This is a genomic window from Cellulomonas fimi (genome assembly GCF_028583725.1).
Lineage (GTDB): Bacteria > Actinomycetota > Actinomycetes > Actinomycetales > Cellulomonadaceae > Cellulomonas > Cellulomonas fimi_B.
In genome coordinates, this window is sequence record NZ_CP110680.1 from 4,075,723 (window position 1) to 4,187,900 (window position 112,178).

At 74.7% G+C, this 112,178-nt stretch carries 106 protein-coding genes, 1 tRNA gene and 1 riboswitch (2 of these 108 only partly in view); of the genes, 53 read left to right on the forward strand and 54 right to left on the reverse strand.

What is annotated here, in order from left to right; all coding sequences use genetic code 11:
* Together OOT42_RS18400 and OOT42_RS18405 are read right to left on the reverse strand one after the other, a co-directional pair.
* Window positions 1-356, reverse strand: partial view of a lysylphosphatidylglycerol synthase domain-containing protein gene (locus OOT42_RS18400; protein WP_273652599.1) — the start only. Its footprint begins 799 nt before the window's first position; 356 of the gene's 1,155 nt are visible here — the first part of the coding sequence; its start codon is at window positions 354-356; the stop codon falls past the left edge of the window.
* Entirely contained in the window at window positions 353-739 is a 387-nt protein-coding gene (locus OOT42_RS18405; protein WP_273652600.1) for an META domain-containing protein, read from the reverse strand. The genes OOT42_RS18400 and OOT42_RS18405 overlap by 4 nt, the downstream gene beginning before the upstream one ends.
* 94 nt (window positions 740-833) lie before the next feature.
* Here OOT42_RS18405 and OOT42_RS18410 point away from each other — a divergent pair, with 94 nt between their 5' ends.
* The 3 genes from OOT42_RS18410 to OOT42_RS18420 are packed head-to-tail and all read left to right on the forward strand — an operon-like array spanning window position 834 to window position 5,103.
* The gene (locus OOT42_RS18410; RefSeq protein WP_273652601.1) at window positions 834-2,633 is read left to right on the forward strand and encodes an SLC13 family permease; all 1,800 of its coding nucleotides are present in this window, start codon (window positions 834-836) and stop codon (window positions 2,631-2,633) included.
* 53 nt (window positions 2,634-2,686) lie between these two features.
* Window positions 2,687-4,189, forward strand: a complete 1,503-nt coding sequence (locus OOT42_RS18415) for a leucyl aminopeptidase (RefSeq protein ID WP_273652602.1) — start codon at window positions 2,687-2,689, stop codon at window positions 4,187-4,189.
* Complete coding sequence (locus OOT42_RS18420) at window positions 4,186-5,103, forward strand: cation transporter (RefSeq protein WP_273652603.1); 918 nt, start codon at window positions 4,186-4,188, stop codon at window positions 5,101-5,103. Before OOT42_RS18415 ends, OOT42_RS18420 begins: the two co-directional genes overlap by 4 nt.
* Before the next feature lie 12 nt (window positions 5,104-5,115).
* On the opposite strand, the gene OOT42_RS18425 is transcribed toward OOT42_RS18420, so the two are convergent.
* The gene (locus OOT42_RS18425; protein ID WP_273652604.1) at window positions 5,116-6,714 is read right to left on the reverse strand and encodes an AbgT family transporter; all 1,599 of its coding nucleotides are present in this window, start codon (window positions 6,712-6,714) and stop codon (window positions 5,116-5,118) included.
* A 149-nt stretch (window positions 6,715-6,863) separates the two neighbouring features.
* On the opposite strand from OOT42_RS18425, the gene OOT42_RS18430 reads away from it, so the two are divergent.
* From OOT42_RS18430 to OOT42_RS18445, 4 genes are all read left to right on the forward strand, one after another.
* Window positions 6,864-7,610: an HAD family hydrolase gene (locus OOT42_RS18430; RefSeq protein WP_273652605.1), complete on the forward strand. Its 747-nt coding sequence runs from the start codon at window positions 6,864-6,866 to the stop codon at window positions 7,608-7,610.
* A gap of 116 nt (window positions 7,611-7,726) precedes the next feature.
* Window positions 7,727-7,876, forward strand: coding sequence for a heme biosynthesis protein HemY (locus OOT42_RS18435; protein WP_273652606.1), 150 nt, complete (start codon window positions 7,727-7,729; stop codon window positions 7,874-7,876).
* Window positions 7,873-8,187, forward strand: a complete 315-nt coding sequence (locus OOT42_RS18440) for a hypothetical protein (protein ID WP_273652607.1) — start codon at window positions 7,873-7,875, stop codon at window positions 8,185-8,187. The genes OOT42_RS18435 and OOT42_RS18440 overlap by 4 nt, the downstream gene beginning before the upstream one ends.
* Window positions 8,188-8,270: 83 nt before the next feature.
* Entirely contained in the window at window positions 8,271-9,074 is an 804-nt protein-coding gene (locus OOT42_RS18445) for a methyltransferase domain-containing protein (RefSeq protein WP_273652608.1), read from the forward strand.
* A 40-nt stretch (window positions 9,075-9,114) separates the two neighbouring features.
* On the opposite strand, the gene OOT42_RS18450 is transcribed toward OOT42_RS18445, so the two are convergent.
* Both OOT42_RS18450 and OOT42_RS18455 read right to left on the reverse strand, forming a co-directional pair.
* Entirely contained in the window at window positions 9,115-10,101 is a 987-nt protein-coding gene (locus tag OOT42_RS18450) for an aldo/keto reductase (protein ID WP_273652609.1), read from the reverse strand.
* A 20-nt stretch (window positions 10,102-10,121) separates the two neighbouring features.
* Window positions 10,122-11,021 (reverse strand): helix-turn-helix transcriptional regulator, encoded by a 900-nt coding sequence (locus OOT42_RS18455; RefSeq protein ID WP_273652610.1) that lies wholly within the window; start codon window positions 11,019-11,021, stop codon window positions 10,122-10,124.
* A 135-nt stretch (window positions 11,022-11,156) separates the two neighbouring features.
* Here OOT42_RS18455 and OOT42_RS18460 point away from each other — a divergent pair, with 135 nt between their 5' ends.
* Window positions 11,157-11,531, forward strand: coding sequence for a DUF2255 family protein (locus OOT42_RS18460; RefSeq protein WP_273652611.1), 375 nt, complete (start codon window positions 11,157-11,159; stop codon window positions 11,529-11,531).
* Between the two features lie 25 nt (window positions 11,532-11,556).
* Window positions 11,557-11,958, forward strand: coding sequence for a pyridoxamine 5'-phosphate oxidase family protein (locus tag OOT42_RS18465; RefSeq protein ID WP_273652612.1), 402 nt, complete (start codon window positions 11,557-11,559; stop codon window positions 11,956-11,958).
* A gap of 34 nt (window positions 11,959-11,992) precedes the next feature.
* Here the strand turns inward: OOT42_RS18465 and OOT42_RS18470 are convergent, their stop codons facing one another.
* Complete coding sequence (locus OOT42_RS18470; RefSeq protein ID WP_273652613.1) at window positions 11,993-13,183, reverse strand: amidohydrolase; 1,191 nt, start codon at window positions 13,181-13,183, stop codon at window positions 11,993-11,995.
* A 117-nt stretch (window positions 13,184-13,300) separates the two neighbouring features.
* On the opposite strand from OOT42_RS18470, the gene OOT42_RS18475 reads away from it, so the two are divergent.
* The 6 genes from OOT42_RS18475 to OOT42_RS18500 all read left to right on the forward strand — a co-directional run bounded on the left by OOT42_RS18475 (window position 13,301) and on the right by OOT42_RS18500 (window position 20,355).
* Window positions 13,301-13,984, forward strand: a complete 684-nt coding sequence (locus tag OOT42_RS18475; protein WP_273652614.1) for an HAD-IA family hydrolase — start codon at window positions 13,301-13,303, stop codon at window positions 13,982-13,984.
* Window positions 13,981-14,670, forward strand: a complete 690-nt coding sequence (locus OOT42_RS18480; protein WP_273652615.1) for a GNAT family N-acetyltransferase — start codon at window positions 13,981-13,983, stop codon at window positions 14,668-14,670. Before OOT42_RS18475 ends, OOT42_RS18480 begins: the two co-directional genes overlap by 4 nt.
* A gap of 54 nt (window positions 14,671-14,724) precedes the next feature.
* On the forward strand, window positions 14,725-15,411 hold the full coding sequence (locus OOT42_RS18485) for a TetR/AcrR family transcriptional regulator (RefSeq protein ID WP_273652616.1): 687 nt from the start codon (window positions 14,725-14,727) through the stop codon (window positions 15,409-15,411).
* Window positions 15,412-15,451: 40 nt separating this feature from the next.
* Entirely contained in the window at window positions 15,452-18,037 is a 2,586-nt protein-coding gene (locus OOT42_RS18490; RefSeq protein WP_273652617.1) for an MMPL family transporter, read from the forward strand.
* 207 nt (window positions 18,038-18,244) lie between these two features.
* Window positions 18,245-18,763 (forward strand): hypothetical protein, encoded by a 519-nt coding sequence (locus OOT42_RS18495; protein WP_273652618.1) that lies wholly within the window; start codon window positions 18,245-18,247, stop codon window positions 18,761-18,763.
* Between the two features lie 137 nt (window positions 18,764-18,900).
* Window positions 18,901-20,355 (forward strand): lipase maturation factor family protein, encoded by a 1,455-nt coding sequence (locus OOT42_RS18500; protein ID WP_273652619.1) that lies wholly within the window; start codon window positions 18,901-18,903, stop codon window positions 20,353-20,355.
* 46 nt (window positions 20,356-20,401) lie between these two features.
* On the opposite strand, the gene OOT42_RS18505 is transcribed toward OOT42_RS18500, so the two are convergent.
* Entirely contained in the window at window positions 20,402-21,025 is a 624-nt protein-coding gene (locus tag OOT42_RS18505) for a transcriptional regulator (RefSeq protein ID WP_273652620.1), read from the reverse strand.
* Window positions 21,026-21,043: 18 nt separating this feature from the next.
* Here OOT42_RS18505 and OOT42_RS18510 point away from each other — a divergent pair, with 18 nt between their 5' ends.
* The 3 genes from OOT42_RS18510 to OOT42_RS18520 are packed head-to-tail and all read left to right on the forward strand — an operon-like array spanning window position 21,044 to window position 25,284.
* Complete coding sequence (locus OOT42_RS18510) at window positions 21,044-22,537, forward strand: PEP/pyruvate-binding domain-containing protein (protein WP_273652621.1); 1,494 nt, start codon at window positions 21,044-21,046, stop codon at window positions 22,535-22,537.
* The gene (locus OOT42_RS18515) at window positions 22,534-23,358 is read left to right on the forward strand and encodes a VOC family protein (RefSeq protein WP_273652622.1); all 825 of its coding nucleotides are present in this window, start codon (window positions 22,534-22,536) and stop codon (window positions 23,356-23,358) included. Before OOT42_RS18510 ends, OOT42_RS18515 begins: the two co-directional genes overlap by 4 nt.
* 9 nt (window positions 23,359-23,367) lie before the next feature.
* Complete coding sequence (locus OOT42_RS18520) at window positions 23,368-25,284, forward strand: M3 family metallopeptidase (RefSeq protein WP_273652623.1); 1,917 nt, start codon at window positions 23,368-23,370, stop codon at window positions 25,282-25,284.
* An 81-nt stretch (window positions 25,285-25,365) separates the two neighbouring features.
* Here the strand turns inward: OOT42_RS18520 and OOT42_RS18525 are convergent, their stop codons facing one another.
* A complete protein-coding gene (locus OOT42_RS18525) occupies window positions 25,366-26,115 on the reverse strand; it encodes a hypothetical protein (RefSeq protein WP_273652624.1) in 750 nt (249 codons plus the stop codon).
* Between the two features lie 99 nt (window positions 26,116-26,214).
* Window positions 26,215-26,445 carry a chemotaxis protein CheW gene (locus OOT42_RS18530; RefSeq protein WP_273652625.1) on the reverse strand — a complete coding sequence of 77 codons (231 nt, stop codon included), beginning with the start codon at window positions 26,443-26,445 and terminating at the stop codon, window positions 26,215-26,217.
* Between the two features lie 261 nt (window positions 26,446-26,706).
* Between OOT42_RS18530 and OOT42_RS18535 the strand changes: the two genes are divergently transcribed.
* The 5 genes from OOT42_RS18535 to OOT42_RS18555 all read left to right on the forward strand — a co-directional run bounded on the left by OOT42_RS18535 (window position 26,707) and on the right by OOT42_RS18555 (window position 29,967).
* The gene (locus OOT42_RS18535) at window positions 26,707-27,072 is read left to right on the forward strand and encodes a hypothetical protein (protein WP_273652626.1); all 366 of its coding nucleotides are present in this window, start codon (window positions 26,707-26,709) and stop codon (window positions 27,070-27,072) included.
* A gap of 111 nt (window positions 27,073-27,183) precedes the next feature.
* On the forward strand, window positions 27,184-27,636 hold the full coding sequence (locus OOT42_RS18540; protein WP_273652627.1) for a hypothetical protein: 453 nt from the start codon (window positions 27,184-27,186) through the stop codon (window positions 27,634-27,636).
* A 49-nt stretch (window positions 27,637-27,685) separates the two neighbouring features.
* Window positions 27,686-27,853, forward strand: coding sequence for a helix-turn-helix transcriptional regulator (locus tag OOT42_RS18545; protein WP_423776024.1), 168 nt, complete (start codon window positions 27,686-27,688; stop codon window positions 27,851-27,853).
* Window positions 27,854-27,940: 87 nt separating this feature from the next.
* Window positions 27,941-28,651, forward strand: coding sequence for a DUF4386 domain-containing protein (locus OOT42_RS18550; protein ID WP_273652629.1), 711 nt, complete (start codon window positions 27,941-27,943; stop codon window positions 28,649-28,651).
* 59 nt (window positions 28,652-28,710) lie between these two features.
* Window positions 28,711-29,967, forward strand: a complete 1,257-nt coding sequence (locus tag OOT42_RS18555; RefSeq protein WP_273652630.1) for an MFS transporter — start codon at window positions 28,711-28,713, stop codon at window positions 29,965-29,967.
* Here OOT42_RS18555 and OOT42_RS18560 read toward each other — a convergent pair.
* The 3 genes from OOT42_RS18560 to OOT42_RS18570 form a co-directional block, all read right to left on the reverse strand.
* Window positions 29,903-31,297, reverse strand: a complete 1,395-nt coding sequence (locus tag OOT42_RS18560) for a hypothetical protein (protein ID WP_273652631.1) — start codon at window positions 31,295-31,297, stop codon at window positions 29,903-29,905. The genes OOT42_RS18555 and OOT42_RS18560 overlap by 65 nt on opposite strands.
* Before the next feature lie 10 nt (window positions 31,298-31,307).
* Complete coding sequence (locus OOT42_RS18565) at window positions 31,308-32,348, reverse strand: HesA/MoeB/ThiF family protein (protein ID WP_273652632.1); 1,041 nt, start codon at window positions 32,346-32,348, stop codon at window positions 31,308-31,310.
* 302 nt (window positions 32,349-32,650) lie between these two features.
* Window positions 32,651-32,845, reverse strand: a complete 195-nt coding sequence (locus tag OOT42_RS18570) for a hypothetical protein (RefSeq protein WP_273652633.1) — start codon at window positions 32,843-32,845, stop codon at window positions 32,651-32,653.
* A gap of 128 nt (window positions 32,846-32,973) precedes the next feature.
* Here OOT42_RS18570 and OOT42_RS18575 point away from each other — a divergent pair, with 128 nt between their 5' ends.
* Window positions 32,974-34,341 carry an NAD(P)/FAD-dependent oxidoreductase gene (locus OOT42_RS18575; protein ID WP_273652634.1) on the forward strand — a complete coding sequence of 456 codons (1,368 nt, stop codon included), beginning with the start codon at window positions 32,974-32,976 and terminating at the stop codon, window positions 34,339-34,341.
* 45 nt (window positions 34,342-34,386) lie between these two features.
* On the opposite strand, the gene OOT42_RS18580 is transcribed toward OOT42_RS18575, so the two are convergent.
* The 3 genes from OOT42_RS18580 to OOT42_RS18590 form a co-directional block, all read right to left on the reverse strand.
* Window positions 34,387-34,848, reverse strand: a complete 462-nt coding sequence (locus tag OOT42_RS18580; protein ID WP_273652635.1) for a pyridoxamine 5'-phosphate oxidase family protein — start codon at window positions 34,846-34,848, stop codon at window positions 34,387-34,389.
* Between the two features lie 102 nt (window positions 34,849-34,950).
* A complete protein-coding gene (locus OOT42_RS18585) occupies window positions 34,951-35,787 on the reverse strand; it encodes an alpha/beta fold hydrolase (RefSeq protein ID WP_273652636.1) in 837 nt (278 codons plus the stop codon).
* 85 nt (window positions 35,788-35,872) lie between these two features.
* The gene (locus OOT42_RS18590) at window positions 35,873-36,463 is read right to left on the reverse strand and encodes a TetR/AcrR family transcriptional regulator (protein WP_273652637.1); all 591 of its coding nucleotides are present in this window, start codon (window positions 36,461-36,463) and stop codon (window positions 35,873-35,875) included.
* A 146-nt stretch (window positions 36,464-36,609) separates the two neighbouring features.
* Here OOT42_RS18590 and OOT42_RS18595 point away from each other — a divergent pair, with 146 nt between their 5' ends.
* Window positions 36,610-38,601, forward strand: a complete 1,992-nt coding sequence (locus OOT42_RS18595) for a hypothetical protein (protein ID WP_273652638.1) — start codon at window positions 36,610-36,612, stop codon at window positions 38,599-38,601.
* Window positions 38,602-38,626: 25 nt separating this feature from the next.
* On the opposite strand, the gene OOT42_RS18600 is transcribed toward OOT42_RS18595, so the two are convergent.
* From OOT42_RS18600 to OOT42_RS18615, 4 genes are all read right to left on the reverse strand, one after another.
* Window positions 38,627-40,861 (reverse strand): cellulose binding domain-containing protein, encoded by a 2,235-nt coding sequence (locus OOT42_RS18600; protein ID WP_273652639.1) that lies wholly within the window; start codon window positions 40,859-40,861, stop codon window positions 38,627-38,629.
* A 256-nt stretch (window positions 40,862-41,117) separates the two neighbouring features.
* Complete coding sequence (locus OOT42_RS18605; RefSeq protein ID WP_273652640.1) at window positions 41,118-41,885, reverse strand: SDR family NAD(P)-dependent oxidoreductase; 768 nt, start codon at window positions 41,883-41,885, stop codon at window positions 41,118-41,120.
* A 42-nt stretch (window positions 41,886-41,927) separates the two neighbouring features.
* Entirely contained in the window at window positions 41,928-42,311 is a 384-nt protein-coding gene (locus OOT42_RS18610) for a VOC family protein (protein WP_273652641.1), read from the reverse strand.
* On the reverse strand, window positions 42,308-42,628 hold the full coding sequence (locus OOT42_RS18615; RefSeq protein WP_273652642.1) for an ArsR/SmtB family transcription factor: 321 nt from the start codon (window positions 42,626-42,628) through the stop codon (window positions 42,308-42,310). The genes OOT42_RS18610 and OOT42_RS18615 overlap by 4 nt, the downstream gene beginning before the upstream one ends.
* A 151-nt stretch (window positions 42,629-42,779) precedes the next feature.
* On the opposite strand from OOT42_RS18615, the gene OOT42_RS18620 reads away from it, so the two are divergent.
* From OOT42_RS18620 to OOT42_RS18630, 3 genes are all read left to right on the forward strand, one after another.
* Window positions 42,780-43,142 (forward strand): YciI family protein, encoded by a 363-nt coding sequence (locus OOT42_RS18620; RefSeq protein WP_273652643.1) that lies wholly within the window; start codon window positions 42,780-42,782, stop codon window positions 43,140-43,142.
* Between the two features lie 160 nt (window positions 43,143-43,302).
* Window positions 43,303-43,746, forward strand: a complete 444-nt coding sequence (locus tag OOT42_RS18625) for a hypothetical protein (protein WP_273652644.1) — start codon at window positions 43,303-43,305, stop codon at window positions 43,744-43,746.
* Entirely contained in the window at window positions 43,743-45,086 is a 1,344-nt protein-coding gene (locus tag OOT42_RS18630; RefSeq protein ID WP_273652645.1) for an RNA polymerase sigma factor, read from the forward strand. Before OOT42_RS18625 ends, OOT42_RS18630 begins: the two co-directional genes overlap by 4 nt.
* 46 nt (window positions 45,087-45,132) lie before the next feature.
* On the opposite strand, the gene OOT42_RS18635 is transcribed toward OOT42_RS18630, so the two are convergent.
* Together OOT42_RS18635 and OOT42_RS18640 are read right to left on the reverse strand one after the other, a co-directional pair.
* On the reverse strand, window positions 45,133-46,389 hold the full coding sequence (locus tag OOT42_RS18635) for an Nramp family divalent metal transporter (protein WP_273652646.1): 1,257 nt from the start codon (window positions 46,387-46,389) through the stop codon (window positions 45,133-45,135).
* 86 nt (window positions 46,390-46,475) lie between these two features.
* Entirely contained in the window at window positions 46,476-47,093 is a 618-nt protein-coding gene (locus OOT42_RS18640) for a hypothetical protein (RefSeq protein ID WP_273652647.1), read from the reverse strand.
* Between the two features lie 162 nt (window positions 47,094-47,255).
* On the opposite strand from OOT42_RS18640, the gene OOT42_RS18645 reads away from it, so the two are divergent.
* A complete protein-coding gene (locus OOT42_RS18645; RefSeq protein ID WP_273652648.1) occupies window positions 47,256-48,347 on the forward strand; it encodes a GNAT family N-acetyltransferase in 1,092 nt (363 codons plus the stop codon).
* 79 nt (window positions 48,348-48,426) lie between these two features.
* On the opposite strand, the gene OOT42_RS18650 is transcribed toward OOT42_RS18645, so the two are convergent.
* The 4 genes from OOT42_RS18650 to OOT42_RS18665 form a co-directional block, all read right to left on the reverse strand.
* Window positions 48,427-49,194 (reverse strand): hypothetical protein, encoded by a 768-nt coding sequence (locus tag OOT42_RS18650; RefSeq protein ID WP_273652649.1) that lies wholly within the window; start codon window positions 49,192-49,194, stop codon window positions 48,427-48,429.
* Between the two features lie 87 nt (window positions 49,195-49,281).
* A complete protein-coding gene (locus OOT42_RS18655; RefSeq protein WP_273654883.1) occupies window positions 49,282-50,403 on the reverse strand; it encodes an ABC transporter ATP-binding protein in 1,122 nt (373 codons plus the stop codon).
* The gene (locus OOT42_RS18660; RefSeq protein WP_273652650.1) at window positions 50,397-52,145 is read right to left on the reverse strand and encodes an ABC transporter permease; all 1,749 of its coding nucleotides are present in this window, start codon (window positions 52,143-52,145) and stop codon (window positions 50,397-50,399) included. Before OOT42_RS18660 ends, OOT42_RS18655 begins: the two co-directional genes overlap by 7 nt.
* Before the next feature lie 4 nt (window positions 52,146-52,149).
* Window positions 52,150-53,235, reverse strand: coding sequence for a thiamine ABC transporter substrate-binding protein (locus tag OOT42_RS18665; protein ID WP_273652651.1), 1,086 nt, complete (start codon window positions 53,233-53,235; stop codon window positions 52,150-52,152).
* Window positions 53,236-53,323: 88 nt separating this feature from the next.
* A riboswitch (TPP riboswitch) is annotated at window positions 53,324-53,453 on the reverse strand.
* 91 nt (window positions 53,454-53,544) lie between these two features.
* Here OOT42_RS18665 and OOT42_RS18670 point away from each other — a divergent pair.
* Genes OOT42_RS18670 through OOT42_RS18680 form a run of 3 tightly spaced genes read left to right on the forward strand, consistent with a single transcriptional unit; the run spans window position 53,545 to window position 54,744 of the window.
* Window positions 53,545-53,817 carry a DUF4235 domain-containing protein gene (locus OOT42_RS18670; RefSeq protein ID WP_273652652.1) on the forward strand — a complete coding sequence of 91 codons (273 nt, stop codon included), beginning with the start codon at window positions 53,545-53,547 and terminating at the stop codon, window positions 53,815-53,817.
* Between the two features lie 28 nt (window positions 53,818-53,845).
* The gene (locus tag OOT42_RS18675) at window positions 53,846-54,355 is read left to right on the forward strand and encodes an XRE family transcriptional regulator (RefSeq protein WP_273652653.1); all 510 of its coding nucleotides are present in this window, start codon (window positions 53,846-53,848) and stop codon (window positions 54,353-54,355) included.
* Window positions 54,355-54,744 (forward strand): DUF86 domain-containing protein, encoded by a 390-nt coding sequence (locus tag OOT42_RS18680; RefSeq protein WP_273652654.1) that lies wholly within the window; start codon window positions 54,355-54,357, stop codon window positions 54,742-54,744. The genes OOT42_RS18675 and OOT42_RS18680 overlap by 1 nt, the downstream gene beginning before the upstream one ends.
* Here OOT42_RS18680 and OOT42_RS18685 read toward each other — a convergent pair.
* Genes OOT42_RS18685 through OOT42_RS18715 form a run of 7 tightly spaced genes read right to left on the reverse strand, consistent with a single transcriptional unit; the run spans window position 54,737 to window position 62,850 of the window.
* Window positions 54,737-56,242, reverse strand: coding sequence for a phytoene desaturase family protein (locus OOT42_RS18685; protein ID WP_273652655.1), 1,506 nt, complete (start codon window positions 56,240-56,242; stop codon window positions 54,737-54,739). The genes OOT42_RS18680 and OOT42_RS18685 overlap by 8 nt on opposite strands.
* Before the next feature lie 55 nt (window positions 56,243-56,297).
* A complete protein-coding gene (gene mnhG, locus OOT42_RS18690; protein WP_273652656.1) occupies window positions 56,298-56,720 on the reverse strand; it encodes a monovalent cation/H(+) antiporter subunit G in 423 nt (140 codons plus the stop codon).
* Complete coding sequence (locus OOT42_RS18695) at window positions 56,717-57,106, reverse strand: monovalent cation/H+ antiporter complex subunit F (RefSeq protein WP_273652657.1); 390 nt, start codon at window positions 57,104-57,106, stop codon at window positions 56,717-56,719. The genes mnhG and OOT42_RS18695 overlap by 4 nt, the downstream gene beginning before the upstream one ends.
* Window positions 57,103-57,648, reverse strand: coding sequence for a Na+/H+ antiporter subunit E (locus OOT42_RS18700; RefSeq protein ID WP_273652658.1), 546 nt, complete (start codon window positions 57,646-57,648; stop codon window positions 57,103-57,105). The genes OOT42_RS18695 and OOT42_RS18700 overlap by 4 nt, the downstream gene beginning before the upstream one ends.
* Entirely contained in the window at window positions 57,645-59,318 is a 1,674-nt protein-coding gene (locus OOT42_RS18705) for a Na+/H+ antiporter subunit D (RefSeq protein WP_273652659.1), read from the reverse strand. Before OOT42_RS18705 ends, OOT42_RS18700 begins: the two co-directional genes overlap by 4 nt.
* A complete protein-coding gene (locus tag OOT42_RS18710) occupies window positions 59,315-59,803 on the reverse strand; it encodes a Na(+)/H(+) antiporter subunit C (protein WP_273652660.1) in 489 nt (162 codons plus the stop codon). The genes OOT42_RS18705 and OOT42_RS18710 overlap by 4 nt, the downstream gene beginning before the upstream one ends.
* 5 nt (window positions 59,804-59,808) lie before the next feature.
* Window positions 59,809-62,850 (reverse strand): Na+/H+ antiporter subunit A, encoded by a 3,042-nt coding sequence (locus OOT42_RS18715; protein WP_273652661.1) that lies wholly within the window; start codon window positions 62,848-62,850, stop codon window positions 59,809-59,811.
* A 176-nt stretch (window positions 62,851-63,026) separates the two neighbouring features.
* Here OOT42_RS18715 and OOT42_RS18720 point away from each other — a divergent pair, with 176 nt between their 5' ends.
* Window positions 63,027-65,333 carry a (Fe-S)-binding protein gene (locus tag OOT42_RS18720; RefSeq protein ID WP_273652662.1) on the forward strand — a complete coding sequence of 769 codons (2,307 nt, stop codon included), beginning with the start codon at window positions 63,027-63,029 and terminating at the stop codon, window positions 65,331-65,333.
* 30 nt (window positions 65,334-65,363) lie between these two features.
* Here the strand turns inward: OOT42_RS18720 and OOT42_RS18725 are convergent, their stop codons facing one another.
* A complete protein-coding gene (locus OOT42_RS18725) occupies window positions 65,364-66,164 on the reverse strand; it encodes an SDR family NAD(P)-dependent oxidoreductase (protein ID WP_273652663.1) in 801 nt (266 codons plus the stop codon).
* A gap of 263 nt (window positions 66,165-66,427) precedes the next feature.
* Between OOT42_RS18725 and OOT42_RS18730 the strand changes: the two genes are divergently transcribed.
* Window positions 66,428-67,744, forward strand: a complete 1,317-nt coding sequence (locus tag OOT42_RS18730) for a serine hydrolase domain-containing protein (RefSeq protein WP_273652664.1) — start codon at window positions 66,428-66,430, stop codon at window positions 67,742-67,744.
* A 176-nt stretch (window positions 67,745-67,920) separates the two neighbouring features.
* On the opposite strand, the gene OOT42_RS18735 is transcribed toward OOT42_RS18730, so the two are convergent.
* The gene (locus OOT42_RS18735) at window positions 67,921-68,409 is read right to left on the reverse strand and encodes a MarR family winged helix-turn-helix transcriptional regulator (RefSeq protein ID WP_273652665.1); all 489 of its coding nucleotides are present in this window, start codon (window positions 68,407-68,409) and stop codon (window positions 67,921-67,923) included.
* Between the two features lie 110 nt (window positions 68,410-68,519).
* Here OOT42_RS18735 and OOT42_RS18740 point away from each other — a divergent pair, with 110 nt between their 5' ends.
* On the forward strand, window positions 68,520-70,448 hold the full coding sequence (locus OOT42_RS18740; protein ID WP_273652666.1) for an ABC transporter ATP-binding protein: 1,929 nt from the start codon (window positions 68,520-68,522) through the stop codon (window positions 70,446-70,448).
* 4 nt (window positions 70,449-70,452) lie between these two features.
* On the opposite strand, the gene OOT42_RS18745 is transcribed toward OOT42_RS18740, so the two are convergent.
* The 4 genes from OOT42_RS18745 to dcd are packed head-to-tail and all read right to left on the reverse strand — an operon-like array spanning window position 70,453 to window position 73,245.
* Entirely contained in the window at window positions 70,453-70,920 is a 468-nt protein-coding gene (locus tag OOT42_RS18745; RefSeq protein WP_273652667.1) for a hypothetical protein, read from the reverse strand.
* A 50-nt stretch (window positions 70,921-70,970) separates the two neighbouring features.
* Window positions 70,971-71,528, reverse strand: coding sequence for an NUDIX domain-containing protein (locus tag OOT42_RS18750; RefSeq protein ID WP_273652668.1), 558 nt, complete (start codon window positions 71,526-71,528; stop codon window positions 70,971-70,973).
* A complete protein-coding gene (locus OOT42_RS18755) occupies window positions 71,525-72,664 on the reverse strand; it encodes a hypothetical protein (RefSeq protein WP_273652669.1) in 1,140 nt (379 codons plus the stop codon). The genes OOT42_RS18750 and OOT42_RS18755 overlap by 4 nt, the downstream gene beginning before the upstream one ends.
* Window positions 72,665-72,669: 5 nt before the next feature.
* On the reverse strand, window positions 72,670-73,245 hold the full coding sequence (gene dcd, locus OOT42_RS18760) for a dCTP deaminase (RefSeq protein WP_273652670.1): 576 nt from the start codon (window positions 73,243-73,245) through the stop codon (window positions 72,670-72,672).
* Window positions 73,246-73,507: 262 nt separating this feature from the next.
* Here dcd and OOT42_RS18765 point away from each other — a divergent pair, with 262 nt between their 5' ends.
* The 3 genes from OOT42_RS18765 (at window position 73,508) to OOT42_RS18775 (ending at window position 77,575) form a co-directional block, all read left to right on the forward strand.
* Window positions 73,508-75,976, forward strand: coding sequence for a GH36-type glycosyl hydrolase domain-containing protein (locus OOT42_RS18765; protein ID WP_273652671.1), 2,469 nt, complete (start codon window positions 73,508-73,510; stop codon window positions 75,974-75,976).
* Window positions 75,977-76,004: 28 nt separating this feature from the next.
* Window positions 76,005-76,982, forward strand: coding sequence for an aldose 1-epimerase (locus OOT42_RS18770; protein ID WP_273652672.1), 978 nt, complete (start codon window positions 76,005-76,007; stop codon window positions 76,980-76,982).
* Window positions 76,983-77,122: 140 nt separating this feature from the next.
* Window positions 77,123-77,575 (forward strand): MarR family winged helix-turn-helix transcriptional regulator, encoded by a 453-nt coding sequence (locus OOT42_RS18775; protein WP_273652673.1) that lies wholly within the window; start codon window positions 77,123-77,125, stop codon window positions 77,573-77,575.
* 133 nt (window positions 77,576-77,708) lie between these two features.
* On the opposite strand, the gene OOT42_RS18780 is transcribed toward OOT42_RS18775, so the two are convergent.
* Window positions 77,709-78,311, reverse strand: coding sequence for a GNAT family N-acetyltransferase (locus OOT42_RS18780; protein WP_273652674.1), 603 nt, complete (start codon window positions 78,309-78,311; stop codon window positions 77,709-77,711).
* Between the two features lie 146 nt (window positions 78,312-78,457).
* Between OOT42_RS18780 and OOT42_RS18785 the strand changes: the two genes are divergently transcribed.
* A tRNA-Gly gene (locus OOT42_RS18785) sits at window positions 78,458-78,531 on the forward strand.
* A gap of 56 nt (window positions 78,532-78,587) precedes the next feature.
* Here the strand turns inward: OOT42_RS18785 and OOT42_RS18790 are convergent.
* From OOT42_RS18790 to OOT42_RS18800, 3 genes are all read right to left on the reverse strand, one after another.
* Window positions 78,588-79,205 (reverse strand): RloB family protein, encoded by a 618-nt coding sequence (locus tag OOT42_RS18790; protein WP_273652675.1) that lies wholly within the window; start codon window positions 79,203-79,205, stop codon window positions 78,588-78,590.
* Between the two features lie 5 nt (window positions 79,206-79,210).
* Entirely contained in the window at window positions 79,211-80,494 is a 1,284-nt protein-coding gene (locus OOT42_RS18795; protein WP_273652676.1) for an AAA family ATPase, read from the reverse strand.
* Between the two features lie 128 nt (window positions 80,495-80,622).
* Window positions 80,623-80,988 (reverse strand): nuclear transport factor 2 family protein, encoded by a 366-nt coding sequence (locus tag OOT42_RS18800; protein ID WP_273652677.1) that lies wholly within the window; start codon window positions 80,986-80,988, stop codon window positions 80,623-80,625.
* 219 nt (window positions 80,989-81,207) lie between these two features.
* On the opposite strand from OOT42_RS18800, the gene OOT42_RS18805 reads away from it, so the two are divergent.
* From OOT42_RS18805 to OOT42_RS18825, 5 genes are all read left to right on the forward strand, one after another.
* Entirely contained in the window at window positions 81,208-83,001 is a 1,794-nt protein-coding gene (locus tag OOT42_RS18805) for an alpha/beta hydrolase (RefSeq protein ID WP_273652678.1), read from the forward strand.
* Between the two features lie 213 nt (window positions 83,002-83,214).
* Complete coding sequence (locus OOT42_RS18810) at window positions 83,215-84,597, forward strand: pyridoxal phosphate-dependent decarboxylase family protein (protein WP_273652679.1); 1,383 nt, start codon at window positions 83,215-83,217, stop codon at window positions 84,595-84,597.
* A 100-nt stretch (window positions 84,598-84,697) separates the two neighbouring features.
* Entirely contained in the window at window positions 84,698-86,668 is a 1,971-nt protein-coding gene (locus OOT42_RS18815; protein ID WP_273652680.1) for a glycoside hydrolase family 15 protein, read from the forward strand.
* A gap of 124 nt (window positions 86,669-86,792) precedes the next feature.
* Entirely contained in the window at window positions 86,793-89,456 is a 2,664-nt protein-coding gene (locus OOT42_RS18820) for a circularly permuted type 2 ATP-grasp protein (protein ID WP_273652681.1), read from the forward strand.
* Window positions 89,453-90,367, forward strand: coding sequence for a transglutaminase family protein (locus OOT42_RS18825; protein WP_273652682.1), 915 nt, complete (start codon window positions 89,453-89,455; stop codon window positions 90,365-90,367). Before OOT42_RS18820 ends, OOT42_RS18825 begins: the two co-directional genes overlap by 4 nt.
* An 81-nt stretch (window positions 90,368-90,448) precedes the next feature.
* Here OOT42_RS18825 and OOT42_RS18830 read toward each other — a convergent pair whose 3' ends face one another.
* The 6 genes from OOT42_RS18830 to OOT42_RS18855 form a co-directional block, all read right to left on the reverse strand.
* A complete protein-coding gene (locus tag OOT42_RS18830; protein ID WP_273652683.1) occupies window positions 90,449-91,384 on the reverse strand; it encodes a hypothetical protein in 936 nt (311 codons plus the stop codon).
* Window positions 91,385-91,560: 176 nt separating this feature from the next.
* Window positions 91,561-92,124 (reverse strand): DinB family protein, encoded by a 564-nt coding sequence (locus OOT42_RS18835; RefSeq protein ID WP_273652684.1) that lies wholly within the window; start codon window positions 92,122-92,124, stop codon window positions 91,561-91,563.
* A gap of 88 nt (window positions 92,125-92,212) precedes the next feature.
* A complete protein-coding gene (locus tag OOT42_RS18840; RefSeq protein ID WP_273652685.1) occupies window positions 92,213-92,602 on the reverse strand; it encodes a DUF779 domain-containing protein in 390 nt (129 codons plus the stop codon).
* Between the two features lie 140 nt (window positions 92,603-92,742).
* The gene (exaC, locus tag OOT42_RS18845; protein WP_273652686.1) at window positions 92,743-94,266 is read right to left on the reverse strand and encodes an acetaldehyde dehydrogenase ExaC; all 1,524 of its coding nucleotides are present in this window, start codon (window positions 94,264-94,266) and stop codon (window positions 92,743-92,745) included.
* A 237-nt stretch (window positions 94,267-94,503) separates the two neighbouring features.
* Window positions 94,504-95,784 carry a transcriptional regulator gene (locus OOT42_RS18850; RefSeq protein ID WP_273652687.1) on the reverse strand — a complete coding sequence of 427 codons (1,281 nt, stop codon included), beginning with the start codon at window positions 95,782-95,784 and terminating at the stop codon, window positions 94,504-94,506.
* 363 nt (window positions 95,785-96,147) lie between these two features.
* A complete protein-coding gene (locus tag OOT42_RS18855; protein WP_273652688.1) occupies window positions 96,148-96,642 on the reverse strand; it encodes a hypothetical protein in 495 nt (164 codons plus the stop codon).
* 293 nt (window positions 96,643-96,935) lie between these two features.
* Between OOT42_RS18855 and OOT42_RS18860 the strand changes: the two genes are divergently transcribed.
* From OOT42_RS18860 to OOT42_RS18870, 3 genes are all read left to right on the forward strand, one after another.
* Window positions 96,936-98,030: a hypothetical protein gene (locus tag OOT42_RS18860; RefSeq protein ID WP_273652689.1), complete on the forward strand. Its 1,095-nt coding sequence runs from the start codon at window positions 96,936-96,938 to the stop codon at window positions 98,028-98,030.
* Window positions 98,031-98,083: 53 nt separating this feature from the next.
* The gene (locus OOT42_RS18865) at window positions 98,084-98,689 is read left to right on the forward strand and encodes a TetR/AcrR family transcriptional regulator (RefSeq protein ID WP_273652690.1); all 606 of its coding nucleotides are present in this window, start codon (window positions 98,084-98,086) and stop codon (window positions 98,687-98,689) included.
* A gap of 223 nt (window positions 98,690-98,912) precedes the next feature.
* Entirely contained in the window at window positions 98,913-99,980 is a 1,068-nt protein-coding gene (locus OOT42_RS18870) for a methyltransferase domain-containing protein (protein ID WP_273652691.1), read from the forward strand.
* Here OOT42_RS18870 and OOT42_RS18875 read toward each other — a convergent pair.
* Both OOT42_RS18875 and OOT42_RS18880 read right to left on the reverse strand, forming a co-directional pair.
* Window positions 99,959-101,062: a 1-acyl-sn-glycerol-3-phosphate acyltransferase gene (locus OOT42_RS18875; RefSeq protein WP_273652692.1), complete on the reverse strand. Its 1,104-nt coding sequence runs from the start codon at window positions 101,060-101,062 to the stop codon at window positions 99,959-99,961. The genes OOT42_RS18870 and OOT42_RS18875 overlap by 22 nt on opposite strands.
* Window positions 101,059-101,880 (reverse strand): patatin-like phospholipase family protein, encoded by an 822-nt coding sequence (locus OOT42_RS18880; protein ID WP_273652693.1) that lies wholly within the window; start codon window positions 101,878-101,880, stop codon window positions 101,059-101,061. Before OOT42_RS18880 ends, OOT42_RS18875 begins: the two co-directional genes overlap by 4 nt.
* Window positions 101,881-102,107: 227 nt before the next feature.
* Between OOT42_RS18880 and OOT42_RS18885 the strand changes: the two genes are divergently transcribed.
* The 5 genes from OOT42_RS18885 to OOT42_RS18905 all read left to right on the forward strand — a co-directional run bounded on the left by OOT42_RS18885 (window position 102,108) and on the right by OOT42_RS18905 (window position 107,289).
* Window positions 102,108-103,178 (forward strand): lytic polysaccharide monooxygenase auxiliary activity family 9 protein, encoded by a 1,071-nt coding sequence (locus OOT42_RS18885; protein ID WP_273652694.1) that lies wholly within the window; start codon window positions 102,108-102,110, stop codon window positions 103,176-103,178.
* 208 nt (window positions 103,179-103,386) lie between these two features.
* The gene (locus OOT42_RS18890) at window positions 103,387-103,551 is read left to right on the forward strand and encodes a hypothetical protein (protein WP_273652695.1); all 165 of its coding nucleotides are present in this window, start codon (window positions 103,387-103,389) and stop codon (window positions 103,549-103,551) included.
* Window positions 103,552-103,650: 99 nt separating this feature from the next.
* Complete coding sequence (locus OOT42_RS18895) at window positions 103,651-104,850, forward strand: recombinase family protein (RefSeq protein WP_273652696.1); 1,200 nt, start codon at window positions 103,651-103,653, stop codon at window positions 104,848-104,850.
* Window positions 104,850-105,320, forward strand: a complete 471-nt coding sequence (locus tag OOT42_RS18900) for a hypothetical protein (protein WP_273652697.1) — start codon at window positions 104,850-104,852, stop codon at window positions 105,318-105,320. The genes OOT42_RS18895 and OOT42_RS18900 overlap by 1 nt, the downstream gene beginning before the upstream one ends.
* A 55-nt stretch (window positions 105,321-105,375) precedes the next feature.
* Window positions 105,376-107,289, forward strand: a complete 1,914-nt coding sequence (locus tag OOT42_RS18905; RefSeq protein ID WP_273652698.1) for an NHL domain-containing thioredoxin family protein — start codon at window positions 105,376-105,378, stop codon at window positions 107,287-107,289.
* A 12-nt stretch (window positions 107,290-107,301) separates the two neighbouring features.
* Here OOT42_RS18905 and OOT42_RS18910 read toward each other — a convergent pair whose 3' ends face one another.
* Entirely contained in the window at window positions 107,302-108,738 is a 1,437-nt protein-coding gene (locus OOT42_RS18910) for a GGDEF domain-containing protein (protein ID WP_273652699.1), read from the reverse strand.
* Window positions 108,739-109,068: 330 nt separating this feature from the next.
* Between OOT42_RS18910 and OOT42_RS18915 the strand changes: the two genes are divergently transcribed.
* The gene (locus OOT42_RS18915) at window positions 109,069-110,421 is read left to right on the forward strand and encodes a lytic polysaccharide monooxygenase (RefSeq protein ID WP_273652700.1); all 1,353 of its coding nucleotides are present in this window, start codon (window positions 109,069-109,071) and stop codon (window positions 110,419-110,421) included.
* A 102-nt stretch (window positions 110,422-110,523) separates the two neighbouring features.
* Here OOT42_RS18915 and OOT42_RS18920 read toward each other — a convergent pair whose 3' ends face one another.
* The 3 genes from OOT42_RS18920 to OOT42_RS18930 all read right to left on the reverse strand — a co-directional run.
* A complete protein-coding gene (locus OOT42_RS18920; protein WP_273652701.1) occupies window positions 110,524-110,742 on the reverse strand; it encodes a hypothetical protein in 219 nt (72 codons plus the stop codon).
* Between the two features lie 56 nt (window positions 110,743-110,798).
* On the reverse strand, window positions 110,799-111,809 hold the full coding sequence (locus OOT42_RS18925) for a hypothetical protein (RefSeq protein ID WP_273652702.1): 1,011 nt from the start codon (window positions 111,807-111,809) through the stop codon (window positions 110,799-110,801).
* Between the two features lie 175 nt (window positions 111,810-111,984).
* Window positions 111,985-112,178, reverse strand: the 3' portion of a protein-coding gene (locus OOT42_RS18930; protein ID WP_273652703.1) for a phage tail protein. 343 nt of this gene lie beyond the right edge of the window; only the last 194 of its 537 coding nucleotides appear in the window; the start codon falls outside the window, past its right edge; its stop codon occupies window positions 111,985-111,987.

The following is a 112,178-nucleotide window of genomic DNA, read 5'->3' on the forward strand; positions in this document are numbered from 1 at the left end:
ACGTAGTAGGTCAGGGGCACCGCGTTGAGCGTCTGCCGCAGCAGCAGCGCGAGCACGAGGGGGACGACGACGAGCACGGGCAGCCCCGCGAACGCGTCGGCGACCGCGGACCAGTCGACCGCCCCGACGAGCCGCGTCACCGCGACCCACGCGCACACGCCGACGACCAGCCACACGGCGGCCCGCACCGACCGGCACCGGCGGGCACCCGCCGCGACGCCCACGCCGACCCGTCCGTCGCCGCGTGCTCCCGCCGTGCGCTCGTCGCCCGCCACCGCCGTGCCGTCGCCACCGGACGCGCCCGCCGTGCCGTCGCCACCGGACGCGCCCGCCGGACCGTCGCCGGCCGACGTCATGCGGTGCCGGTGCGGGTGAGGGTCCCGAGCTGGCTCGCGTCCTTGTCGACGAAGACGAGCTGGTCGTCCTCGAGGCGCGCCGCCACCGCGAGCGACAGCCACGGGTCGACCGCAGGGCACGCCATGCGCGTCGTGGCCCACGCCGAGAACGTGACGCCCTCGTCGCTGCGCCGCCACTCGCCCGTCATGCGGTTGCACCCGTCCGAGCCCGACGCGGTGCCGTCCTCCGCGAGCTCCAGGTACGCCTCGCCCTCCGTCGACGACGCGCCCCACGACCCGGCGACGTCCTCGCCGCTCGACCGCGGCTCGGCGTCGGCCACCGCGCACCCGACCAGCACGCAGGTGCACACCAGGGCCGCGAGGACGAGCCGCATCGGGCGCATGTCGCGATCGTAGGCCCGACCAGCCGCGCCCACCGGGAGGAACCGGGCGGTTCGCCCTAGTGTGGCGAGCGGACCCGGACCGTCAGGAGGCGGCGTGTCGGACGCGGCGGTGAGCCTGCTCGTGCTCGTGGGCGTCGTCGGCCTGTTCGTGTGGAACCGGCTGTCCGTCGGCGTCGTCGCGATCCTCGCCGCGCTCACGCTCTGGGCGACGGGCCTCGTCGACGCGTCGCAGGCGGTCGCGGGGTTCGGCGACCCGGTCGTCGTCTTCATCGCGACCCTGTTCGTGCTGAGCGAGGGCCTGGAGTCGTCGGGCGTGACGGCCTGGGCGGGACAGCTCCTCGTCAACCGGGCCGGGACGCGGCGCGGCCCGCTGCTCGTCGCGGTCATGCTCCTGTCCGCGGTCATGGCCGCGGTCGTCACGCCGAACGGCGCCGCCGCCGCGCTGCTGCCCGTCGTCGTCCTCGCCGCCCGCAGGTCCCGGCAGGCGCCCGCGGCGATGCTCATGCCGCTCGCCTTCGCCGCGAGCGCGGGCGCGCTCCTCGTGCTGTCGGGCAGCACGGTCAACGTCATCGTGTCCGACGCCCTGGCCGACGCGACCGGCGAGCGGTTCGGCTTCTTCGAGTTCGCGCTCGTGGGCGCGCCGCTCGTCGCCGTGACCGTCGCGGTCGCCGTGACGCTCGGCCCGCGGCTGCTCCCCGAGCGGCAGCCCGACGTCGTGCCCGCGGACTTCTCCGACCACCTCGGCACCCTCGTCGAGCACTACCGGCTCGAGCGGGGTTTCTTCCGGGCGCGCGTGCGGGCGTCGTCGGACCTCGTCGGGGCCGCGCTCGCCGACGTGCGCGCACCCGACGACGTCGTCGTGCTCGGCGTGCAGCACCCCGACGGCGGTCCGGGCGGCGTGGCGGAGGCGATCGCCGCGGGTGACGTGCTCGTGGTCAGCGGCCCCAGCGACGCGGTCGCGCCGCTCGTCGCCGACCACGACCTCGACGTCGTCGCGACGCCCCTCACGCGGCACACGCGCGAGGCGCTGCTGGGCCGGGAGGTCGGCGTCGCGGAGCTCGTCGTCCCCCCGCGGTCGGCGCTCGTGGGGCGGCCCGTCTTCCCCGGGCTGCGGTACGCCGACGTCACGGTGCTGTCCGTCCGGCGGCTCGGCCGGCCGCGTGGCGCGCGCACCACCGAGCTCGCCGAGGGCGACATGCTGCTCGTGCACGGGACATGGCCCGCGGTCGAGGCGCTGTCCGGCTCGGCCGACGTGCTGGTCGTCGACGACCCCGACCTCGTGCGCCGGGCCGTGCCGCTCGGCGCGACCGCGTGGCGGGCCGTCGCCGTCCTCGTCCTGACCGTCGCGCTCCTGGCCTCCGGCCTGGTGCCGCCCGCGATCGCCGGGCTCGTCGGCGCCGTCGGGATGGTGCTGCTGCGCGTGGTGCGGCCCGCGCAGGCGTACCGGGCGGTGTCGTGGCAGACGGTCGTGCTCGTCGGGGGGCTCATCCCGCTGTCCACGGCGATCAGCACGAGCGGCGCCGCGGACCTCGTCGCGGGGTACCTGGTCGACCTCGTCGCCGGCGGGGACGCGCGCCTGCTGCTCGCCGCGCTGTTCGTCCTCACGCTCGTGCTCGGGCAGGTCGTGAGCAACACCGCGACCGTCCTCATCGTCGTGCCGATCGCCGTCGCCGCCGCGCAGGAGTCCGGGGTCGCGCTCGCGCCCGTGCTCATGCTCGTCGCCGTCGCCGGGGCGGCGTCGTTCCTCACGCCGATCGCGACACCCGCCAACATGATCGTGATGAACCCCGCGGGGTACCGGTTCGGCGACTACTGGAAGCTCGGGCTCGCGACGACGGCGACCTGGTTCGTCGTCGCCGTCGGGCTGATCCCGCTCGTCTGGCCGACCGGCTGACGGGCACGCAGGGGCACTGCAGGAGCACCACCCGGCACGCGAAGGAGACCACGATGACGTTCGACCCGGTTCCGTCCCTCCCGCTCGTGCGCGCGCTGCGCGTCGAGGTGGTGCCGCCCGACGCACCCGCCCGCACGGTCGGCGTCGGTGTCACGAGCGACGGCGACCTGCCCGCCGGCATCGGCCTCGACCGCGACGCACTCGCAGCGTGGGGCTTCCGTGCGACCCCCGGGGCGACGCTCGCGCTCCCGCGGGCCGGTGACGACACGTCGCTCGTGCTCGTCGGCCTCGGACCCGCCGCGGAGGTCGGCCCGGCGGTCCTGCGGGACGCCGCGGCGGCGTTCGCACGCGCCGACGGTCGAGCCGCGCACCTGGTCACGGACCTCGCGACCGCGCCGACGGGCGGGACGCCGGACGTCGCGGCCGCCGCCCAGGCCGTCGTCGAGGGCGTGGTCCTCGGCCGCTACCGCTACGACCCGCTGCGCTCCGAGGCGGACACCGTCCCCGTCGAGCGACTGGACCTGCGGGTCCCGCAGGACGCCGCGGACGCCGCCCGCACGGGGGCCGCGCGCGGGCTGGTCCTCGCGCGCGCCGCGGCGCTGTCCCGCGACCTCGCCAACACCCCGGCCGGGCACCTGACGGCCCCGGACGTCGCCGACGTCGCGCGGCGGCTCGCGACCGACGCGGGGCTCGACGTCACGGTGCACGACAAGGAGTCGCTGCTCGCGCTCGGGTGCGGCGGGCTGCTCGGGGTCAACGCCGGGTCCGCGGTCGAGCCCCGGATGGTCGTCCTGCACTACGTGCCCGACGGGGACGCCGAGCCCGGCCACCTCGGGTTCGTCGGGAAGGGCATCACGTACGACTCGGGCGGCATCAGCCTCAAGCCGTCGAACGCGATGCACGCGGCGATGAAGATGGACATGACCGGCGCAGGCGCGGTGCTCGCCGCGATGACGGTGCTCCGCGAGCTCCACGTGCCCGTGCGCGTCTCCGCCTACCTCGCCCTGACGGACAACATGCCGTCCGCGACGGCGACGAAGCTCGGGGACGTGCTCGTCACGCGCGCCGGGCGGACGATCGAGGTCGTCAACACCGACGCCGAGGGCCGCCTCGTCATGTCGGACGCGATCACGCTCGCGCAGGAGGACGGCGTCGACGCGATCGTCGACATCGCGACCCTGACGGGCGCGTGCCTGGCCGCGCTCGGGCCGCTCACCGCCGGACTGCTCGGCAACGACGACCGCGTGCAAGGGCTCGTCGAGGACGCCGCGGACGCGACCGACGAACGGGTCTGGCGGCTGCCCCTCGACCGCCGGTACCGGTCGTGGATGGACTCCGAGGTCGCCGACATCAAGAACCTCGGCGGCGAGTTCGCCGGAGCCATCACGGCCGCGCTCTTCCTGGCGGAGTGGGTCGGCGACACCCCCTGGGCGCACCTCGACATCGCCGGGCCCATGCGCTCGGATAAGGACGACGCGTGGCGGACCAAGGGCGCCACCGGGTTCGGCGCGCGGCTGCTCGCCGAGGTCGCGTCGGCGTACCGCGCACCGGCATGACGGACCCGCCGCGCGCCGGTGCGCAGGCGGCCGACGAGCGGCGGGCGCTGGTCGTGTCCGTCGCCGCGTCGGCCGTCGCCGGTGGCGGCGCGGTCGTCTGGGGCGTCGTCGCGGACTCGGGCGTGCTCGTGTTCGACGGCGTGTTCCTGCTCGCGGGCATCCTGCTCTCGGGCGTCTCGCTCGCCGCCGCCCGGGCCGCCGCCTCGCCGCCGACCGTCGAGTACCCGTTCGGGAGGCACGCCGTCACGCCGCTCGCCGTCGCGCTGCAGGGCGCCGCCCTGCTCGGCACGGTCGCGTACGCGGCGGCGGACGCCGTGACGACCCTGCTGGCCGGCGGCTCCGACGCGAGCCCCGCGACGATGCTGCTCTACGGCGTCACCAGCGCCGCCGTGTCGCTCGGCGTCGTCGCGTGGCTGCGGCGGACGCGCGGCTCGGACCTGGTCGACGCGGAGGTCGCGCAGTGGCGGGCCGGCGCCGTGCTGAGCGCGGTCGTCGGCGTCGGCGGTGCGGCCGCGCTCGGGCTCGACGCGCTCGGCGCGACGGCCGCGACGCGGTACGCCGACCCGGTGCTGCTGCTGGTGGCGTGCGCGGTGATCGTCCCGGTGCCGGTCGGGCTCGTGCGTGCGGCGGCGCGCGAGCTGCTGGAGGCGGCGCCGTCCGGGCCCGTCGCCGCGGCGCTCGCGGCTGCCGTCGCCGACGTGCGGGACCGGTTCGGGCTGCCCGAGCCCGTCGTGCGCGCGACGAAGCTCGGCCGCCGGCTGTACGTCGAGGTCGACTTCGTCGTCGAGCCGGGCACCTGGGACGTCGACGCGGAGGACCGGGTCCGGCGCGCGGTCGTCGACGCGCTCCGGTCGCTCGACGGCGACGTCTGGGCGACGGTCGAGGTCACCGCCGACCCGGAGCTGGCTGCCTGAGGCGCCCGGGGCTCACTCCAGGTAGATCGAGGCGCCGGGGCCGAGGGGGATGCCCACCAGGTACCAGACGACGAGGAGCGCGCTCCACGTCACCAGCAGCGCCACGGTGTACGGGAGCATCAGGGAGATGACCGAGCCGACGCCGACCTTGCGCCGGTACCGCTCGGCGAAGATCACGATGAGCGCGAAGTACGGCATGAGCGGCGTCGCGACGTTGATCGGCGAGTCGCCGACGCGGTACGCGGCCATCGCGAGGTCCGGCGAGACGCCGAGCTGGATGAACAGCGGCACGAACACGGGCGCGAAGATCGCCCACTTCGGCACGACGCCGCCGATGAAGATGTCGATCACCGCGGTCATCGCGATGAGCCCGAGGATCAGCCACACGGTCGAGAGGTTCGCGGCCTCGAGCGAGTCCGCCATGCCGACCGCGGCGATCGTGCCGAGGTTGGAGTAGTTGAAGTACGCGATGAACTGGCTGATGACGAGCAGCAGGAAGATCAGGCCGGACAGGTTCGCGATCGTCTTCGTCATCGGGTTGATGACGTCCATGCTGTTCCGCACGGTGCCGGCGCCCTTGCCGTAGCAGAGCCCCATGACGAAGAAGAACAGCAGGATGAGGAAGATGATGCTGTTGAGCAGCGGGGAGTCCTCGACGAGGCTGCCCGTCTCGGGGTTGCGCAGCGGCGCGCCCGGCGGCAGTGACAGGGCCAGGACCAGCACGAGGACGCCGACGAACCCCCAGAACGCCCAGCGCAGGCCGTTGCGCTCGTCGGCGGACAGCTCGCCGCTCGCGGCCGCCGGCGCGGGGCCCACCTCGGGGTCGTCCGCCGCGGGCGCCTCGTCCTCCCGCCGGTAGGTCCCGAGGCGCGGCTCGACGAACTTCTCCGTCAGGACCGTCGCGACGACGGCGACGAGGAACGTCGAGACGATCCCGAAGAACAGGTTCCCGGTGATGGACACGTGCTGCGCGGGGTCGGCGATCGCCTCGTTGGTGATCTCGGTGAGCATCCCGTCGACGGGCGTGATCAGGAGGTTCACGCCGAAACCGCCGCCGACGCCCGCGAACGCCGCGGCGAGCCCCGCGAGCGGGTGCCGGCCGAGCGACGCGAACACCGCGGCGGCGAGCGGGATGAGGACGAGGTAGCCGGCGTCGGTCGCGATCGACGAGATGACGCCGAGCAGCACGATCGAGAACGTCACGAACCGCGGCGGCGTGACCTTCACGAGGCGCTTGATGAACGCCCCGATCAGGCCGACCTCCTCCGCGAGCCCGACACCGATCATCGCGACGACGATCACGCCCACGACGCCGAAGCCGTTGAAGTTGGCGACGGCCGACGTGAACACGAACCGGATGCCGTCCGCGTCGAGCAGGCTCTGCGCGCTGACCGTGACGGTCTGCACCTCGTCGGACCCGAGCTGCGCCTGCTCGAACGTCACGCTGCTGCCCGCAGCCTGGAACACGGCCGACAGCACCATGATCAGCGCGATCAGCGCGAGGAAGATGATGACGGGGTGCGGGACCTTGTTGCCCGCCCGCTCGACCGCGTCGAGCACCTTCTGCAGCGCCCCCCGCTGCGCCACGGGCTCCTGGACGACCTCGCTCACCGCACACCTCCGGACGGCTGGCACGGGCACCTTCTGGCGACGGTAGGGCATGAACGGGCGATTCCGCAGATAGCAGGCGGACCGGGCGCGCCACGCGTCGTCCCCTGCGCGGCTCTCCCGTCCGGCACACCTGCCGCTAAGGTCGCCGCGTGACTGCGCCCGAGCCGACCGAGGAGTCGGCGCCCTCGCCGCACAGGCCCGCGTTCCGCGGGGTGCTGCTCGACTGGCGCGGCACGCTCGTCGTCGCGCCCACCTACTCGTGGCTCGTCGGGACGGCGCTCGACCGGCTCGGCCGCCCGGCGAGCCCGACGGACGCCGAGCGCGTGCTCGCCGCCCTGCGCGGCACGGACAGCACGCCCGTCGAGTCGTCGACGATCGACACGGACGCCGCCGGGCACCGCGCCGCGTACGAGGACTGGTTCCGGGCGGCCGGGCTCGACGACGACCTGGCGGCGGCGCTGTACGCGGCCGAGTCGGACGTCGCGGCCAACTCGTTCGCGCACGACGTCGGCGACCTGCTCGCGACGCTGGCCGGGGCGGGTGTCCGGATCGGCGTCGTGTCCGACATCCACGTCGACCTGCGCCCTGTCTTCGCAGCGCACCGCCTGCCTGACGGGCGCACGTGGGCGGACGTGGTCGACGCGTGGGCGCTGTCGTTCGAGCTCGGCGTCGCGAAGCCGGACCCGGCGATCTTCCGGGCGGCGCTCGACGGGCTGGCACTCCCTGCGTCGGACGTCCTCATGGTCGGCGACCGGGGCGGGTGGGACGGCGGGGCAGTGGACGTCGGGATGACGACGCTGCTCGTGCCGCCTCTCGTGGACCCTGAGGAGCGGCGGCTGCACCGGGTGCTGGACCTCGTGCTCCCGGGTCGTCGGGCCTCCGCCGCGTCGCCCTGACGGGCGAGCCCGGGCGTCGCGCACTCCGAGGTCCGCACAGCAGCGGCAGTTCCGACCACGCGGCGTCTCCCGTAGGTCTAGCCTGCAGGAGACGCACGCCGACGACGGGGGACGCCATGCCGGACGAGACCGCACCGCAGCGCTACGCCGCTCTTCCGGAGCCCGTACGCCTGGCGGACACCACCCCGTCCCAGCCGGCCTCGGCGGCCCCGGACCCCACGATGGGCCGGGACCCCGAGACCGAGTTCATGCTCCGGTACCTGTGAGCGGCACCGCGATGGCCGGGACGGCCGCGCCGGCCGAGGTGCGCGCGAGCGGGTGGGCCCGGTGGGTCCGGCGGTGGGTCTCGGTCGGCGGCCTCGTGACCGTCGTCGGGCTCGGCAACCTCGTCGCGGCGCTCAACTGGAACGCGATCGCGAAGGGCTCGCAGGACCTCGACGCCTTCGCCGCGTCCGACCGGTATGCGCTGTGGGGGTTCGCGCTCCTGGTCGTGGGGCAGGCGATGGTGACGCGTCGCGCCTTCACCGACACCGGCGTCGCGAGTCCTGCGGCCTCCGGCGGTGACGACCGCTCGTAGCCGAGACCGGCTGCCGGGACCGCGCCCGCGGCGACGGGCGGGTATCTTGATGTCGAGATACTTTGTGGACGCGGGAGGCCGCCATGTGGGACCCGCAGCAGTACGCCCGGTTCGCCTCGCACCGGGGGCGCCCGTTCGCCGACCTCCTCGCGCGCGTCGGGGCAGAGCGGCCGCGGCTCGTCGTCGACCTCGGGTGCGGTGACGGACCGCTCACGCTGAGCCTGACGCAGCGCTGGCCCGGGGCACGCGTGGTCGGGCTCGACTCCTCGCCGCAGATGCTCGACGCCGCCCGCGCACTCGACCCGGATGGCCGCGTCGAGTGGGTCGAGGTCCGGGCCGAGGACTGGGACCCGGCGTCGCTCGGGCAGCCCGTCGACGTGCTCGTCACGAACGCCGCGCTGCAGTGGGTCCCCGGGCACCTCGACCTGCTGCCCCGCTGGGTCGACGCGCTCGCCGGCGACGGGTGGTTCGCGATGCAGGTGCCGTCGAACTTCGATGCACCGTCGCACGCGCTCATGCGGGAGGTCGCCGCCCGGCACGCGCGCGCGGACGACCTGCTCCCCGTCCTGCAGCGAGCCGCTGCGGTGGCCGCGCCCGTCGACTACCTCGACGCCCTGGCGACGCTCCGGCTCGACGCGGACGTCTGGCAGACGACGTACGAGCACGTGCTGGACCCGCGCGGCGAGCAGCCGTCGCCGGTGCTCGAGTGGGTGCGCGGCACCGGGCTGCGGCCTGTGCTCGACGTGCTGACCGACGACGCCGAACGCGCCGCGTTCCTCGACCAGTACACCGCGGCGCTCGACGTCGCGTACCCGCGGCGGCCGTGGGGCGTGGTCCTCGGCTTCACGCGCACGTTCGCCGTCGGACACCGGCCGCCGCGGGCGTGACCGCTGGTGCTCGGGCCGACACCGGCCGACGCCGAGCGGGTCAGCGGTTGACCATCGACATGCCGGCGTCGTTGTAGCGGTTCCCCGCGACACCGACGCGCGCCGCGAGGCCGTCGAGGTCCGCGATCTCGTCGGCGGACAGCGCGAGGGCCGTCGCGCCGGCGTTCTCCGCGACGCGCTCGATGCGCCGCGTCCCCGGGATCGGCACGACCCACGGCTGCTGCGCGAGCAGCCACGCGAGCGCGACCTGCCCTGGCGTCGCGCCCTTCGAGTCGGCGAGCGCACGCACGTGGTCGACGAGCGCCTGGTTCGCCGTGCGGTTCTCCTCGGTGAAGCGCGGGACCCGCCGTCGGATGTCGTCGTCGGCGAACGTCGTGGACGCGTCGACGGTGCCCGTGAGGAACCCCTTGCCGAGCGGGCTGAACGGCACGAACCCGATGCCGAGCTCGGCGCACGTCGGCAGCACCTCGGGCTCGGGGTCGCGGGTCCACAGCGAGTACTCGCTCTGCACGGCGGCGACGGGGTGCACGGCGTGCGCGCGGCGGATCGTGGCCGCCCCGGCCTCCGAGAGCCCGAACGCGCGCACCTTGCCCTCCGCGACGAGCTCGCCGACCGTGCCGGCGACGTCCTCGATCGGCACGTCCGGGTCGACGCGGTGCTGGTAGAAGAGGTCGATCACGTCGGTGCGCAGGCGCCGGAGCGACGCGTCGGCGACGCGGCGGATCTGCTCGGGGCGCGAGTCGAGCCCGGCCATCGCGCCGTCCTCGATGTGCCAGCCGAACTTCGTCGCGATCACGACCTGGTCGCGGACCGGCGCGAGCGCCTCGCCGACGAGCTCCTCGTTGACGTAGGGGCCGTACACCTCGGCGGTGTCGACGAACGTGACGCCGAGGTCGACGGCGCCGCGCAGGACGCCGATCATCGCCTCCCGGTCGCCGGGGTTGGGGCCGTAGCTCATCGACATGCCCATGGCGCCGAGGCCGACGGCGGAGACGCGCAGGTCGCGTCCGAGCGAGCGGGTGTGCATGGGTCCTCCTGGTGGGTCGGTCAGCGCGGGTGCGACGACGCGGGCGACGTCGCGCCCGACGCGGTCGGGGTCGCGGCCCAGCTCGCGAGCAGACGCACGGCGTCGGCCGTCGGGGTGCCGGGTGCGGCGGTGTAGACGAGCAGCGTCAGGCCGGGTGCCTGCGCGATCGCGAGCGTGTCGTACAGGAGCTCGAGGTCCCCGACGACGGGGTGGTGGATGCGCTTCGTGCCGCCGCGGTGCAGGTGCACGTCGTGCCGGGCCCACAGCGCGCGGAACTCCTCCCTGCGGGTCGACAGCTCACCGACGAGGTCCTGCACGTGCCGGTCGTGCGGGTCACGGCCGGCGACGCCCCGCAGGATGCCCACGGTGTCGTGCGCGGCGCGCTCCCAGTCGACCCAGAAGTCGCGCGCGGCGGGGTCGAGGAACGCGAAGCGCGCGTGGTTCGGCGGGCGGCGGTCGTCGTGCGACGGTCCCGTGAACAGGGGGTCGTACAGCGCGCGGCCCAGCGGGTTCCACGCGAGCAGGTCGAGGTGGTCGTTGCGGACGACGGCCGGCGCGCCGGTCAGGGCGTCGAGCAGCAGGCGCACGCTCTCGGGCACGACGAGCGGCGGGCGGCGACGTGCGCGCCCGGGCCGGGTGCCCGCCGCGCGCGCCAGGTCGTGCAGGTGCAGCCGCTCGGCCTCGTCGAGCCGGAGCGCGTCGGCGAGCGACGCGAGGACCTGCTCGGACACCCCGGCGAGGTTCCCGCGCTCCAGCCGCACGTAGTAGTCGGCGGACACCCCGGCGAGCATCGCGACCTCCTCGCGGCGCAGCCCGGGGACGCGACGGTTCGACCCGAACGCCGTCAGCCCCGCCTCCTGCGGGGTGATCCTCGCCCGGCGCGACGCGAGGAAGTCGCGGATCTCGTCGCGGTTGTCCATGCCGTCGACGCTACGTCCGCCCGCCGCATCGAGGGAGGCCCTGCGGGTACCCGTCACGACAGGCACTCCCTCCCCGTCGGGGGCCATGGTGGTCTGGGGACCATGACCCGACGCGTCGTCTGGAAGGACCGCACGATGAGCAGCTGGACCGCCGACGAGCTGGCCGTGGTCGACGCGACCGACGAGCTGCGGGTCGCGTCGTACCGGCCCGACGGGACCCTGCGGCCGGGCGTGACGATCTGGGTCGTGCGCGCCGGCGACGACGTCTACATCCGCTCCGCGTACGGGCCGTCGAACGGCTGGTTCCGCCGCGCGCAAGCGTCCGGGACGGGCCGTGTGCAGGTCGGCGGGATCGAGAAGGAGGTCGCGTTCGCGACGCCCGCACCCGACGTGCACCCCGCCCTCGACGCCGCGTACCACGCGAAGTACGACCGGTACGGCGCGCGGATCGTCGGCACGGTCGTCGGCCCGTCCGTCGTCGACGTGACGCTCCGCCTCGACCCTCGGTGACGACGCCGGCGCCTAGGGTCGAGCCGTGCTCCGCCTCACCGACGCCCAGCTCGCGTTCGTCACCGAACGCCACCTCGCGACGCTGACGACGCTGCGGCCCGACGGGACGCCCCACGTCGTGCCCGTGGGCTTCACGTGGGACGCGGTCGCCGGGGTCACCCGCACGACGACCGGCCCGAGCAGCGTCAAGGCGGCGAACGTCCGCCTCGCCGGCGAGAGCGGCCGCGCCCGGGCCGCGCTCTGCCAGGTCGACGGCCGACGCTGGCTCACGCTGGAGGGCGAGATGACCGTCGTCGAGGACCCGGCCGAGGTCGCCGACGCGGTCCGGCGGTACGCCGAGCGGTACCGGCCCCCGCGGCCGGGCGTCGAGCGCGTCGTCCTCCGGCTCGCCGTCGACCGCGTGATGTCGTCGCGCGACCTCCACTGACCGGCTGACCGCCGCAGGTCGGACCGCGCTCGCGTCACACGAGGGCGACGCCGTCGCGGGCGACGACGCGGCCGCGCGACACGACGAGCGCGCGCGGCGGGACGCGGACGAGCGCGTCGGGCACGTTCTCGGCGTCGACCAGGACGAGGTCGCCGGGCGCACCGACGACGAGGTCGTGCAGGTCGCGCCCGACGAACCCCGCCGCGGACGAGGTCGCGAGCCGGACCGCGTCCGTGAGGTCGTCGTCGGTGCGCAGCCCGTGCAGGCGCGCGAACCCGAGCGCGATCCGCAGGAGGTCGCCGTCGCCGAACGGCGACCACAGGTCGCGGATGCCGTCGGTGCCGAGCCCGACGGGGATGCCGCGCTCGCGCATGCCGCGCCACGGCAGGGGTGCGGTGCCGACCGGTGCGACGGTCGCCCAGCCGATCCCGGCGTCGCGGAGCTCGTCGAGCAGGTCCTCCTGACGTGCGGCGGGGAGCTCTCCGAGCGCGAAACCGTGCGACACGGTGACCCTGCCGTGCAGGCCGGCGCGGCGCGTGCGCTCGACGATGAGCTCGACCTGGAACGCGCCGAGGTCGCCGCGGTCGTGCAGGTGCACGTCGACGCCCACTCCGCGCCGCTCGGCGATCTCGAAGAGCCCGTCGAGCTGCTGCACCGGGTCGCGGTCGATCCCGGCGGGGTCGAGACCGCCGACGTGCGTCGCACCCGCGGCGGCGGCCTCGTCGAGCAGCCGGAGCACGCCCGGGCGGCGGACCACGCCGTCCTGCGGGAAGGCCACGACCTCGACGTCGACGGCACCGCCCAGCTCCACGGCGGCCGTGCGGACGTGCTCGATCCCGCGCAGCCCGACGCCGAGGTCCACGTCGACGTGCGTGCGCGTGGCGGTCGTCCCGTGCCGGAGGAGCTCACGCAGCACGGCGGTCGTCGACGCGACGGACGGGATGCCGTACCGGTCGCGCTCGGCGCGCTCGTGCGCGATGCGGCCCTGCGTCGTCGCCTCGCCGCCGTACGACACCCACGGCTGGCCCCACCACGACTTGTCGACGTGCGCGTGCGCGTTGACGAACCCGGGCAGCGCGAGCAGCCCGCGCCCGTCCACGCGCACAGCCCTCTCAGGCACGGTCGCGGTGCCCGCCGGGACGACGGCGCTCACGCTGCCGTCGGTCACCACCACGTCGGACGGCTCGGCTCCCCAGGGACGGACGTTGCTCACGACGAGGTGCATGCGACCGACCGTAACCCGGGCGCGGCGGGCCTCCCGCCCGTCGACGGACGGCGAGCGGCGGACGCCCGGGAGGCGGACGAGCGGGCAGGACCGCGCGACGCCTGGTTCGCTGCTGGCATGTCCTCCCCGCTCACCGTGCCGTCCGACGTCTGGGTCGTCGAGTGCCGTGGCGTGCTGTTCGACGTCGACGGCACGCTCGTGGACTCGGCGGACGCGATCCGCAGCGCGTGGCGGTGGCTCGCGGAGACGATCGGGATCGCCCCGGAGCCGATCGTCGCGGCGTCGGTCGCGGCGCGTGCGCAGGACCTCGTCGACGGGTTCGTGCCGTCGGACCTGCGCGAGCGGGCGCTCGACCTCTCGCGCGAGGCCGGGCTGGCCGCCGCGGCGTCGGTCGTCGCGCTGCCCGGTGCCCGCGAGCTCGTCGCCGCGCTCCCGTCGGGCGCGTGGGGGTGCGTGACCTCGGGTCGCAGCCAGATCGTGACGACGCGGCTGCGCGCCGCGGGGCTGCCCGTGCCCGACGTGTTCGTCACGTCGGAGGACGTGACGCGCGGCAAGCCCGACCCCGAGCCGTACGTGCGCGGCGCCGCGGTGCTCGGCCTCGACCCGGCGGACTGCCTCGCGTTCGAGGACACGACCGACGGTGTCGCGTCCGCGCGCGCGGCGGGGATGCCGGTCGTCGCGGTCGTCGGGACGTTCGCCCCGGACGCGCTGGTCGACGCCGGCGCGACCGCGCTCGCGCACGACCTGCGCCGCGTCTCCGTCGAGCGCGTCGACGACGTCCTCCGGGTGGCGGCCCGATGACCCGCCGCACGCTGCCGGGCACCGGCGCGACCGCTCGCCGCACGCTGCCGGGGGCCGTACCGACGGGCCGGCGCACGCCTCCCGTGCCCGGTCGTCTCTCCCGCGGGCCGGTCACCGCGTCCGCCGGTGTGCCGACCGCGCGGCGCGTCGCGACGCTCGCGCCGTGGCAGCCGTCGGACGCCGAGGCGCTCGTCGCCGCGGTCGCGGAGAGCCCGGACCTGGTCCTGCAGCTCGGCGGGGGTGCGGTGCCGACCGTCGAGGCCGCGCGCGACCTCATCGCCACACAGCTCGTCGCGTCGCAGGACCCGACGTGGGCGTTCGCTGTGCGCGTCGACGGGCGCGCGGTCGGCCACGTGGCGCTCGCGCACGTCGAGCACGGGCACGGCACGGCGTGGGTGTCGTACTGGCTGACGGCGAGCGAGCGGGGTCGCGGGCTCGCGACGCGGGCGGTCGCGTCGGTCGCGCGGTTCGCGTTCGACGACCTCGGGCTGTTCCGGCTGGAGCTCGGCCACCGGGTGAACAACCCGGCGTCCTGCAAGGTCGCGGCGGGTGCGGGGTTCGCGGCGGAGGGCGTCGAGCGCGCGAAGCTCCGGTACGGCGACGAGCGGTTCGACGTGGAGACGCACGCGCGCCTCGCGTCCGACCCCGACCCGGGTGTGGCGCTCCTCACGCTGCACGCGGGGTGAACGAGGTCCGACTCAGATTGCACTGAGTGCAACGGTGCACTTAGTGTCGAAACCGTGACCACCGGACGACGCGCCGCGCTGCGAGAGCGGCACCACCGCGCGATCGTCGACGCCGCCGCCGCCCTCATGCGCGAGACCGGCGGCACGTCGTTCAGCGTGGACGAGCTCGCGCAGCGCGCCGACGTGTCCCGGCGCACGGTGTTCAACCACTTCGAGTCGCTCGACGAGATCGTCATCACCGTGTGCGGCGACATCCTCGGCACGGTCGTCGACAGCTTCGAGTCGCACGCCACGACCGACGCGGACGCGACGATGTTCGACGAGCTCGCGCACGCCCTGCGCGCCACCGACCTCGTCACGCCCATCGCCTACCTCACGCGCGTGCTCGGCAAGACCACCGACGACGAGCTCACCCCCCGGCACGCCGCGCTCATCGGCCGCGCGTTCACCGAGGTCAGCGGCCGCATGTCGGCCGAGCTGCTGCGCCGCCACCCCGACGCCGACGAGCTCGACGTGCGCCTGCTCGTCGGCTCGCTCATGAGCGGCGCGCTCGTCGTGCACGGCTACTGGCACCAGGCCACCGGCGGCGCGGACGACGACCGCTCACGCCAGGTCTGGGCCGACCTCGTCGAACGCCTCCTCGCCGCCGCCCGCACGGGCTACGGCGCGGCGACCGGACCGGCCGCACCCGCGGCCCGGACCGGCACCCCCACCGGCGTCCCCGCGCCGACCTCGCACTGACCACCCGGCACCGCCACCTCTGACCGGAGAGACCCCCACCATGGCTGAGCTCCTGTACCGCCTCGGGCGTGCCTCGGCGCGCCACGCGCGCGCCGTCGTCGCCGGCTGGTTCGCCGTCCTCGTCGCCGTGGGCGTCGCCTACGTCGCCTTCGGCGGCACGCTCGCGAGCGCGTTCACGATCCCCGACACCCCGACCGCCGAGGTCACCGACCAGCTCCAGCGCGAGCTCCCGTCGGCCGCGGGCGGGACGGGCACGGTCGTCGTCTCGACCGAGGACGGGTCCCCGTTCACCGACGAGCAGAAGGCCGCCATCACCGACCGGATCGAGGAGGCGCGCGACGTCGAGGGCGTCCGCGACGTCGTCGACCCCTTCGCGACGCAGGCCGACCTCGAGGCGCAGCGCCAGCAGCTCGACGACGGCCGCGCGCAGATGGAGCAGGGGCGCGCGCAGCTCGACGCGGGCCAGGAGCAGCTCGACGCCGGCCGGGCCCAGCTCGACGCCGCGCAGCAGCAGCTCGACGCGGGCCGTGCCCAGCTCGAGGCCGCCGCGCAGCAGGCCGCGGGCGCCGGTCCGGTCGCGCAGGCGCAGGTCGCGGCGCAGCAGGCCCAGCTCGACGCGCAGCAGGCGCAGCTCGACGCGCAGCTCGCCGTCGTGGCCGAGCAGCAGGCCACGATCGACGCGGGCCGCGCGGAGCTCGAGGCGCAGGAGCCGCAGCTCGAGGCCGGCTCGACGCTGCTCGACATGGCCGCCGAGATCCGCCTCGTGTCCGCCGACGGCAGCGCGGTCGTCGTGCCGGTGTCCTTCACCGAGGCGTCCATGAACCTGGCCGACGCGACGAAGGACGGCCTCGTCGGGACGTTCGACGAGCCGATCGACGGCGTGCAGGTCGACTACTCGTCCGAGATCTCCGGCGGCGTGCCCGAGCTGCTCGGCGTCGGCGAGGTCATCGGCGTCGTCGTCGCGGGCGTCGTGCTCGTCGTCATGCTCGGCACGTTCCTCGCCGCGGGCCTGCCGATCCTCCAGGCCCTGCTGGGCGTCGGCATCGGCGCGCTCGGCGCGATGTCCCTGTCGGGCGTCGTCGACATGGTGTCGGTGACCCCGATCCTCGGCGTCATGCTCGGCCTCGCCGTCGGCATCGACTACGCGCTGTTCATCGTCAACCGGCACCGCCGCCAGCTCAAGCAGGGCTACGACGTGCAGGAGTCCATCGGGCTCGCCAACGGCACGTCGGGCAACGCCGTCGTCTTCGCGGGCGCCACCGTGCTCATCGCGCTGCTCGCGCTCAACATCACCGGCATCCCGTTCCTCGGCCTCATGGGCACCGTCGGCGCGTTCTCCGTGCTCGTCGCGGTCCTCATCGCCGTGACGATGACGCCCGCGCTGCTGTCGATGATGGGCACGCGCGTCCTCAACCGCCGCGAGCGCGCCGCCTTCGCCGCCGCCGGCTCGGGCACGGGCGACGTCGTCGTGGCCGCACCGACCAAGCCCCTGCGGTCCATGACGACGTGGAAGGCCGTGCTGAGCGCACTCCTCAGCGTCGGCGCCCTCGTGATCGTCGCGCTCCCCGCGACCGAGCTGCGGCTGGGCCTGCCCGACGGCTCGTCCGAGCCGCACGACTCCACGCAGTACCGCGCCTACTCGACGATCGACGAGCGGTTCGGCGAGGGCCAGAACGGCACGCTCGTCGTCGTCGCGACGCTCCCCGAGGCGCCCGCCGAGGGACAGGAGACCGTCGAGCAGGCCCGGATCGGCTCGGCGATCTTCGAGCAGGACGACGTCGTCGCGGTCGCGCCGATCGGGTCGTCCGAGGACGGCACGACGGTCGCGTTCCAGGTCGTGCCCGCCGAGGGTCCGACGAGCGAGTCGACCGAGGAGCTCGTGCACGCGCTGCGCGACCTGTCGGTCGACGGCGTCGAGTCGATCGGCGTCGCAGGCCAGGCCAGCGGCAACATCGACGTCTCCGACACGCTCGCCGCGTCGCTGCCGACCTACCTCGCGGTCGTCGTCGGCCTGTCGCTGCTCATCCTCATCGTGGTCTTCCGGTCGATCTTCGTGCCGGTCGTCGCGACGCTCGGGTTCATCCTGTCCTTCTTCGCCGCGCTCGGCGGCGTCGTCGCGATCTACCAGTGGGGCTGGTTGTCCGGCGTCTTCGGCGTCGAGACGCCCGGCCCGGTGCTGAACTTCCTGCCCACGGTCCTCGTCGGCATCCTGTTCGGCCTCGCGATGGACTACCAGCTGTTCCTCGGGTCCGGCATGCGCGAGGCGTACGCGCACGGCGCGCCCGCGCGGATCGCGGTCGTGCAGGGCCTGCGGGCAGGGCGGGCCGTCGTCACCGCCGCCGCGATCATCATGATCTCCGTCTTCGGCGGGTTCGTGTTCTCGCACTCGGCGATGATCCGGCCCATCGGGTTCGCGCTCGCGTTCGGCGTGCTCGTCGACGCGTTCGTCGTGCGCATGGTGCTGATCCCCGCGCTCATGCACCTCGTCGGCGACAAGGCGTGGTGGATCCCGAGGTGGCTCGACCGCCTCCTGCCCGACGTCGACGTCGAGGGCGCCGCCCTGGAGCGCCGCCACCCGCACGAGCACGAGACCCACCTCGCCCCGGAGCCGTCGCCCACCCCCTGACGCCCCCGACCCGCGCCCGGTCCGTCGGCCCCCCGACGGACCGGGCGCCGCCGTCTCCCCACCCGCCGTCCCCCCGTTCGCCCGCCATACCTCGATCGCCCGAACGCAACGTTGCGCGCGCTTCGTGCGCCTCAGACGCGCCTGATGTTGCGTTCGGCGCGCGGTGTCGGAGCGCGGCGAGCGTCGGGGACCTGGTGGGATGGGCTCGTGAGCGAGTGGACCAGCCCCCAGCCGACCGGCCCGCGCGACCCGAGCGGGCCCTCGAACACCCCGTACGACCGTGTCCCGCCGCCCCTGGCACCCGGGCAGGAGGCTCCCGTCAGCGGACCCCCCACGACCGGGGCGGGCGCGTGGTGGTGGGGGCTCGGGCTGCTGCTGTGCGTGCCGATGCTGAGCAACCTGCTCGTGCTCGTCGGCGCGCTCGGGTACCGCGCCGCGGTGCGCAAGACGCTCACGCCGACGGGCCACGAGGTCGTGCGGCGCGCGATCAACTGGCACGTCAGCCAGCTCCTCTACACGGGGGTCCTGCTGGCGGTGCACGTCGTGCTGCTCATGACGTTCGCGAGCGACGAGCCCGTGCCGCTCGCGAGCCCGCTGAGCACCGCGATGGCGCTCGTCGTGCTGCTGGTGATCTACGGACTGGTGCTGTCGATCGTCTCCGCGAACCGCGCGACGCGCGGTGAGCTCACGCGCACGGTCGGCGCGATCCCGTTCGTGCGCGCCTGACCGCTGCCGGCCCGCCCGCTGCCGCCCGCCCGCTGCCCGCCCGGCCGCTGACCGGATCGGGCGCTGACCGGATCGGCGGCTGACCGGGTCGCGCCCGCACCGCCCCGCGCGCACGCTGGACGGCGGGAGTGGTGCGCGTGGAGTGGTTCGACGCCGAGGGCTACACCGTGGCGCGCGCGGCCGTGCAGCGCGGGGTCGCCGCCGTGTACGTCGTCGCGTTCGTCGCGGTCCTGCGCCAGTTCCGGCCGCTGCTCGGCGAGCACGGGCTCCTGCCGGTGCCGTCGTTCGTGGCGCGCGTGCCGTGGCGGTCGTCGCCGAGCCTGCTGCGCCGGTACTCCGACCGGCGGCTGGTCGCGCTCGGCTGGGTCGGGCTGGTCGTCGCCGTCGCGCTCGCCGCAGGGCTGCCGCAGGCCGGCCCGTGGTGGGTCCCGATGCTCGCGTTCCTCGTGCTCTGGGTGCTGTACCTGTCGGTCGTCAACGTCGGGCAGGTCTTCTACGGGTTCGGCTGGGAGTCGCTGCTGCTCGAGGCCGGGTTCCTCGTCGCGTTCCTCGGGTCCGACGACGTCGCGCCACCCGTCACCGTGCTCGCGCTGCTGTGGTGGCTGGTGTTCCGGCTGGAGCTGGGCGCGGGGCTCATCAAGTGGCGCGGCGACCCCGCGTGGCGCGACCTCACCGCGCTCTACTACCACCACGAGACGCAGCCGATGCCCGGCCCGCTCAGCCGCCTGTTCCACCTGCTCCCCCGCCCGCTGCACCGCGTCGAGGTCGCCGCGAACCACGTCGCGCAGCTCGTCGTGCCGTGGTTCCTGCTGGTCCCCGGGCGGGTCGCGGCGGTCGCGGCGGCGGTCGTCGTCGTGACGCAGCTCTGGCTCGTGCTGTCGGGCAACTTCGCGTGGCTCAACTGGCTGACGATCGTGCTCGCGCTGTCCGCGATCGACGACGCGTCGTGGGCGGCGGTGCTGCGGCCGTTCGGCGTCGACGTCGCCGGCCCCGCCCGCGCCGCGGACCCGCCGGTCGCCTTCGTCGTCGTGGTGCTCGCCGTGTCCGCGCTGTGCGTCGTGCTGTCCTGGTGGCCGCTGCGGAACCTCGTCTCGCGGCACCAGCGCATGAACGCGTCGTTCAACGTCTGGCACCTGGTCAACGCCTACGGCGCGTTCGGCACGATCACCCGGCAGCGCACCGAGGTCGCCGTCGAGGGCACGCGCGACGCCGAACCCGGCCCGGGCGCGCACTGGGAGGAGTACGGGTTCCACGGGAAGCCCGGCGACGTCCGCCGGCTGCCGCGCCAGTTCGCGCCCTACCACCTGCGGCTCGACTGGGGCATGTGGTTCCTCGCGCTCGGCTCGTCCGCGCAGCTGCGCTGGTTCGTGCCGTTCCTCGTCCGGCTCCTGGAGGCCGACCGCCCCACGCTGCGGCTCCTGCGGCACGACCCGTTCGACGGTGAGCGCCCCCGCTGGGTCCGCGCGCGCACCTACCGCTACCGGTACGCCCGTCCTGACGAGCGCCGCGCGACCGGCGCGCGCTGGGTCCGCGAGGACACGGGCGTCATGATCGACGCGCTCGACCTCGCGACGATCGCCCGCCGCCACTGACCACAGGCCCGCCCTCCACCCGCGTGGCGCGGCCGTCAGGCGGACGTCACCAGCGCGGGCGGCCCAGGGTGACGAGCAGGTCCTCGTGGAGCTGGAACCACACCGCGTGGTACGAGTCGGTCGTGTCCGTGAGGTGCTGCCGGGCACCGCGCTGCGCACGCGCCAGGGCGTCGGCCAGGCGGACGCGGTACCGGCCGAACCGCGGCAGGGCACCCGCGAGCGCGTGCAGCACCAGGGCCGCCCGACCGTCGAGGTCGACGAACGCGGCGAGCACCCGGTCGTCGTACGCCTGGTCCGCGTGGTCGTTGGGCACGGTCAGGCCGTCGACCGTCCGGACCTGCCAGGCCGAGCACAGGTCCAGCACCTCGGGGTTGAGGGCGAGGAAGTCGTCGAAGACCGACGTGACCGTGTCGCGGGCGCCCGCGGCGTCGAGCTCGGCGGCGACACGGTCGGCGTCCGCGACCCGACCGGCGTCCGTCAGCCCCCACGTGCCCGAGGGACCGCCGTCGCGCACGACGAGCCCGTCGAGCGCCAGGTCGATGAGCAGCGACTCGGTCTCGTCCTCCGGGAGACCGGCGGCGTCCGCGACGCGCGCGAGGCCCGCGTGGCCGACGCACCGCAGCGCGTGCAGGACGAGCAGGTCGGCGTCGGTCGCGGCAGGTTCCGGCACACGAGGGATGCTAGCCCCGTGACCTCGACGTTCCTCCTCGGTGCCGCCGACTCCCCCGGCGTGGACATCGTCGGGGGCAAGGGCCACGGTCTGCTGGTGTGCGCGCGGCTCGGGCTGCCCGTCCCGCCGGGGTTCGTCATCGGGACGGACGCGTGGCAGGCGTGGAGCGGCACGAGGACGGACGGCACCGCCAGGCCGGGGGCACGCCTGCCGGACGAGGTGAGCGCGGCCGTCGCGGCAGGGCTCGCGCACGTCGAGGCCGAGACCGGGCGCACGCTCGGCGGCGACCGCCCGCTCGTCGTCTCCGTCCGGTCGGGCTCCGCCGTCTCGATGCCCGGCATGCTCTCGACCGTGCTCGACGTCGGGCTGACCACGGACGCGACGGCCGCGCTGGCCGCGGAGACGGGCGACGAGCAGTTCGCCGGTGACTGCCGTCGGCGCCTCCGGGAGGGGTGGGCGACGGTCGACCGGCACGGCGCACCGCCGGACGACGCCTCCGCGCAGGTGGAGCAGGCGGTCGCGGCGGTGCTCGACTCCTGGGGTGCGCCGCGCGCCCGGACGTACCGGCTGCTGCACGGCATCCCCGACGACGCCGGGACCGCGGTCGTCGTGCAGGCGATGGTGTTCGGCAACCGTGACGCCCGCAGCGGCTCGGCCGTCGTGCAGAGCCGCGACCCGCTGACGGGAGCGCCGGGACCGGTGGGGGACGCGCTCGTGCGGCACCAGGGTGCGGACGTCGTCGACGGGACGTCCGCGGTGCGGCCGGTGACCGACCTGGCCGCCGTCGCCCCGGACGCGTGGGCCGACCTGCGCGCGGCGCTCGACGTGCTCGAACGCCGGTACCGGGACGCGGTCGAGGTCGAGGTCACCGTGGAGTCCGGCCGCCTCTGGCTGCTGCAGGTCCGTCGCGCGACCCTGAGCGGGCGGGCCGCGGTGAGGGTTGCGGTCGACCTGGTCGACGAGGGCCTGCTCGACCGCGGCGAGGCGGTGCGTCGGGTGACCGCCGCGCACCTCCGGCAGGCGCGCGTCCCGCACCTCGACCCCGCGCACCCGCACGACGTCGTGACGCGAGGGACACCCGCGAGCCCGGGGGTCGCCGCCGGTCGCGTCGCCCTGACGTCCGCTGCGGCCGTGCGTCTGGCTGTCGACGGGCCTGTGCTCCTGGTGCGACCGGAGACCTCGCCCGAGGACCTGCCCGGGTTCCGCGCGGCGGTCGGCGTGCTCACCGCGCGCGGCGGGGCGTCCAGCCACGCCGCGGTCGTCGCGCGCTCGCTGGGCCTCCCCGCCGTGGTCGGGGCGGCCGACGTGGAGGTCGACGTCGCGTGCGGGGTCGTCCGTGTCGGTCGCCGGACGGTCACGGAGGGCGACCTGCTGGCCGCCGACGGGTCGACCGGCCTCGTGGTGGCCGGGACACCGCGGGTGGTCACGGGAGGTGCCGACGACGCGCTGCGACGACTGCTGGACTGGGTGGACGAGGCGACGGCCGAGGAGCCGGCGGAGGAGGACGGATGAGCGCGTCGGTCGGTGCACGTGTCGTGTGGGCGACGATCTTCCTCGACCTGCCCGGAGACCGGTTCTCCGACGGGGTCGCGTTCTGGCAGGCGGTGACCGCGACGCACCTGTCCACGCCGCGCGGGCCGGACGGCGAGTTCGCCACGCTGCTGCCGCCCGACGGCGACGCGTTCCTGCGCGTGCAGCGGTTCGACGACGGGCCGCGGGTGCACCTCGACCTGCACGTCGACGACGTGCCCGCGGCAGCCGCCGACGCCGCCGGGCTGGGCGCGACGGAGCTGTACCGCGAGGAGCACGTCGTGCTCGCCTCGCCCGGCGGGTTCGTGTTCTGCGTCGTGCCGGACGGCGGGGAGCGTCGACGGCCCGCGCCCGTCGACGGACCGCGCGGCGGGCGGGCGCGCGTCGACCAGCTCTGCCTCGACATCCCCGCGCCGCTCGTCGAGCGCGAGCGCGCCTTCTGGTCCGCGCTGACCGGCTGGGCCGTCGCGGGCGACACGGCGCGCGAGCTCGTCCCGCTCGCCCGGCCCGACGGGATGCCCGTGCGGCTGCTGCTCCAGCGGCTCGGCGACGACGACGGCCGGACGCACGTCACCGGGCACGTCGACGTCGCCGCGGCCGGGCCGGACCGGGACGTCGTCGTCGCGGAGCACGTCGACCTCGGCGCGCGGGTCGTCGAACGCTTCGCGCGGTGGACCGTCATGCGGGACCCCGCGGGCGTCCTCTACTGCCTCACGGGCCGCTCCCCCGACACCGGCCTGGCACCCGGCGGGCTCGTGGATCCACCCGACATCGCCGCCCGACACCCCCGGCGGCGTGTGTAGCGTCGGCGCATGACTGCCGCTCCCACGCGCTTCCCCACCGACGCCGACGCCTGGCCCGCGTTCCTCGCGGAGACCGTCGACGCGTCCCTCGACACCGCCCGCGCCCACCTCGCGACCCTCAAGGACGGCACCCCGCGCACGACCGCGCAGGTGCTGGACCTGTGGGACCGCAGCGACCTCGCGCTGGGCCGCGCGTCGGCCGCGGCGCACCTGCTCGCGGAGGTCCACCCGGACGCCGACCTGCGGTCCGCCGCGGAGGAGCGCGCGCAGGCCGCGGAGGACCTCGCGACGGCGCGCGGGCTCGACCGCGACCTGTGGGAGGTGCTGGCCGCGACGACGGAGGACGGGCTCGACGAGCACGCGCGCCGCCTGCGCGAGCACGTGCTGCGCGACTTCCGCCGGGCGGGCGTCGACCAGTCCGACGAGCAGCGCGCGAAGCTCAAGGCGCTCGCGGAGCGGTGCACCGAGCTCGGGCTGGAGTTCGCGCGCAACATCCGTGAGGGCACGCGCCGCATCCAGGTCCGCCCGGAGCAGCTCGACGGCCTGCCCGACGACTTCCGCGCCGAGCACCCCGCGGGCGACGACGGCCTCGTCACGCTGACGACGGACTACCCCGACCTCATCCCGGTGCGGACGTACGCGCGCGACGCGTCGGTGCGCGCGGCCCTCACGACGGAGTACCTGCGCCTGGCCTGGCCCGAGAACGGGCCCGTGCTCGCGGAGCTGCTGCGGCTGCGCGACGAGCGCGCGCAGCTGCTCGGCTACGCGGACTGGCCGAGCTACGACGCCGAGGTCAAGATGATCGGCTCGGGCGCGGCGATCCGGGACTTCGTCGACCGCCTCGACGGCCTGACCGTGGACCGTGCGCGCGACGACGTCGACGTGCTGCTCACCCGGTTCCGGGCCGACGACCCGTCCGCTGCCGCCGTGACCCCGGCCGACAGCCTGTACTACGACCAGGTCGTGCGCCGCGAGCAGTACGACGTCGACGCGCAGGAGGTCCGCCGCTACTTCCGCTACCAGCAGGTCCGCGACGGCGTGATCGGCACCGTCAGCCGGCTCCTGGGCCTGACGTTCGTGCCGGTCGAGGCGCCGACGTGGCACCCCGACGTGGACGTCCTCGACGTCGAGTCCGACGGCGAGCGCATCGGCCGCGTCTACCTCGACATGCACCCGCGACCGGGCAAGTTCAACCACGCCGCGCAGTTCCCCCTCGTGCCGGGCGTCGTCGGCGAGCACCTCCCCGAGGGCGTGCTGGTCTGCAACTTCCCGACGGGCACGATGGAGCACGACGACGTCGTGACGTTCTTCCACGAGTTCGGGCACCTGGTGCACGAGATCGTCGGCGGCGCGCAGCGATGGGCCGCGTTCACGGGCGTCGCGACCGAGTGGGACTTCGTCGAGGCACCGAGCCAGCTGCTCGAGGAGTGGGCGTGGGACCCGGGCGTCCTGCGCACGTTCGCGACGGACGACGCGGGCGAGCCGATCCCGGCGGACCTCGTCGAGCGGATGCGTCGCGCGGACGCGTTCGGGCGCGGGGCGTGGACGCGTCGGCAGCTCAACTTCACGGCCCTGTCGTACGGCCTGCACGCGGCCCCGCCCGAGGACCTCGACGCCTACACGGCGGAGATCGACGCGCGGTTCGGGCCGTACGCGGCGCTGCCCGAGACGCACCAGGTCACCGGCTTCGGCCACCTCGAGGGGTACGGACCCGCGTACTACACGTACCTCTGGAGCCTCGTCATCGCGAAGGACCTGCGCACGGCGTTCGGCGACGACCTCATGAACCCCGAGGTGGGCCGCCGCTACCGCGACGCGATCCTCGCCCCGGGCGGCACGGCGGACGCGGCGGAGCTCGTCGAGCGGTTCCTCGGACGCCCGACGTCGTTCGACGCCTTCGAGACCTGGCTCGCCACCCGCCCCTGACCTGCGCCGGCACGGACGCCGGGTCGCCGCCTCGCGGGTCGGGGCGGCGACCCGCCGCTCGCCGCGCTCGTCAGGGGGTCGTCAGGGGGTCGTGCCGAACGTGCCCCAGCGCTGCGGGCGGCGCCCGTCGACGAGCGATGGGAACCACGGCTGCTCGCCGACGGCCTGCTGGTGCGCGGTCAGCGCCATCGCAGCCGCGGCCCGGCCGACGCCGTCGATCCCGCCCGACCGCGTGAAGCCGACCTGGCGGCCGCGGTCGTCACGGCCCACGAGCCGGGTGATCGTGACGACCGACCCGTCCGCGAGCTCGACCGCACGGCTGCGCCCGTACCCGGGGCGGATGCCGACGCCCTGCACGACGCTCGCGCCGTCGAGCGCGGCCCGGAGCCGACGCCGGTCGCGCGCCACGACGGGCCGCAGCGCGAGCCAGGCCACGACCGTGCCGGCGGGGACGCCGACCGCCGTCCCCACGGCCCAGGCGACGACCGCGACCAGCGCACCGGCTGCCGGCCCGAGGTCCGTGACGGCTCCGAGGCCGAGCACCGCGCCCGTGGACGCGAGCGCCGGGGCCGTCGCCGGGCGGAGCGCGACGACGAGCACGGGGACCAGCGCGGCCGTCGCCGCGGTGAGGACCACGACACGCATGACCCGCGGACCGAGCGCGGTGTGGAGCCGTCGACGTGCGCTCCGCGCGGCCTGCGCCGGCGCACCGCCCGGCCACCGGCGTCCGCGCCGCCGCTCGCGCGCGGTCCCGGCCCGGGGCGGCGTGGCGCCGGGCTCGACGGGACGCGCGGCCGGGAGGACGGGGGCGGCTGCGACGGCGACGGGCACGGCGCGCACGCTATCGGCGGCGATATGCCCGACTTGAGGGTTCGCCGTCCGATTCGCCCGACCGGAGCAACGCGCGCCCGCGGGCGGGACCCGGGGAGGTCAGGCGAGGCCGAACGCGCGGCCGAGGCCGGCGGTCACGGCGAGACCCACGACGGTCCACGCGAGCATGCTGCCGCCGAGGTAGGCGACGTAGCGCCAGCGGTTCGCCGCGGTCCCCTCGAACCGGGGGGCGGGCGCCCAGCGGACGGTGTCGACGAGCGCGCGGACGCGCTGGCCCATCGGCTCGTCGGGACGCGCGGTGACGGGTCCGGGCAGGGTGTCGGTGGCCATCGGGGACGCTCCTCGTGAGTGCGCGGGGCGCCTCGCGGGCGCCCGGGGGATCGGGGTCGCCGGGGTCACCGGCCCCTCCATCGTCCCATCATGTGGACGCCTCCGGCCTGGGCCGTTCGGACCATCTTCGTCACACCCGGACGCGTGTCCAGGCGCGACGCGGACCGTGCCGGGCCTCGCGGGTCACGGTCCGGCGTCGAACCGGCCGTTTCCGGTCGAACCGTCACAACCGGGCGGTACCAGGCAGTAGGTTGTGCGGCCGTGGCCGTCACCCTCCAGTACATCGCCGAGCGCCCGACGCCCCTCGACCCCGACGAGGAGTCCGCGGTCGCCGGCATCGTCGAGCGCGCGAACGCCGGGCTGCGCGCCGACGCCCCCCGGCTCGCCCCGGACGCCGACCTCCCGGAGGCCGTCGTCCTGCGTGGTCGGACGGAGCTCCCGGTGCACCCGCTGCACGCCCTCACGACGCTCGTGCACTGGTGCGGGACGCTCACGGAGCTGCGGCGCGCGGTGCCCGACGCGTGGTGGTCGGTGCGGGTCGACGGTGAGCAGGTGCCGTGGGACGACGCGACGGGCTACGCGCTCCCGGGCATGGACGACCCCGAGCTGCTGGCCGCGCTCCGCTGACCTTCACGCCGCCCCGGGACGCCACCGGGATGTAAAGCAAACTAGACACGGTGTCGTGTCTGCCATACATTCGTGGTGTCCGAACTCCCGTCCCTCCACCCCGGAGACGCCATGGCACCCGACGACGAGCACGTCCCGCTGACCTACGGCGAGCGCACCGCGTGGACCACCGCGGTCACCGTGCCGCTCGGCACCCTCGGCTACCTGGTCGTCGTCGTGCCGCGCGCCCTGCGCGAGCCCGTCGCCGACGTCGCCTGGGCCGGCCCGATGCTCTGGGCGATGGGCTTCACCCTCGTCGCGAGCATCGTCGGCGCGATCCTCCTGGCCCTCGTCACGCGCGACCACGACACGTCCCAGGACGTCCGGGACACGCAGATCGAGCGCTACGGCGACCGCATCGCGCTCGTCGCCACCGCCGTCGGAGCGGTCGCCGTCCTCGCGCTCGCGATGCTCGAGGTCGACTGGTTCTGGATCGGCAGCACGCTGTTCCTCCTCGGTGCGATCGGCACCACGTGGGGTGCCGTCGCCCAGCTCCGGGCCTACCGCGGAGCCTTCGTTGGGTAGCACGCGCGTCACCAACCGCATCCGCGCCCTGCGCTTCGCCCGCGACGAGATGACGCAGGCCGAGCTCGCCCGACGGATCGGCGTGACCCGCCAGACCGTCATCGCCATCGAGCAGGGCCGGTACTCGCCGACCCTCGAGATGGCCTTCCAGATCGCGCGGGAGCTCGGGGTCCCGCTCGACGAGGTGTTCCAGTACCCCGACGACGCGGACGCCTGACCCCGCACCCACCGCTCCCGCTCACCCTCAGCGCCTCGTGACCCACCGGGTCGGGGTGCCGGACGAGCACGCCCGAAGGAGACCGTCATGACACCGAAGCGCACCGCCCGCCTCGCGGGTCTGCTCTACCTGCTCGTCGCCGTCCTCGGCGGCTGGGCGCACCTCGTCGCCCGGGCCCAGGTGCTCGACCGCGACGGCGCCACCGCGACGGCCGCGGCGATCGCCGAGCACGCCACCGAGATGCGGGTCGCGATCGCGGCCGACCTGCTCGCCGCGACCGCGTTCGCGCTGTTCGGCGTCCTGCTGCACCGGCTGCTGGTGCACGTCCACGCCCGCGCCGCCGCGATGGTCGTGCTCGGCACGTGGCTGTCCGCCGTGATGACGCTCGTGATGCTCACGTTCCACGCCGGCGCCGTGCTCGTCGTCACCGACCCCGCCGTGCACGCGGCGGTGGGCGACGCCGACGGGCTCGCGCTGCTGCTCCTGCGCATGCAGGCCGACGCCTACACGTTCGCGGGGGTGTTCTTCTGCCTCTGGATGGCGCCGACGGCACTGCTGGTCGCACGGTCCGGGATGTTCCCGCGCGTCGCGGCGCCCGTGATCGCCGCAGGCTCCGCGTCGTGGCTCGTGTCGGCGGTCGTCGTCGGTGCCGTGCCCGCCCTGCCCGAGGCCGTCGAGACGCTGCTCGTCGTGCCCGCGACCGTCGCCGAGGTCGGCCTGATGCTGTACCTGCTGGTCGTGGGCGTGCGGACACCGCGCGTGCCCGTCGCCGTCCCGCAGGCCGCGGTCGTCGGCTGAGCCCGCACGCTCCCGCGACCGGCGTATCCGTTCGGAGCGACGCGGCACGCCGGGCTACCGTGCTCGGCGTGCCGTCGCGGATCGTGGAGTCCGTCGTCCCGCACAGGCTCGGCACCGGGTTCCGGTGGCTGCTCGCCTCGTCGTGGACGACGAACCTCGGCGACGGCATCGTGCTCGCCGCCGGCCCCCTGCTCGTCGCGTCCCGCACCGACGACGCGCTCGTCGTGGCCCTCGCGGCACTCCTGCAGTGGCTGCCGCCGCTGCTGTTCGGCCTCTGGGCGGGCGCGCTGACCGACCGGCTCGACCGGCGTCGGCTCGTCGTCGGCGTCAACCTCGTCCGGGTCGTCGTCCTCGCGCTCCTCGCCACGGCCGTCGCGGTCGACGCGGCGCCCGTCGCGCTGGTCCTCGTCGCGATGTTCCTGCTCGGCACCGCCGAGACGTTCGCCGACAACGCGTCCTCGACGCTCGTGCCGATGCTCGTGCGGCGCGACGACCTGGCCCTCGCCAACTCGCGCCTCATGGCGGGCTTCGTCACCGTCAACCAGCTCGCCGGGCCGCCGATCGGCGCCGCGCTGTTCGCCGCGGGCCAGGCCGTCCCGTTCTTCTCCGAGGCCGTGCTCGTCGCCGCGGGCGCACTCATGGTGTCGCGCCTGCGGGTGCCGCCCGTGCACACCGAGCGCGAGCCGACGCACCTCGTCCACGACATCGCCGAGGGCGTCCGCTGGGTGCTGCACCACGCGGCCGTCCGCACGCTCGTCCTGACGATCCTCATCTTCAACGTGACCTTCGGCGCCGCCTGGTCCGTGCTCGTCCTCTACGCGCAGCAGCGGCTCGGTCTCGGCGCGATCGGGTTCGGGCTCGTGACCACCGTGCAGGCCGTCGGAGGGCTCGTCGGGACGTTCGGCTACGGCTGGCTCACCGCACGGATCAGCCTCGCGAACCTCATGCGGATCGGCCTCATCATCGAGACGCTCACGCACCTCGCCCTCGCGCTGACGACGACCGCCTGGTTCGCGATGGTCGTGTTCTTCGTGTTCGGAGCGCACGCGTTCGTGTGGGGCACGACGTCCGTGACGATCCGGCAGCGGGCCGTGCCGACCGCGCTGCAAGGGCGCGTCGCGAGCGTCAACCTCGTCGGCGTGTTCGGCGGGCTCGTCGTCGGGGCCGGCATCGGCGGGGTGCTCGCGCAGCACTACGGCGTGACCGCGCCGTTCTGGTTCGCGTTCGTCGGCTCCGCGATCTTCGTCGTGCTCATCTGGTCGCAGCTGCGGCACGTCGCGCACGCCGACGAGCAGGACGCACCCCAGCCGGAGTGACGCGCGACCGGCCCGCCCGCGCGTCGCGGCGCCGGTCCCGCAGGTCGCGCAGCGCGACCAGGCCCGTCACGGCGCGCGGCGACAGGATGACGACGCCCAGCAGCACCGCCTCCCAGAAGGCCCACGTCGCCGGCCCGTGCACGACCACCGACTCGACGAGCCAACGCAGCATGAACCACGTCGACGGCAGGAAGACCAGCACGAAGAACGCCGCCGCGAGCGCGTACCCCGTGACGTGCACCCACCGGTACCAGCGGGCGACCGCGACGTCCCGTGCCGGTGCCGCCGCGAGCGCCGCCGCCTGCTCCGGCGACAGCCGGCGGACCGACCGGCGCAGCAGCAGGCGCGTCGTGCGGTCGAGCGACGTGCACCCGAGCAGCGCCGTCATCACCGCGTAGACGTCGGACCGCAGGAAGACGAACAGCTGCACGACGATCGCCGTGAGCTCGATCATCACGACCGCCGCGAGGAACGCGTCCGGACCGACGGCGGCCGCACGCAGCACCAGCGCCGCGCACAGCACGAGCGCGTCGAAGCCCATCCCCGCGAGCAGCGGCCCGACGCGGCGGCGCGGCGGCAGCGCCCACAGGCCCGTCAGGTTCGTCTCGAACGTGAGGAAGTAGGTCCGCCTGGTCACGCGCAGCCGCGCCGGCACCCCCAGGGCGGCCGCCGCCAGCACGTGCGCGAGCTCGTGCACGCCCGCGAGCACGTACGTGACGACCACGACGGCCGCGATGCTCTGCGCGGGGCTGGCCAGGAAGAACAGGTCGAGCGGGTCGGGCCGCACGCCGGGGACGGTCGCGACGAGCACGAGCGACGCGACGGCGGCCAGCGCCGCGAGCACGCCGGCGGTGCGGCCGAACAGCCACGGCAGGCGGACGCGCGGCGCGACCGCCCAGCCACGCCCGGCCGGTCCCCCGTCGTGCCGGTCCGGGGCGGCGACCGCCGCCTCGTCGACGGCCGCGACGAAGCCGAGCCGGACGAGCGAGCGGGCGAACGACAGCACGTCCACCGGCTCGCTCGCGCCGGGCGGCGTGACCGCGGACTCCACGTCGGCGACCGTCCGCCCCTCCGCCAGCAGCGCCAGGGCCCGGGCGCCGACCTCCGGCAGCGCGACGAACCGGCCCGTGGCGGGGTGGCCGACGACGACCCGGTCACCCTGCGGCGTCGTCGTGAGGTCGTGCAGCCGCAGGACGGACGTCGCGGCGACGAGGTCGGCGTCGGGCGCGTCGGGCGCGTCGAGCGGCGTGGCGGGGGCCGCTGCCGCCGTCGCGGCCGTCGAGGTCGGCACGGGTGCGGTGCGCTGCGTCGTCGCGGGGACCGTGCTCATCGCGCGGCCCTCACGCCGCCGACGCGGCGGCCCGCGCGGGCGCCGTCGCGCACACCGGGCAGCCGGGGTCCGCGGGCCAGGGGTCGGTGCGGGTCGAGCAGTCGCCGCCGAAGTCGACGAGACGGTAGCGGCCGGCCGCGGCGGGCGGGGTCAGGCCGGTCAGGTACCGCATCGCCTCCATCGCGACGAGCCCGCCGAGCACCTGCGCGACGGGACCGATCCCGCGGTTGCGGTGCTCCTGGCGCAGCACGAGGGGCCACTCCAGGGCGATCCGGTCGACGCCGTCGGCGAGGCGCTCCCGGTGCCGGACCAGGCACTCCTGGCACGCGCTGACCCCGGGGTCGACCGACCAGTACAGGCCCTGCGTGTACGCGAGCCCGCCGCGCACGAGCGGCACGCCCGCGGCGACGCACGCGCCGTTGACCCACCGGTCGATCTCGGCGGGGTCGTCGATCGCGTGCACGACGAGGTCCGGGCGGAACCGTCGCAGCAGGTCCGCGACGTCCTCCTGCGACTCGACGCGGCGGCGTTCGGCGGTGACGCGCAGCGACGGGTCGAACGCCCGCAGCCAGTCCGCGACCCGCTCGGCCTTCGGCTGCCCGACCTCCGCCTCGGTGTACGTGAACTGCCGCGCGAAGTTCCGCAGCTCGACGAGGTCCTGGTCGACGACCGTGAGCGTCCCGACCCCGAGCCCCGCGAGGCTCATCAGCGTCGCCGAGCCCAGACCCCCGGCACCGAGGACCAGCACGTGCGCGTCGCGCAGGCGGCGCTGCGGCTCCTCGCGGGGGACGTCGAGCGTCGTGAACGCGTCGAACCAGAACAGGTTGCTCGCGTAGCGCTCGCGGTCGTGCGCGTCGAACGTCTCCGGGGCGGCGGCGTCCTCCAGCCAGCCGAGGCGGTCGAGCTGCGCGACGACACCGGCCACGTCGGCGGCGTCGGTGTGCAGGCCCTGCTCGTCGAGCGCGGCGGCGAGGGCCGGGACGTCGCGCGTCCCGTCGAGCAGCAGCCGCAGGAGCGCGAGGACGCGACCGTCCGGGTCGGCGAGCCGCACGCGGGTCTTCGAGGCTGACGACGAGCTCGCCGTCGTGGGCGAGGCAGGTGAGCGACTTGAGTCGGGGAACCATGACGTCCTCGTTCGGGTCGGGGGGTGGCGGTGCGGGCCGCCGGTGCGCGCGGCGCCGGTCGCGCGCCGGGAGTGCGGTGGCCGGGGCACCGGACCCGCAGGTCGCGGTGCCCCGGCCGGGAGCGTCGGGCCCGGGGACCGGGCGTCGACGCGGAGACGCGTCCGTCGGGACGGGCCGTGACGCGCGGAGGCCGGCCCGGCGCTGGGCCGGGCCGGCCTCGGTGCGTCCGTCAGGCCGCGCCGTACACGTAGGCCTCCGGGTCGAGGTGGATCCGCGTCGCGGTGATCTCCTCGACCTCCGTGATCTCGATGGTCATCTGCTGTTCACCCCCCTGCTGGTCGTCCGGTGCGCTGCCGTACCGGGCAGCAACACCCGACCAGGAGGGGGTCCGCCGGCGTTTGATACTCGCGAGTAGTTTTCTCACCCGCGCCGACCGCCGCCCACGCTGCGGGACGGGCCTGGTCACGGCGCGCGGGCGCGCGGAACCATGACCACGTGCGACGACGCCCACCCGACGTCCGGTCGTCCTCCCGGCCGGCGACGCACCGACCCGTGCGTCAGGTCGTCGTGCTGGGCGCCGGGCTCGCCGGGCTGCTGGCCGCCGCCGCGCTCGCGCGACCCGGCCGGACCGTCACGCTCGTCGAGCGCGACGACCTCCCGGACACGCCCGGACCGCGCCGGGGCGTCCCGCAGAGCCCGCAGCCGCACGTGTTCCTCCACCGCGGCGTGCAGGCCGTCGAGGAGCTGCTGCCCGGGACCCGCGCCGACCTCGTCGCCGCGGGCGCCGTCGTGATCGACACCGGCGACCTCGCGTGGCTCGCGTCCGCCGGCTGGGCCGCCCGCGTGCGGCAGCTCGACATCCTCTCCGTGACCCGGCCCGTGTTCGAGCACGTCGTGCGGCAGCACGTCCGCACGCTCCCCGGGGTCGTCCTGCGGACCGGCGTGCGCGTCGACGGCCTCGCGCACGCGCCCGTCGGCGGACCCGACTCCCACGCGTGGGACGTCGAGGTCGCCGACGGCGACCCGCTCCCCGCGGACCTCGTCGTCGACGCCACCGGCCGCTCGTCACGCCTGCCCTCCTGGCTCGAGCACCTCGGCGTCTCCCCCGCCCGCACCGACACCCTCGACGCGCGCGTCGGCTACTCGTCGTGGGTCGTCGACCTGCCGCACGACCGCGTCGGCGTGCCCGGGATCGTCGTGCAGACCCAGCCGGGCGGCACCGGCGGCATCGCGGTCCCCGTCGAGGGCGACCGCTGGATCGTCGGCGCCGTCGGAGCCGGCGACCAGCGACCCCCGCGCGACCCCGACGCGCTGCTCGCCTTCCTCGACACCCTTCCCGACCCCGCGATCGCCGAGCTCGCCGGCGCCGGCCGCGCCGTGAGCGACGTCGCCGTCCACCGCCAGACCGGCAACCAGCGCCACCGCTACGACCTGCTGCCCGACTGGCCCGACGGGCTCCTCGTCGTCGGCGACGCCCTGTGCGCCTTCAACCCCGTCTACGGCCAGGGCGTCACCGTGGCCGCGCTCGAGGCCCTCGCGCTCCGCACGGCCGACCGCCGACGCACCCTCACCCGCCCCGGCGGCGCGCACGCGCTCGTCCGCCGGCTGCGCCGGCTCACCGACCTGCCGTGGGACATCGCGACCGGCGTCGACCGCGACTTCGTGCCGTCCGCACGACGCGCGTCGCCCGCGCGCCGCGCCATGGGCCGGTGGATCGGCGAGGTCAACCGGCTCGGCGCGCACGGCGACACCCGCGCCCAGCTCGCCCTCGGACGGCTCTACCACCTCGTCGCGTCGCCGCTCACCCTGCTGCACCCCGCCCTGGTCGTGCGGGTCGTGCGCGCCCGTCGCCGCGGCTACGGCCCGCCCGTCCCCCGCCCGCAGATCCTCGTGCCCACCCCGACCCCCGACCCCGCCTGACGAGCGGCGGCCGGCGGTCGAACGGCGCCCGGCGCACGTGCGCCGTCAGGGGTGCGTGAGCCAGGACCCGTCGCGCAGGAGCGTGCGGCCCGCGAGCTCGTTCGCCTCGCGCCACGCCTGCACCGTGCGGAGGCGGGCGCGGAACCAGAGGTAGTCCTGCGGTTCCGCGCGCGGGTCGAAGCCCGTCGCGGCGGCGAACGCGTCGCCGACCTCGCCGGGCACGGTGTCCGACACCTCGACGTCGGCGTCGACGAGCACGACGTCGCGGGTGGCCCCGAGCGCGATCCGGGCCCGCCCGCTCGCCACGAGGTTGCGTGCCGTCGGCGACGCCGCCGTGGTCGACAGGAGGATCGAGTCGCCGTCCCAGAGGAACGACAGCGGCACGAGGTACGGCGTCCCCGCGGTGTCGGCGGTCGCGACCCACAGGTCGACGTCGGTCCGCAGCCGGTGGAGCGTGTCGGCGACGCGCTGCTCGGCGTGCCGGGGCGCGGGCGTGTCGGTGGTCATCGCACTCCTCGTCGACGCGGGACTCGCCGGGCGTGCCCGCCCGACGGCCCGAGTCTGGCAGCCCCCGCCCCTCCTCCGCCCGCGCCGTGGACGCGGCGGGACTCAGGGGGCGGTGACGTGGGCGACGACCTCCGCGACCACGTCCGGGTCGCGCAGGATCCGGCGGTGGCCCAGGCCGGTCGTCGTCACGAGACGCGCGCCCGGCCACGAGCGGGCCAGACGCTCGCCGTCGGCGAGGTGCGCCTCCTTGTCCTGCGTGTCGTGGACGACGAGCGCGACGGGCAGCGGGCCGTCGTGGGTCTCGACGCCCCGTGCGACGTCGAAGTCGGTGAGCGGCCGGTCCGACCGTCGTGCCATGAGCGCGAGGAACCGCTGCCGGGTCGGTTCGCCGAACCCGAGCACCGCGGCGAGGTCGCGCGTGTACGGCAGGGGGTCGGCCATGGGGGCGACGAGGGCGACGCGCGCCGCGGTGAGGCCGTCGAGGATCGCGAGGGTCGTCGTCGTGCCGCCGAACGAGTGCGTGACGACGGCGTGCGCCGCACCGTGCGCGGCCACCACGGAGGCGAGGGTCTCCGCCATCTCGGGGAGCGTCGACTGCCGTGGGCCGAACGCCCCCGGACCCGACTCCCCGTGGCTGAGGGCGTCGAACGCGACGACCTCGTACCCGGCGGCGACGAGCGGCTCGACGAAGGCGGCGAGCTGGCCGCGGTGCCCGCCCCAGCCGTGCACGAGGTAGACGCGCGGTCCGCTCCCCCACGTCTGGCCGACGACGTGCCCGGCACCGACGGGCAGCGTCCACCGGGTGCCGCCGGGGATCGGTGCGGGTCGACGCGCGCCGGCGGGTCGGCACCACAGGTAGAGCGCGACGCGGGCGACGAGCGCGGGCGCGACGCGGTCGGTCAGCCGGATCGTCGTCCGGACACCCCGCGGCAGGCGCACATGCGAACGAACGGTCGTGCTTTTCTGAGATCCCGTGATGGTCATCGTGCGCTCCTCGAGCTCGGGGGGTGGGACGGGTCGGGCGTCAGGCGTCCGTGCGGAGGCCGGCGAGCAGCCGCTCGAAGGCGTCGCGCGTACGGCGCTCGGCGTCCGGGTCGCGCAGCAGCCGGTGCGCGTGGAAGTGCCCGAGCATCACGCCGTACAGGTCGTGCGCGAACTGCTCGGGCGACAGGTGGTCGCGGAACTGCCCCTCCTGGACCCCCGCGCGGTACATCTGCGTGATCGAGTCGACGAGGTCGCGGTGGTCGCGCACGAGCTGGTCGCGCACCGCCCCGGGGTCGTCGTCGAACTCCGTGGCCGCCGAGACGAACAGGCACCCCGCCGCGCTGGCCTGCGACGTCGCGAGCCACCGCTCGAACAGCTCACGCACCCGCGGCTCACCGCGCGTCGTCGCGAGCGCCGGGCGGACGACCTCGTCGACGAAGCTCTCGCGCGCCCGGGCCAGCACCGCGAGCTGCAGCGCCTCCTTCGACCGGAAGTGCGCGAACAGCCCGCTCTTCGACATCTCCGTGGCCGCCGCGAGCGAGCCGATGGTCAGGCCCGCGACGCCGAGGCGCCCGGCGATCTCGACCGCACGGTCGATCACCACCTGCCGCGTCTCGTCACCCTTGCCCATGCGCCAGTTCTAGCACGATCGTTCGTTCGTGGGAAGAACAGGTCCGAGGACCGTACCCAGGGTGCCGCCCGATGGGGCAACGGGACGGCGGCCGGGTCCGCCTACCGTTCCCGGAGGACGGATGAGCCACGACTGCGGGGGTTGCCGTGCAGGCTCGGACGGGAAGCGTCGCCGATCCCGCGGTCGAGCCGCGGGCGGCCCCCGCGAGCGGCGCGCGACCGGACGCCGTCACCGCGCTCCAGCGCCTCGTGGGCAACCAGGCCGTGACACGCCTGCTCATCGGCACGGCGGCCGGTTCCCCGGTGCAGCGGGCCCTGCAGCAGCAGCCGGCCCCGACCGGGACGTCGAAGAAGCGGCGCGCCCCGAGGCCCGTCGGCACCGCCGACCTGCCGAAGAGCGTCGACACCTGGTCGGTGGCCCTCCGGCTCGTCGTCACGTACTGGGCGAGCACCGACGCGAGCGTCGTGACGGTCACGTACTCGACGCTGGACGACCTGAAGCGGCAGGCGACCGCCGCGCTCCCCGCGATGACGCAGGCGTTCGTGGACTGGTTGACCGACACGCAGCTCGGCGACTTCGTCGGCTCGCTCACCCGTATGGCGGTCACGCCCTCCACGGCCCTCGACACCGCGATCCAGCACCGCACGCAGTCGATCCGCCTGGCGAAGGCAGCCGCGTTCGGCACCTCGGTCACGCTCCCCGACCCCCAGCACGACTCCCGGTACAGCACGCCTCGCGGGTTCGCCACCCAGCCCGCCGCCACGACGGGTCGTGACGACGGCGCGTGGCACTCCGTGTCGAACACGCTGCCCGGCGCGGGGGGCCAGACCACCGGGTCGGTCAACCTCGCCCTCATGGAGGACGCCCTCACCCACCGGGTGATGCGGCGCAACGACGACGGCAGCTACTCCCAGATCTGCCCGAGCTGCATGCGGGTCGTCGAGGCGACGGGCTTCGAGGTGGACCACCAGCAGGCGTTCAGCGACCTCCGTGCGAACCTGAACCTCCTCGCCGAGGCGATGCAGGTGGACGCTGCGCTGTACACGACAGTCGCGAAGGCGACGCCGAAGTTCTCCACGTGGTTCATGACCCAGGGGAAGCCCGGACAGCCGGGCTGCACGGTGGCCGCGACCGGCGCCGCCGTGCACGAGTTCTCCAACGACCTGCAGAACCTGGTGCGGATCTGCCGCAAGTGCAACGGGGCGCTCGGCAAGAGCGACACCTCGATCACGGACTGGCTGAGGGCATCGCCTTACTACGGCAAGAACTTCCTCGCCGCGAACCCGCTGTCGCCGTCCTTCACGGTCATCAACCGCACGGCAGCCGGCAAGGGATGGGGTGCCACGCTCCGGGAGTGGTTCGTGAAGTTCCACCTGCCCGTGCTCGAGCAGCAGTTCGTCGTCGAGCGGATCGGGCGGCTGACCCATCGCCTGGTCGCCGAGCAGGACCGGGCGGCATACGACGCCCACTTCGAGACCGACCCGGCGGCCAAGGAGGCGCTGGAGGCGCGTGCCGACTACCTCGGCGGTTCGAACCGGGCGTTCCTCGGAGGCCTGGGCGCGGACGAGCAGTACTTCGACGGCACGCTGACCGGAGCCTCCCCCACCGCGTTCGCGCCGGGCTCCCCGGCACGCTGGGAGAACGATCGCAGGGAGATGGCGCAGGGGCGCGAGAAGCGCAAGCGCACCGAGGAGACCGAGTCGACGACGCCGTTCCAGCGCGGGCGGGAGCTCGGTCTGACGAACGCGCCCCAGACCGCCTGGCCCGTCTTCACCGGTCCCGACTCGGCGGTGTTCCAGCAGGGTTTCGACGCCGGCAAGGTCGAGTACGAGCGGAAGTACCGGGAGGGCGTCACCGCGGCGTGCAAGGTCACCGACCGGGCGTCGCTCGCAGTCCCGGCGCCGACCGGCGTCGACAGCGCGTGGGCCGCCGGGTTCACCGCCGCCGCGCTCGCGCGCAAGCGCGCGTACGAAGCGGGCCGTGCGCAGCGGGCGGCCGGCGCCGAGCTCGACTACACCTCCCTCCCCGCGGACGTACCGGACGACCTCCGGATCCGTCTGCTCCAGGACCTCATCGACGGCTGGAGCGCGGGTCGAGCCACGGCGGCCGGCCCGACGACCTCGACCCCGAGGGCCTGAGCGTCGCCGGACCGGCCGCGGACGGTCAGCGCAGGTACACGTTCGGCTTCGCGGGCAGGGTGAACGGCGCCCCCAGCGCGAACGACGGGTGCGGCGGCTGGTTGTACGCGGTGTTCTGCCACGCGATCGCGACGCGGTACTGCTGGTCGTGCAGCAGCGTCCAGAGCCGCGTGTCGGTCGGGACCGGCGTCGCGTAGATCCGCAGCGCGCTGTCGTCCGACGTCGGCCAGATCACCTCCTCGCGCCAGTCGCCGAGGATGTCGCCGGACAGTGTCGGTGTCGCCTTGGTGCCGTTGTTGCTGTGCACACCCGACCCGGTCAGCAGGCGGGTGTCACCGCCGGTGCCGTACTTGTCGATGCGCGTCTGGTCGAGCAGCTCGCGCGTCGTGTCGCCGTCCCACCAGGCCAGGAAGTTCGCCGACGACGGCTTGCGCGCGACGCCCGTGCCCGACGTGTTGCGCAGCTGCGAGTCCGACGACGACCACGACTCGGCGCCCGCCGAGCCGGACCAGATGTCGCCCGACACCCCGCGCCCGTTGTCGGAACCCGACGGTGTGCTCCACAGGAGCTGACCGGTGCGCGCGTCCGCCATCCAGGAGTCGGGCTGGTTCGTCGACTCGGTGACCTTGTAGTACTCGAGGCCGGGGCGGCTCGGGATCAGGTCGCCGACGTGCCCGGCGTCGCCGTGCCCGGTGCGGTTGGTCCACAGCCCGGTGCCGTTGTCGTCGATCGCGGCCGCGCCGTACAGGATCTCCTGCCGCCCGTCGCCGTCGACGTCCGCGACCGACAGCGAGTGGTTGCCCTGGCCCGCGTAGGCGCTGTTGCCCGACGCGTTCGAGTCGAAGGTCCACCGCCGCGTCAGCGTGCCGTCGCGGTAGTCCCAGGCGACGACGACGGCCCGCGTGTAGTAGCCGCGCGCCATGACGATCGACGGCCGGACGCCGTCCAGGTAGGCCGTCCCGGCGAGGAACCGGTCGACGCGGTTGCCGTACGAGTCGCCCCAGCTCGACACCGTCCCGCGCGGCGGCACATAGTCCGTCGTCGCGGCGATCGCACCCGTCTGGCCCTGGAACACCGTGAAGTACTCGGGGCCGGACAGCACGTAGCCCGACGAGTTGCGGTAGTCCGCGCTCGCGTTGCCGATCACCTGCCCCGTGCCCGAGCGCGTCCCGTCGGCCGTCTTGACCGCGACCTCGGCCTTGCCGTCGCCGTCGTAGTCGTAGACCTGGAACTGCGTGTAGTGCGCGCCCGCTCGGATGTTGCGGCCGAGGTCGATGCGCCACAGACGCGTGCCGTCGAGCTCGTACGCGTCGAGGAAGACGTTCCCCGTCACGCCGGACTGCGAGTTGTCCTTCGCGTTCGTCGGGTCCCACTTGAGCACGACCTCGAGCCGGCCGTCGCCGTCGAGGTCGCCGACGGAGCCGTCGTTCGCGACGTAGTCCGACCCGGGCTTGGAGATCGGCACGTCGAGGTAGCCGTTCGCGAACGTCAGGGACGTCCCGGACGCGGCCTGCTCGGCACCGTTCACGACCGCGCGCACGGTGTAGGTCGCGCTCGCCGACGCGCCCGCGTCGAGGTAGGAGGTCGCGCCGGTGAGCGGCGAGGCGTTCACCTTGGTGCCGCCGCGGTACAGGTTGAAGCCGGTGCTCGCCGGCTCCGTCCCGAGCAGCCGCCACTGCACGAGGTTCCCCGAGCCGCTGCGGACGCTGATGAGCCCGCGGTCCAGGTCCTCGGCCTGCCACGCGCCGGACGGTGGTGGCGTCGTGGTGGTCGGCGTCGGGGTCGGGGTGCTGGTCGGGGTGGTCGTGGGCGTCGCCGTCGGGGTGCTGGTCGGCGTGCTCGTCGGGGTGGTCCCGCCCGTGCAGGTCGTGCCGTTGAGAGCGAAGGACGTCGGCGCCGGGTTCGACGACCCGTTCCACGCGCCGTTGAAGCCGAACGACACGCTGCCGCCCGACGCGACGCGGGCGTTGTACCCGGCGTCGCGCACGCTGACGTCCGCCCCCGACTGGGACGCGGTCCCGTTCCACGCCTGCGTCACCGTCTGGCCCGCGCCGAACGCCCACGTCAGCGTCCACCCGTCCACGGCGTCGCCGAGGTTGTCGATCTTCACGTCGGCGCCGAAGCCCGCGCCCCACTGGTTCGTCACGGTGTACGTCACGCGGCAGCCCACGGCCGCCTCGGCGCCCGCGGCGGCGATGAGGCCACCCGTCGCCATCGTCGCGGCCGCGAGGAGTCCCGCGGCCGCCCGTCGTGCTGTCATGGCTGTCCCCTTCGGTTCGCGCCCGGGCGTCGTCGCCCGCGCGCTGCGGACCCCGCGCCGCGGCCGGCAGTTTCGGGCGGGGTGGGTCGTCGCCTGACGTTAGGGAAGCGCTCGCCGCGGCGTCAGCCCCCGGGTGGCGGTGAAGCGTTTCGGATCTTGAACGATTCAATGCGCGCGGCGACGCGCCCCGCATTCGCGCGCGACGACGCCACCCCGCGCGACGGCGGCCCGTGCCGGACCCGACGTCGAGCGCGTCTCAGAGCCGGGCGAGCACCGCCCCGCCGTGCACACCCAGCACCTGGCCTGTCGTGAACCCCGCGTCGGCCGCGGTGAGGTAGGCGACCGCGGCCGCGACCTCCTCGGGCGTGCCCGCTCGCCCTGCCGGCACCCGCGCGAGGCGTCGGGCACGGTCCGCCTCGTCGAGCCGGTCCGTCCAGAAGCCCGTGTCCGGGACGAAGCCGGGCGCGACCGCGTTGACGGTCACGCCGTCCGACGCGACGCGCGCCGCGACGCCGGTGACCCACGCGTTCACCGCGGCCTTCGCCGCGCCGTACGACCCGGCGCCGCGCAGCGCGGCCACCGACGACACCGCGACGACGCGGCCGCCCGGGCGCGGCAGGTGCGGCAGCAACGACTCGCCGAGCAGGACCGTCGTGAGGACGTTGAGGCGGAAGTCGTCGGTCCACAGCCGGGCAGTCGCGGCCAGGTCGTCACCGTCGGCGTCGAGCATCCCGCCCGCGTTGAGGACGAGGACGTCGACCGGACCGCCGTCGAGCAGCCTGCCGGTCAGCGCCGTCACCTCGTCGGGCTCGCGCAGGTCCGCCGTCTCGACCGACGCGACGCCCGCGCCCACCTCGGCGTCGATCGCCGCGGCGGCCTCGCGCAGCACGTCCGCGCGCCGCCCGACGAGCACCACCCGGTCCCCGCCCGCCGCCAGCCGCCGCGCGACCGCGCGCCCGATCCCCGTGCCCCCGCCCGTCACGACCGCTCGCCGCATGACCGCCTCCTCGTCGACGGGGGCCACCGTGCCACCGCGCCGCGGTTCGTGCCAGGGGCCGGTCGAGGCTCAGCTCGCGAGCTGGACGAGGTTGCCGCACGTGTCGTCGAGGACCGCCGTCGTCACGGGCCCCATCGCCGTCGGCGGCTGCACGAACCGCACGCCCGCCGCGAGGAGCCGCTCGTACTCGGCGTGCACGTCGTCGACGCCGAACGCCGCCGCGGGGATCCCGTCCTCGACGAGCGCCGCCTTGTACGGGCCGACGGCCGGGTGCTTGTCGGGCTCCAGGAGGAGCTCGACGCCGTCGGGCGCGGCGGGGGACACGACGGTCAGCCAGCGGTCCTCGCCGAGCGGGATGTCGTGCTTCGGCAGGAAGCCGAGGACGCGGGTGTAGAAGTCGAGCGCCTTGGCCTGGTCGTCGACGAACACGCTGGTCACGGTGAGGCGGATCATGGGTCGGCTCCTTCGGTGGTGGCGTCGTCGAGCCCGTCGCGGGTCCCGGGGACGGGCCAGCGGCGCGTGATCTCGGCGAGCGGGGACGTGTCGAGGTGGTGCAGCTTGTACCGGCCCTCGCGCCGGACGACGACCAGCCCGGCCGCCTCGAGCACGTCGAGGTGCTGGGAGATCGCCTGCCGGGTCGACGACAGGCCGTGCTTCATCGCGAGGCGCGAGCAGATCTCGAACAACGACTGCCCGTCGCGCTCCTGCAGCTCGTCGAGGATCACGCGGCGCGTGGGGTCGGCGAGCGCCTTGAACACCTCGTCGGGCACGGATCAGTTATAGGCAAGTGAGGACTTGCATGTCAATGCCGCGGCACCGTGTCGATTCCGGGTACCGCCGCGCGTCATCGCGGTGCACGGTGTCCCTGGACACCTGGACCGACACCTGGACCGCCCCCGCCCGTCACCCGGAGGAGCCGACATGACCGACGACCGCACCCGCTGGATGGTCCTGCTGTACGAGGACGAGAACGCCTGGGCGACCGCCACCCCCGAGCGGCAGGAGGCCTACCTCGACCGGCACCGCGACTACGAGCAGCACTCCGCCGAGCACGGCGTCGCGATCCTCGCGAACGACGCGCTCCAGCCGACCGCACAGACCACGACGCTGCGCCCCGGGGAAGCCCGCGTCCGCTCCGACGGGCCGTTCGCCGAGACCACCGAGCAGCTCGGCGGCTTCTACCTCGTCGAGGCCGCGTCGCGGGACGACGTCGTCGAGCACGCACGACGCCTGCCGCCGTCGTACACGATCGAGGTCCGGCCCGTCGCGGTCATCGACTACTGACGCCACGTCGACCCGGCGGCCGCTGCCTCGTCATCCCGCCGACACCGCCACCCCGAGAGGATCGCCCCATGACCACGCCGCGAGGCCGCCGCCGCACCGCCGCGCCCGTGGCGCCCGCACCCGCCGCGCCCGCACCCGCCACGCGCGGGGGTGGGCGGTCGTGAGGTTCGTCGTCCTCCGCTACGGCGGCCCGTCCGTCCGCCCCGCCGACGACGCCGCGCTGCTCGACGAGCTCGCGACCGGCGGGCCGCGCGGCACGCAGGACGACGGCGGCGGCGACACCGATCCCGACACCGCCGAGGTCGCCGCCGCGCTCGCCGGGGTGCTCGCACCGCGCCGGTCCCTGCGCGACGACGTCGCCGCGCTCGCCGCCGTCCTCGGCGTCACGACCGTCCTCGACGAGACGCTCGGCTCCCCCGACGTCGCGACGACCGTCCGCTCGCGCGCGGAAGGGCTCACCCTCACGGACGGCACCGCCGCCACCCCCGACGGGCCGCTCGTCGGCCTGCACGTCCTCGACGCCCCGGACCTCGACGCGCTCGTCGACGTCCTGACCCTCCTGCCGGCCGGGACGTTCGAGGTGCACCCGGTGGTCGCGGCATGACGCCCGCCGACGCGTCCGCGGAGCGCGAGGCCGCCGACGCGCTCGCCGACGCGTGGCACACCCACTGGTCGCGGCTCATCGCGCTGCTCATCGGCCAGTACGGCCGCCCCGACCTCGCCGAGGACGCGGTCTCCGACGCGCTCGAGTCGGCCGCACGGCACTGGCCCGTCGACGGGGTGCCGGCGAGCACGGGGGCCTGGCTGCTCACGGCCGCCCGTCGACGGGTCCTCGACCGGCTCCGCACCGAGGCGGTGCAGCGACGCAAGGCGCCGCTCATGGTCGTCGACGACGAGATGCGCGCGGCCGCGTCGGCGGCCGTCGACCCGGGCGCGCACGTCGCCGACGAGCAGCTCCGCCTCGTGTTCGCGTGCTGCCACCCCGCGATCGCGCCCGACGACCGCGTCGCCCTCACGCTGCGGTTCGTCGTCGGGCTGTCGACCGCCGAGATCGCGCGGCTGCTGCTCGTGCAGGAGTCGGCGATGGCGGCGCGGCTGACACGCGCGAAGAAGCGCCTCGCCGCGTCCGGGATCCCCTTCGCGACCCCGCCGTCCGAGCGGCTCGACGAGCGTCTGGACGTCGTCGCCACGGTCGTCTACCTGACCTTCACGTCGGGATACCAGCCGACGTCGGGCGACGTGCCGCTCCGCGTGGACCTCGGCGACGAGGCGATCCGCCTGCTGCGCGTGCTCGACGGGCTGCTCCCCGACCGGGCCGTCGTCCGCGCGCTCCTCGCGCTGCTGCTGCTCCAGCACTCGCGCCGCGACACCCGCCTCGACGCCGACGGCGCCCTCGTCCTGCTCCCCGACCAGGACCGCACGCGCTGGCGCCACGCCGACATCACCGAGGCGATGACGCTCCTGTCGACCCTCACCCCCGAGGTCGCCCCCGTCGCCGGACCGGGCGACGTCGCGCGCGGCGAGGGGACGCCTCGGCGCTCCGCGTACCCGCCGATGTCGCGCCTCGCCCGCGAGTACCTCCTGCAGGCCCTGGTCGCGGCCGAGCACGCGACGGCGCCCACGTCGGAGGCCACCCGCTGGGACGTCGTCGCCGCCCGGTACACGGAGCTCGAACGCCTGACGGGGTCACCCGTCGTGCGCCTGGCCCGGGCGGTCGCGGTCGCCGAGGCCGACGGCCCGGACGCCGGCCTGGCGCTGCTCGACGGTCTCGACGAGGCGCTCCCCCGCCTGCACCGCGTCCCTGCGGTCCGCGCGGAGCTCCTGGCCCGTGCCGGCCGACGGTCCGCCGCCGCGGCCTCCTACCGCCACGCCCTCACACTGGTTACCAACCCGACGGAACGCGCCCACCTCGAGTCCCGCCTCGCCGAGCTGACACACCCCTGACCCCACCTGCACCGCGGCCCGCCGACCCTCGGCCGACGCGGTGTCGTCAGCCCAGGAGGAGCAGCGCGAGGAGGGTGAGGTTGAGGGCCACGACCAGCGCGACGACGACGACGAGGGCCGCGTGCAGCCACGGGCCGTTGCGGTCGGCGCCCATGAGCGACCGGTCGCGCGTGAGCCGGACCAGCGGGATCACGGCGAACGGGATGCCGAAGCTCAGCACGACCTGGCTGAGGACCAGGGTCCAGGTCGGGTCGGCACCGACCGCGAGCAGCACGATCGCGGGCACGAGGGTCACGACGCGACGCACCAGCAGCGGGATGCGCCGGTGGATCAGCCCTTCCATGATCGTCGCGCCCGCGTAGGCGCCGACCGACGTCGACGCGAGCCCGGACGCGAGCAGCCCGACCGCGAACGCGATGCCGACCGCCGGGCCGAGCGCGGAGACGATCGCGGCGTGCGCACCCTCGATGGAGTCGGTCCCCTCGACGCCGCGCAGCGCGGACGCCGCGAGCAGCAGGAGCCCGATGTTGACGAGCCCGGCGACGACGAGCGCCCCGCCGACGTCCCAGCGGGTCGCGCGCAGCAGCCGGACGCGCCCCTCGCCCGCGGGTGCGTGGCCGTGCCGGTCGCGCACGAGGGCGGAGTGCACGTAGATCGCGTGCGGCATGACGGTCGCGCCGAGCATGGACGCCGCGAGGAGGACGGAGTCGGTGCCGTCGAACCGCGGCACGAGGCCGGACAGGACGCCGCGCGCGTCGGGCGGGCTGACGACGAGGCCGGCGAGGAAGCCGACGGTGATGACCGCGAGGAGCGCGACGACGACGGCCTCGAAGCGGCGCTGCCCGTAGACGTTCTGGGTCGCGAGCAGCACCATCGACACGACGCCGACGATCAGCCCGCCGAGCGGCAGCGGGACGCCGAACAGCAGCTGGAGCGCGATCGCCCCGCCGACGACCTCAGCGATGTCGGTGGCCGCGGCGACGAGCTCGGCCTGCCCCCAGTACGCGAGCCGCGGCCCGCGGCGCATGCGCTTGCCGAGGACGCCGGGCAGCGACTCACCCGTGACGAGCCCGAGCTTGGCGGACTGGTACTGCACCAGCACCGCCATGACGTTGGCGGCGACGAGCACCCACAGCAGCAGGTAGCCGTACCGGGCTCCCGCCGTGAGGTTGGCGGCGACGTTCCCCGGGTCGACGTAGGCGATCGCGGCGACGAACGCGGGCCCGAGCAGCAGCGGGGTCCGTCGTGCGCGGCGAACGCGGTCGGTCTCCGCGCGCTCGACGTCGACGTCGACTCGGGTCACCGGTCCTCCTCAAAAGTTCGGGTGGCCGAAACTCTATACCCGGACACCCGGATCCTCCGGACGACCGACCCCGACGGGTGCGTCCGTCAGGCCGCTTCCACCTCGCGCACCCACCGCGTCGCGGTCTCGCGGAACCCCACCTTCGCGAAGTACTCGCGCATCGCCGGCGCCGGCTCGACGTGCAGCACACGCCACCCGTGCTCGGCGAACACGCCGCTGCGCCGGTACACGAACTCCCCGGGCGTGAAGTCGCGGAAGCGCGTCGTCACCCAGTCGAGGTCCACGACGCCGACGCCGTGCCCGACGTCCCGCACGACGACCACGCCGACGACCTCGTCACCGCGCGCGACCAGGAACCCCGACGCGTCGCCGGCCAGCGCGAACCCCGGCTGGAAGCGGCCGATCTCCTCGGCGTGCACGGCGAGGAAGTGCCGCAGGTACGCGTCACCGGCGCCGACGTCGACCACCGTGTACGCGCGGTCGTCGTGCCGCTCGCGCAGCAGCCGCCACAGCCAGTAGACGTCGATGATCGCGATCGCCCCGTTCATGACGGCGAACGCCCAGATCCCGACGACGGCGTTGTACCCGGTCGCGAGCACCGCCCCGACGAGGTTGAGCACGCGGAACCGCAGGACGCGCGCCTGCATGAGCGACACGACGACCAGGACCGAACCGAGCCAACCGACGACCTCGAGCCAGAGCATGCCCGCCAGTATCGCCGCCGGCCGGGGCCCGGGCCCGGGACGCGGCACAGGGACGGCCCCGGACGGGTGACGCACCCCCATCCGAGCGCCGGGCACGGACCCGCCGACCGGATCGCACAAAACCCTCGACCCGGCCCGACACCCGGGCGGACGCTGGGACGCATGGCGTCATGGTCGATCCAGCCGGTCCCCGTCCCCGAGTCCGTCGCGGCACCGGGCGCGGGGCCGCTGCTCGCGCTCACCGACACGGCGAACCGCGTGATCGCCCACGAGTGGGGCACGCACGACTACGACCGCACCCCGCAGGAGATCCTCGGCTCGCTGCGCGACCAGGCCTACGTCCGCAAGCCGCGGTACCTGGTCACGAGCGACGACGACGGCACCCCGCTCGCGTACATGGCGGTGCAGCTGCCGATCCAGGAGAACACCCACACGGCGCACGTCGAGATCGGCGTCCTGCCGGAGTTCCGCGGTCGCGGCATCGGCGCCGCGCTGCACGAGGAGGCGCTGCGGATCGCGAAGGCCGAGAACCGGCGCGCGCTCACCGCGAGCACCGACCAGCGCACGGAGCCCGCGGAGGGTCCGGGCACGCTCGTCCCGACGACCGGTACCGGCCGCGTCGCCGTCGACGACCCGGCCGTGCGCTTCGTGACGTCGCGCGGCTGGCAGCTCGAGCAGGTCGCGCGACGGTCCGTGCTGCCGGTGCCCGTCGACCCGGACGTCCTCGCGGCGCACCGCGCGCAGGCACAGGCGTCCGCGGGCGACGACTACCGCGTCGTGCACTGGGGCTCGGCGGCGCCCGACGAGTGGATCGACGAGTACGCGACGCTCAACACACGCATGAGCACCGACGTCCCCCTCGGCGGCCTCGACTTCGAGGAGGACGTCTGGGACGCGACGCGCATCCGCAGGACCGAGGCGCAGTTCGTCGACCGCGGAATCGAGCTCGTCGTCGCGGCCGCGGAGCACGTGCCGACGCACACGCTCGCCGCGTACACGGTGCTCATGCTGCCGCCGGAGAACGAGGAGTTCGTGCACCAGGAGGACACCCTCGTGCTCAAGGAGCACCGCGGCCGCCGGCTCGGGATGCTCGTCAAGGCCGCGAACCTCCAGCGGCTCGCGGAGGTCCGGCCCGGTGCGCGTCGCGTCGCGACGTGGAACGCCGAGGAGAACTCCTACATGCTGCGCATCAACATCGACCTCGGCTTCGCCCCGAGCGGCGGGTCCGGGGAGTGGCAGCTCCGCCTGGACTGACGCGCACGCGCGCCCGCCGGACATCGTGGCGCCCGCCCCGCACGGGGACGGGCGCCACGGTCGCGTCGGCTCCGGAGCGTCAGGCGCCGACGGCCGTGCCGTGCGGCTGCGAACGGGCCCACCAGCCGGACCAGCGCTCCTCGACCTCGGCGAACGTCGCGTCGTCGATGCCGTACGTCGAGAGGACCGCGCCGACGGTGCCGTGCGGCGGGTGGCTCGCGATCGGCACCTCGAGGATCACGAGGAACGACTCCGTGATGCCGTGCAGCTGGATCCCGAACTGGTGCTCCGCCTTGTAGACCAGCGTGCCGCCGAGCAGCGTCCCGTCGGGCCGCCGGGCCTGCACGTGGCCACCGACCGGGATGCCCCGGACGCCGTGCAGACCCGCGCGGTCGAGCAGCCGGTCGCGGCGGTCGCCGGCGTCGAGCCCGAACACCGACAGGGTGCGGCGCTCCTGGCCGGGGTGGGCGCGCAGCAGGAACTGCAGCTGGTGCGCGAACTGGATCCAGCCCTCGTCGATCGGGTCGTAGACGCCGTCGTACGTCGCGAGGCCGTCGTGGCTGCGGCGGGTGATCGTCAGGTGCGTGTGGCCGGGGTCGTGCGACGCCGCGGTCACGGCGATGACGTCGTGGCTGGGGGTCGTGAGGGTGTGCGAGAGGGTGTCGCCCTCGTACTCCTGCCCGACGACGGGCTGCGCGACGAAGTAGTCGCGGATCTCGGCGTCGAGCCCGTCGTAGTCCCAGCCGAACCAGCGGCGGACGAGCTCGGGGTCACGCAGGTGCGCCCAGACGGTGTGGAGGTCGGCATGCAGGTCGAGCGACACGATCTCGCGGCGGTCGAGTGTCATTCGGGCATCACCTCGGCGTCGTCGGCGGGTCCGCCACCGCCCGGTGCCGGACCCTTCCGACGGTAGTGCGACCGGCGCGGGCGCGCCTCACCACGACGGGGGGTCGAGCGGGAGGACGGCGAGGGCGTCCGGGTCGACGGCGAGCGGCACGACGCTGCCCGCGTCGAGCTGCACGCCGACCGGCGCCAGCGCGGTGACGGTCCCGACGCCGTCGACGTCGACGCGCACCTCCGACCGGCCCCGCCGCGACGTCACCCCGAGGACGACGCCCTTGACCCCGTCCGCCCCGACCGCCCCGACGACCCCTGCCGGCGCGACGCGCTCCACCACGAACGCGCCCTCGGCGAGCGCGACGACGGCGCCGTCCCGGGCCGCCCGCTCCCCCAGCGCGCGCACGAGGGGGTCGGCAGCGGGTGCGGTGACGGGCACGAACGCCTCGTACCCGAGGAACGCCGCGACCCGGCGGTCGGCGGGCCGCTGCCACAGGTCGGCGGGGGTGCCCACCTGGAGCAGCCGGCCGTGGTCCATCACCGCGACGCGGTCGGCGACGGCGAACGCCTCGTCCTGGTCGTGCGTGACGAGCACGGCGGTGGTGCGGGTCGCGACGAGCGCGGCGCGCAGGTCGACGGCGAGCCGCTCGCGCAGCGACCGGTCGAGCGCGGACAGCGGCTCGTCGAGCAGCAGCAGGCGGGGCCGGGGCGCGAGGGCGCGGGCGAGCGCGACGCGCTGCCGCTCACCGCCCGAGAGGGTGCTCACGGGCCGCGCGCCGTACCCGGCGAGGCCGACGAGGTCCAGCAGCGCGTCCACCTGCGCGGCCCGCGCCTCGGCCGCGGGCGTCGCACCGCCGCCGGACGCACGCGAGCCGCCCGAGACGCCCGCGCGGCGGCCCGTGAGCCCGTACGCGACGTTCCCCGCGACGTCGCGGTGCGCGAACAGCTGCCCGTCCTGGAACATCAGCCCGAACCCGCGCCGGTGCACGGGCACGGCGTCCACGGGCTCGCCGTCGAACGCGACGGACCCGGCCGCGAGCCGCTCGAGCCCCGCGACGGCCCGCAGCAGGGACGACTTGCCGCACCCCGACGGCCCGAGGAGCGCGACGACCTCGCCGGGGGCGACGTCGAGGGACACGCCGTCGACGGCGGTCGTCCACCCGCGCCGTCCGGCCGGGTACCGCACGACCACGTCGCGCACGCGCAGTCCGCTCACCAGTCACCTCCGGGGTTGCCGGCCCGCAGCCGTTCGCAGGCGGCGACGATGCCCGCGGTGAGCACCGCGAGCACGACCGACGCGGCGAGCGCCGTGCCGTAGGAGTCCGCGCCCGGGCGGCCGATGAGCCGGAAGATCACGACGGGCAGCGTCGGCCGGTCGGGGCGGGCGAGGAACGAGGTCGCACCGAACTCGCCGAGCGACGCCGCGAACGCGAACCCGACGGCGAGTCCGAGGGCGCGCGCGGCGACGGGCAGGTCGACGGTCGCGAGGACGCGGCCGGGCGCGGCGCCGAGGGTCGCGGCGGCCTCGCGCAGGCGCGGGTCGATCGCGCGCAGCACGGGCAGGACGGTCCGCACGACGAGCGGCACGGCGACGACGGCCTGCGCGACCGGCACGAGCAGCGGCGACGTGCGCAGGTCGACGGACAGCCCGAACGGGTCGTGCATCGACAGCAGGAAGCCGAACCCGACGGTGACCGCGGAGACGCCGAGGGGCAGCATGAACACCGCGTCGAGCCCGGCGACGGCCCGGCGGCCGAGCGCGCGGCGGGGACGCCGCGACACCACGAGGGCGACGAGCCCGCCGACGACGAGCGCGATCGTCGTCGCGTCGAGGGCCACGCGCAGCGACGTGACCGCGGCCTCGAGCGGGGTGACGCCGAGCGTGTCGGCGGTCGCGCCGAGCGCGACGTAGTGGTCGACGCCCCACCCGTCGGCGGTGCGCAGCGACCGGACGACGAGGTTGACGAGCGGCAGCGCGAGCAGCACGACGACGACGGCGGTGACCGCGGCGGCGGCGAGGTCGAGCGCGTGCCCGTCGCCACGCGGCGTGCCGGGAGGTCGACGCAGGGTCAGCGGTCGGACCGTGGCCGTCGGGGCGCCGAGGTCGAGGGCCCGCTCGCGCCGCGCACGCGTGCGCCCGGCGACGAGCAGCGCACCCGCGACGACGACGAGCTGCACGACCGACAGCACCGCGGCGGCGCGCAGGTCGAGGAACTGGGTCGTCTGGATCCAGATCTCGGTCTCGATGGTCCCGAACCGCAGCCCCCCGAGGACGAGGACGGTCCCGAACGCGGTCGCGGAGAACAGGAAGACGAGCGACGCGGCGGACGCGACCGCCGGGGTGAGCGCGGGCAGCGCGACGGTCCGGAACGCGCGCCACGGCGACGCACCGAGCGCGCGGGCGGCCTGCTCGGCGCGCGGGTCGAGCCGCTCCCACAGCCCGCCCACGGCCCGCACGACGACGGCGTAGTTGAAGAACACGAGCGCGGCGACGATCGCGGTGAACGTCCCGTCGAGCCGCAGGAACCCGAGCGGCCCGCCCTCGACGAGCAGCGACCGGAACGCGACGCCGACGACGACGGTCGGCAGCACGAACGGCACGGTGACGAGCGCCCGCACGGCCGCCCGGCCGCGGAAGGACCGCCGGTACAGCACGAACGCGCCGGGTACGCCGAGGAGCACCGACACGACCGTCGCGACGGACGCCTGCGCGAGCGTCAGCCCGACGATCCGCCACGTGCGCGGCCGGGAGAACACGTCGGCGAACCCCGACAGGTCGAGCGCGCCGTCGACCACGAACCCGCGCGCGACCATGACGACGACGGGCCACGCGAAGAACACCCCGAGGAACAGCAGCGGGACGACGACGGCCGCCGTCCAGAACACGACCGCCCCCGCGGACGGACGCGCCCGCCCGCCCGGCGCCACGGGGGCGTCGGGTCGGGCGAGCGTCGTCGTCATCGGCTCAGCCCGCGACGATCTCCGACCACGCCGCGAGCCACTCCTCGCGGTGCGCGTCGACGTCGGCGGGCGCGACCTCGAAGGGCGCGTCGGCGAGCGGCGCCCAGCGGGCCCACTCCTCGGGCAGGTCGACCGCCGAGCTCACCGGGTACATGTACATCGACCCCGGGATGTCGGCCTGCACCTCGTCGGACAGCAGGAAGTCGAGCAGCTGCTGCGCACCCTCGGGGTTCGCCGCGTTCGCGAGCACGCCCGCGTACTCGACCTGGCGGAAGCAGGTGTCGAGCAGCGCACCGGTCGTCGGCTCCTCGGCACCGTCCGGCACCGTGAAGGGCGGCGACGACGCGTAGGACAGCACGATCGGCCGGGGCCCGTCGCCGCCACCCCCGCTGAAGTCCGTGTAGTACGCGTCGGACCAGCCCTCGGACACCTTGAGGCCGTTCGTGACGAGCGCCGTCCAGTAGTCCTGCCAGCCGTCCTCACCCTTCGCGCCGACGGTCGCGAGCAGGAACGCCAGGCCCGGCGACGACGTGACCGCGCTGGGCACGACCAGCAGGTCCTTGTACTCGGGCTTCGTCAGGTCGTCGAGCGACGCGGGCTCCGCGAGGCCCTTCTCCGTGAACCACGCGTGGTCGACGTTGAGGCAGACGTCGCCGAAGTCGACCGCCGTCAGCGCGTCGGACCCGTCGACCGCGTACCGCGCGGCGTCCTCCGCGGCGGGCGCGGACGACGTGTACGGCTCGACGACGCCCTCGTCGATCGCGCGCGACGCGAACGTGTTGTCGACGCCGAAGACGAGGTCGCCGAGCGGCGCGTCCTTCGTCAGGACGAGCTGGTTGACCAGCGCACCCGCGTCGCCGGGCTGGACGACCTCGACCGTGAGGCCGCTCTCCTCCTCGAAGGACTCCAGCAGGCCGTCGGACAGGCCGAACGAGTCGTGCGTGACCAGCGTGACGGTGCCGCCCGAGCCCTCCGACGCGGTCGGTGCGGGGTCGTCGCCGCCGATCGCGGAGCAGCTCGCGAGCGCGAGGACGGTCCCGGCGGCCAGCGCCAGGACGGGGACGGACGTGCGGCGGGACGTGCTCGCCATCGGTGGTGCTCCTCCTTCGTCAGCAGGAGGGGGTCCCCGCGCGTCGCACGGCGGCACCCTCGCAGGGGCGCGCCGACGACGACTGCGGAGACTGAGAAGCCCGACTCCCTACGCCGGTGTGAACCGGATCAGGTTCGAGGGTCTGCGGTGGTCCGCACTCTCAGCGTCCTGGCCGTCGGCGGGGCTGCCGGCGACGTGACGCTCCCCTGTCGTTCGCCTGCGATCCTACGCCCGTCCGACCAGCGGTCCGACCGGTCCCCGGCTAGCGTGGACGCCGGTCCCGTCCCCGACGCCCGGAGGTCTCCCCGCATGGACAAGCAGTCGACCGTCTCCAAGCTCGTCGGGGTCGGCGCGGCGCTCGCGGCCGCGTGGATCGCGCAGCAGGTCGTCGCCCAGGGGTGGAAGGCGACACGCGGCTACGCACCCCCGAAGCCCGAGGACGAGGGCGACTACCGGCTCGGCGAGGTCATCGCGGCCGCCGCGATCACCGGCGCGCTCGTCGGCGTCGCACGTGCGCTCGCGACCCGCGGCACGGCCGCGTTCACCGCCCGCACCGAGACGGGCCGCGACCTGGTCGACTGAGCCATACCGAATTCGGTATTGTCTCGACGTGGACTCTGCGTCGATCCTCCGTCATGCCCGCACGGCCGCAGGGCTGAGCCAGGCCGAGCTCGGACGGCGGGCCGGCACGTCTCAGGCGGCGGTCTCCCGGTACGAGCACGGCAACGAGTCGCCCTCCCTGACGACGCTCGAACGTCTTGTCGCTGCCGCAGGTGCACGGCTCGACGTCCGGCTGACTCCGGTCGACGTGTCGTACGACGTCCGGACGGGTCGCCTCGCGAAGGTGCACGCGCACAGGACCGAGATCCGCGCGGCCGCCCGGCGGGCGGGTGCGACGCACATCGCCGTCTTCGGGTCGGTCGCGCGCGGCGAGGACGGCCCGGCTTCCGACATCGACTTCCTCGTCGACATCGACGTGCGCGACGTCGGCATCTTTCCGCTCATGGATCTCGCCCGGGACCTCGAGCAGATCCTGGGCGAACGGGTCGACGTCGCCTCGAAGCATGTTCTCGCCGACCACGTCGCGCCCTCGGCGATCGCCGAGGCGGTCGCCGTCTGATGGGTGCGCGTGCGGAGCACGAGTGGGCGGGCGACATCGTGCGAGCCGTCGACGCGCTCCTGGACTACATGCGCGTCTCGCGCACGCCGACGACGGCAGACATCCCCCGGGCACTCGTCGTCGATGCGCTCGCCTACCGCCTCATGGCGATCGGAGAAGCGGCGAAGAACCTCCCCGCCAGCACACGGGAGGCGCACCCGGCGGTGCCCTGGAGCAACGTCATCGGGATGCGCGACTTCCTAGCGCATCACTACCACCGTCGCGACGACCAGGTCGTCGTCGCGACCGTCGAGAGCGGCTTCCTCGTGCCGCTCCGCAAGGCCGCCCAGGCGGTGGTCGACGACGCCCGCCGCGATCACGGCGGTGACAGCCGGATCCCGTCTAGATGACCGGCCAGGCCTCGGTGGCGCGGTCGGGCGCGAGCGTGGGCACCTGGTCGGTGTTGAAGACCTCGCGCAGCACGCGTCGCGCGGCGAACCACCCGGACAGGCCGTGCACGCCGGGGCCGGGCGGCGTCGACGCGGAGCACAGGTACACCCCGTCGCGCCCGGAGGCGTAGGGATCGCGGTGGGCGCTGGGGCGGGCGAACATCTGGACCATCGTCGCGGCGCCCGCGGAGATGTCGCCGCCGACGTAGTTCGCGTTGTGGCGGTGCATCTGCGCGGCGGGGATGCAGCGGGACGCGACGACGACGTCGCGGAACCCGGGCGCGTACCGCTCGACGTGCGCCGTGACGGCCTCGGTGACGTCGACGTCGGACCCGGCGGGCACGTGCGCGTAGGTCCACAGCGGCCGGAGGTCGCCGACGCGGCGTGAGGTGTCGACCACGGTCGGGTCGCTCAGCAGGGTCATGGGGCGCTCCGCGTGCCGGCCGTCCTGGACGGCGCCCTCGGACTCGACCATCTCGGCGCGCGTCCCACCGAGGTGCACGGTGCCCGCGCGACCGACCTCGGGCACGGTCCACGGGACCGGCTCGGACAGCACGAAGTCGACCTTGGCGGCGCCGTTGCCGTACCGGAACCGCTCGAGCGGGCGGCGCGCGCGGGGCGGGAGGCGGTCGCCCATGACGTCGAGGAGCGTGCGGGGCGAGGTGTCGAACAGGTAGGCGTGCGCGGGCGGGAGGTCGTCGCAGGACCGGACGGGGTGGTCGGTGACGATCTCCCCGCCGTGCTCGACGAGGTCGTCGACGAGCGCGCCGACGATCGCCCCGGACCCGCCGCGCGGGATGGGCCAGCCCGCGCCCGCGTGCCCGAGCGACGCGAGCAGCAGCGCGGTGCCGGAGCCCGCGAGGGACGGCAGCGCGGTGATGGTGTGCGCGGCGACGCCGGTGAGGAGCGCGGGGGCGACGTCGTCGAGGAACGGCCGGTCCCACGCGCGCGTGCCCTGCTCCAGGACGCGCAGGGCGAAGTGGACGGCGGCGGGCGCGCCGTGGGGCAGCAGGCCGCGCGGGATGCTCCGCTTGTCCCCGAGCGCGACGCGGACGACGTGCCCCGGGTGCTCGGCGAGCGGTCCGACGAGCGACCGCCACGCGGGCCCGTCGACCCCGAGCCGCTCCACCGTGAGGTCGAGGTCGTGGTACGCGATGCCCGCCCGACCGCCGGGCAGCGGCTGCGCGAACGAGACCTCGGGCGTCAGCAGCTCGACGCCCCGCGCGCGCAGGTCGAACGAGCGGAAGAACGGCGACGCCCACGCCATCGGGTGCACCGCGGAGCACAGGTCGTGCACCATCCCGTCGGCCAGGCCGAGGTCGAGCGTCCGTGCCCCGCCGCCGACGGTCGACTGCGCCTCGAGGACGACCACGCCGAGGCCCGCGCGGGCGAGCGTGACGGCGGCGGCGAGCCCGTTCGGGCCCGACCCGACGACGACGACGTCCCGGTGGTGCGTCATACCCCGATTCAACCCCTCGGCGCGGCGGGGCGGCGGCTGAAACCGGACGCGGGGCTCAGAGCGGCCCGATGTCCTCGTCGTCGACCCGGCGCTCCCGGTCGGCCTCGCCGGACCCGGTCGTGGACCGGGCACGCTCGAGGTCCGCGGTGAGCTCGTCGACGACGAGCAGGTCCCCCCGGACCTTGCCGGTGCGGTAGCCGGCACGGCCGACCATGTGCGCGGCGACGGGCGCGGTGAGCATCTGGAACAGCGCGACGAGGACGAGAGCCCACACCGCGCCACCGGACCGCAGCCGCAGCGCGAGGCCGATCAGGCACAGCACGAGCCCGAGGACCTGCGGCTTGGTCGCGGCGTGCATGCGGGCCAGCAGGTCGGGGAAGCGCAGCGCGCCGACGCCCGCCGCGAACGCGAGCAGCGCACCGCCGAGCAGGCAGATCACGGACGCGACGTCGGCGACGGTGTCCCACCAGTTGTTCATCGGACCTCCTCGTCCGCGCCGCCGCCGTGGTGCTCCTCGTGCTCCCGCGCGAGCTCCTCCTCCTCGGCGGCCGCGCGGGCGGCCTCCTCGGCGGCGATCTCCTCGCGCGTGCGGACGCGTCCCTCACCCTCGGGCTCGACGGCGGCGAACCGCGCGATGGTCACCGACCCGACGAAGCCCACGAGCGACAGCACGACGAGGATCGGCACGACGTCGGCCCGCCGGTTCGCGGCCGCGTAGAGCGCGACGCCGACGATCATCGTCGCGACGACGACGTCGAGCGCGACCGTCCGGTCGAGCATCGACGGGCCCTTCTCGGCCCGGACGATCGCGAACGCGGCTCCGAGGACGAGCAGCACGCTGCAGATGACGACGACGACGGTCATGCGGTCACCCCCGCCTCGCGCAGCTCCTCGTCGGACGCGAACGCCCGCAGCACGCGCTCCTCCTGCTCGAGCACCGTGCGCCGCGCGGCCTCGATCCCGCCGCTGACGTTCACGTCGAGCACGTGCAGGTAGAGCATGCCGGTGAGCCGGTGCGCCTCGACGACGAGCGACCCGGGGACGAGCGAGCAGAGCTCGGCGGTCAGGGTCAGGTACAGGTCGGAGTGGCTGCGCAGCTGCACGCCGATGACGGCGCCGTGCGGCGTGTAGCGCGGGCGCAGCGCGATGAGGCTGACCTCGGCGGACGCGCGGACGACGTCGAGGACGAACCGCCCGACGAGCACCGCCAGGCCGCGCAGCCGCACGCGGCCCCCGAACTGGATGGGGGCCATGCGCAGGCCGGTCGTGACGAGCAGCGCGAGCGCCCCGCCCGCGAGGACGTTGCCGACGGACAGGTCGCCCCACAGCAGCACCCACACGACGGTCAGCCAGACGACCGTCGCCCACTGGGTGCGCCACCGGGACCGGCGCGGGTGCAGGCTCATCCGCCCACCCCCGCGACGTCGGTGCGCACGGCCGCGTCGGACGCGCTGCCGCTGGTGCCGGTCGCGTCGGGCGGGCTGCCGGTCGTGTCGGCGGCGTCCGTGCCCGCCTCGCCGGCCTCGCCGCCGTGCGCGGCCTCCTCGGTCACGTCGACCGAGACGCCTTTGCCGCGCTTCCCGTCGGGCAGCACGGCCTCGACGTAGGGCGTGCGCTCGGTGAGCGCGTCGGCGGCCCGCTCCGTGTACGCGTACAGCGGGCCGGCGGCGACCGTCAGGCCGAGCCCGAAGACGATGAGCGCGGCGGCGGGGCCGACCATGCCGAACGGCAGCCGCACCGGCGGGCGCTCCTCCTCGGGCACCTGCCAGAACGCCTTGTTCCACGCCTTGACCAGCGCGTACAGCGTGAGCAGCGACGTGACGACGGACCCGACGACGAGCACGTACGCGAGCGGCGTGCCGACCTGCACCCCCGCCTCCAGCAGCCCGAGCTTGCCGAGGAACCCGGACAGCGGCGGGATGCCGGACAGGTTCATCGCGGGTACGAAGAACAGGATCGCCAGCAGCGGCGCGAGCTTGGCCAGACCACCCAGCTTGGTCAGCGACGTCGACCCGCCCGCACGCTCGACGAGCCCCACGACGAGGAACAGCGCGGTCTGCACGGTGATGTGGTGCACCACGTAGTAGATCGCGGCCGTCCACCCGGCGTCGGTGGACAGGGCGATGCCGAAGACCATGTACCCGATGTGGCTGACCAGCGTGAACGACAGCAGACGTTTGATGTCGTCCTGCGCGACGGCACCGAGGATGCCGACGACCATCGTCGCGAGCGCGGCCCACATGAGGGCGTCGTCGATCCGCCCCTCGGGGAACAGCAGCGTCTGGGTGCGGATGATCGCGTAGACGCCGACCTTGGTGAGGAGGCCCGCGAACACCGCGGTGACGGGTGCGGGGGCGGTCGGGTAGGAGTCCGGGAGCCAGGCGGACAGCGGGAACACGGCCGCTTTGATCGCGAACGCCAGGATCAGCAGCACCTGCAGGACGAGGCGCACTCCCGGGTCGATCTCGGGCAGGCGGATCGCGAGCTGCGCGAGGTTGACCGTGCCCGTCGCGGCGTAGATCGACGCGAGCGCGACGAGGAACAGCACCGACGACAGCAGGGCGACGACGACGTAGATCGTGCCCGCGCGGATCCGCTCGCGCGTCCCGCCGAGGGTCAGCAGCACGAACGACGCGGCGAGCAGGATCTCGAACCCGACGTAGATGTTGAACAGGTCGCCGGACAGGAACGCGTTCGCGACCCCGGCGGTCAGCACCAGGTACGTGGGGTGGAAGATCGAGATCGGCGCGGACTCCTCGTCGTCCTCCTGGCCCTGAGCGAGCGAGTACAGCAGGACGCAGAGCGTGACGGTCGCGGAGACCGTGAGCATGAGCGCCGAGAGGCGGTCGGCGACGAGGTCGATCCCGACGGGCGCGGCCCAGCCGCCGACGTCCACGACGAGCGGCCCGTCGTCCGCCAGCACGAGCAGCGCCGCCGACACGACCACGACGATCGTGAGCGCCACGACGCTGACGACGCGCTGGAGCGTCGGGCGGCGGTACAGCGCGAGCGCGAGGCCCGCGGCCGACAGGGGCACGACGACGGGGAGCGGCACGAGCCAGGTCCAGTCGGTCATCGCTCCCCCTCCCCTGCGGTCCGGGCCGGTGCGCCCTCGTCGGTCTCGTCGCGGATCGACGCGGCCTCCTCGTCGATGCGCGTCCCGGTCCCCACGGTGTCGTCGTCGGTCGTCGCGCGTTCGTCGATCGCGGCGAGCCGCGCGATGCGGCGGTCCTCGACGTCGTCCTGCACCTCGTCGTGCCGGTGCAGCTGCCACGACCGGTAGGCCATCGCGAGCAGGAACGCCGAGAGACCGAGCGTGATGACGATGGCCGTGAGGACCATCGCCTGCGGCAGCGGGTCGGACATCTGCCCCTCGGGCGTCGCCCCGACGATGGGCGGGCGACCCGCGGCCCCGCCCGCGACCAGGAACAGCAGGTTCGCCCCGTTGCCGAGCAGGATCACGCCGATGAGGACGCGGCTGAGCGACCGTTCGAGCAGCAGGTAGACGCCGACGGTGAACAGCGCGGCGATCGCGACGACGAGGACGAGGTTGGGGCTCATGTCGATCACGACCCACCGCCTCCCCGTGCGGCGACGGCACGGTCGGACGCGCGCTCGGCGTCGGTCGTCAGCGGGGACTCGACGCGCGCGTCGTCCTCGCCGGTCTCGGCACGCCGGTCGATCTCGGCACCGAGGCTGCGCAGGATGTCGAGCACGAGCCCGACGACGACCAGGTACACGCCGACGTCGAAGAACAGGCTGGTCACGAGGTGGATGTCCCCGATCACCGGCAGGTGGATGTCGAGGATCCACGACTGCAGGACCGACCCGCCCGCGAGCTGCGCGACGAGCCCGACACCGGCCGACAGGAACAGGCCGAGACCCAGCAGCAGACCGGGCTGCACGGGCGCCGCCTCGCCGAGCTCGTACCGCCCGCCGGCGAGGTACCGCACGATGAGCGCGATGCCCGTGACGAGCCCCGCGGCGAAGCCGCCGCCGGGCGCGTTGTGACCGGAGAACAGCAGGTAGATCGAGTACACGAGCATCGTGTGGAACAGCAGCCGCACGACGACCTCGAAGATGACGGACCGCCGTTGGGGCGCGAGCGTCTTGCCCGCGCTCAGCCACTGCCGGTCGCGCGACGACGACTCGCCGCCGTCCGCCTCGCCGCCCGAGCGCCGCCGCAGCACCGCCATCGGGTCCTCGCTGCCACCCCACACCGCCCGGTCCGCGGGCGCGTCGCCCGCGCGGTAGATGGCCCCGCCGCGACGCGAGAGGAAGACGAGCGACGCGACACCGGTCGCCGCGACCAGCAGCACCGAGATCTCGCCCATGGTGTCCCAGGCGCGGATGTCGACGAGCGTGACGTTGACGATGTTCTTGCCGCCGCCGAACTCGACGGCCTCCTCCGCGAAGTGCTCGGAGACGGGTGCGTGGACGCGCGCACCCGGCACGACGAGCGCGATCCCGGCGACCGTCAGCCCGACGGCCAGGCCGACCCCGAGCCGCACCCACCGGCTCGCCGCGAGCGGCCGGTCGGAGAAGTACGGGGGCAGGCGCCGCAGGACGAGCACGAACACGACGAGCGTGACCGTCTCGACGAGCACCTGCGTGAGCGCGAGGTCGGGGGCGCCGTGCAGGAGGAACAGGCCGGCAACGGCGTAGCCGCCGATCCCGAGCAGGATCACGGCCTTGAGCCGGCGACGGGCGCGCGCCGCGAGGATCGCGGACGTGACCGCGACGGCCGCGAACACGATCTGGGCCGGGTTGTCCCACCGGCGCATCGCGTCGGGGACCGTCGTCTGCGTGATGAGGACGGTCGCGACGGACCCGACGAAGACGACCAGGATGATGCCGAGGTAGAGCGGGAGCGAACCACGCTGCGTGACCGCGGTGACGTCGGCGGCGAAGTCGTCGAGCCGGCGCATGAACTTCCGGTACACGCTGTCGGCCTCGGGCCCGCGGTACAGCCCGGACTGCCACTGCTCGACGCGTGCACGGGCCACGAACAGGAGCGCACCGGCGCCCAGGATGCCGAGCGTGAGCCAGAACACCGGCCCGACGCCCGCCCACAGCGTGAGGTGGCCCGGCTCCCCGAGCGGGTACGTGTCGGCGTACGGCGCGAGCAGGTGCTCGCCGAGCTGCGGCAGCAGCGCGACCGCGAGGCCGAGCACCGCGAGGATCATCGCGGGCCACACGAGCAGGAGCGTCGGGTGCGTGATCGGCGCGGGGGTCGCGTCGGGCTCGGCGCCCTCGTGCAGCGGGGGGCCGTCGCCGGGGTCGGGCGCCACAGCCTCGGGGATCACGGCCGGCTTGGTCGCGAACGCGCCCCACCACAGCCGCAGGCCGTAAGCGACGGTGAGCGCGGAACCGACGGCGACCGTGACGAGCACGATCGGCCCGACCACGCCTTCGTCGAGGTGCGCGACGCCCTCGAGCCCGGCCTCCTTCGCGACGTACCCGGCGAACGGCGGCAGGCCGATCATCGACGCCGTCGCGAGCCCGCCCGCGATCGCCGTGAGCGGCAGCTCCTTGCCCACCCCGGACAGCCGCCGCAGGTCACGTGTGCCGGTCGCGGCGTCGACCACGCCGACGACGAGGAACAGCGCGGCCTTGAACATCGCGTGCGCGCCGATCATCGCGAGACCCGCGAGCGCCGTCGCCTGCGTGCCCAGCCCGACGAGCAGCACGAGCAGGCCGAGCTGGCTGACCGTCCCGAACGCGAGCACGAGCTTGAGGTCGTGCTGCCGCAGCGCGCGGTACCCGCCGAGCAGCAGCGTCCCGCCGCCGAGCACGACGATCATCCAGCGCCACACGGGTGCGGTCGCGAACGCGGGCGCGAAGCGCGCGACCAGGTACACGCCCGCCTTGACCATCGCGGCGGCGTGCAGGTACGCGCTCACGGGCGTCGGCGCCGCCATCGCGGCGGGCAGCCAGAAGTGGAAGGGCAGTAGCGCGGACTTGGTCGCGGCGCCCAGCAGCAGGCAGACGATCGCAACGGTGGCGATCGTCCCGCCCGGCGGGTCGGCGATGACGGCGGACATCCGGTACGTGCCCGCGGCCTCACCCAGCAGCACGACGCCCACGAGCATGGCGAGGCCGCCCGCGGTCGTGATGACGATGGCCTGCATGGCGGCCCGACGGCTGGGCTTGCGCTCCGAGTAGTGGCCGATGAGCAGGTACGACGTGACCGTCGTGAGCTCCCAGAACACGAACAGCAGGAGCATGTCGTCGGCCGTGACCAGGCCGAGCATCGCGCCGGCGAACGCGACGAACACCCCGCCGAACCGGCCCAGCCCGTGCGCCGACGCGGAGAAGTACCCCGCGCAGTAGACGAGCACGAGCGCGCCGACGCCGCCGACGACGAGCGTCATGAACCACGAGAGGGTGTCGAGCCGGAACGTCAGCTCCAGCCCCAGCGCGGGGATCCACTCGACCTGCTCGACGGGGCCGTTCCCGGCCTGGACCTGCTGCGTCCAGGTGAGCGCCCACACCGCCGCGGAGGCCGGTGCGAGGGCCAGCACCCAGAACGCGCGACGCCCCAGGAGACGGACCAGGGTGGGCGCGACGACGGCTGCTGCGAGGTGCACGGTGAGCAGCAGCAGCACGCGTCCGGCTCCGTCCTGTCGGGGGCGGGTGGTCGGTCGGGAGGCTTCAAGGAGTTGGTCAAGATCCTATCAACCGCTTTCCCATGGTCCTCCCACGGGCGGGGCTACCACCCGTCCGCCGCAGCCTGCTCCGGACGTCCCGTGAGCGGCCCGGGGGTCGCGGTTACCGTGTGCGCGTGAGCGTGCTGCAGTGGGTGTGCCTGGCGGTCGTCGTCGTCGCGACCGTGGTCGGCGTCGCGGTGTTCGCGCGGGGTGTCGCCGCGATCGTGCGGACGGTGCGCGTGGGGCGCTCGGCGCCCGGCCGGTCGGGGCCCGTCGGGACGCGTCTGGCGACGCTGCTGCGTGAAGTCGTCGGGCACGGGCGGTTCCAGCACCGGCCCGTCGTGCGGGTCGCGCACTGGGTCGTCATGGTGTCGTTCCCGCTGCTCGTGCTCACGCTGGTCGCCGGGTACGGGCAGGTCGTCTCGCCCACGTGGGCGCTCCCGCTGATCGGGCACCTGTGGCCCGTCGAGTGGGTGGTCGAGGCGTTCGCGTGGGCCGCGCTGCTCGGGATCGTCGCGCTGTTCGTCCTGCGGCTGCGGATCTCGCCGCGCGCGGCGGCACCCGACGCCGAGCGTCGGCGGTCGCGGTTCTTCGGCTCGAACCAGGCGCAGGCGTACTTCGTCGAGGCCACCGTGTTCGCGGTGGTCGCGGCCGTGCTCGTGCTGCGCGGCCTCGAGTACGCGCTGCTGTCGCAGGCGGGTGAGACGGGCCTCGGGCTGCACTTCCCGCTGACCGCCTGGTTCGGCGGCGCGCTCGCCGGCGCCTCGACGTCAGCCCTGGAGACCGCGGTCGTCGTCGTCGCGACCGTGAAGATCGTCGTGTCGATGTCGTGGTTCGTCGTCGTCGGCCTGCAGCCCACCATGGGCGTCGCCTGGCACCGGTTCCTCGCGATCGTCAACGTCTACGCCCGCCGCGAGCCCGACGGCGGCCCCGCGCTCGGCCCGCTCGCGCCGCTCACGCTCGCCGACGGCACCGCGGTCGACCTCGCCGCGCTCGAGGACCTGCCCGACGACGCGCGCCTCGGCGCCGGTGCGATCGAGGACCTGTCCTGGAAGCAGCTCCTCGACACCGCGACCTGCACCGAGTGCGGCCGCTGCCAGGACCAGTGCCCCGCCTGGGCGACGGGCAAGCCGCTGTCCCCCAAGCTCGTCATGCTCTCGCTGCGCGACCACGCCGCGGCCACCGCCCCCTACCTGCGCGCGACCGGCGCGGGCGCGGCGGCGGACGCGGCCGGGGCCGCCGCCGTCGGGACCGTCGACGAGGACCCGCACGCGGGCGTCGACCTCGTCGCCGCGGGCGTCATCGACCCCGACGTGCTGTGGGCCTGCACGACCTGCGGCGCGTGCGTGCAGCAGTGCCCCGTCGACATCGAGCACGTCGACACGATCGTCGACGTGCGCCGCTACCAGGTGCTCATGGAGTCCGCGTTCCCGAAGGAGCTCGGCGGCACGTTCACCAAGCTCGAGCGGCAGGGCAACCCGTGGGGCCTGCCCGCACGGGCGCGGCTCGACTGGGCCAAGGGCCTCGACTTCGACGTCCCCGTCGTCGGTGCGGACGTCGAGTCCGCCGCCGACGTCGACTACCTGTTCTGGGTCGGCTGCGCGGGCGCGTACGAGGACCGCGCCAAGAGGACGACGCGCGCCGTCGCCGAGCTGCTGCACGCCGCCGGGGTGTCGTTCGCCGTGCTCGGCGACGGCGAGACCTGCACCGGCGACCCCGCCCGCCGCGCGGGCAACGAGCTGCTCTACCAGATGCTCGCGTCGCAGAACGTCGAGGTGCTCACCGAGGTCGGCGCGCAGCGCATCGTCGTGACCTGCGCGCACTGCTTCAACACGATCAGCCGCGAGTACCCGCAGCTCGGCGGGCGGTTCACCGTCCTGCACCACACCGAGCTGCTCAACACCCTCGTCGCCGACGGGCGGCTGGTGCCGGTCGAGCCGTCCGCCGAGGGCGCCGGTGCCGGCGGGCAGCGGATCACCTACCACGACCCCTGCTACCTCGGCCGGCACAACCAGGTCTACACGCCCCCGCGCGAGCTGCTCGCCGCGATCCCGGGGGCCGAGCTCGCCGAGATGCCGCGCAACCGCGAGGCGTCCTTCTGCTGCGGCGCGGGCGGCGCACGCATGTGGATGGAGGAGTCGATCGGCACGCGCATCAACGCGACGCGCGCCGAGGAGGCGATGAGCACCGGCGCCGACGTCGTCGCCACCGCGTGCCCGTACTGCACCGTGATGCTCTCCGACGGCGTCGCCGCCGTCGCCGCGTCGGCCGCGACCACCGGAGCGAGCGCGGGCGCCGAGCCCGTCGGCACCGCGTCCCCCGCCGGCCCGACCTCCCCCGCGGTAGGCCCGGGGTCCCCTGCGCGCGCCTCGGTCGGCGTCCCGGAGGTCGCCGACATCGCCGTCCTGCTCCGCGACTCCCTCCGCGCCCCGACACCCTGACCTCGCGCACCCGCGCCGGTCGTCCCGCGGTCAGTCGTCCTTCGGCTTCGTGTACGCCGCGTGCATCGCGGCCTTCGCCGTGTCGGGCAGGACCGCGGCGGCGGCCGTCTGCATGCGGGCCTTGAGCGAGTGCACCTCGACCTTGTCCTTGCCCTTCATGAGCGCCTCGTACCCCTGCCGGGCGACGTCGGCCGGGTCGTCCTTCGGGCTGTCCGCGACGGTCGTGTCCTCCATGCCGGCCTGCGCGAAGAAGTCCGTGTGGGTCGGCCCGGGCGCGAGGACCGTCACGGTGACGCCCGTGTCCTTGAGCTCGTACCGCACCGCCTCGGCGAACGACGTGAGGAACGACTTCGACGCCGCGTACGTCGCGTAGTACGGGCCGGGCTGCGTCGCGGCGGTCGACGACGTCACGAGCACCCGCCCGGCGCCGCGCTCGACCATCGCGGGCAGGAGCGCCTTCGCGAGCCGCACGGTCGACTCGACGTTGAGGCGGATCGTCTCGAGCTCGCCGTCGAGCGGCGTCTCGACGAACCGTCCACCCTGCGCGGTGCCCGCGTTGAGCGCGAGCGCGTCGACGGGGCGGCCCAGCGCGCGCACCTCGGCGAGCAGCATCTCGACGCCCTCGACGGTCGACAGGTCCGCCTGGACGGCACGCGTCGCGACCTCGGCGCCGAGCCGGTCGGCGACCAGGGAGACGTCCGCCTCCAGGGCCGTGAGGAGCAGGTCGAACCCGCCGTCGGCGAAGCACTGGGCGAGCTCGAGCCCGATCCCGCTCGACGCGCCGGTCACGACGGCGAGCGGGCGGGGCTGGTCGATCGGTCGGTCGGTCACGGCGGTCTCCTCGGGCATCGCGGGTCCACGCCGGTTCCTCACGCAGACCGTCGACGCTAGGCGTGCCCCGCGGCCCCCGCACCCCGGCGGCGGGGCCGTGGGCCGGGCTCGCGGACCGGGGGTTGTCCCCACCGTCGGCTCGTCGGGTCACCGGATGGTCCCGGTACGGGTGCGGCGGCGACGGTGGACGTGTCCGCATCGTCCGGCCCGCACCGGCCGGACGTGCCCCCGACACCGGGCGACCGCCCGCGGAAGGAAGTCCCATGCGCAGCACCGCACCGACGCACCCCGCGACCCCCGACCTGCCCGTCCCCGAGGGGACCTCGGCCTCCTCCGGCTCCGGCCCCCGGCACCGACGGCGCGTCCTCCGCGGCGCGGCCGCGCTCCTCGCCGCGGGTGCGCTCGTGGGCGGCACGCTCGTCGCCCCGGCGACGGCCGGAGCACCGACCACGACCGGTGCACCTGCGCCCGCACCCGAGCAGACGGACCGGGGCCGCGGGGGGCACGGCCGTGACGTGGTGCGGCACGCGATCGACGCGCTCGTCCGGGAGGACGGCTTCCCCGCCGCGCTCGCGTCCGTCCGTGACGAGCGCGGCCGCACGCGTCACCTCGTCGCCGGCGTCGGCGACCTCGCGACCGGCGCGCGTGTCCCGACGGACGGCCAGGTCCGGTTCGCGAGCAACACCAAGACGTTCGTCGCCGTCGCGGTCATGCAGCTCGTCGGCGAGGGGAAGATCGACCTCGACGCGCCCATCGGCACGTACCTGCCGGGCCTCGTGGACAACGGGCGCACGGGCGCCGAGCGGGTCGACGGCGGCACCATCACGGTCCGCCAGGTCCTGCAGCACACGAGCGGCGTCCCCGAGTACCTCGACGTGCTGCTCGCCGACGGGCTGTCCAGCGTCGACGCCATGATCGACACCTACCTCCAGCCGCGCGCGCTGCTCGACGCCGCGATGACACGACCCGCGACGTTCGCCCCCGGTGCTTCGTGGACGTACAGCAACACCAACTACGTGATCGCGGGCCTGCTCGTCGAGAAGGTGACCGGTCGCCCTCTGCACGAGGTCCTGACGCAGCGGGTCGTCGAGAAGGCGGGCCTGCGCGGCACGTACTTCCCGGCGGTCGGCGAGCGGGAGATCCGCGGCCGCCACCCGCACGGGTACCACTCCGACACCCCCGGCGGGGAGCTGCGCGACGTCACGGTGCTCGACCCGAGCGCGGCCTGGGGCGCGGGCGACGCGGTCGGCACGCCGAGCGACCTGATCCGCCTGTACACCGCGATCCTCGACGGCCGCCTGGTCGGCCCGGCCGAGCTCGCGGAGATGCAGAAGACCGTGCCCGTGCCCGCCGAGTGGGGGCCGATGCGGTACGGCCTCGGCATCGCCGAGACATCGCTGAGCTGCGGCGGTGTCGCGTGGGGGCACGGCGGCGACATCTTCGGCTACTCGACGCGCGAGGGCGTGACGACCGACGGCCGCGCCGCGTCCGTCGCGGTCACGGCGCTCCCGTCGTCGGTCTCGGACCCGGCGGCCATGCAGCACGTCGACGCGGTCATCGACACGGCCCTCTGCGCGTGATCTCCCCGGCGCCCCGCCGGACCTGACCCCGTCCGCACGCACGACGCACGACGCACGACGAGAACAACATCAGCGCCGCTGGGGAGCCCCTCCGCGGCGCTGATGTTGTTCTCGCCGCGGGTGGGTCGTCGCCAGGCGACGCAGGAGCGAGGCGCCGGGTGGGCTCGGCAGGGCGGTCAGGGGGTGGGGTCGTCGGCCAGACGGCGCAGGAGCGCGAGGAGCTGGGCGCGCTCGCCGGGGGTCAGGCGGTCGAGGCGCCCGGCGACCCCTTCGTGCCGCCGGGCGGACACGTCGGCGAGGAGAGCACGCCCGGCGTCGGTGAGCTCGATGAGGGTCGCGCGGCGGTCGGTGGGGTCGGCGATCCGCCGGACCAGCCCGTCGGCCTCGGCGGCGTCGACCTTGGACGTGACGGACCGGGGCGCGACGTCGAGCGCGGACGCGACGTGCCCGAGCCGCAGCGGCCCGTCGCAGTGCTGGAGCACGCGCAGCATCCGGACCTGCCCGGGTGCCTGGCCGCCCGGCCCGAGCGACGCCGACGCCGACCGGCGGATGTCGCGCAGCAGCCGGTGCAGCAGGTCGAGCAGCTCGGAGGACTCGTCACCTGCGCCGGCGCCGACGCCGGGCGCGGGGGCCGGGTCGGTGGCAGCGTCGTCGTGCGGGCTCACGGCCGTGACGGTACCCGCCCCGCGAACGGTTGTGAACCTACGACATAGTGAGTTAACCTCAGCATCGCGTGCTCACCCGGCACGTCCCCCCGCACGAAGGGAGACTCCTCATGTCTCTCCCCCACCACCCCGGTCCCGCGCCCACCGGCATGGGCCGCGGCGGCGGCAACCCGCAGATGCGCGGCTTCGCCCGCGACCGGTCCGTCGGCCGCCGACGTCTCTCGCGCGCCACGCTGCGCCGCATCCTCACCTTCGCCCGGCCGCACCGCCGCGCCCTCGCCGTCTTCCTCGTCCTCATCACGCTCGAGGCCGGCGCCGGCGCGCTGCCGCCGCTGCTGTTCAAGCACCTCATCGACGACGGCATCACGAACGGCGACACCCGCCTCGTCGTCCTCATCGCCGTCGCGGTCGCCGCGCTCGCCGTCCTGTCCGCGGGCCTCGCGGTCGCCGACCGCTGGGTGTCGTCCCGCATCGGCGAGGGCCTCATCCTCGACCTGCGCACCGCCGTCTTCGACCACGTGCAGCGCATGCCGCTCGCGTTCTTCTCCCGCACCCGCACCGGCGCGCTCGTGCAGCGGCTCAACGGCGACGTGCTCGGCGCGCAGCAGGCGTTCACGTCGACGCTGCAGAACGTCGTGAGCAACGCGCTCACGGTCGTGTTCGTGCTCGCCGCGATGCTCTCGATGTCGTGGCGGCTCACCCTGCTGTCGCTCGTGCTGCTGCCGCTGTTCGTCCTGCCCGCCCGCTGGTTCGGGCCGCGCATCGCCGCCGTCACGCACGAGTCGTACGAGCTCAACGCGCAGGCCGCGCAGACCATGCAGGAGCGGTTCAACGTCGCCGGCGCGCACCTGGTCAAGGTGTTCGGCGACCCCGAGCGCGAGTCCGCCGCGTACGCCGAGCAGGCGTCCCGGGTCCGTGACATCGGCGTCAAGCGCGCGCTCTACGGCACGTGGTTCCGGGTCGGCCTCACCACGCTCGCCGCGATCGCGACCGCGATCGTCTACGGGCTCGGCGGTCTCGCCGCGATCCAGGGCGAGCTCACCGTCGGCGTCGTCGTCGCGCTCGCGTCGTACCTCGGCCGCCTCTACGGCCCGCTCACCGCGATGTCCAACGTCCAGGTCGACGTCATGACGGCGCTCGTGAGCTTCGAGCGCGTCCTCGAGGTGCTCGACCTCGAGCCGACCGTGACCGACAAGCCCGACGCGCACGACCTGCGCGACGACGTGGCCCGGCGCGGCGCGAGCGTCGAGCTCGACGCCGTCGGCTTCCGCTACCCCACGGCCGACGAGGTGTCGCTCGCGTCGCTGGAGTCCGTCGCGACCCTGCGCGCCGACACCGCCGAGGACACGCTCGCGGACGTCTCGTTCACCGTCCCCGCCGGCCACCTCGTCGCGCTCGTCGGCCCGTCGGGCGCGGGCAAGACGACCATCTCCCAGCTCGTCACGCGCATGTACGACCCGACGCGCGGCGCCGTCCGCATCGCCGGTGCCGACCTGCGCGACGTCACGCTCGACTCGCTGCGCGCGACCGTCGGCGTGGTCAGCCAGGAGGCGCACCTCTTCCACGACACCATCGCCGGCAACCTGCGGTTCGCGCGCCCCGACGCGACCGACGCCGACCTCGAGCGCGCGCTGCGGCAGGCGCACGTCTGGGAGCTCGTCATGCGCCTGCCCGACGGGCTCGACACCGTCGTGGGCGACCGCGGCTACCGGCTGTCCGGCGGCGAGCGGCAGCGGCTCGCGATCGCCCGGCTGCTGCTCAAGGCGCCCGACGTCGTCGTGCTCGACGAGGCGACCGCGCACCTCGACTCCGAGTCCGAGGCCGCCGTGCAGGCCGCACTCGACGAGGCCCTCGTCGGCCGCACGTCGCTCGTCATCGCGCACCGCCTGTCGACGGTCCGCCGCGCCGACTCGATCGTCGTCGTCGACCGCGGCCGGGTCGTCGAGCACGGCACGCACGACGAGCTCGTCGCGCGCGGCGGCCTGTACGCCGACCTCTACCGCACCCAGTTCGCGGCGGACACGGTCGCCACCCCCTGACCCGTCAGCCGCGCGACGTGCGGACGAGGCCGCCCGCGACCGTCTGGACGAGCGCGTCCTCGACCGCCGCCGCCCGCCAGTCGGGGCGCAGCGCGTCGGGGCCGTCCGTCGCCGCCCACCGCCGCCAGGCGACCCCGGCGTAGGACCCGGCGTACGCCGCAGCCAGCCCGACGAGCCCCGCGACGACGTGCGCCCCGACGCTCCGCCGCTCGACGACCGACAGCGCGACCGCACCGAGCGCTCCCCCGACGAGGCGTCCGGTGAAGGCCGGGAACTCCGTCCGCGGCGGCGCCGACGGCAGCTTGTCCCCGGCCGTCTCGCCCAGCACCGCGACCGCCGCGAGCCCGCGCAGGACCGCCGCACCGGGGCCGTGCCGCCCACGGGTGGCCGCCCCCACGGGCACGCGGATCGCTGCAGAGGCTCGCCCGCCGACGGCGAGCCCGAGGACGGCGGACCGGATCACCACACCCATGCGCCGTGTCTACGCGCCCGACGCCGCCCCGGCATCCCGGGACGCACGGCTCAGCGGAAGCGGCCCAGGTGGATGCCGGCGAACGCGAGGGCGGCGACCGACTCGCCGTCCCGGATCGTGCCGTCCGCGACGAGGCGCAGGACGTCGGCGAACGGCACGGTCCGCACGGTGTCGATCCCCTCCTCGACCCGCCCGCGACCGTCGTCGGCGACGCGCGACAGACCCCGCGCGAGGAACACGTGCTCCGGCGCGTTCGCGATGCCGTTGAGCGCGTCCATGCGCCCGACGGCCGTCCACTCGCACGCGACCAGCCCGGTCTCCTCGACGAGCTCGCGCTGCGCGGCGGCCAGCGGGTCCTCGCCGTCGGTCCCGCCCGCGGGCACCTCGACCGACTCGGCGCCGGTCGCGTACCGCCGCTGCGACACCAGCACGACCTGGTCGTCGTCCGTCAGCGCGACGACGAACACCGACGCGTGGCGCACCTCGACGACGCCGTAGACGCCGGGCTCGCCGTCGGGCCGGACGACGTCGTCCTCGCGGACCCGGATCCAGCGGTTCTCGTAGACGACGCGGCTGCCGGTGGTCGTCCAGCCGGCGTGAGCGCTCACAGGTCGGCGGGGTCGACGAGGAAGTCGGCGTCGTCGGCGATCTCCCCGCCGAGGACGGCGTGCAGCGCGCGCGTGACGGCCTGCACCTGCGGGGCGGCGCGCCCGCGCGCGACCTTGTGCGGGAACGAGGGCTTCTCCATCTCGAGCTCCTCGACGAGGAGCGGCTCCCAGTGCACGCGGTACGCGACGACGCCGTCGGCGGTCCACGGCAGGTCGCGCAGCAGCGGCGGGAGCTCGGTCTCGGCGGCGGCCTCGACGGAGATGGTGCCGTCGACGCCGAGGTCGACGAGGACGCCGTACGACTCGGCGGGCGGCGGCGACGCGATCATGAGCTCGTCGAACGCGGCGGCCTCGGCCATCAGGCGCGCGCGCTCGGCCTCGTCGTGGACGCCGTGCTGCTCGAGCGCGGCGCGCAGCCCGGACCCGCCGGCCTCGGTGATCCCGCCGGCGCCGCTGGTCGAGCCACGCCCGACGCCCGCCATGGGCCCGGTCCAGCGCGACGTCGGCTCGGACAGCCGGGCGCGCGGCACGACGGTCTGCACGACGGCGAGCGCCTCGGCGGGCTCGAGCCACCGGTCGGTGAGCAGCGTCAGGTCGATCGCGCCGTCGACGTCGGGCGTGAGCACGACGCCCGAGCCGCCGATCCGGACGGCGCCGCCGAGCCGCCGCGCGCACGCGACGAGCCACTGCACGACGCGCTCCTCCTCGCGGACGGGGAGCCCGTCGGGGAACGCGCGCTTGAGGCCGTCGCGGTCGCCGCCGGGGTAGGGACGCTCGCCGCGCTCGCGCGGGCAGTCGAGGTCGTAGACGACGGTGGTCGCCGCGGGCAGCCCGAGGCCGACGGCGTCCTCGGAGGACACGGCGAACGGCCCGCTCAGGCGGGACAGCCGGGCGAGACGCAGCGCGCGGACGGGCACGGCGGTGACGGCACGGATGCCGAGCGCGGCGGTCACGGGCCGCACGAACCCGCGCTGCTGAGGCACGTCCTGCGTCGACTCCTCCCAGTGCGCCTGGGCGAAGCGGGAGATCGCGAGGACCTCGACCTCGTCGGCGGCGATCCCCTCGGGCAGCCCGAGGAGGTGCCGGTCGCGGAGCGTGGCGTCGGCGACGTTGAGCCGGGGCAGCGCGTCGGCCATGCGGTTCAGACCTGCGTCCGGTGGAACGACTGGAAGGACCGCGACGCGGTCGGACCGCGCTGGCCCTGGTACCGCGAGCCGTACGCGGCGGAGCCGTAGGGCTGCTCGGCGGCGGACGTCAGGCGGAAGAAGCAGAGCTGGCCGATCTTCATGCCGGGCCACAGCAGGATCGGCAGGGTCGCGACGTTCGACAGCTCGAGCGTCACGTGCCCGGAGAATCCGGGGTCGATGAACCCGGCGGTCGAGTGCGTGAGGAGCCCGAGCCGGCCGAGCGACGACTTGCCCTCGAGCCGCGCGGCGACGTCGTCGGGCAGCGTGACCTGCTCGTACGTGGACCCGAGGACGAACTCGCCGGGGTGCAGCACGAACGGCTCGCCGTTCTCGACCTCGACGAGGCGCGTGAGGTCGGGCTGGTCGACCGACGGGTCGATCACCGGGTACTTGTGGTTGTCGAACAGGCGGAAGAACCTGTCGAGGCGCACGTCGATGCTGGACGGCTGGAGCATCGCCGGCTCGTACGGTTCGAGGCCGACGCGGCCCGACTCGAGCTCGGCCCTGATGTCACGGTCGGAGAGCAGCACGGGCCCACGGTAGTCGCCCGGACGCCCGTCCGGTTCACCCCGTCCGGGGCTGTGTGCACGTGTCATCCACACGCCTCGCACGGACGTGCGGAGGTGCGACGTTCTCGATATCGCGTGTGGCGGCTATCATCCTTCCGTGAGGCGCGTGGGAGCGCTCTCGCACCGACCAGACGCCGCGTCAGACATCCCGACGACGGACCGCGCCGACGCGGATCCACGGGGAGGCGGGCACGGACGTCTCCGAGCACCCGAGGAATGCCCCATGCGGTTCGGCCACTTCGACGACGCGGCGCGCGAGTACGTCATCACGACGCCCCACACCCCCTACCCGTGGATCAACTACCTCGGGTCGGAGCAGTTCTTCTCGCTGCTCTCGCACCAGGCGGGCGGCTACTCGTTCTACCGCGACGCCAAGATGCGCCGGCTCACGCGGTACCGCTACAACAACATCCCCGCCGACGCGGGCGGCCGCTACCTGTACGTCAACGACGGCGGCGACGTGTGGACGCCGTCGTGGCTCCCGGTGAAGGCGGACCTCGACCGCTTCGAGGCGCGGCACGGCCTGGGCTACTCGAAGATCACGGGTGAGCGGAACGGCCTGCGCGTGCAGACCCTGTTCTTCGTGCCGCTCGGCGAGAACGCCGAGGTGCAGAAGGTCACCGTCACGAACACGTCCGACGCCCCGAAGACGGCGACGCTGTTCTCGTTCGTGGAGTTCTGCCTGTGGAACGCGCAGGACGACCAGACGAACTACCAGCGCAACCTGTCGATCGGCGAGGTCGAGGTCGAGCACGATGGCCCGCACGGCTCGGCGATCTACCACAAGACCGAGTACCGCGAGCGCCGCGACCACTACGCCGTGTTCGGCGTGAACACGCGCGCGGACGGCTTCGACACCGACCGCGACACGTTCGTCGGCGCGTACAACTCGCTCGGCGAGGCCGCGGTGCCGCGTGCCGGGAAGTCCGCGGACTCGGTCGCCTCCGGCTGGTACCCGATCGGCTCGCACTCCGTCGCGGTGACGCTGGCCCCCGGTGAGTCCCGCGAGCTCGTCTACGTCCTCGGCTACCTGGAGAACCCGGTCGAGGAGAAGTGGGCCGACGACGCGCACCAGGTCGTCAACAAGGCACCCGCGCACGCGCTGCTGGGCCGGTTCGCGACGAGCGAGCAGGTCGACGCGGCGCTCGAGGCGCTCAACGCCTACTGGACGAACCTGCTGTCGACGTACTCGGTGTCGAGCACGGACGAGAAGCTCGACCGGATGGTCAACATCTGGAACCAGTACCAGTGCATGGTCACGTTCAACATGTCGCGCTCGGCGTCGTTCTTCGAGACGGGCATCGGCCGCGGCATGGGCTTCCGCGACTCCAACCAGGACCTGCTGGGCTTCGTGCACCTGATCCCGGAGCGTGCGCGCGAGCGGATCATCGACATCGCGTCGACGCAGTTCGCGGACGGCTCGGCGTACCACCAGTACCAGCCGCTGACGAAGCGCGGGAACAACGACATCGGCTCGGGCTTCAACGACGACCCGCTGTGGCTCATCGCCGGCGTCGCCGCGTACATCAAGGAGTCCGGCGACTGGGGCATCCTCGACGAGCCCGTGCCGTTCGACAACGAGCCCGGCTCCGAGGTCCCGCTGTTCGAGCACCTCACGCGCTCGTTCCAGTTCACGGTCCAGAACCGCGGCCCGCACGGCCTGCCGCTCATCGGCCGCGCCGACTGGAACGACTGCCTCAACCTCAACTGCTTCTCGACGACGCCCGGCGAGTCGTTCCAGACGACCGAGAACCAGGCGGGCGGCGTCGCGGAGTCGGTGTTCATCGCGGCGCAGTTCGTGCTGTACGGCGCCGAGTACGCGACCCTCGCGGAGCGTCGCGGCCTGGCCGACGTCGCGACCGAGGCGCGCAAGTACGTCGACGAGGTCCGCGCCGCGGTGCTCGACCACGGCTGGGACGGCCAGTGGTTCCTGCGGGCCTACGACTACTACGGCAACCCGGTCGGCACGGACGCGAAGCCCGAGGGCAAGATCTGGATCGAGCCGCAGGGCTTCGCCGTCATGGCGGGCATCGGCGTGGGCGACGGCCCGGCGGACGCGGACGCCCCGGCGATCAAGGCGCTCGACTCGGTCAACGAGATGCTCGGCACCCCGCACGGCCTGGTGCTCCAGTACCCCGCGTACACGACGTACCAGATCGAGCTCGGCGAGGTCTCGACGTACCCGCCCGGCTACAAGGAGAACGGCGGCATCTTCTGCCACAACAACCCCTGGGTGATCATCGCCGAGACGGTCGTGGGGCGCGGTGCGCAGGCGTTCGACTACTACAAGCGGATCACCCCGGCGTACCGCGAGGAGATCTCCGACACGCACAAGCTCGAGCCGTACGTGTACGCGCAGATGATCGCGGGCAAGGAGGCGTCGCGCGCCGGCGAGGCGAAGAACTCCTGGCTGACGGGTACGGCGGCGTGGAACTTCGTCGCGGTGTCGCAGTACCTGCTGGGCGTCCGCCCGGACTACGACGGCCTGGTCGTGGACCCGCAGATCGGTCCGGACGTCCCGTCGTACACGGTGACCCGCGTGGCGCGCGGCGCGACGTACGAGATCACGGTGACGAACTCGGGTGCTCCCGGGGCCCGCGGGACGCTCACGGTCGACGGCGCCCCCGTCGAGGGCAACACCGTGCCGTACGCCCCTGCCGGCACGACCGTCCGCGTCGCGGTCACGGTCTGAGCGCGGCGACGCGGGACGGGGCGGGGACATGACGTTGCTCGACGCGGCGCCGACCGAGGTGCGGACGGACGACCCGCGGGTCGTCACGATCGCGGACGGCGCCTGGGAGGTCGACGTCCTGCCGGGCACCGGCGCGTCCTTGGCGGCGGGCCGCATCCGCACGTCCGACGGCGTGTGGCGGGACCTGCTGCGCCCGACGAGCCGCGGCGGCCGCGGGGTGGTCGAGAAGTGCGCGAGCTTCCCGATGATCCCGTGGTCCAACCGCGTCCGCGACGGCGTCCTGACGTTCAACGGCCGTTCGCACCGGCTGCAGCGCGACTGCGCGGACGGCACCGCGATCCACGGTGCCGTCCGCTACGCCCGCTGGGACGTGCTCGACCGCACACCGGGGTCGGTCACGGTCGGGATCGACACGCGTGAGCACGTGGGGATCAACTTCCCGTGGCACTTCACGTCGACGATCACGTACGCGGTGCGCGGCGGGCGGTTCGAGGTGACGACCACGCTCCGCAACGTCGACGTCGAGGCGTTCCCGGGTGGCTTCGGCCACCACCCGTACTTCCAGCGTGCGCTCGCCCCCGTCGGCGCCGTGGCCCCGCGCCCGCTGGGCCACCCGGTCGTGCAGGTGCCGGCGCACGCGTGCTACCCGGGCGTCCCGATGCCGACGGGCCCGTCCGGCCCGCTGACACCGCGCGCCGACTTCCTCGCGCCGCGGGTGCTCGACGGCGCGTTCATCGACGACGTCTACAACGCGCGCGACACCGAGAAGCCGATCACGATCCGGTACGCGCAGCCCGACGTGCTCGTCGAGCTCACGGCCGACCCGGTGTACGAGCACCTCGTGTTCTACGCGCCGCGCGGCCGCGCGTACTTCGCGATCGAGCCCGCGACGAACGTCAACGACGGCGTCGCGCTGTTCGAGGCGGGCGTCCCCGGCACCGGGATCTTCGTGCTGGAGCCGGGCGAGGAGCGCACGGGGACCTTCGCGGTCACGGTCACGGTCTGATCTGCCGCCGACGCCCGGGTCGCACGACGGTGCGCCCGGGCGTCGTCGCGTCCGCGGCTCGGCGTCGGCGCGGCGATATGGTCACCGTCACTGACGGTCACCGCTGATGACCGTCACGTTCGCTGACGAGAGGCCGTGCCATGTCGACCGACGCCCCCGCCGACCTCGGCGCCCTCGCCGCGCGGCTGCGCGCCGCGATCGACCAGGAGACCGCCCACCACCTCGCAGCGGCGGGGCACGCCGACCTCCGCCCGCCGCACCGCGCGGTCCTCGCGGCGCTCGACGACGCCGGGAGCCGGGCCACCGCGATCGGACGCCGGACCGGCCAGCACAAGCAGGTCGTCGGGACGTCCGTCGACGAGCTCGAGGCCCTCGGCTACGTCGAGCGGCAGCCCGACCCCGTCGACCGCCGCGCCAAGCTCGTCGTCCCCACCGCGCGCGGCCTCGACGCGCGCCGCGTGCTGGCCACGACCGCCGCGACGATCGCCGACCGGCACCGCGAGGCGGTCGGCGACCGCATCTTCACGCTCTTCACCCGCGTGCTCGGCGACGTCGCCGAGCGTCAGGAGGCGTGGCGGGCGCCCGGTCCCTGACGCGCCGCAAGGTCGCCCGACGTCACGCACGGGCGGGACGGGCGCACGGGCCCTGCGCCTCGCCCGCCCTGCATCGCTCGTCCCGGACGCGGCGGGGGCCGCTCGTCCCGGACGCGACGGGGGCACGTCGCCCTCAGAGGTCGAGGACGAGCGTCGCGCCCCAGTCGTGCGTGCGCTCGCGACGGAACCCGACGCGCTCGTAGAACGCGATCGCCCCGGTGTTGCGCGCGTCGACGCCCAGGTGCAGGCCGGTCACGCCGCGGGCCCGGAGCGCGTCGGCCAGCGCCTCGATCAGCCGACGTCCCCACCCCTGCCCCTGCGCGCGGGGCAGCAGGTCGATGTGCAGGTGGGCGGGGTACCGGTCGTACAGCTCGTCGGGGCCGGCGGCCCCCTCGTGGATGCGGCGGACCAGCACGTGGTCCTCGGTGCCGTCGCCCGGGTCGTCGACCACGGGGTGCTGCGCGCGCAGCACCGGCCACCAGTGCGCGTCGAGCCACGCGTCGAACGCGGGCGTGTCGGCCGTCCCGACGACGTAGCCGACGACCCCCTCGTCGTCGACCACGACGAACGTCAGACCGGGGTCCGCGACCGGGTACGGGCCGGCGTACAAGTGCGCCAGCAGGTCGGGGTTCCGGTACAGGTGCGTCGCGTCGCCGCCGGCGGCGCCGGTGAGCAGGCAGATGCGGTACATCGCCGCCAGGTCGGACGGGTGGTACGGGCGGAGCACGGCAGCCATGCGCCCGACCTTCTCACGCCCGGCCTCGCACGTGGCTTCGCGCGGCACGCGGTGCCGGGTATGCTGTCGGGGCCGACGACGGCGACCGACCCCTCGGGGCTCTGCGAGCCCCTGACGAGCGCAGAGGTCGCCGACCGGACGGTCACGCGGGTGTAGTTCAATGGTAGAACTTCAGCTTCCCAAGCTGATGGCGCGGGTTCGATTCCCGTCACCCGCTCCACGCGTCACGGCCGGTACCCCTCGGGTGCCGGCCGCCGTCGTATCCGGGCGCGTGCGTCACTCGTCCGTGTAGTCGGGATCGACGGCCCGGATGAAGTCGCGGACCGAGGTCGACGGGTTGGCCGGTTGCGAAGTCCCGTCGCGGGCGTGTCGCTCGTCGAGAAGCCGCGAGCGGCGCGCCGCGGCGAACCGCCGATCGAGGAACGCGGCCGCATCGATCGTCTTTCCTGAGACCCCCGCGAGGTCGCGCGCTGCCGTCACCGCCTGCCGGGTCGTCATCGCGGCCGTCTGGTCACGCTCGTGGAGCAGGAGCCAGAGCTCGAAGCAGGGGTGAGACAGCGCGACATGGACGCCGGAGGCCGCCGCGAGCGCGATCGCCTCATCCAGCCGAGGGTGCGGCTTGGGCGCCTCGACGTCGAAGATGCACCAGACCTCGTCGACCTCCGGATCGCGAGATCTCTCTGCTGCAGCCGTCACGAGCGGCAGCGGGACGGCGTGTCGCGGGTCCAGCTCGATCACCACGGCGGAACGGTCACGCACGGCCTGGAGTCGCCTCAGGCCCGCCACGTAGGCCGGTTCCGTCTCCGAGCCCTCGCAGAAGACGACGACCGTCTTCCGCTCGGGTCTCGTCCCGACGCGGCGGGTCAGCGAGCGGGCCCGCGCTCCACGACGCACGCGGACTATCCGATCAGGCCGAGCGCACGGAAGAGGCCTGTCCGGTCGATGTCGGGCACGGCACCGAACCGTCCGTGGAGGTACGCGTCGGCGAGATTCTGCGACCGTCGGACCCGCTCACCGGCGAACTCCGAGAGTGCCCCCAGACGAGTCGCGCCGCTGGAGAGCTTCTCGGTCAGCCACACCTCGTCGCGGTTGAGCTCGTCGAGCAGCTGCGTGTCGTGCGCACTGAAGACGAGCTGGGCGCCGCGCGGATTCGTCGAGCGCTCGCCGAACAGCCTGAGAACCTGGGCGGAGAGCGTCGGGTGCAGGCTGGCGTCGAGCTCGTCGATCACGATCAAAGAGCCTTGTCCGAGCGCACGGACGACGGGTCCGATCAGACGGAACCACGTCCGTGTCCCCTGCGACTCGACCTCCAAGTCGAAGGGCACACGCGCGTCGTCCCCGCGATGGACCAGCTGGAGTCGCCTGTCGGGCATCGTCGTTCCGTCCGGCATCAGGTGCTCGAAGTTGACGACCTTCACGTCCTCGACCCCGAGGTCGGCCATCCTGAGCAGCTCGAGTGCCAGTTCTCGTCCTCGGTGTCGGTTCACGGCGGGGTCGTCCGGGCCGAAGAGGGGATCCTGCGCTTCACGGGGGTCCAGCAGTCGCGACGTGGAGGCGTACGAGAAACCCCAGGACGCGAAGACGCGATTCCGCAGCGGGACGGCGCCAGGGATGATCGTCTGCGCGTCGAGGAGCTCTCGCGCGAAGCGAGCCGTCTTCGGCTCGTCGAACCGGCGCGCGGTCGACAGCGCGAGCGACCGCGGGGTGATGAGCTCGCGGGCTCCGGACAGCGCACCGAGTCCCCGCGCGAGGACGAGCCCCTGGCCGCGGCGCTCGAACACACGGCGACGTCGGCGCTCCGGGTACTCGAACAACGCCTCGTGCTCGACCCTGTCGGACGAGACCTCGAGCTCGTACTCGAAGCGCACCCCGTCGATCGAGGCGTCGAGGACGAACTCCGCCGTGCCGCTGGGCCAGGCGGCGAACGCGAACGGCTCGAACGGGATCTCCTCGTCCCACAACCGGATCGAGTCCTGGACGGCCGAGCGAAGCCAGCCCAGAGCGGCGAGCACGTTCGACTTCCCTGAGGCGTTCGGACCGTAGATCGCCGCACGCGTCAACAGGCTCTCGCCCAGACCAGCGATCTCGTGAGCCGCTTCGCGGTCACGGTCGATGGCCACCATCGAGAGCTCGACGGGCTCGGCGATCGACCGGAAGTTGCTGGCGGCGAAGCGGATCAGCATGGCGCCGAGCATACAGGCGCGATGTCGACAGATGCTCGATCTCGTCGAAGCATGACGAGATCATCGCTGTAACGACACCGGTCGCGCAGACAGCGGGGCAACGCCGCTGGGCGGGCTCGACGGAGCGGCTACTCGGCGGCGGGGTTCCACCCCGGCATGCCGGGCCAGTGCGCCCACTCCTCGAAGTGCCGGACGCGCCCGTCGCCCGCGAACCGCAGGATCCACAGGTCGCGGTACTCGTGCGGCTCGTCGCCGCCGTACTGGACGTCCACCCGCACGACGGCGGTGTCGCCCTGCACCGCGACGGGCGCGGCGTGCATGGTGAACGCGGAGTCGTCGGGCCAGAACTCGCGGACGGCGTCGATCCCCGTGAGGCCGTCGTCGTAGGCGGACCGCAGGTAGCGCACGTCGTCGGTGAAGAGCTGGCCGAGACCCGCCACGTCGTTGCCGCGCCACGCCCGCTCGTACCCGTCGACCCACGTCATGACGTCCATGCCGTCGAGTGTGGCGCCGAGCGCCGCGCTCCGCACCGGCTGCCGCGTCGACCGTCGCCACGGCATCTCCGACCAGGGCGGACGTCCAGTTGGGGACGTCCCGTGAAGGGGCCGACGAGGGCCTTGTGACACGCCCGACGCCGTCGAGAGGGTGGGCGCGGCGCGTGCCGGCCGACAGGTCGCACAGGGGCGGCCGACGGCACGCCGGCAGGGGGAAGCATGCAGTTGCGCAGATCAGCACGCACGCTCGTCGCGGCGCTCGCCGCACTGACCGCCGCCGCCGCGGTCGTCCCGACGGCGACGGCGGCGTCCGCGGCACCCACCGGTGGTGGGGACACGACGTCCCGGTCCGAGGCCGCACGCGTCGACCGGGTGAAGGCCCCGGACCTCGGGTGGTTCGACTGCAGCCCGCTGTTCGGCTCGACGGCCGAGTGCGGGGTGGCAGCGCTCCCGCTCGACTACGACGAGCCGCGCGGCGCGACGACCGAGGTCGCGGTGCTGCGGATCCCGGCGTCCGACCCGGCGCGGAAGATCGGCACCCTCTTCCTCAACCCCGGCGGTCCCGGTGGTTCGGGCGTCGAGATCGCCGCCGTGGCCCCGCAGTTCCTCAGCCCCGAGCTGCTCGCCCGGTTCGACGTCGTCGGCATCGACCCGCGCGGCACGAACTTCAGCAGCAACGTGCAGTGCTTCAAGGACGTGGGCCAGCAGGCGGCCGCGCTGTCCGGCCTGCTCGACGTCGCGTTCCCCGTGGACTACGCGGAGACGAAGGCCGCGGTCGCGTCGTCGGAGAAGTTCGGCCGGGCCTGCTCGACGACGGGCAAGCCGCTGTCCGGGTCGATGTCGACCGCCGAGGTCGCGCGTGACATGGACGTGCTGCGGCGGACGTTCGGCGACGCGCAGCTCACGTACCTGGGCTTCTCGTACGGCTCGTACCTGGGCAGCGTGTACGCGAACCTCTTCCCCGACCGGGTCCGCTCGCTCGTGATCGACGGGGTGCTCGACCCGACGGCGTGGGCGGGGACGCCGGCGACGGCGTCGGTGCCGCAGACGCAGCGGCTGCGCTCCGGCGAGGGCGCGTCGAAGGCGCTCCAGGAGATCCTCGACCGGTGCGCCGACGCCGCGGACGTGTGCCAGACCGCGTCGCTCGGCGAGCCGCACGCGGTCTACGAGCAGGTGATCGACGGCCTCCGGCAGCAGCCGGTGGACATCGTGGACCCGGAGACGGGCGAGGTCCTGTTCACGCTCACCTACGCGACCTTCATCTCCTTCCTGCTGTCCGACCTGTACGCGCCCGACGGCTGGCAGTGGGTCGACTCCGACATCTCCTTCGTCGCGTCGCTCCAGGCCGGCGGCACGGGCACGCCCGAGGGGGCCGAGGCGAACGCCGCCCTCCTCGACCGCTTCCGCACGCTGCAGGCCGAGCAGGACGCCGCGGCCGCGCAGGAGGCCGCGCAGCGCGCGTCGCTGGGCCTGGGCTTCCCGTACCCGAACGGCCTCGACGCGTTCCAGTCGGTGCTGTGCACCGACGGGCTCAACCCGTCGAAGGCGTCGCAGTGGCCGGCCGCGGCCAAGCGGGCCGACGCGGACGCGCCGGGCTTCGGACCGCTGTGGACGTGGGCGTCGGCGCCGTGCGCGACGTCGACGTGGACCGTCAAGGACGAGGACGCGTACCGCGGACCGTTCACGCGCTCGTCGGCGCACCCCGTGCTCGTCGTCGGCAACTACTGGGACCCGGCGACGAACTACGACGGCGCGGTCGGCGCGGACGCGGTCCTCGGCAGCAGCCGCCTGCTGTCGAGCGACAGCTGGGGACACACGGCCTACGGGACGTCGGCGTGCGTGACCGACGCGGTCGACGGCTACCTGCTCGACGGGACGCTGCCCGACGAGGGCACGGTGTGCGTCGGTGACGCGCAGCCGTTCGTCGTGCCGGACCAGGCGCGCAGGGCCGCACCGCAGCGTGCGCTGCCGCCGGTCGTGCCGCCGCTCCCGGGCGCCGCGCCGCGCGGCTGACGCGGGTCGGGCCCGCACGACGCGGGACACGAGGGCCGGGTGCCGTCCGACGGCGCCCGGCCCTCGTGCGCCCGTGGGCGGGGTCGCCCTCGCGTTGACGGCACCCGGAGGCGGGAGAACACTCCGAAGCATGCGGACCCCCGCGGGCGACGGCGCCCGTGGCGCGGCGGGTGCACGGCCCGGACGGACGGCGCACCACGGACGGCGGTGCCCATGTCCCCGGTCGACGACTACCGCGACCTGCTCGACGCGGCCCGGCACCGGGCGGTCGAGTGGCTCGACCAGGTGCCGGAGCGCCCGATCCCCCCGGCCGCGGACGTCGGGGAGGTCAAGGACGCGCTCGGGCGGACCCTGCCGGAGTCGACGCAGGACCCGCGCGCGGTGCTGGACCGCCTCGCGGACGCGGTGGAGCCGGGGCTGCTGGCGAGCCAGTCGCCGCGGTTCTACGGGTGGGTGATCGGCGGCACGTACCCGGTCGCGCTGGCCGCCGACTGGCTCGTGAGCACGTGGGACCAGAACGGCGGCATGCGGTACGCGAGCCCGAGCACGACGGCCGTCGAGGACCTCGCGGGTGAGTGGCTGCTGGACCTGCTGGGTCTGCCGGCCGCGTCGGCGGTCGGCTTCGTGACGGGTGCGACGACGGCGAACCTCGTCGGGCTCGCCGCGGGTCGCGAGCACGTGCTGCGCAAGGCCGGCTGGGACGTCAACGCGGAGGGGCTGACGGGTGCGCCGCGCGTGCGGCTGATCGCGGGTGCGGAGCGGCACGGGTCGGTGGACCTCGCGGCGCGGTACCTCGGGCTGGGCGCGGCCCGGCTCGTCGCCGCTGACGGCCAGGGGCGCATCGCCGTCGACGCGCTGGCCGACGCGCTCGCCGACGGCGAGGGGCCGGCGATCGTCTGCCTGCAGGCGGGCAACGTGCACTCGGGCGCGTTCGACGACGTGGGCGCGGCGGTCGCGGCCGCGCACGAGGCCGGTGCGTGGGTGCACGTCGACGGCGCGTTCGGGCTGTGGGCGGCGGCGTCACCGCGGCTCGCGCACCTCACGCACGGCTACGAGACGGCCGACTCGTGGGCCACCGACGCGCACAAGACGCTCAACGTGCCGTACGACAGCGGCATCGCGATCGTCGCGGACCGTGACGCGGCGCGCACGGCCCTCGGCATCCGCGCGAGCTACCTCGTCGCCGCCGAGACCAGCGACCCGCACGAGACGGTCCCCGAGATGTCCCGGCGGTCGCGGGGGGTACCCGTGTGGGCGACGCTCGCGTGGCTCGGGCGGCAGGGCGTCGCGGCGCTGGTCGAGCGGCTGGCCGACGGCGCGACCGCGCTGGCCGAGGGGCTCGCGCAGGTCGACGGCGTCGAGGTCGTCAACGACGTCGTCTACACGCAGGTGTGCGTCGCGCTGGCCGACGACGCGCGCACGCAGGCGGTGTCGGCGGCGCTGCGCGACGAGGGTGTCGCGTACGCGTACACGTCGCACTGGCAGGGCCGGGACGTGGTCCGGTTCTCGGTGAGCAACTGGGCCACGGACGCCGCGGAGGTCGCGGCGACCGTCGAGGCGGTGCGGCGCGCGGTCGCGTCCGTGGGCGGAGGCTGACGCCGTGCCCCGCACGGGCCGGAGCACGGCGTCGTCGCACGTCACACGACCGCAACACGGCCGTGCCGATGCCGTCACCGTGCAGGACGACGCTGAGGACATGACCCCCGTGCCCCCGCCCGAGGCGCCGTCCCGGGCCGATGTGGCGCTCACGCGCCCGCACCACGGCTCCGACGCGCAGCACCGCTCGGCGTTCCCGGCGATCGCGAGCTACGCGTTCCTGTCGGACTGCGAGTCGAACTGCCTGATCTCGCCGTCGGGCGCGGTCGAGTGGATGTGCGTGCCGCGGCCGGACTCGCCGAGCGTGTTCGCGGCGATCCTCGACCGGGCGGCCGGGTCGTTCCGCGTCGGGCCGCACGGCATCCGCGTGCCGACGGCGCGGCGCTACCTGCCGGGCACCCTCGTGCTGGAGACGACGTGGCAGACGCCGACGGGCTGGCTCGTGGTGCGCGACGCGATGGTCATGGGCCCGTGGCACAACAACGACGAGCGGTCGGCGACGCACCGCCGCACGCCGACGGACGACGACGCCGAGCACATCCTGCTGCGCACGATCACGTGCGTGAGCGGGACGGTCGACCTGCAGGTCGAGTGCGAGCCGTCGCTGGACTACGGCTGCGGGCACACCGAGTGGGAGTACACCGGCGCGGACTACCACGCGGTGCGCACGGTCCCGCAGGAGGACGGTGCGCTCAGCCTGACGCTGACGTCGAGCCTGCGGCTGGGCGTCGACGGGCGGGCGGCGTCGGCCCGGACGCGGATGTCGAACGGCGACAAGGCGTTCGTCGCGCTCTCGTGGTCGCCGCTGCCGGCGCCGCGCACGTGGGAGCAGGCGTCGGACATGTCGTGGCGCACGCAGGAGTACTGGCGCGAGTGGATCACGCTCGGCGTCTTCCCGGACCACCCGTGGCGGACGTACCTGCAGCGGTCGGCGCTCACCCTCAAGGGTCTGACGTACGCGCCCACGGGCGCGCTGCTCGCGGCGGCCACCACGTCGCTGCCCGAGACGCCCGGCGGCGAGCGGAACTGGGACTACCGCTACGCGTGGATCCGCGACTCGACGTTCGCGCTGTGGGGGCTCTACACGCTCGGGCTGGACCGCGAGGCGAACGACTTCTTCGCGTTCATCCACGACGTGTGCCGGGACAACAAGGACCTGCAGATCATGTACGGCGTCGGCGGTGAGGAGCGGCTCGACGAGTCGGAGCTCGGGCACCTGTCCGGGTACGAGGGCGCGCAGCCGGTCCGCGTCGGGAACGCGGCGTTCGACCAGGCGCAGCACGACGTGTGGGGGGCCGTCCTCGACTCGGTGTACCTGCACGCCAAGTCCCGCGAGCAGCTCCCCGAGTCGCTGTGGCCCGTGCTGAAGCGGCAGGTCGAGGCCGCGATCCGGCACTGGCACGAGCCCGACCGCGGCATCTGGGAGGTCCGCGGCGAGCCGCAGCACTTCACCGCGTCGAAGCTCATGTGCTGGGTCGCCCTCGACCGCGGCGCCCGGCTCGCGCGCATGCACGACGAGCACGACTTCGCCGAGCAGTGGGCCAAGCTCGCGGCCGAGATCCACGCCGACATCTGCCGCAACGGCGTCGACGCGCGCGGGGTGTTCGTCCAGCGGTACGGCTCCGACGCGCTCGACGCGTCCCTGCTGCTCGTCCCGCTGCTGCGGTTCCTGCCGCCCGACGACCCGCGGGTGCGCGCGACCGTCCTCGCGATCGCCGACGAGCTCACCGTCGACGGCCTCGTCCTGCGGTACCGCGTCGAAGAGACCGACGACGGGCTGGAGGGCGAGGAGGGCGCGTTCACGATCTGCTCGTTCTGGCTGGTCAGCGCCCTGGTGGAGATCGGCGAGCTCGAACGCGGGCGCGCGCTGTGCGAGCGGCTGCTGTCGTTCGCGTCGACGCTCAACCTGTACGCCGAGGAGATCGACACCCGGACGGGTCGGCACCTCGGCAACTTCCCGCAGGCGTTCACCCACCTGGCGCTCATCAACGCGGTCATGCACGTCGTCCGTGCCGAGGAGCGCGCGGGGCACGACGGGATCCACTTCGAGCCCCCCAACCGCGGCGGCTGACCCCTCCCGCGTCTCCCGCTCCCTCGACCGCGCGCGACGTCGTGCGGCGCCGGCGACGGTCGCCACCGACGCGCGGCGACGTCGCACCCCCGCCTGGCGGGGGCGATGGGACAGACTCTTCCCCGTGACGGACCTGCTCTCGACGCCGGTGCGACCGGCCGACGGGTCGGACGCGGGCGTCACGCTCGACGACTTCCGCCCCGACTGGTCGCGCGTCGTCGACCCCGGCGACGAGCCGACGACCGCGGACCTGGCCCGTGCGCACGCGGAGGCCGAGCGGCTGCTCGCCGACCACGGCGTCACGTACGGCGCCGACGCACCCGAGGGCGGTGCGCACGCGTGGCGCCTCGACCCGGTCCCGGTGGTGCTCGACGAACCCGAGTGGACGGCGCTCGACGCGGCGCTCGTGCAACGGGCCGAGCTGCTCGACGCGGTCCTGCAGGACGTGTACGGCGCGCGCCGCCTGCTCACGGACCAGCTGCTCCCCCCGACGACCGTGCTGGCGCACCCGGGGTTCCTCCGGCAGGTCGACGGGCTGCGGATGCCGGGCGGGCGCGAGCTCGTGCTCACGGCGACCGACCTGGTGCGGGACGCGTCGGGCGCGTGGTGCGCGGTGGCCGACCGCACGCAGGCGCCGTCGGGCGCGGCCTACGCGATGGAGGACCGCCGCGTCGTCGCGCAGGTCATGGCCGGCGTGTACCGGCAGGCGTCGATCCAGCGGCTCGGACCGTTCTTCCACGCGCTGCGGCAGGCGCTGCGTGACGCGGCACCGCGCGAGTCCGACGAGCCGCGCGTCGCGCTGCTGTCGTCGGGGCCCGCGAGCGAGACGGCGTTCGACCAGGCGTACCTCGCGTCGATGCTCGGGCTGCCGCTCGTCGAGGGCGGTGACCTGCTGGTCCGCGAGGGGCGCGTGTGGATGCGCGGGCTCGACGGGCTGGAGCGCGTCGACGTGCTGCTGCGCCGTGTCGACGCCGAGTGGTGCGACCCTCTCGACCTGCGCGCCGGGTCGCGGCTCGGCGTGCCCGGGCTGGTCCGGGCGGTGCGCGCGGGCACCGTGAGCCTGGTGAACCCGCTGGGCAGCTCCGTGCTGGAGAACCCCGCGCTGCTCGCCTACCTGCCCCGCCTGGCCCGCACGGTCCTCGACCAGGACCTGCTGCTGCCGTCGGCCGCGACGTGGTGGTGCGGCGAGGACTCCGCCCGGCAGCACGTCCTGACGAACCTCGCGCGGCTCGTGCTGCTGCCGACCGCGCGCGGCACCGACGGCGGCGCGGTCCTCGGCTGGACGCTCGGGCACCGCGAGCGCGCCGACCTCGCGGCCCGGATCGCCGCGGAGCCGTGGGCGTGGGTGGGTCAGGAGCCCGTCGGCCCGGCCGGTCCGGTCGTCGACGGCTCGCCGGTGGGCGTGGGCTCCGACCTGACGTCCGCCGACGGCGTCGGGCCCGCGGACCTGGGGCCGCGCGCCGCGGTCCTGCGGACGTTCGCCGTGGCGCACCGGTCGACGTACACGGTGATGGCGGGCGGGCTCGCGCGGGTCGCCCCGCAGGCGGTCGTGTCGTCGTCGACCGGGGCGAGCGCCAAGGACGTGTGGGTTCTCGCGTCGTCGGCGGAGCCCGCGGTCGAGCCGGCGGACGAGACGCCCGCGGAGACGGTCGTCGCGCGCATCCCCGCGACGGGCATCTCGCCGCGCACCGCCGAGAACCTGTACTGGATGGGCCGCTACGCCGAGCGTGCGGAGGACCGTGCGCGCGTGCTGCGGGTCGTCGCGGACCGCTGGGACGACTTCCACGCGCGGCCCGCGTCGGCCGGCGGGCGCGCGCTCGCCGTGCTGCTCGCGAGCCTGGTGCCCGATGCATTGCCGGCGGGTCCGACGACGAGCACGGCGACCGCCGCGACGCCCGACGCCGCGGCCGGCACGCCGGAGGGGCGTGCCCCGGACACCGTGCACCCCGTCGCGCCGACGCCACCCGCGCTGCGTGCGCTCGCGCTGGACCCGCGGCTCGACGGGACCGTCGCGCGCTCGGTCCGGCGGATGGCCGGGTGCGCCGCGGCCGTGCGCGACCAGCTCTCGACCGACACGTTCGGGCCGATCGCGCGGATCGAGCGCGCGCTGCGCGACGAGAGGTCCCGGAGCCGCGCGCCGCGATCGGCGTCGTCCGCCGCGGACCTGCGCGCCGTGACGGCGGGGCTGCGGCCCGCGCTCGACGGCGTCCTCGAAGGGCTGCTCGCCGTCGCGGGCATCGCCGCCGAAGGGCTCGTGCGGGACGTCGGCTGGCGGCTGCTCGACGCCGGCCGACGCGTCGAGCGCGCGCAGCACCTCGTCGAGAGCCTGCAGGCGACGCTCGTCGACCAGCGCCCGGTGGCCGTCGACCGCCTGGTGCTGGAGTCGGTGCTCACCACGCACGAGTCCGTCATCACCGCGCGGCGGCGCTACCAGGGCGGCGCGCGCGTGCCACAGGTGCTCGAGCTGCTCGTGCTCGACCGGACGAACCCGCGGTCGCTCGCGTACCAGCTCGCCCGGCTCCAGGAGGACCTCGCCGCGGTGCCCGTCGCGGGCGCGTCGACCGACCAGCGCGACCACCTGCTCGGCGACGTCGTCGCGCTCGTCGACGAGCTCGACCCGGCCGCAGCCTCGGTCGTCGGGGCGGACGGCCGGCGCGTGCGGCTCGCGGAGACGCTCGAGTCGATGCGCTGGCGGCTGCGGTCCGCGGCCGACGAGATCGAGAAGGTGCACTTCGTCCGACCCGCGCCCGGCCAGGCGCTCGAGGACCTCTGGGACGCGCCCGCATGACCCGCACCTACGACCTCGTGCACCGCACGACGTACGCCTACCCGCAGCCAGTGACGGACTCGTACGGCCGCACGACGCTCACGCCCCGCGACGTGCCCGGCCAGGCGTGCCTCGCGACCGCGCTCGAGATCGACCCCGCGCCCGCCGACACCGCCGCGCACGTCGACTACTTCGGCAACCGCACGACGTACTTCGGCGTCACGGAGCCGCACACGCGCCTCGTCGTGACGTCCCGCTCGACGATCGAGGTGTCGCGCGCGCAGCCCGAGCCCGACCGGCTGCCGACGATGCCGTGGGAGGAGGTCGCCGAGTCCGTCCGTGACGGCGTCGCGACCGTCGACGAGCACGCGCTCGTCCGGCTGCGCGAGGCGCTGCTCCCGTCGCCGCACGTGTCCCGCACCCGGTCCGTCCGTGACTTCGCGGCGCCGAGCCTGACCCCGGGCCGCCCGATCGGCGAGGTGCTCGTCGACCTCGCGCACCGCATCCGCACCGAGCTCACCTACCGCTCCGGCTCGACGACGGTGCACACGACGCAGGACCAGCTCCTCGCGCAGCGCGCTGGCGTGTGCCAGGACTTCGCGCACCTCATGATCGCGGCGCTGCGGCTGCACGGGCTGCCCGCCCGCTACTCGAGCGGCTACATCGAGACCCGCCCGCCCGCGGGCCGCGAGAAGCTGCGGGGCGCCGACGCGTCGCACGCGTGGGTGTCGGCGTGGGCGCCGGGGGCCGGGTGGGTCGAGATCGACCCGACCAACGACCAGCTCGTCGACGACCGGTACGTGCTGCTCGGCTGGGGCCGGGACTACCACGACGTGCCGCCGCTGCGCGGCGTGATCTTCACCGAGGGCCGCGGTGCGCACCCGTCGGTCCAGGTCGACCTCGTGCCGGCGGGCAGCGACCCGTTCCTCTGACGTGCGGCCGGCCGGCCGCGGCTCGGACGAGCACGTGTCCGCGACGCTCTGGCGCCCGGTGGCCGTCCGCCGGTGGTCGCGTCAGCGCAGGTCGCGGCCGCGCTCGGCGAGCTCCTCGGGCGGGACGACGAACCCGCCGCTGTCGACGACCGTCCCGCCCGCGACCCGCCACAGCGTCGCCGCGACCCGCGCGACGGACGGCGTCACGCGCGACCGCGCGATGAGGTGGAGTTGCGACGGCTGCTCGGCGAGCAGCTGGGTGCCGTCGGGCGGCTGCCACGCGACGTGGTACGCCCACGTGCCGTACTGGCGCTGGTCGACGGTCGACAGCACGAGCGGCACCTCGCGGGCGCGCGCGGCGCGGATCGTCACGGCGCCGTCGTACTCGAAGCCCGCGGTGACGGAGAACGGCTGGGCCGTCGGGTCCGCCGCGGACGGGGGCGCGAGGTCGGCCGGCCCGATGCGCGCGCCCGCGAGCGCGGGCCGGACCAGCGGGACCACGTCGGGCGGGGCCAGCGGCAGGGACGACCAGAGCGTGAGGTCGACGGCGGCGGCGGGGTCGGGGGCGACGACACGCGAGCCGTCGGCGGGCAGGACGGCGCCGCCGACGCGGCGGGCGGCGGCGACCGTCCACCCCTCCGCGAGGTCGTGCCGGGTCGCGGCCCCGACGGCGCCGGTCTCCTCCGGGTCGTCGCCCGTGCCCAGCGTCCACGCGTCGAGCTCGCGCGCACCGAGCCCGAGCGCGCGGGCGACGGCCTCGTCGAGCCGGACGGGCCCGGCGGTGGCGTCGAGCCGGAGCAGTCCCGTCGTGGGCCGGGGGGCCTCGACGACGATGCCGCGGAACCGCGCGCCGGTGGGCCGGGCGGAGGCGGGGCGCTCGCCGGGGTCGAGCGGCCGGCGCTCCCACGTCGCGCCGGGGAACCACGCGGCGGCGAGCGGGCGCACGTCGGTGCCGGCGGGGAGCACCAGGACGTGCCGGCCGACGAGCGGCGCGGGGACGACCTCGGCCAGGATCATGGGCGGACCGTACCCCGGGATTGCTGCGGGCAGGTTTCGGCGTGGTGTCGGACGCGGCGAGTCCCCGGGACACGCCGGACGTGCAGGTCAGCGCCTAATCGCTTCACGTGTCCACATCGGGGCAACCCTTTGCACACCGCTGTGGACAGACCCTGTGGACAAAAGTTGCGGCGGGGTCAGGCGCGCACGTCGTGCAGGTGGTGCACGACGTCGTGCACGAAGTACTGGCCGAGCGTGCGGACGGTGAACACCGAGCCGTTCGACCGGCGACCGGGACGCTCCACCTGCTCCTCGCGCACCGCGTCGAACCGGTCCGCGATCACGTCGGCGGCGTCGGCGAGCTCGTCCGCGACGACGACCGGGTCCTGCAGGTCGTACCGGTCCTCGAGCGCGGTCGCGTCCTGGTCCCAGTTCTCGAACAGCGGGTCGTCCTGCTCGAGCATGAGCTGCAGCCGGCCGTCGAACACCCGCAGCACGTCGCGCACGTGTGCCCCGTACTCCAGCACGCTCCACACGTGCGGCGCGGGCCGGACGCGCGCGTCCTCGCGGTTGAGCGCCGAGATCCAGCGCGGGGTCAGGTCGCGGACGGTGCCGCCGATCGCGTGCACGTCGACGTCCGCGGCGGAGAACCCGCACTCGGGGCACGGCTCGCGCAGCACCCACGTCCAGTCCTTGGTGTCCGGCTCGATCGCCGGGGCGGGCTGGGCGTCGGCGGGTTCGGTCGTCGGCTCGCTCGTCATGCCCGCACGCTAGACGCTCCGCGTCGCCGTGTCGCCGTCGGGTCCACACCTGTCGGTGGCTCGACGCCGCGTGTCCGTCGCGGGCGCCTCAGACCACCCCCGCGGCGTGCAGCTCCTCGTACTCGGCGTCCGTCAGCACGCGTGACCGCAGCAGGAACCGCACACCCTCGGGCGCCTCGAGCGAGAACCCCGCGCCGCGGCCCGGCACCAGGTCGATCGTCAGGTGCGTGTGCTTCCAGTACTCGTACTGCGCGCGCGTCATCCACACCGGCACGGCCGCCCCGTCGCCCAGGTCGAGGTCGCCGAGGTGCACGTCGACGTCGCCCGTGATGAGGTCGCCCGCCGGGTAGCACATCGGCGACGACCCGTCGCAGCACCCGCCCGACTGGTGGATCATCAGCTCGCCGTGCTGCGCGCGCAGCGTCCGCAGCATGTCGAGCGCGGCGTCGGTGGCCGCGACCCGCTCCGGCAGTCCCATCTCGCCTCCTCCCCCGCCCGGCGACGACCGGTCCCCCGGCCGGCCGCCGTCGGGCGGCGTCGCCCGTCGTCCCGCGGTGAGCCCGACGGCCGCGGCGGAAGCTCCCCTCCGAACCTCCGCCGCGACCGCGTGCCCGCCCGTCAGAACAGCCCGAGCGACTCCTGCGTGTAGGACACCAGGAGGTTCTTCGTCTGCTGGTAGTGGTCCAGCATCATCTTGTGGTTCTCGCGGCCGACGCCCGAGCCCTTGTAGCCGCCGAACGCCGCCGCCGCGGGGTACGCGTGGTAGCAGTTCGTCCAGACGCGGCCCGCCTCGATGTCACGACCGGCGCGGTACTGGATCGCCGCCTCGCGGGACCAGACGCCGGCACCGAGGCCGTACAGGGTGTCGTTGGCGATCGAGATCGCGTCCTCGTAGTCCGAGAACGCCGTCACCGCCACGACCGGGCCGAAGATCTCCTCCTGGAAGACCCGCATGGAGTTCTTCCCCTCGAAGATCGTCGGCGTCACGTAGTACCCGCCCGACAGGTCGCCCGCCAGCTCCGCCCGGTGCCCGCCCGTCACCACCCGCGCCCCCTCCGCGCGGCCGATGTCCAGGTAGGACAGGATCTTCTCGAGCTGGTCGTTCGACGCCTGCGCGCCGACCTGCGTGTCGGTGTCGAGCGGGTCGCCCTGGCGGAGGTTCTCCGTGCGGGCCTTCGCGGCCTCCAGGAACTCGTCGTAGATCGACTCCTGGATGAGCGCGCGCGACGGGCACGTGCACACCTCGCCCTGGTTGAGCGCGAACATCGCGAAGCCCTCGAGCGCCTTCTCGTAGAAGCCGTCCTTCTCGCGCGCGACGTCCTCGAAGAAGATGTTCGGGCTCTTGCCGCCGAGCTCGAGCGTCACCGGGATGATGTTCTGGCTCGCGTACTGCATGATCAGGCGGCCCGTCGTGGTCTCGCCCGTGAACGCGACCTTGCGGACCCGCGGCGACGACGCGAGCGGCTTGCCCGCCTCGACCCCGAACCCGTTGACGACGTTGACGACCCCCGCCGGGAGCAGGTCCCCGATCAGCTCCATGAGCAGCAGGATCGACGCGGGCGTCTGCTCGGCCGGCTTGAGCACCACGGCGTTGCCCGCCGCGAGCGCCGGGGCGAGCTTCCACGTCGCCATGAGGATCGGGAAGTTCCACGGGATGATCTGCGCGACCACGCCCAGCGGCTCGTGGAAGTGGTAGGCGATCGTGTCGCCGTCGATCTCCGAGATCGACCCCTCCTGCGCGCGGATCGCGCCCGCGAAGTAGCGGAAGTGGTCGATGGCCAGCGGGATGTCGAACGCGAGCGTCTCGCGCACCGGCTTGCCGTTCTCCCACGCCTCGGCCGCCGCGAGCATCTCGAGGTTCTGCTCCATGCGGTCCGCGATCTTGTTGAGGATGACGGCCCGCTCCGTCGCGGTCGTCCTCCCCCACGAGCGCGCGGCGCCGTGCGCGGCGTCGAGCGCACGCTCGATGTCGTCGGCGTCGCCCCGGCCGACCTCGGTGAACGTCCGGCCCGTCACCGGGCTGGGGTTCTCGAAGTAGCGGCCCGACGCGGGCGCGACGAACTCGCCGCCGATCCAGTGGTCGTAGCGGTCGCGGTAGGAGATGAGGCTGCCGGGCTGTCCCGGCGGCGCGTAGACGGTCATCACGCCTCCCTGGCGGGGTCCGCGGGCGAAGGCTTGTGGCGCGCCCGGGGTCGCGGCGTCGTTGCCCCGACACGCCCACGCTAGGCACGGCGCGTTGCAGGACCGTTGCACCGCCGCGGGCGGTCAGGAGGTCGTCGACCCGGTGCTTGCTACCGGGACATCGGCGAGTCCGGTCACCACACCCGGGTCGCCGTGCGCGAGGGCGGGCGACACGGGTGGGGAGGCGGCAGTAGGACGTCAGCCGGCGCGGTCGGTGAGGCGGCGGGCCAGGAGGTCGAGGCGGCCGCGGGCCTGGACGTGCGCGGGCGTGCCGCGCGGCGCGAGGACCGCGAGCCGCTGCCACGCCTGCCAGTCGTCGGCACCGTCGTCGGACGACACCCACCGCGACACCGCACCCTCCTCGGGGCTGGCCAGCACGGCGGCCCGCAGGTCGGCGCGCAGGTCCTCGCGGATGCGCTCGACGCCGGGCGCGACGGACCGCGGCAGGACGACGCCGGGGTGGTTGGCGAGCGCGGCGACGACGTCCCCGACCTCGAGCAGCCCGCGCACGGTGTCGGCGTCGGAACGGACCGGCACGGTCAGCCGGTAGGGGCGCGACGACGACAGGAGGGGTCCGACGACGCGTCGCAGCCGTGACACCTCGGCCCGGACGGTGACGTCGGACAGCACGTCGTCGGAGAGCTGCACGGCGAGCTCGTCGGCCGTGAGCCCCGCGGGGTGCTGGGCGAGGAGCAGCAGGATCTCGGCGTGCCGCAGCGTGAGGCGCACGTCGCGGCCGTCGAGGTGGAGCGTCGGGACGGCCGGGCCGAGGACACGCAGCCGCGCGCCCGCTGCGGACCGGGGGCCGCCCGTGATGGCGGTGACGGCGCGCTCGGACGGCAGCTGGAGCACGGGGGCGACGGCGGTGCGCGCGAGCTCCGCCTCGACGGCCGCGACGGTGGCCCGGACCAGCGACATCATCACGGCGGTCGCGACGACGGGCCCGCCGGTCACGTCGAGCACGCCGAGCACCTGCCCGGACGGGGCGCGCACGGGCGCCGCCGTGCAGTTCCACGGGTGCACCGTGCGCGCGTAGTGCTCCGTCCCGACGACCTGCGCGGGCCGCTCGGTGACGAGCGCGACGCCCGGTGCGTTCGTGCCGGCACGGTCCTCGCTCCACACGGCGCCCTCGACGAACCCCACGCCCTCGACCCTGCGGCGCACGTCCCGGTCGCCCTCGACCCACAGCAGCCGGCCCGCGTCGTCGGTGAGCGCGGTGATCCACCCCGCGCCGGCGCCGGGACGGACCAGGAGGTCGCGGACCACGGGCATCGCGGCGGCGAGCGGGTGCGCGCGGCGGTAGGACGTGAGGGTGCGCCCGGCCATGTCGACGGGCGGCGCGGGGACCTCGGGATCGACGCCGCTGCGCGCGCTGCGCCGCCACGAGTCCGCGACGAGGCGTCGGACGTGCTGCCCGGCGAGCCGCCCGGTCGTGACGAAGTGCTCGTGGGCGACACGCACGGAGTCGTGCTGCGACATGACTCTCCCCTCGACCCATCGCCGAGCACCGGCCCCCCGTGACCTCCGAGTGTACGAATCGTCCTGCTTCCGCGCGCGGAGGTCCGCAGAAGGATCGGCGCGTCGCGTACGTGGCGGCACCGCCGCGGCTCCTTCCGGTCGGGCGACGGACGCCCGGGACGCCGGTGCGCCCCCGCGCCGCGAGGGCAGCATCGCGTTCCCTTTGGTGCACAGCCCGTGGGCAGGGGGCGGCCGCGCGGCTAGCCTGACGAGGGTCGAGGGAGACGCAATGGCCGAGCGCATCTGCGACGTGTGCGGCGCCGTGAACCCGGCGACGGCCGAGTTCTGCCGGGTGTGCGACACCTACTTCGGCTGGGACGGCGGTCAGGCGCCGACCGGCGCGACGGGCGCGCCCGCGTCCGGCTCGGCACCCCCGGGGGCGACGACCGCCACGGCCGCCCCGACGAGCACGTCGTCCACGACCGCCGCGTCGGGCGGGTCGGCCGCCGCGGGCCTGCGCCCGGAGGAGCGCGCACAGGTGCCCGTGGTGTCGCCCGAGCAGGCCGCGGTCGTCGTCACGGCGGACGCGCCCGGCACGTTCACGCTGTCGCTGAAGAACGCGTCCCCGGTGGTCGACGGGATGGTCGTGCACGCGCTCGCGCCGCCGTCGTGGCTGGTCGCGACGCACGACGACGCGAACCTCATGCCGGGCGAGGCGCGCACCGTCACGGTGACGCTCGCCGCCCGGCCGGGCGAGGCGCTCGTCGCCCAGGAGCTCGACCTGCCGATGGCGGTGCGGTCGTCGCTCGACCCGGCGAAGGCGGCGCCGGTCGCCGTCCGGGTGACGGTCCCGCCGTACGGTCCGCCGGCGACGCTCACCAGCCGCCCGCACCTGATCCAGCTGGAGGACGCGACCGAGGGGTCGTTCACCGTCACGCTCGACAACCGCGCGTCCAACCACCCGCGGCACTACGCGCTGACCGTGCAGGACGACGAGGACGTCGTGCGCGCCTCCGTGGTGCCGCCGTCGGTGGACGTCCCGGCGCTCGGCACGGCCGACGTCCGCGTCCGGTTCACCGCGCCCGCCCCCGACGCCGGACGCGAGGCCACCCGGCAGCTCGACGCTCTCGGGGTCGGACGACGACGGGCCCGTCTCGACGACGGTGACCGTCGTGCTGCGCACGGCCGCCGTGGAGGAGCCGGAGCCGTTCACGGTGCGGCTCGAGCCGAGCCACCTGCACGTCGTCGGGACGGACACGGGCGCGTTCGACGTGATCGTCGACAACCGGGCGGACGACGACGGGCTGCCCGTCGAGGTCGCCGGCCGCGACCCGCAGCGGCTCGTCGCGTTCTCGTTCGGGCACGACCGGTTCGTGGTGCCGGGCGGTCGGGCGACACGGGTGCACGCGCTGCTGCGGACGACCGCGCCCGCACCGGGCACGTCGGCGTCGCGGCCGTTCTCGGTGGTGGTGTCGGACGGGCGGCGCGAGGTGGAGGCGACGGGTCTGGTCGACGTGAGCGCGCCGGCGGACCCGATCACGACGGCCCGTCTCCAGGTGCATCCCGCGACGCTGTCGACGCAGGCCCGGCGCGGGGTGTTCGCGGTCGACGTGGACAACCGCGCCGGGGCGTCGCCGCTGACGGTGCGCCTGTCGGCGAGCGACGAGCTCGGGCAGGCGCGGTTCGCGTTCTCGCCGGGACAGGTGACCGTGGCGCCGGGCCAGGTGGCGCGCGTGCAGCTCGCGGTCGACGCTCCCCTGCCCGACGGCGGGACGTCGAGGTCGCGCGCGGTGACCGTGGTCGCGAGCGACGCCGCGGGGTCGGTCGAGGGTCGCGCGACGCTCACGCAGAGCGCCCGGGACTGGCGGCCCGTCGCGAAGCGGTGGCTGGTCTGGCTCGGCGCGATCGCGATGATCGCGGGTGCGCTGCTGCCGTGGCTCGACGGTCAGGTGGTGGACCTCGAGCTGGTGGTGACCGAGGCCGCGTCGGGCGACGAGGTGGCGATCAGCATCGCGGCGGCGGTCGCGGCGACGCTGCTGGTCGCGCTTCTCGCGCTCGTCATGCTGCTCGGCCTGACCGGCACGGGGAAGCAGATTCGGCGGTCGGCGATCCTCGCGGCGCTGCTCGGGATCGGGGCACTGATCGCCCAGGGGCAGTTCCGGGTGGACGACGCGTTCGTCGTGACGAACGGCGTGCCGCTGATCCTCGTCGGCGCCGTCCTCGGGTTCGTCGGGGGCGTGCTCGCGCGGCCGCGCGCGCAGGGCTGACCGGCAGGCGGGCGCGGGCGCGGGTTTCTGACAGAACGTGAGACGATGTCACCATGCCCAAGATCATCGGCGGGTCGCTGCACGAGCACCGCGAGCAGACGCGCAGCAAGCTCTTCGCCGCGCTGTCCGCCCTCATGGCCGAGCGCGGCTTCGACGCCATCACGCTCGCCGAGATCGCGCAGGCCGCCGGCGTCGGACGCACCGCCGTCTACAACCACTTCCCCGACAAGGAGGCGCTGCTGCTCGGGTTCATCACCCACGAGACCGAGCAGTACACCGCCACCCTGCAGCGCTCGCTCGACGACATCGAGGACCCCGTCGAGCAGCTGCGCACCTACGTCCGCCAGCAGGCGTCGCTGACGCGCGTCTACCACGTCGCCCCCGGGCCCGAGCTGCGCTCCGTGCTGTCCCGGAGCGCGCAGCAGCGGGTCCGCGAGCACGTCGTCGTCGTCGAGCAGATCCTGCGGCGCATCCTCGCCGCGGGTATCGAGACGGGCGTCTTCCCCGACCAGGACGTCGACACGATCGTGCCGCTCGTCAACGCGTGCCTCTCCGGCCGCGGCGTGCCCGAGCGCGGCGCCGAGCGCGAGCGCGCGATCGAGCAGACCGAGACGTTCGTGCTGCGCGCGGTCGGCGCCCTCACGCCCGTCCCCGCCTGACGTGCCGCACGACGCAGGCCGACCCGGCAGACGCCCCGGGCCGGGCGGGCGAGGTCGTCCCGGTCGCGGCGGGCAGCGTCCCGACGACCAGCGCCCCGACCGCCGCGACCGGCGGGGCGAGCAGCCCGCGTCCCGACCGGCGCGTGACCGGCGGACGCAGCCCGCACCCGCCCGTCCAGCGGGGACTCTCGTCGAGCTCACGTACCTCGACGGTCTCCGCGACGTGCTGCTCGACGAGGCCGTCCAGGTCCTCGCGCCGCGACGCGCGCCCGTCGACGTCGCCGGACGCGACGACGCGCTCGCCGTCCGGGTCGACGGCCCGCTCGCCGACGTGCTCCGGCTGCGCACCGCCGTCGCCGCGTACGTGTCGCTGCACTTCGACGTCCCCCGACCGCGGTCGCTGACCAGCGGCGACCACCTCGCGCGGATCGTCGACGCCGTCTACGCGTCGCTGCGGGTGGCCGGCTCGTCGTCGTTCCGGTTCGAGGCGGCGGGCGCCGACTCCGCGGTGTTCGCGCGCCTCGCCGACCTGGTCCACGAGGCGACCGGCCTGCAGCACGACGCGGCGGACGGTCAGCTGGTCATCCGCGTCCGTCGTGGCGCCCGGACTCCCGACCGCACCGCCGACCGCACCGCCGGCCGTCCGACCGGCCGCTCCGCGAGCCGCGCGACCGACGTCGACCCCGGCTGGGACGTGCTCGTCCGCGTCGGGCCACGCCCGCTGTCCGCCCGGACGTGGCGCGTGGTCGACTACCCCGGCGCGCTCAACGCGACGATCGCCGCGGCGATGGTCCGACTCGGCGAGGTCCGGGACGAGGACCGCGTGCTCAACCTCATGTGCGGCTCGGGCACGCTGCTCGTCGAGCGCCTGCTCGCGGGCCCGGCCGCGTCCGCCGTGGGCGTCGACGTCTCCCCTGACGCCCTCGACGCGGCCCGCGCCAACCTCGCCGCCGCACGCGTCCGCGCGACGCTCACCACCGCGGACGTCCTCACGGCCACGCCCGGCGACGACGGCGCGTGGGCGGCCGCCGGGTTCGACCTCGTGCTCGTCGACCCGCCGTGGAGCGGGTTGCACGGCGACCACGCCTCGGCGGTGGACGTCCACGCCGGGGTGCTCCGGGCGGCCCGCGCGGCCGCCGCCCCCGGGGCGCGGTGCGTCGTCGTGACGCACGAGGTCAAGGTCATGGAGCGCTGCCTGCGGGACGCGTCCGCTCTGTGGTCCGTCCGCGAGACGCTCCGGGTGTTCGCCAAGGGCCACCACCCGCGCGTCTACGTGCTCGACGCCGCCTGACCGCCCACCGGCGTCCCGCCCGCCGGTGCCGCACCGCCGCCGGGCGTCCCGTCGGACGGCGGCTCGTGCGCCTCGATCCACTCGTCGATGCGCAGCCACGACGCGAACAGCCACTCCTCGGCGGTGTCCCGGTCGCGCGGCACGTCCGCGGGCGCGACGCTCCACCCCTTCATGACGATGCGCTTGTCCATGGGCAGCTCACGCCAGATGTCGTGCACGGTGACGAGCCGGTCGAGGCCGGTGTGGCCGACGAACACGACGCCCGCGTCGGGCGCCTCGTCGAGGGCCGACAGCACGCCACCGGCGTGCGGTGCCATCACGTTCGTCATCTGCTCGGCCTGCACGGCGAGCTCGGCGCGACCGTCGCGGCGCAGCGCGTCGATGCGGGCGCGCCGCCGCCGCGGCGTGAAGTTGCCACCCTCGGGGAAGATCACGAGCGCACCGCGCGGACCGAGCCCCTCGGCGAGGTCGCCGACGGCCGCGGCCAGGCCGGGCGCACCGTGACGGCGGGCCTTGCGCGGGGTGATGAACTGCGTGGGCAGACGGTTGAGCAGCACGTCGATCGCGGGGTCCCACTGCAGCGTGTCCTTGAGGACGATCCGCGGCTCACGGTCGAACCAGTTGAGCAGCGCGTGGACCAGGATGAACGAGTCCCCCGGGCCGGCGTGCCGGCTCGCGACGACGATCGGCTGCCCGGTCAGGACCGTCCCGAGGTCGGCGTCGACGATGTCGATGCGCAGCCGCAGCGTCCACCGCACCTGCCAGAACAGGACCTGCAGCATGCGCCGGGCCAGCCGGTAGTGCGCGCGCTCGTACGACGGCCGGTGGATCGCCCACCCGAACCCCGACCCGATCCACAGCCCGAGGAGCGCGACCAGGCAGACGGCGTCCCACAGGACGTAGAAGCTCGCCATCCACAGCGCGCGCGGCACGCGCAGCCGCCCGGGCAGCGCCCACGTCACGGCCCCGAGCACCAGCAGGACGAGCATGAGGCTCGTGGGGACGAGCAGCACCGCGACGGCGACGACCGCCGGCGCGAGCACGATCCGTCGGACCCACCGCGGCGGCAGCCGCCAGGTCATGACCGGGCCGCCAGGTACGCGCGCGTCGCCTCGCGGGCGGCGTCGATGCGTCGACGGGTCGCGTCCATCCGCCGGTACGACCCGAGCCGCTCGTCGCCCGGCGCCGGCCCGCCGCTGGGCAGGACGTGCACCGTGACGCCGTCGGGCACCCGCTCGATCTCGCGCGTGAAGCGGTGCCGGCGCGCGATCTCGAAGCTCACGCGCGCCACCTCGCTCGGCTTCTCCGGCACCACGACCGCCTCCTCGATCCGTCCGACCTGGAGCACGTACACCGTCGTCGCACCGCGGTCCACGGCCTCGCCGAGCGGGATGGAGTTCACGATGCCGCCGTCGACGTAGTGCTCGTCGCCGATCGTGGTCGGGGGCAGGATGCCCGGGACGGACGACGACGCGAGCACCGCCGGGATGACGGGCCCGTGGTCGAACCACTGCTCCGCGGTCCGCTCGATGCTCGCCGCGGCGACCGCGAGCGGCACCGTGAGGTCCTCGAACGCGAGGTCGGCGCCCAGCATGTCCTCGAGCAGCGCGCGCAGCGGCGCGGGGTCGTTGAGGTGCGTGCGCGACCGCGCGAGGCGGCGCAGCTGCTTCGGCCAGGAGTCGCCGTAGACGGCCGACGCGGCCGGTGACGCCCACGCCTCGACGAGCCGCTCGACGACCGCGGGCGTCGGGTCCGCGGCGACGGCCGCACCGTTGATCGCCCCGATCGACGTGCCGACGACGGTGTCGGGCCGGATGCCCGCCTCGAACAGCGCCTGGAGCATGCCGACCTGCACGGCGCCCCGCACGCCGCCGCCGCCCAGCACGAACCCGACCGTCATGAGCGGATCGTGGCACACCCCGTGCCCGGTGGCCCGGGGAAGGTGCGGCGCGCGTCCGTGCACGTCCCGCTGTCGAAACTGCGACGCGAATCGCTTCAGACGGTGGCCCGAAAGGGCAGCGCGTCCGCAGGGTGGAGCCCCTAGGGGGACGCGACCTCGGCGGGCGGCAGCGAGGCCGGTGCCGGGACGCGCTCACGGGGGCCGTCCCGCATCGAGAGGAGACCCGCATGACCGTCCGTGCACGCCCACGCACGCTCTTCGCCGCCCTCGCGGCGGTCGCGGTGGCCATCGGCGCCGCCGTCGTCACGTCCGCACCCGCCTCCGCCCACGGCTCCGTCACCGACCCGCCCACCCGGAACTACCGGTGCTGGGAGGTCTGGGGCTCGGACCACCTCAACACGAACATGAAGAACGTCGACCCCATGTGCTGGGGCGCGTACCAGCACGACCCGAACGCCATGTGGAACTGGAACGGCCTGTACCGCGAGAACGTCGGCGGCCGGCACGAGGCCGTCATCCCGAACGGGCAGCTCTGCTCGGGCGGGCAGACCTTCTCGCCGCGGTACGACTACCTCGACACGCCCGGCCCGTGGGTCGCCAAGAACGTCCCGACGAAGTTCCAGCTCACGCTGACCGACGGCGCGAAGCACGGCGCCGACTACCTGCGCATCTACGTCTCCAAGCCGGGCTACGACCCGACGAAGGAGGCCCTCGGCTGGGACGACATCACGCTCGTCAAGGAGACCGGCCGCTACCCGACGACGGGGCTCTACCAGACCGACGTCGACCTGACCGGCTACAGCGGCCGCGCGGTCCTGTTCACGATCTGGCAGGCCAGCCACCTCGACCAGCCGTACTACCTGTGCTCCGACATCAACATCGGCGGCACGAGCACCCCGACGCCGACCGTGACCCCGACGCCGACGGTCACGCCGACGCCGACCGTCACGCCGACGCCCACGGTCACGCCGACGCCGACCGTCACGCCGACCCCGACGCCCACGCACACCTCGGGCCCGGGCACCTGCACCGCGACCGTGAAGGTCGTCAACTCGTGGAGCTCGGGCTTCGTCGGTGAGGTCACCGTCAAGGCCGGGTCGAGCGCGATCACCGGGTGGCACACGTCGATCGGCGGCACGACCGTCCAGCAGGCGTGGAGCAGCACCCTGTCCGCGGCGAACACGCTGACCAGCGTCGACTGGAACAGCAAGCTGCCCGCGGGCGGCACCGCCACCGCCGGCTTCATCGGCAGCGGCAACGGCCAGGGCGTCACCGCGGTCTCCTGCGGCACGCACTGACCGACCTGACCGACCGCACCACCCGGACGCCCGTCGTCCCGGCCCGTGAGGGTCGGGCGGCGGGCGTCCGTCGTCCCGGCCGGTCGGGGTCGGGCGTCCGTCGTCGGCGGACGGCGTGCGTGGGGGCGTCGGGTCCTTGGTCGACGCCTCGGCGCGCGGCAGGATGAGGCCGTCCGACCCGCCCGCCCGACGACCGACGGAGCGCCCCGTGCCGAGCGAGACCCCCGACCACGAGCCCCCCGCCGACGACCCGTCGGACGCGCACGACGCCGAGCCGCCCGCGCAGTTCTGGCGCCGCCGCGGCTACTGGCTGCTGCTCCTCGTCGCCGCGGTGGTCGCGCTCGGCCTCACGTTCGCGTCCCGCCTCCAGTGACCCCACCCGGGCGCGAGGCCCGCCGAGGCGGCGACTCCCGCGACGAACCAATCCGCACTGCTTGACACGACAAAGAGCGCGCCAGCCAGCATGGCGTGCGTGCTCACCAATGGATCCGCCGCCGAGGCATGCGCCCTGTACCTCCGCAGGTCAGCCCGCAACGACGTCGGTATGAACCGTTCGCTCGAGGAGCAGGAGCTCGAGACCCGCGCCTACGCGGGTCGGCTGGGCCTCACTGTGGTCCGCGTCTACGCGGAACGGGAGGGCGCGAGCGCCTCGATCCAGTCCGACGACGCACGTCCCGCGTGGGACGCAGCGCTCGCGGACCTGCATCGCGGAGCCGACTTTCACACGTTGATCGTCCATGCGCAGAGTCGCTCCACCCGACGAGGCGCTGGGTCCATCGCCCAGCTACTCGACCGCCACGCGCACTCGCCGCGGCGGATCCTGAGCCTCGACGGCATGGACACCGGGGATCCGCGCAAGCGAGCCGGGATGCTGCTGCGCGCAGAGATGGACCGCGATGAGTCGGAGCGGATCTCGGCACGCGTAAGCCGTACCAAGCGATATCGGCGCGCGGAAGGACGGTGGCTAGGCGGTAAGCCGCCTTTCGGACTACGCATCGTCGCAGGTCACCTCGAGCCCGATCCGGTGACACATCCCGTGGCTCGAAGGATTGCCGACGCTCTGCTCGACGGACAGACGCTTTACGGGGTGTGCGCTTGGCTCAATGCCGAACGCATCCCGGCGCCGTCCGATCCGGTATGGCGCGGAGGGGCGCACGAAGGCAGGCGCTGGCGAATCGGCTCGCTTTCGGCTCTCGTCCGGACGCCTGGGTTCGCGGGACTCCAGAGCATCCGCGTGCGCGCTCTCCGGGAGGATGGAACTCCAGAGAGGTGGCCCGCCTCCGCGGAGGTCTTCCTGGACGGAGACGGGGTCCCCGTCTCGGTGGGCACAGGCGTGATCACCCCCGACGAACGCTCTCGCATCCTGAAAGGGCTTGAGCGCCGGACGGCCGTCTCTGGCGGGTCGACTCCCGCTGAGGCCGAGCGCCGCAGCGCACGGTCGTTCTCGCTCCTGCGGGGCTTGCTTCGCTGTGCATCCTGCGGAACGGCCGCGACGGTCGTGGGGGCTGGTCGGCACGCGTCCTACCGTTGCGGTGACGCGGCGCAGGGCCCCGGCCGATGCGATGGGTTCTCGGCCTTGCGGGCGCCACTCGAGGCGCACGTGGCTCGGAGCGTGATGGCGCGTCTGGCCCTGCTTGAGGCCCACGGCGCGCAGATCGGCGCGGCAGGCTGATGTCGCCGGACGACGTCTTGGCCCGCAGAGCGGCGGAACGGCGACTGCTGGACGCGCGCGCTGACGACGACCGCGTCAATGCGCTCGCGCTCATCGGTGTGCTCTCCTACGAGGAGGCGGAGGACGAGCGCGCGACGACGTCCGCTCGGGTCGCCTCGGCCGAGGAACACCCTGCTTGCTTGGTTGCCACAACACCCGACGTCTGCGCGCTCGCTGACCGCGTACGCAGCGATGGCAATTGGGACGAGCTGCCGAACGAGGACCGGCGCCGCCTCATCGGCGTCTTGATAGGGCAGATCGATGTCGTTCGCGGCGTTCGGGGCCGACGCTTCGTCGGACGGGACTGGGTGAGAATCACGTGGCGAGACGCCGAAGCAGTTCCGAAGCCCGGCCCACCGGGGGGCGCCGTGCACGCGTCAGCGGATTCAGGCGAGTACGGCGAGTGGGACAGGCCTCAGGCTGGGCTGTGAGGCCGACCGACTGACGCGCACGACCTGTACTCGGCAGCCTGGGAAACTAGTACACGTGACCGCGACGTCCCCCCGCCTGCCCCGTGTCCGCGCCTCCGAGCTGCAGGGCCGCGGCTGGCTCAATACGGGAGACCGAACACTCGCGCTCGAGGACTTCCGTGGTCGACTGCTGGTTCTGGATTTTTGGACTTTTTGTTGCATCAACTGCCTGCACGTGCTGGACGAGCTGCGGGAGGTCGAGGAGCGGTTCCGCGACGTGCTGGTCGTCGTCGGGGTGCACTCGCCGAAGTTCGTGCACGAGGCCGACCCGGTCGCGCTGGCCGCGGCCGTCGAGCGGTACGAGGTGCACCACCCCGTGCTGGACGACCCCGAGCTCGTCACGTGGTCGGCGTACACGGCGCGCGCGTGGCCGACGCTCGTCGTGATCGACCCCGAGGGGTACGTGGTCGCGCAGATGGCCGGCGAGGGGCACCGCCACAACCTCGAGGTGCTGCTCGCGGACCTCGTCGCCGAGCACGACGCGAAGGGCACGCTGCACCGCGGCGACGGCCCGTACGTGCCGCCCGCGCCGACCGCCGGGACGCTGCGGTTCCCCGCGAAGGCCGTGCCGCTGCCGGGTGGGTCGCTGCTCGTCGCGGACGCGGGACACCACGCGCTGACCGAGGTCGCGGCCGACGGGTCGACGCTGCTGCGGCGCATCGGCTCGGGCGAGCGCGGGCTGCTCGACGGCGGCCCCGACGAGGCGAGGTTCAGCGAGCCGAACGGCCTGGCCCTCGTGCCCGACCACATGCGGGAGGCGCTCGGGTACGACGTGCTCGTCGCCGACACGGTGAACCATGCGCTGCGCGGCGTGCGCCTGGCCGACGGCCGCGTGACGACCGTCGCCGGGACGGGCGAGCAGCTCATGGTCGGCGCGGCCGACAACGTGCGCGGCGGAGGCACCGGTGCGGGCTACGACGGTCCGGCCCGGGACGTGCGGCTCTCGTCGCCGTGGGACGTCGTCTGGTCCGACGCGCTCGGCGCGTTCGTCGTCGCGATGGCCGGAAACCACACGCTGTGGACGTTCGACGGGACGCGGCTGCGGCACGTCGCCGGGACCATGAACGAGGGGCTGCTCGACGGGCCGGGCGCCGACGCGTGGCTCGCGCAGCCGTCGGGGCTGTCCGTCGGGCCCGACGGGCGCGTGTGGGTCGCCGACTCGGAGACGTCCGCGCTGCGCTGGCTCGACCCCGCCGACGGGACGCTGCACACCGCCGTCGGCGAGGGGCTGTTCGACTTCGGTCACCGCGACGGGCGGGCCGACCAGGCACGGATGCAGCACCCGCTCGGGGTCGCCGCGCTGCCCGACGGGTCCGTCCTCGTCGCCGACACCTACAACGGCGCGGTCCGGCGCTACGTGCCGCCGCCCACCGGCGAGCCCGCGGGGGCCGGCGAGGTGACGACCGTCGCGCGCGACCTCGCCGAGCCGAGCGGCCTCGTCGTGCTCGCCGGTGCCGGGGCGGGCGACGGCGCGCTCGACGTGCTCGTCGTCGAGTCGGCCGCGCACCGGGTCACGCGCGTGGCGCTCCCCGCGGGCGCGGGGCAGGTCGTGGACGGCGGTGCGCACCGCACGCAGCGGCCCGTGACCGACCTCGCGCCCGGGGAGGTGCTGCTCGACGTCGTGTTCACGCCCGCCGCCGGGCAGAAGTACGACGACCGGTACGGCCCGTCGACGCGCCTGCAGGTGTCGTCGACGCCGCCCGGGCTGCTGCTCGACGGCTCAGGGGACGACGTGCCGCTGACCCGCACGCTGCGCCTCGACCCGACGGTCGGCGAGGGTGTGCTGCACGTGACCGCGCACGCGGCGTCGTGCGACGCCGACCCGGCCGTCGAGTACCCGGCGTGCCACCTCAACGCGCAGGACTGGGGTGTGCCGGTCCGCGTCGTCGAGGGCGCACCTGCGACGCTCACCCTCCCCCTGCACGGCTGACGCCGCGGCGGGTCAGGAGGCGCCGAGGATCGCGACGGCGACCAGCGCGTCGAGGGAGGTGTCGAGGACCTCGCCCGTCGCGGCCGTCGCGGAGACGCCGATCTCGACGACCCACGGGCCGTGCTCGACGACGGTCGTGAGCGACTCGGCCTGCGTCAGGTCGACGGGCGCGCCGCCGCGCGCGACCGCCGAGGCCGCCGCGTCGGAGGGTTCCCCAGGGCGTCGCATGAGGACCGCCCACCCGGCGCCGCCCAGCGTCTCGGTGGCCGCGGCCGCGAGCGCGCACAGCCGCGGGACGATGCCGGACTGCGCGGCGACGATCGCGGCGGACCCGGCGACGACGACGCGCTCCGCGGTGACGGCGGGGTCGGCGGTCGTCGGTGCGGCGGCCCGCAGCGCGCGCGCCCGCGCCCGCTTGGCCCGGTACTGCGCCATGTCGGCCTGCCGGAACAGGTGCCGGGCGGACGTCGCGCCGGTCACGGCGGTCGTCGCGATGCCGTAGGAGATCGCCGCGCCGTGCGGCAGCGGGAACTCGGCGATCGTCGCCGCGAGGACCTCCGCGACCTCGACGCGGCGCCGCCCGACCGTCACGAGGCAGAACTCGTCGCCGCCGATGCGGGCGGCCGTCGTGCCGGGCAGCGCGTCGGCCGCACGTCGGAGCACGTCGGCGACGGACCGCAGCAGGTCGTCGCCGGTGTCGTGGCCGAGCTCGTCGTTGACGCGCTTGAGGCCGTCGACGTCGCACATGACGATGCACGTCTCCTGGCCGGACTCGAGGGCGGCCTCGGCGGCGGCATCCGCGACACGTCGGTTCGCGAGGCCGGTCAGCGGGTCGTCCGCGACGAGGTGCCGGACCTGGCCCTCGAGGTCGACCCGCGCGATCGCGCCGCCGAGCAGCGCACCGAGCACCTCGGCACGCGCGAGGTCGTCGACGCCGAACAGCGGCGACCCGAGCTCGCGCATCGCGTAGAGCTGACCCCAGACGGCGCCGTTGACGACGATCGCCGCCGCGAGCGCGGTCGCGCCCCCGATCTCGCGCAGCGACTGCACCTCGACCGCGTCGCCGGCCCCGTCGTCGGTGCCCGTGACGGGTCGACCGGTGACGTCCACGGCGTGCGCGACCCAGCTGACGCGGTCACGGATGAGCCGGCGCAGCGCGGGGCGGTCGTCGGCGCGGTACGAGGCGCGGACGCGCCACACCAGGCGCGGGTCGGCGGGCTCGGGCTGCACGCGGACCACGCGCGCGGTGTCCTGCTCGATGCGGAGCACGGCGAACGAGCTCGCACCGAGCACCTCGACGCCGACGGAGGTCGCGACCTCGACGACGTCGTCCAGGGTGCGGCAGCGGTCGAACCGGTGGGCGGCGGTCGCCAGCCCCCGCACGCCGACGAGCGCCGCAGCGGACCGATGGTCCCTGCGGGTCCCCTCGGCGGTCCCCCGGCGCGTCACGCGCCCATCATCGTCCCTCGGACACCTGTCCGAACAGTTGAGGGCATGAGAGGTCCATGAGATCACCCCGGCCCCGCGTCGTTCCGGGCCGCCCGCCCGTCCGGTGCGACCCCAATTGCCTCGATCGTGCAGGGCCGAACGGGTGAGCGCGACGTGACGCTCGTGGCGTCGTCGCCGTCCCGCGGGCGAAACGGTTCGGCGCCTTGTCGACGTCCTTCCCGCCCCGCGACCCTGACCGGACCCTGCCCCAGGCAGCCGCCCGGGCCGGCGAGACGCCGGTCAGGGGGCGAGCCCCGCGGCGACGTCGCCGCACGTCGGAAGGAGTCCCCCGTGTCCACCCTCACCGCTCTGCGGCGCCGAGCCCTGGTCGGTGCCGCGACCGCGGGGCTCGCCGCCGCCGCGCTCGTCGCGCTGCCGGCGCCGGGCGCCGAGGCCCACGGCGGCCTCACCTACCCCCAGACCCGGACCTACGCGTGCTACCTCGACGGGCTCGCGGGCGGTCAGGCGGCCGGGCAGGCGGGCAACATGCTGCCGACCAACCCGATCTGCCAGGAGGCGCTCGCCGCGAGCAGCTACCCGTTCTACAACTGGTACGGCAACCTGCTGGGGACGATCGCGGGCCAGCACCAGACGATCGCCGACGGGAAGCTGTGCGCGCCGGACCCGAAGTTCGCGGCGTTCAACACGCCGAGCGCGCACTGGCCCACCACGAAGCTGCAGTCGGGCGGGCAGATCACGTTCCAGTACGCGGCGACGGTCCCCCACCCCGGCTGGTGGACGCAGTGGATCACGAAGGACGGCTGGGACCCGACGCAGCCGATCGGCTGGGACGACCTCGAGCCGGCGCCGTTCGACCGGGTGCTCAACCCGCCGACCCGGTCGGGCGGCCCGACGGGTCCCGAGTACTACTGGACCGCGCAGCTGCCGCAGAAGAGCGGCCGGCACGTGATCCTGTCGATCTGGGAGCGCACCGACAGCCCGGAGTCGTTCTACAACTGCTCCGACGTGGTCTTCGACGGCGGCGGCACGGACCCGGGCGACCCCGGCGACCCTGGTGACCCCGGGGACCCGGTCGACACGACGGCCCCGTCCGCGCCCGGCACCCCGACCGCCGCGGCGGTCGACGGGACGACGGCGTCGCTCACGTGGCCCGCGTCGACCGACGCGGTCGGCGTCACGGGCTACACCGTCCACGACGCCACGACGGGCGCGGTCCTCGCGCGGCCCACGTCGGCGGCCACGACCCTGTCCGGCCTCACGCCCGGCACGTCGTACTCCGTGTACGTCACCGCGACCGACGCCGCCGGGAACGTCTCCGCGCGGTCCGCGACGCTCACGTTCAGCTCGGGCACGGTGCCCGTCGGGTCGTGCTCGGTGAAGTTCGACGTCTCCAACGCCTGGTCGGGCGGCTTCGTCGGCAACGTGACGGTCGCGAACGAGTCGATGACGCCCGTGAACGGGTGGGAGCTCACGTGGACGTTCACGAAGGGTGAGAAGGTCACGCAGGCGTGGAACGGCACGGCCACGCAGTCCGGCGCCGTCGTCACGGCCCGCAACGCGGCGTGGAACGGGACGATCGCGCACCACGGCTCGGTGAGCTTCGGGTTCATGGGGTCGAGCAGCGGCGCTCCCGGTCAGCCGACCGGGGTCGCGCTCAACGGGCTGCCCTGCTCGCTGGCCTGAGCGCTCGCGGTTCTCGGGGGCCCGGTCGTCACGGCGGCCGGGCCCTCGGGCTGCTGCGCGGAGATCGTCCGGGGTGGCGTCCGGGGCGTGCGCCCCTCGCGGTCAGGCGCTGGCGGTGATCGCGCCGACGACGCGGACCTTCACCGCGACGCCGTCGACCGCCCGCGGCACCTCGGCGGACCGGCCGCGTGAGGACACGTTGACCTGCAGCAGGTAGCCGTCGCCGTCCGGTGTGATCCCGATCCCCCGCACGTCAGGTCGCCCGGCGAGGTCGGCGCGCAACCGTTCTTTCGCCGCGCGCGCCTGCTCGAGATCCGCCATGCTGCACCGCTTCCCGCCGTGCCACCGCGGAGGTCGGGCCGCTCGCCGGGGCAGGGTCAGGTGGCGAGCGTCGCACCGAGGGCGTCGAGCACGGCATCGATGGGGTTGAGGTAGGTCAGCCCGGACCCATTCTCGCTCCCGGTCTCCGAACCCGCAAAGAGCAAGCCCAGCGCGACGCCGTCCTCGCGGTACACCAGGGAGCCCGAGTCGCCGCCGCGCGAGAACGCCGACCCGCCCGTCGACTCGACCTCGATCTGCCCGTCGAACGCGATCTCACCGAGCTCCTCGCCGTAGCCCACGACGACGTCGTCGAGCTCGATCGCGGTCACGCGGCCGTGCGTCACGGACGTCGTGCGGCCGACCTTCGCGACCTCCTCGTTGCCCACCGCGACCGCCGTCGTCGTGACCGGCCCGACCGGGTAGCGCAGGTCCACCTCGGGGTCGTCCAGCAGCGCGATCGCGCAGTCCACGGTCGCGCGGCCGTGCGGCTCGAGCTCGACGCGGCCCGCGAGCTCGCCGACCTTGTCGCGCGCGGTGCGCCCGCCGTCCGCCGGGCCGGGCTGCAGGATCGGGTCGCCCATGGCCGCCGACGGCGTGCCCGACAGCACGTGGTAGTTGGACAGCGCGTGCATGCGGCCGTCGACGACGACGAACGCGCCGAGCGTCCCCGCCGACACCTTCGCGTGCGCGATCGAGACACCGGGCCGGAGCGGGCGCACCCGGCCGGTCTCCCCGAGCGAGCGCGCCGTGACGACGGGCGGGCGGGGCGTGACCGCCGGGCCGCCGGGCGTCGCGAGCGTGCGGATCCGGCCGGTGCGGCGCACGTCGGCGGCGGGGCCGACCTGCTCGGCCACCTTCCGCGCGATGCTGCGGACCGCCGGGAGCCCGAGCCGGTAGCGCACGGCGACGCCGTACCCGCCGTCGGCCAGCGGGGCGAGGCCCAGCGCGAGGGGCACCGCCGCGGCGTGCACGTCCGCCGCGTGCACGCGGTGCCGCGCGAGCTCCCGCACGTAGTCGCCGACCTGCGCCTTGACCTCGCGCGCCTCGCGCTCGTCCATCGATCCCATCGACCCCCCTGCCGATCGCCGCCCGGTGGTGTCCCGGTGCTTGGCGGCAAGTCTGCCGCGTCGCACCGACACCTGCCGCGCGACGTCCACGACGCCGGGGACGGTCGGGCGGCCGCGCACCCCGTGCGGCAGCGAGCGCCTCGACGACCGGTGACGGCACACCCCCCGCGGGGGCTCAGCCGCGCGGCGGGAAGATGCCCTGCAGCGCGATGATGAAGGTGAGCACGAGGTAGGGCGGCATGTTGTCGTGCGGCTGGCCGCCGCCCGTCACGGACAGCGCCGCCGGGCTCATCGTGAGCGCGCCGGGGCCACTGCCGTAGAGCTCCTCGGTCACGCGCCCGATGCGGCTCGTCGCCCACGCCCCGCCCG

Excerpts from the sequence above, each read along its gene's own strand:
- OOT42_RS18885 (WP_273652694.1), top strand. The coding sequence starts at position 102,108 with ATGACCGTCCGTGCACGCCCACGCACGCTCTTCGCCGCCCTCGCGGCG.
- OOT42_RS18660 (WP_273652650.1), bottom strand. The coding sequence starts at position 52,145 with ATGACGACGACGCTCGCCCGACCCGACGCCCCCGTGGCGCCGGGCGGG.
- OOT42_RS18920 (WP_273652701.1), bottom strand. The coding sequence starts at position 110,742 with ATGGCGGATCTCGAGCAGGCGCGCGCGGCGAAAGAACGGTTGCGCGCC.
- OOT42_RS18620 (WP_273652643.1), top strand. The coding sequence starts at position 42,780 with ATGACCGACGACCGCACCCGCTGGATGGTCCTGCTGTACGAGGACGAG.
- OOT42_RS18420 (WP_273652603.1), top strand. The coding sequence starts at position 4,186 with ATGACGGACCCGCCGCGCGCCGGTGCGCAGGCGGCCGACGAGCGGCGG.
- OOT42_RS18765 (WP_273652671.1), top strand. The coding sequence starts at position 73,508 with ATGCGGTTCGGCCACTTCGACGACGCGGCGCGCGAGTACGTCATCACG.
- OOT42_RS18630 (WP_273652645.1), top strand. The coding sequence starts at position 43,743 with ATGACGCCCGCCGACGCGTCCGCGGAGCGCGAGGCCGCCGACGCGCTC.
- OOT42_RS18730 (WP_273652664.1), top strand. The coding sequence starts at position 66,428 with ATGCGCAGCACCGCACCGACGCACCCCGCGACCCCCGACCTGCCCGTC.
- OOT42_RS18490 (WP_273652617.1), top strand. The coding sequence starts at position 15,452 with ATGGCTGAGCTCCTGTACCGCCTCGGGCGTGCCTCGGCGCGCCACGCG.
- exaC (WP_273652686.1), bottom strand. The coding sequence starts at position 94,266 with ATGACCGTCTACGCGCCGCCGGGACAGCCCGGCAGCCTCATCTCCTAC.
- OOT42_RS18475 (WP_273652614.1), top strand. The coding sequence starts at position 13,301 with ATGTCCTCCCCGCTCACCGTGCCGTCCGACGTCTGGGTCGTCGAGTGC.
- OOT42_RS18840 (WP_273652685.1), bottom strand. The coding sequence starts at position 92,602 with ATGGGACTGCCGGAGCGGGTCGCGGCCACCGACGCCGCGCTCGACATG.
- OOT42_RS18455 (WP_273652610.1), bottom strand. The coding sequence starts at position 11,021 with ATGGACAACCGCGACGAGATCCGCGACTTCCTCGCGTCGCGCCGGGCG.
- OOT42_RS18560 (WP_273652631.1), bottom strand. The coding sequence starts at position 31,297 with ATGAGCACGGTCCCCGCGACGACGCAGCGCACCGCACCCGTGCCGACC.
- OOT42_RS18875 (WP_273652692.1), bottom strand. The coding sequence starts at position 101,062 with ATGACCTGGCGGCTGCCGCCGCGGTGGGTCCGACGGATCGTGCTCGCG.
- OOT42_RS18755 (WP_273652669.1), bottom strand. The coding sequence starts at position 72,664 with ATGGCCGACGCGCTGCCCCGGCTCAACGTCGCCGACGCCACGCTCCGC.
- OOT42_RS18865 (WP_273652690.1), top strand. The coding sequence starts at position 98,084 with ATGCCCAAGATCATCGGCGGGTCGCTGCACGAGCACCGCGAGCAGACG.
- OOT42_RS18805 (WP_273652678.1), top strand. The coding sequence starts at position 81,208 with ATGCAGTTGCGCAGATCAGCACGCACGCTCGTCGCGGCGCTCGCCGCA.
- OOT42_RS18530 (WP_273652625.1), bottom strand. The coding sequence starts at position 26,445 with ATGGCCACCGACACCCTGCCCGGACCCGTCACCGCGCGTCCCGACGAG.
- OOT42_RS18480 (WP_273652615.1), top strand. The coding sequence starts at position 13,981 with ATGACCCGCCGCACGCTGCCGGGCACCGGCGCGACCGCTCGCCGCACG.
- OOT42_RS18700 (WP_273652658.1), bottom strand. The coding sequence starts at position 57,648 with ATGAGCCTGCACCCGCGCCGGTCCCGGTGGCGCACCCAGTGGGCGACG.
- OOT42_RS18685 (WP_273652655.1), bottom strand. The coding sequence starts at position 56,242 with ATGACGCACCACCGGGACGTCGTCGTCGTCGGGTCGGGCCCGAACGGG.
- OOT42_RS18650 (WP_273652649.1), bottom strand. The coding sequence starts at position 49,194 with ATGACACTCGACCGCCGCGAGATCGTGTCGCTCGACCTGCATGCCGAC.
- OOT42_RS18800 (WP_273652677.1), bottom strand. The coding sequence starts at position 80,988 with ATGGACGTCATGACGTGGGTCGACGGGTACGAGCGGGCGTGGCGCGGC.
- OOT42_RS18710 (WP_273652660.1), bottom strand. The coding sequence starts at position 59,803 with ATGAGCCCCAACCTCGTCCTCGTCGTCGCGATCGCCGCGCTGTTCACC.
- OOT42_RS18450 (WP_273652609.1), bottom strand. The coding sequence starts at position 10,101 with ATGCACACCCGCTCGCTCGGACGCGACCTGCGCGTCTCCGCCGTCGGC.
- OOT42_RS18680 (WP_273652654.1), top strand. The coding sequence starts at position 54,355 with ATGGGTGCGCGTGCGGAGCACGAGTGGGCGGGCGACATCGTGCGAGCC.
- OOT42_RS18880 (WP_273652693.1), bottom strand. The coding sequence starts at position 101,880 with ATGACGGTCGGGTTCGTGCTGGGCGGCGGCGGCGTGCGGGGCGCCGTG.
- OOT42_RS18810 (WP_273652679.1), top strand. The coding sequence starts at position 83,215 with ATGTCCCCGGTCGACGACTACCGCGACCTGCTCGACGCGGCCCGGCAC.
- OOT42_RS18520 (WP_273652623.1), top strand. The coding sequence starts at position 23,368 with ATGACTGCCGCTCCCACGCGCTTCCCCACCGACGCCGACGCCTGGCCC.
- OOT42_RS18815 (WP_273652680.1), top strand. The coding sequence starts at position 84,698 with ATGACCCCCGTGCCCCCGCCCGAGGCGCCGTCCCGGGCCGATGTGGCG.
- OOT42_RS18740 (WP_273652666.1), top strand. The coding sequence starts at position 68,520 with ATGTCTCTCCCCCACCACCCCGGTCCCGCGCCCACCGGCATGGGCCGC.
- OOT42_RS18470 (WP_273652613.1), bottom strand. The coding sequence starts at position 13,183 with ATGCACCTCGTCGTGAGCAACGTCCGTCCCTGGGGAGCCGAGCCGTCC.
- OOT42_RS18770 (WP_273652672.1), top strand. The coding sequence starts at position 76,005 with ATGACGTTGCTCGACGCGGCGCCGACCGAGGTGCGGACGGACGACCCG.
- OOT42_RS18600 (WP_273652639.1), bottom strand. The coding sequence starts at position 40,861 with ATGACAGCACGACGGGCGGCCGCGGGACTCCTCGCGGCCGCGACGATG.
- OOT42_RS18745 (WP_273652667.1), bottom strand. The coding sequence starts at position 70,920 with ATGGGTGTGGTGATCCGGTCCGCCGTCCTCGGGCTCGCCGTCGGCGGG.
- OOT42_RS18825 (WP_273652682.1), top strand. The coding sequence starts at position 89,453 with ATGACCCGCACCTACGACCTCGTGCACCGCACGACGTACGCCTACCCG.
- OOT42_RS18695 (WP_273652657.1), bottom strand. The coding sequence starts at position 57,106 with ATGACCGTCGTCGTCGTCATCTGCAGCGTGCTGCTCGTCCTCGGAGCC.
- OOT42_RS18835 (WP_273652684.1), bottom strand. The coding sequence starts at position 92,124 with ATGACGAGCGAGCCGACGACCGAACCCGCCGACGCCCAGCCCGCCCCG.
- OOT42_RS18665 (WP_273652651.1), bottom strand. The coding sequence starts at position 53,235 with ATGGCGAGCACGTCCCGCCGCACGTCCGTCCCCGTCCTGGCGCTGGCC.
- OOT42_RS18550 (WP_273652629.1), top strand. The coding sequence starts at position 27,941 with ATGACACCGAAGCGCACCGCCCGCCTCGCGGGTCTGCTCTACCTGCTC.
- OOT42_RS18590 (WP_273652637.1), bottom strand. The coding sequence starts at position 36,463 with ATGGGCAAGGGTGACGAGACGCGGCAGGTGGTGATCGACCGTGCGGTC.
- OOT42_RS18645 (WP_273652648.1), top strand. The coding sequence starts at position 47,256 with ATGGCGTCATGGTCGATCCAGCCGGTCCCCGTCCCCGAGTCCGTCGCG.
- OOT42_RS18830 (WP_273652683.1), bottom strand. The coding sequence starts at position 91,384 with ATGATCCTGGCCGAGGTCGTCCCCGCGCCGCTCGTCGGCCGGCACGTC.
- OOT42_RS18795 (WP_273652676.1), bottom strand. The coding sequence starts at position 80,494 with ATGCTGATCCGCTTCGCCGCCAGCAACTTCCGGTCGATCGCCGAGCCC.
- OOT42_RS18900 (WP_273652697.1), top strand. The coding sequence starts at position 104,850 with ATGTCGCCGGACGACGTCTTGGCCCGCAGAGCGGCGGAACGGCGACTG.
- OOT42_RS18415 (WP_273652602.1), top strand. The coding sequence starts at position 2,687 with ATGACGTTCGACCCGGTTCCGTCCCTCCCGCTCGTGCGCGCGCTGCGC.
- OOT42_RS18705 (WP_273652659.1), bottom strand. The coding sequence starts at position 59,318 with ATGACCGACTGGACCTGGCTCGTGCCGCTCCCCGTCGTCGTGCCCCTG.
- OOT42_RS18580 (WP_273652635.1), bottom strand. The coding sequence starts at position 34,848 with ATGACCACCGACACGCCCGCGCCCCGGCACGCCGAGCAGCGCGTCGCC.
- OOT42_RS18405 (WP_273652600.1), bottom strand. The coding sequence starts at position 739 with ATGCGCCCGATGCGGCTCGTCCTCGCGGCCCTGGTGTGCACCTGCGTG.
- OOT42_RS18775 (WP_273652673.1), top strand. The coding sequence starts at position 77,123 with ATGTCGACCGACGCCCCCGCCGACCTCGGCGCCCTCGCCGCGCGGCTG.
- OOT42_RS18435 (WP_273652606.1), top strand. The coding sequence starts at position 7,727 with ATGCCGGACGAGACCGCACCGCAGCGCTACGCCGCTCTTCCGGAGCCC.
- OOT42_RS18640 (WP_273652647.1), bottom strand. The coding sequence starts at position 47,093 with ATGCTCTGGCTCGAGGTCGTCGGTTGGCTCGGTTCGGTCCTGGTCGTC.
- mnhG (WP_273652656.1), bottom strand. The coding sequence starts at position 56,720 with ATGAACAACTGGTGGGACACCGTCGCCGACGTCGCGTCCGTGATCTGC.
- OOT42_RS18925 (WP_273652702.1), bottom strand. The coding sequence starts at position 111,809 with ATGGGATCGATGGACGAGCGCGAGGCGCGCGAGGTCAAGGCGCAGGTC.
- OOT42_RS18780 (WP_273652674.1), bottom strand. The coding sequence starts at position 78,311 with ATGGCTGCCGTGCTCCGCCCGTACCACCCGTCCGACCTGGCGGCGATG.
- OOT42_RS18610 (WP_273652641.1), bottom strand. The coding sequence starts at position 42,311 with ATGATCCGCCTCACCGTGACCAGCGTGTTCGTCGACGACCAGGCCAAG.
- OOT42_RS18460 (WP_273652611.1), top strand. The coding sequence starts at position 11,157 with ATGAGCAGCTGGACCGCCGACGAGCTGGCCGTGGTCGACGCGACCGAC.
- OOT42_RS18445 (WP_273652608.1), top strand. The coding sequence starts at position 8,271 with ATGTGGGACCCGCAGCAGTACGCCCGGTTCGCCTCGCACCGGGGGCGC.
- OOT42_RS18540 (WP_273652627.1), top strand. The coding sequence starts at position 27,184 with ATGGCACCCGACGACGAGCACGTCCCGCTGACCTACGGCGAGCGCACC.
- OOT42_RS18515 (WP_273652622.1), top strand. The coding sequence starts at position 22,534 with ATGAGCGCGTCGGTCGGTGCACGTGTCGTGTGGGCGACGATCTTCCTC.
- OOT42_RS18850 (WP_273652687.1), bottom strand. The coding sequence starts at position 95,784 with ATGTCGCAGCACGACTCCGTGCGTGTCGCCCACGAGCACTTCGTCACG.
- OOT42_RS18545 (WP_423776024.1), top strand. The coding sequence starts at position 27,686 with ATGACGCAGGCCGAGCTCGCCCGACGGATCGGCGTGACCCGCCAGACC.
- OOT42_RS18670 (WP_273652652.1), top strand. The coding sequence starts at position 53,545 with ATGGACAAGCAGTCGACCGTCTCCAAGCTCGTCGGGGTCGGCGCGGCG.